The following is a 115343-nucleotide window of genomic DNA, read 5'->3' on the forward strand; positions in this document are numbered from 1 at the left end:
AAGGTGGTTATTGCGGCGGGGCTCACCTCTTCCCATCCCGAACAGAGTAGTTAAGCCCGCCTGCGCAGATGGTACTGCAGTTATGTGGGAGAGTATGTCGTCGCCTTTCTTTGAAAACCCTGTTCTTACGAACGGGGTTTTTTATTCATACTTTCATTATAGGAAAGTATATGGTACCTTAGCTCAGATGGTAGAGCAATGGACTGAAAATCCATGTGTCCCTGGTTCGATCCCTGGAGGTACCACAAAATGCTCGGATGGTGAAATTGGTAGACACGCTGGACTTAAAATCCAGTGAACAGCAATGTTCGTGCGGGTTCAAGTCCCGCTCTGAGTACAAGAAACTTCAGTTAGCTAACGCTGGCTGAAGTTTTTTTATTTTACAAAAAATCCTCATTATTTTTTTGATGAGGATTTTTTCGTTTATATACTACTTTAGTTTAAGATAATTTTTGTAACCTTTTGAAAATGTTTTATTTATGTTTTTATTGAAAATATTTAAGATTTCTGATTTCTGATGACCCATAAATATTTATATTGCTAATCAAATAAAAAATATATATTTTTTGCTTATAATATCTTGGTCGAAAATCCGCAATCAGAAATCGTTAATCTATATTCAGTAAAAATTTAACTTAATAGCATTAAGCTATTGCTCAGATAAGTTTTTACTTATACTATTAGTATAGAAATTAACACCTATATTTGCTATCCAATAAAAAACGAAACCATAGAAAAATAATAAAGACATATAAAAATTAGCGTTTAGCGAATAAGCCTGTATCTGAAATCGACCAAATTTTTTATACCTACAGGGAAGTTTAAGATAACGTTCACGCGTAGGTGTGGGCGTTGCTTTACTTTGTAGGTAGGGTTCTTGGTCGGACCTCAGATACGAGTAAGGTAATTAGCCTACGCCTATTTTTTTTGACTTTTTTCAAATTTACTTCTCTGAAAAAATAAAAATAACGCAATGAAACTCTACGCTTCTCTTGAAACAGTCTTAAAAAATGAACCCAATTATGTTACCGATGACGGAAAATTAAAAAAATGGGTGGTTATAACCAAAGCTCAAAATTATGATGCTGAATTAATAGGATTGTTGCTTGATGATGCAGTATTAAAAGCGAAGTTTTTTCTGAATGTGAAAGGTATTTTGGTTTTTAATCAATCCCTGTTTATTCAATTTCTGGAACAAAAAAATTACTTGAACGACAGCTATACAGCTTATAAAAACAAAATTGGTTTAACCATTGGCGACAAATATTTAAAACAGCGAAACGAAGTGGCTTTAGTATGGCCTTTTAAAGACTGCGTATTAGAAGGCGGGCAAAGTCGGGAAGAAGATAAACGTGAAGAAATATTTTTTAATGAAACTCTTGCGCAAGATGAGATTAGTCAACTTTTAGAACCAAAAGTTTTAACCAACGCTAAAAGATATACGGCAAATGGCGAGAGTTTGCTTGATAAATTCAACAGAAACGATAAAGGAATAATTACAGATAACCTTATTATTAAAGGAAATAACCTTTTGGCGTTGCATACTTTAAAAGAAGAATTTGCTGGAAAAGTGAAATTGATTTATATAGATCCTCCGTACAATACAGGAAATGATGGATTTAAGTATAATGATAATTTCAATCATTCTTCGTGGCTATCATTCATGAAAAATCGCTTTGATATTGCCAAAGATTTATTATCAGATGATGGAGTTATCTTTGTTAGCTTAGACGATAAAGAAGCGCATTATTGCAAAGTATTGATGGATGAAATTTTTAAGCGAGAAAACTTTATTGCAGATATTTGTCATAAATCTAGAGGTTCAATTTCAAATGACAAAATTATTTCGCCCAATCATAACCATATTTTGCTTTTTGCAAAAAATGAAAGACTTGTATTTTCCAAAAAAGAAAAATTTGGAGTTAAAAAATCGCTTGAAGGTTTTAAATTAAAGGATGAAAGAGGTGATTATAAATTAGTCCCTGTTGATGGTCCTGGTGGAGCTGCTAAAGGTAATCCTTTTTATGATTTTGATGGTATTGAAGGATATTGGAGATTTTCGAAAGAAAAAATGCAAAAAATGTATGAGGAAGGATTAGTTGTAAAAACCGCAACGGGACTTCAACAAAAATATTATAAAGAGAAAGCAGTATTGTCTAAACAAACTGTTACAACTTGGTGGGATGAAAATTTTTTGACATCTTCAGCAACAAGTGAATTAAAAAAATTAATGGGTGATGAAGTCTTTAAAAATCCAAAAAATACTAATCTATTAAAACGTATAGTAGAATTATGGACAGAAAAGGAAGATATAGTTCTAGATTATCATGCAGGTTCAGGAACAACGGCACATGCAGTTTTAGAATTAAACAAAGAAGATGGTGGAAACAGAAAATTTATCATTTGTGAACAAATGAATTATATAGAGACTGTTACAGCAGAAAGAATAAAAAAAGTAATTGCAAATAACAAAGTTGGCGAATTCGTTTACTTCGAACTTAAAAAACACAATCAGACTTTTGTTGAGCAAATACAAGATGCACAAACTATAGGTGATTTGCTGAAAATTTGGGAAGAGATGAAAGCTAAATCTTTCCTTAGCTATAATGTGGATTTGCAAAAGCAAGATGCACATATTGATGATTTTAAAGCTCTAACGTTTACAGAACAACAACAGCATTTGATGGAACTGCTAGACAAAAATCAATTGTATGTTAACTTTTCTTCATTGGCTGACAATGAGTTTGATATTTCAGTTGAAGAAAAGAAAATAACGGCGGATTTTTATCAAATAAAAAATAAGTAGCGATGAGTTTATTACACGATACTTTTAACAATCCATTTGGAAAAAAAGAAATAGCCAGAGTTTCTTTACCAAACTATGTTTCTGATAACTTAAAGCCGGGTTATGGTCAAAGACCTTATCAAATAGAGGCATTTAAACGATTTGTTTATTTATATAACGAGGATTTTGAAGGGAAACCTCCAAAACCTTTTCACTTGCTTTACAATATGGCAACCGGAAGCGGTAAAACCCTTGTGATGGCTGGTTTAATGCTTTATTTATATGAAAAAGGGTATCGTAATTTTTTGTTTTTTGTGAATTCAAATAATATCATCAAGAAGACGAAGGATAACTTTTTGAATTCGCAAACTTCTAAATATTTATTCAGTGATAAAATTGTGGTTGACGGTCGGGAAGTCTATATCAAAGAAATCGATACTTTTGAAAGTGCAGATGATAAGAACATCAATATTAAATTCACCACTATTCAGCAACTGCATATTGACTTGAATAACACCAAGGAAAATAGCGTTACTTACGAAGACTTTGAGGACAAAAAAATAGTCTTAATTGCAGATGAAGCACACCATTTGAATTCGGCAACCAAAAGTAATGGCGTTTTATTCGGAAGTTGGGAAGGTACCGTTTTGGAAATATTGAATCAGAATTTTGAAAATATTTTATTAGAGTTTACTGCTACATTGGATTACGGTAGTAAAGAAATAACAAACAAATATCAAGATAAAGTTATTTACAAATATGATCTGGCGCAATTTAGAACAGATAAATACTCTAAAGAAATAAACCTTGTGAGGTCTTTGTATGACGAAAAAGGACGCATAATGCAAGCTTTGATTTTGAACTTGTACCGACAGGAATTGGCAACTGCTAATAATATTAATTTAAAACCCGTAATCCTTTTTAAAGCAAAGAAAACCATTAAAGAGTCGGAACAAAATAAAATAAATTTTCACGAACTCATTGATGAAATGTCGGCCTCATTGGTTGACAAAATAAGAGATACTGCGACTGTTACAGTACTTCAAAAGGCTTTCCTATTCTTTGACGTAAAAAATATTTCATCAACGGAGATGGCAAATCGCATAAAGTCAAATTTTAAATTTGAAAATTGTATCAGTGCTAATAATGATGTTGAAGCCGAGAAAAATCAATTACTGTTAAATTCATTAGAGGAAGAAAATAATCCAATCAGAGCTGTTTTTGCGGTTCAAAAATTAAATGAAGGATGGGATGTTTTGAACTTGTTTGACATTGTTCGGCTATACGAAACAAGAGACGGTAAAGATGGAAAAATCGGTTCTACAACACTTTCGGAAGCACAACTTATTGGCAGGGGCGCGAGATATTTTCCGTTTGCTTTGGAAACGGGACAAGACAAATTCACGAGAAAATATGATGATGACGTAACCAACGATTTAAAAATATTGGAGGAATTGTATTATCACACTAAAGAAGACAGCCGATATATCTCGGAACTGAAGAAAGCCCTTGTGGAGTCCGGTGTTTATGAAGACGAGGATAGATTGGAAACAAAACAACTTACCCTAAAAGAAGATTTCAAACAAACCCATTTTTATAAAAACGGGATGGTTGTTTTTAATAAGAAAAAAGAGAAAAGTTATGACAATGTAAAATCGTTTGCGGATTTGGGTGTTTCGAGAAAGAACTATAAATATCAACTTTCATCGGGGTTTGGTAAAATGACAAGTGCTTTTTTTGAAATGGAGGTACAGTATGAAGCAGAAGTGCAACATTCAAAAGACATTAAACTTTCAGCTATACCAAAACACGTTATCAGATATGCACTTTCTCAAAATCCATTTTTCTATTTTGATAGTTTAGAACGGTATTTTCCAAACGTTGGTTCGTTATCGAATTTCATTGATAGTACAGACTATTTGGGAAGTCTTGAAATTATTTTCAGTGGTTCTGGAACAAGACTTTCGGATATTACTAACAGTGATTATTTACTTTCTATTCAAGGACTTTTACAGACCATTGAAATGGAAATGAAATTGAACTTGACAGAGTTTGAAGGTTCAAATTATATCAAAGAATATGTTCACAAAATTTTTAAAGACAAAGAAATTAGAGTTTCAAAAGATAACGAAAGAGCAAATGGACAAGAAGAATTAGTAGCTAACAAACCTTGGTATGTTTATAATGCCAACTATGGAACCAGTGAAGAAAAAGCTTTTGTCTCCATGTTTTCAAGAAGATTTGAAAGTTTAAATAAAAAATTTGATAATATTTTCCTTATCAGAAATGAACGAGAAATAAAAATTATCGATAAGTTAGGACGTGCTTTTGAACCTGACTTTATTTTGTTTTGCAAACAAAAAGAAGGAGAGGAATTGACTTATCAAGTTTTTATAGAACCCAAAGGTGCTCATTTAGTTGCCCACGATAAGTGGAAAGAAGATTTTCTAAAAGAAATTAGAGAAGAAGAATATACAATCAAAATACATACAGACAAATATAAAATCACAGGTGTGCCTTTCTATAATAATGCTGATGAAACTAAATTTAAAGGTAATTTAGAAAGTGCGTTGGAAATGTAACTTGAATTCTTTATCACCCCAAACACTACTGATGCTCTCTATAATACTCACAGATCCCATTAACAGGACATTCAGGACACTTAGGTTGTGGTCGACAAATTTCTCTTCCCAGAAATGAAATAGCCATCCCAATTTCGCCCCAAATTTCTCTTGGCAGCACTTGCATGAGTTGTTTTTCAACTTTGATACCGTCTTTGGCTTCGGTAATAAATCCAATTCTGGGAGCAACACGGATAACGTGTAAATCGGCGATGATTCCTTCCGCAGGAACTTTTGCTTCGCGCATAATAACATTGGCTGATTTTCGTCCGATACCTTTTAATGCAACTAAACCCTCCATAGTGAGCGGAATACTTTCATCTTTTTGGATGGTTTGCGCGATTTCCAGCAACCAGTTTGCTTTGGTACCAAAGTTTCTAACACTAGAGATATGTGGTATTAATGCCTCTGGATTCGACACCGCCAAACTTTTTATATTTGGATATGCTTCAAATAAAGCGGGAGCAATTTTATTGACATGAGCATCAGAATCTTGCGCCGAAAGTACCACCATTACCAATAATTGGTATAAATTATGGTAGTCCAATGGATGTTTCTTTCCTTTGTATTTTGTTAGAATAGGTTCTAATTTTTTAGCCCAATCATTTGAGTTTTCAAATAAATCCATAGCATTATTCTTTAAAGTCCACTGATAAGGAATTCACGCAATACCGTTGTCCCGTTTTAGTAGGTCCGTCATCAAATACATGTCCGAGGTGGCTACCGCAATTGGCACAAAGAATTTCAGTACGTTTCATATCATGTGTAACATCCGAGATGTATTGTACTTTTCCAGGAATTGATTCATCAAAAGAGGGCCAACCGCAATGTGCGTCAAATTTGGAATTACTTTCAAACAAAGGTTCTCCGCAGGCACCACAGCAATAGGTTCCTTTTTCGTAATGCAGGTTATACGTTCCAGTGTGAGGGTATTCAGTTCCTTTTTGACGAAGAATTCGGTAGCGTTCAGCTCCTAATTGTTCTTTCCATTCTTGTTCTGTTTTTTCTAAAGGATATTTCATGATTTATAGTTTTATATATAACTGTGTAATACGGTTATTTATTTTGAATGAATTGAACTGTTTTTTCAATTACTTTAGGGTTCCCAAGAATTTTCCTGTGTCCTAAGCCATTGGTTAATAATAATTCTCCATTTTTTAAGTATTTATGAATGTGTATTCCAGCTTTTACCGGAACTTCGGGATCATCATTATCATGAATCACTAAAATAGGAATAGTAGTTTCTTGCGCCGCTAAAAAAGCCGAATAACTAATCATTTCTTCCTTATATATCTTTTCGAAATGCAAACGCAAACGAGTGCTTATACTTGGTTTCAATCCTAATTTTGCCACAAAGTCATCCATTATGTCTTGTACTATATCGCCACTACCAATAACAACGGCATGATTTACTTTTAATCCTTTTTTTATGGCATTCAAAACTGACATACCACCCAGTGAATGACCAATTGCAGCTTCAAATGGTCCAAATTGATTGTCAATCTCTAAAATGGTAGCAATAAAGTCAACCATAATAGTGTTTTTTCCAGGTGATTTTCCATGTGCAGGCGCATCAAAACTAATAGTGGAATATCCTGCTTTTAATAACTCGTCAGCTATTTTGAATAATTGAGTGCCTCTCCCAGACCAACCATGAACCAATAAAATTTTCTTCTCACTTTTTCCATATTGGTATAAATTGACCTCTTTGTCAATGGCTGGAATCTTGATTAATTTTTGGGTACTATTTCGATCCATTTCCAATTCTCTTTTTGGAATTTTATGTTTTATGGGGGTCGTAAATAGTTTGGCAGCAAATAATGTAATTAATTTTGGCGAAATAAAAGAGATTAATTTACTGGTTAATAAGATAATCTTAGGAATTTTCAATGATTGTATATGAATAGAAGTTTTTTTTGTCATTTCAATAAATTTTCATGCGTGTTATTATGTTATGGTTTTTTTACTAAATTTAGAAAAACATAAAAGTAATATTTTTTACAAAGGTTTTATAGGTATTAACATAAAAGACGGAAATAATAAATATTTAGAATTGTTAAAAAAAGACCTGAATAAAATTAGAATTAACTGAAAAACAACAAAATTTCATAAATGGAAATATTTCATATCAGTGCAGAGTGTTACCCAGTAGCAAAAGTTGGCGGTTTAGCCGATGTTGTGGGTGCATTACCAAAATATCAAAATAATGCAGGACATCTTGTAAGAGTAGTAATACCTTGTTATGATTCAAAATTTAGAAACGAAAATGAGTTTGAATGTGTACATTGGGGACATGTAAAATTAGGGAGTTTTAATTTTCCTTTTAACGTTCTCAAGGAAAAAACAGACAAGTTGGGATTTGAATTGTATCTGGTAGAAATCCCCGAATTATTTGACAGAAAAGAAGTTTATGGTTATCAGGATGATATTGAACGTTTTTTATCATTCCAAATTGCCACTTTAGACTGGATTATAGGAAGAAATGAAGTTCCGGATGTTATTAATTGCCATGATCATCACACGGGTTTAGTTCCTTTTATGATGTTGTATTGTCATAAATACGAAAAATTGCGTAATACACCTTCTATGATTACCATTCATAATGGTTTGTATCAAGGGCAATTCGGATTTGATAAATTATATTATATTCCTGAATTTGATTTGAGTCATGTTAAAGTTTTAGAATGGGATAATTGTATCAATTCGCTAGCAGTAGGAATTAAATGTGCTTGGGCGGTAACCACAGTTTCCCCAAATTATCTAAATGAAATAAATTATTCGGCTAATGGTTTAGAATCCTTGTTTAATTTGGTACGTTATAAATCCAGAGGAATTTTGAACGGAATAGATATTGAAGTTTGGGATCCTGCCAAAGATGCGATGCTTGAAAAAAACTATTCGATTAAAAATTTTGAAAACGGCAAGCAGGAAAATAAAGAAAAATTATGTAGCCTTTTTAATTTAGATCCAACAAAACCGCTTTTTAGTTTTATTGGAAGATTATTAGAAGAAAAAGGAGGGGATTTATTACCGCACGCTTCAGCACTTGCATTATCTGAAAATTATGCAGCAATTAATATTTTAATTTTAGGTTCTGGAAATCCAACAATTGAAAAGCAACTGAACAGCTTATTGGATGATTATAAAGGTAACTACAATACTTTTATTGGATACAATGAAGAATTAGCCCATTTAATTTATGCTGGTTCTGATTTTCTGTTAATGCCTTCCAGAGTGGAACCATGTGGCTTAAATCAAATGTATTCATTGCGATACGGAACAATTCCTATTGTTAGAAGGACAGGAGGATTAAAAGATACTGTTATTGATTTTGGAGATGATGGAAATGGGATTTGCCATGACCAAGCAACAGTAGGGGATGTTTGTTATTCGATTCAAAGAGCAGTCGATTTATATGACGATAAAAAACATTTAAATAAAATCAGAAAAATAGGAATGAGCACAGATCATTCTTGGGAAAGAGTCTGTCAAGAATATATAGAAATGTACAATTTAATAATTAAGAAGAAATGAAAGCTAAAAAGAAAAATGTTATTGCAATTATTTTAGGAGGAGGACAAGGATCCAGATTATACCCATTGACAGAAACAAGATCTAAACCAGCTGTTCCGATAGGAGGTAAATATAGATTGGTAGATATTCCTATTTCAAATTGTATGAATTCGGATATTTATAGAATGTTTGTATTGACACAATTCAACTCGGCTTCTTTAAATGCGCATATTAAAAATACGTACAACTTTAGTATTTTTAGTCATGCCTTTGTTGATATTCTTGCTGCGGAACAAACGCCAGATAATCCAACTTGGTTTCAAGGAACTGCAGATGCTGTAAGACAATGTATGCCCCATTTTTTGAATCATGATTTTGATTATGCTTTGATTCTTTCCGGAGATCAGCTGTATCAGATGGATTTCAACGAAATGCTAGAAGAGCACATCAAAAATGAAGCTGATATTTCCATTGCTACTTTACCGGTAAATGCAAAGGATGCTCCTGAATTTGGAATTTTAAAAACAAATTCAGAAAGTTGTATCGAGTCGTTTATTGAAAAACCAGCCAAAGAATTATTGCCGGATTGGGAATCGGATGTGAGTGAGCAAATGAAAAGCGAAGGAAAACATTACTTGGCTTCTATGGGAATCTACATATTCAACAAAAAATTGTTGGTAGAAATCATGTCAAATAAAGAAACTAAAGACTTTGGTAAAGAAATTATTCCACAAGCTGTAGGGCATAAAAAGATATTAAGTTACCAATATGAAGGATATTGGACTGATATTGGTAATATTGATTCCTTTTTTGAAGCTAATATTGGATTAACGGAAGACTTGCCTAAGTTTAATTTATTTGATAACGACAATAAAATTTACACTAGACCAAGATTGTTACCGCCATCGAAATTTCAAAAAACAACTGTTGACAGATCATTAATTTCTGAAGGTTGTATATTGAATGCCCAAGAAATAAACCATTCTGTAATTGGTATTCGATCTAGAATTGGTGAAGGAACCATAATTCAAAATTGTTATGTAATGGGGAATGATTTCTACCAGAATATTGACGATATGAATGAAGATGTTAAAAACAATAAACAATTAATAGGTATTGGAGAAAGATGTTTTATAAATAATGCTCTTGTTGATAAAAACTGTAGAATAGGTAATGATGTTTATATTAACGGAGGCAGTCATTTAGAAGATTTTTCAAATGAATTGTACGCTATTAAAGACGGAATTGTTGTTATTAAAAAAGGTGCAGTTATACCTGACAATTATATCATAAAGTAAATTTACAAACTGTTTTTTCTTTAATTTAATGTTCTAATTATTTTTTTGTAATTAGAAATACACAATAAAATATGAATAAAGTTATCTCGCATTCCCTTTTTACCGATTTTGATATCGATTTGTTTAAAGCTGGGAAACATTTTAGACTTTACGAAAAACTAGGAGCACATCTTGTAACAGTTGATGGTGTTGATGGTGTTTATTTTGCAGTTTGGGCTCCAACTGCGCATTCTGTATCTGTGGTTGGGGATTTTAATTTTTGGACGCAAGGAGAGCATTTGTTGCAAGTGCGTTGGGATTCATCAGGTATTTGGGAAGGGTTTATCCCCAACATTACAAAAGGTGCGACCTATAAATATAAAATAGAATCCAATAATGGAGGAATTGTTACTGAAAAAGCAGATCCTTTTGCTTTTTACTGTGAAAAACCACCACATACTGCCTCTGTAGTTTGGGATTTAGATTATAAATGGAAAGATAAAAACTGGATGAAAACGCGTCAAAACCATAATGGTTTGGACAAACCTTATTCAGTTTATGAAGTGCATTTAGGTTCTTGGAAACGTCATGCTGAAGAAAATCGTTTTTTGACTTACTTAGAATTTGCGGAGGATTTGGTAAATTATGTAAAAGAAACGGGCTTTACTCATGTAGAGTTCATGCCTATAATGGAGTATCCGTATGATCCTTCTTGGGGGTATCAATTAGTAGGTTATTTTGCGCCAACTTCCCGTTTTGGAAATCCACAGGATTTTATGCATTTGGTAGACAAATTACATGAAGCAGGAATTGGAGTAATTTTGGATTGGGTGCCTTCTCATTTTCCAGATGATGCGCATGGTTTAGGATTTTTCGATGGATCAAATCTTTTTGAACATCCTGATCGTAGAAAAGGGTATCATCCGGATTGGAAAAGTTTAGTTTTTAATTATGGACGAAATGAAGTTCGTTCGTTTTTAATTAGTAATGCGTTATTCTGGTTACAATATTATCATGCCGATGCGTTACGAGTTGATGCAGTGGCTTCCATGTTATATTTGGATTATTCCAGAAATGATGGGGAATGGGAACCTAATATTTACGGAGGAAGAGAAAATCTGGATACTATAAGTTTCTTAAAAGAGTTTAATGAAGCTGTTTATCTGAATTATGAAGGAGTTCAAACCATTGCTGAGGAAAGTACTTCTTTCCCTATGGTTTCAAGACCAACATCCGTTGGTGGATTAGGCTTTGGAATGAAATGGATGATGGGGTGGATGCACGATACTTTGGAATATTTTCAAAAAGATACCGTGTATAGAAAATACCATCAAAATGATTTGACTTTTTCAATGACCTATACTTTTTCTGAAAATTTCATGTTGCCGCTTTCCCATGACGAGGTTGTCTATGGAAAAAAATCAATTGCGGGAAGAATGCCTGGTGATGAATGGCAGAAATTTGCCAATTTAAGATTGTTGTATGGTTATATGTTCACACATCCCGGAACCAAATTATTGTTTATGGGAAGTGAATTTGGACAAAGTAGCGAATGGAATTTTGAAGGAAGTTTAGACTGGCATTTATTGCAATATCCGTTCCATGAAGGGGTGAAAAAATTGATTACTGATTTGAATAAATTGTATAAAACGGAATCCGCTTTGCATGAAAAACAATTTAGTCCGGAAGGTTTTGAATGGATTAATTATTCAGATCACCAAAATGCGGTGATGTCTTTCATTCGAAAAGGAAATAATCCAAAAGAAGATGTGATTGTAGTTTGCAATTTTACTCAGGTAGTTCGTCCTAATTATCGTATTGGTTTACCAAGAAAAGGGAAATTAATCGAAATTTTTAATAGTGACGCTGCTGATTATGGAGGAAGCGGGCTTTCTAATCCTAAAAAATTGACCGTTGAAGCCATGCCTTATGACGGAAGGGATTATTCTACAGAATTACTTTTACCACCTTTAAGTGTAACTGTTTTCAAAATTTCATAAATAAATTTTTTACTTATAGTATCAAATTGCATTACTAATAAATTTCATCCAATATGGAAATAATTAGTAATGTGATTTGGTATTACTATGTCTTGAATATTACAACGTTTTCGTGAATAAACACAAGATATGCAGCTGTTTACAAAGTATTTTTTGTAAGTTTGAGTAGCAAATTGACAGCAAAATCAATACCACAGAAAATGATTACAAATACAGAATTAGAATATAAAGGAGATTTATATCCCACAAAAATAGTTTCCTTTGAACATGAAGTAGATTCCGTTTTTTTTCATACAGACAATAGTGTGATATTAAAAGTAACTGTCTTAAGAGATAGTTTAATACGTTTTCGATTTACCACAAAAGGATATTTTAGTAATGATTTTTCGTATGCTATTGACAAAAGTCATTCTCACGGATATAATTTTCTTGAGGTTTCTGAGGTAGAAGATTATTATCAGATAAAAACCAGTAAAGTGCAATGCAGAATTCAAAAAATAGATGTGCGATTGTCTATTTTTGATTTGGAAGACCATCTGATTTTAGAAGATGAATTGGGTTTTCATTGGGAAGAAAGCTATGAATATGGGGGTAATATTGTAAAAATGAGTAAGTCTTCCAAAGATGGAGAATGTTTTTACGGACTTGGCGACAAAGCAACCCAATTGAATTTGAAAGGAAAAAGGCTGGAAAATTTTGCTACAGATCAATATGCTTTTCAAAAAGACCAAGAGCCATTATATAAAGTGGTTCCGTTTTACATTGGATTACACAATAAAAAGACTTATGGAATTTTCTTTGACAATACTTTCAGAACTTATTTTGATTTTTGTCACGAAAGAAGAAATGTAGCCAGTTATTGGGCTGAAGGTGGAGAAATGAATTATTATTTTATTTATGGACCACAAATGCAGGATGTAGTAACCACATTTACTGATTTGACCGGTAAACCGGAATTACCTCCACTTTGGGCACTTGGATATCACCAATGCAAATGGAGTTATTATCCGGAAAGTAATTTAAAAGAAGTAGCAGCTAAATTTAGAGAATTAAAAATTCCATGCGATGCCCTGTATTTGGATATTGATTATATGGAAGGTTTTCGATGTTTCACTTGGAATAAAGAATATTTTCCTGATCCCAAAAGAATGGTCGCTGAATTAGCTGAGGATGGTTTCAAAACTGTGGTAATCATTGATCCGGGAATCAAAATTGACAAAGAATATTCGATATACAAAGAAGCATTAGAAAAAGATTATTTCTGCAAAAGAGCCGATGGTCCTTACATGAAAGGAAAGGTTTGGCCTGGAGAATGTAATTTCCCAGATTATACAAATCCCGTAGTTAGAGAATGGTGGGCAGGTTTATTTAAAGAATTAGTTTCGGATATAGGAGTAAAAGGAGTGTGGAATGATATGAATGAGCCTGCCGTTATGGAGGTTCCTAATAAAACATTTCCAATGGATGTAAGGCATGATTACGATGGAAATCCATGTAGTCATAGAAAAGCGCATAATATTTATGGAACTCAAATGGCGAGAGCTACCTATCATGGTGTAAAAAGATTTGCTTATCCAAAAAGACCTTTCGTTATTACGCGATCAGCTTATGCCGGAGCACAACGATATTCGTCATCTTGGACAGGTGATAATGTTGCCACTTGGGAACATTTATGGATTGCGAATATTCAAGTGCAACGTATGTCTATTTCCGGGATGGGTTTCACAGGATCAGATATCGGAGGATTTGCAGAACAACCTTCGGGAGAATTGTACGCACGTTGGATTCAATTAGGAGTTTTTCATCCTTTTTGTAGAACCCATTCTTCTGGAGATCATGGAAATCAAGAGCCATGGGCCTTTGATGAAGAAGTTATTGATATTACCAGAAAGTTTGTCAGTTTGCGTTATCAGTTATTGCCGTATTTATATACTATGTTTTGGCAATATATTGAAGAAGGGATTCCAATGTTGAAACCATTGGTTTATTATGATCAAGAGGATATTCAAACACATTATAGAAATGACGAATTTATTTTTGGAAATCAAATTTTAGTTTGCCCTATTCTTGAGCCGAATTCTTTGGGGAGAAGAATGTATGTTCCTCGTGGACAGTGGTATAATTATTGGACAAATGTAGAAGTTAAAGGAGGAAAAGAAATTTGGGTAGATACTAAATTTGACCAAATCCCACTTTTTGTAAAATCAGGTGCCATAATTCCAAAATACCCTATCCAACAATACGTTGGAGAACTTGAATTTGATGAGTTAACATTAGATGTTTACTACAAATTAGGTAAAGAAAAGTCGGTAGTTTATGAGGATGCTCAAGATGGATATGATTATAAAAAAGGAAGATATAGTTTTCTGTCATTTCAAACAATAGGAAAGGAAAAAGAATTAATAATTCAGGTTCATAAAGAAGGAAAATACGATACTAATTATTCAAAATATAAAATAAATCTTATCGGTTTACCATTTAAAGTCAAAAAGATAGAAATTGATAATGAAAAAGTTTTATTTGATAAAATAACTTTTGAAAATGATAATTATTTAATTGTAGATAAAGAATTTACAGAGCTGCATATTATTGGAGAATAAACAAAAAAGTTGATACTTTTGAATTTAATTATATAAAAAGAAAATTAATAACTATTTGTATTTTTGTATACTAATTAAACTTAAAATTATGAAAAAACACTTATTAATAGGAGTTTGTGCGCTAGGTCTCGTTTATTCTTGTGCTACAAATCCTCTTACAGGAAAGAAAAGTTTAAATTTTGTTTCAAACAGTGAGTTGTTTCCATCATCGTTTCAACAATATGGTACTTTTTTAAAAGAAAATAAAGTAATTACTGGAACTGCTGATGCGAGAAGAGTTGAAACGGTTGGGATGCGAATTAAAGCAGCAGCAGAAAAATATTTGACCTATTTAGGACAATCACAATATTTGAGTGATTATCGTTGGGAATATAAATTAATTGATAGTAAAGAAGTGAATGCTTGGTGTATGCCAGGAGGGAAAATTGTTGTTTATTCAGGAATATTACCAATAACTAAAGATGATGCTGGGTTAGCTACCGTAATGGGACATGAAGTTTCACATGCATTGGCAAATCATGGGGCACAAAGAATGAGTGCTGCTCAATTGCAACAATTGGGAGCTGTAGGAGTTGCCGTTGCAACGGGAAGTCAAAGTGCAGAGAAACAACAAATGTGGCAACAATATTATGGATTAGGATCTCAGGTAGGAGTGATGCTTCCATTTAGTCGAAGTCATGAAAGTGAAGCTGATAAAATTGGACTTACATTGATGGCAATTGCGGGTTATAATCCAGATGATGCAGTAATTTTTTGGCAAAGAATGGCAGCACAGTCTGCAGGACAAGCACCACCAGAATTTATGAGTACACACCCATCTGATGCTACCAGAATTGCAAATTTAAAAGCATTGATTCCTGAAGCGAAAGCAACAGCTGCTAAAGTTGGAGTTATTTACAGATAAAAATACATTATTGATGTATATCATTATTATATTAACGAAGATTTAAATAGGCTATTCTCATCAAAAGAGAATAGCCTATTTTTTTATTTCAATTGTATTAACATAGGGCTGATTATGAGTTGATAACGATTTATTAATGTCAAATTAGTTACTTTTTGAATCATACTAAATAAAAAATAAATAAATTCGCAACATAAAAAAAGAAACATGGCAGATTTACCAAAAGGGAGTAAAAAATTATTAAATGCTTGGGCTTTTTATGATTGGGCAAACTCAGTTTATCCATTAGTCATTTCGTCTGCAGTATTTCCTATTTTTTATGAAGCATTATTTTCAGATAGAAATCATTATATAACCGTTTTTGGTTTTAGTGTTAAAAATTCTGCGTTGATTAGTTTTGTTACTGCTTTTGCCTTTTTAGTTGTGGCACTAATTTCTCCTTTGTTATCAGGAATCTCAGATTACGTTGGTAATAAAAAATCTTTTATGAAGTTTTTTTGTTATTTGGGAGCCTTATCCTGCGTGGGATTGTATTGGTTTAGTTTAGAAAATATTTATATCAGTTTATTATTTTATTTCTTAGGTTTGATTGGCTTTTGGGGTAGTTTAGTGTTTTACAATTCGTATTTACCTGATATTGCTTTTGTTGAACAACAAGATGAAACTAGTGCCAAAGGGTATTCTTATGGTTACATAGGAAGTGTTATATTGTTGATTGTCAATTTAGGTATGATTATGATGCCGGATATTTTTGGTATAACAGGAACTAAGGGTGAAGCCGCTATGAAAGCCATGCGATACTCTTTTATCATGGTAGGAATATGGTGGATTGTTTTTAGTCAATATACGTATTATTATTTACCAAAAGGAAGTAGAAATGCGGAGCGCAAAGTGACTAAAGCTTTAGTTTTTAATGGATTTAGAGAATTAAAAAAAGTTTGGCATTTATTGGAAGAAAATAGTGCTTTAAAAAAATATCTTGTTAGTTTTTTTGTTTATAGTATGGCTGTTCAGACGGTTATGCTTATTGCTACTTATTTTGGAGCACAAGAAATTACTTGGTCATCAAAAAGTGAAAGTACAACAGGTTTAATTATTTGTATTCTATTAATTCAGTTAGTAGCAATTGTTGGTGCAGTTTTAACCTCAAAAGCTTCAGAGAAGTTTGGAAACATTCCTACACTTATTGTGATTAATTGTTTCTGGGTTTTATTATGTGCGGCAGCTTACTTTATAACATTGCCAATACATTTTTATATTATGGCTGGTTTAGTAGGACTCGTAATGGGCGGAATTCAAGCTTTGTCACGTTCAACCTATTCTAAATTATTGCCAGAGACAGAAGATACGGCTTCCTTTTTTAGTTTTTTTGATGTTTCCGAAAAAATTGGGATTGTTATCGGAATGTTGGTTTATGGAATTATTGACCAAATTACCGGAAGTCCGCGATTTGCGATAGTTTTCTTAGGAGTATTTTTTATAATGGGTGTTATTTTATTGAAAAGAGTACCCAAAAACAATGCTTTGAATTAATAAAAAATAAAATAGCATTTCTGATTTTTGTTTTTTACACTTTAAAAAACAGCTGTTTTCCTAATTTTTGTTTTTTTAATTTTTTCTTTATTTGTAAGAAGATGTAATCTATTTTACTTTCACTTTGGCATAATGATTGACTCTTTTATTGTCAAGCTTAGTAATCACGTCATACATGGATTTTATTTAAAATTACTGCTATGATGCCTTATATTTGCTTGATAAATTAAAATTTTTAATGACAAAAAGACTTAAATAATTATATGTCAAATCATAAAATACTTACTATTGACAATCTGTCACTTCAAGAATTTGATTCTGAAGCTGATTTAATCCCATTATTGACTCCTGAAGATGAGGAGGAAATGAATAATGAAGCACTGCCAGATTCTTTGCCTATTTTACCATTGCGTAATATGGTTTTATTTCCAGGAGTTGTTATACCAATTACTGCCGGACGTGATAAATCAATAAAATTAATCAATGATGCCAATGCAGCCGGTAAAATCATTGGTGTAGTAGCTCAAAAAAATGAGCAGGACGAAGATCCAACTCCCGAAGATATTCATAGTATAGGTACAGTAGCTCGAATTTTAAGGGTTTTAAAAATGCCTGATGGAAATATCACCGTTATACTTCAAGGGAAAAAGCGATTTGAAATTGATTCTGTAATTGCAGAAAGTCCTTATATAACAGCAAAAATTAAAGAAGTCCCAGAAAAAAGACCGAAAAAACAGGATACAGAGTTTATCGCGATTCTTGATTCTATCAAAGAATTAGCAATTCAAATTATAAAAGAAAGTCCAAATATTCCTAGTGAAGCTACTTTTGCGATTAAAAATATTGAAAGCCAATCATTTTTAATCAATTTTGTCACTTCTAATATGAATTTGACAGTTAAAGAAAAGCAAGATTTATTAGCTATTAATGAATTAAAAGTTAGGGCTTTAGAAACTTTGCGTTATATGAATATTGAGTTGCAAAAACTCGAATTGAAAAATGATATTCAATCTAAAGTTCGCTTTGATTTAGACCAACAACAAAGAGAATATTTCCTTCATCAACAAATGAAAACCATTCAAGAAGAATTGGGTGGTGTTTCGCAGGAAGAGGAAATGGATGAAATGTTGCAAAAGTCTTTGACTAAGAAATGGGACGAGAAAACTAAAAAACATTTCGAAAAAGAATTATCAAAAATGCGTCGCATGAATCCTCAGGCGCCTGATTTTGGTATTCAAAGAAACTATTTAGAGTTGTTTCTGGATTTACCTTGGGATGAATATTCTAAAGATGATTTTGATTTAAAGAAAGCACAAAAAATATTGGATAGAGATCATTTTGGTCTTGAAGATGTTAAGAAAAGAATGATAGAACATTTGGCCGTTTTAAAATTGCGAAATGATATGAAATCACCGATAATTTGTTTGACAGGACCTCCGGGAGTTGGGAAAACTTCTATTGGGCGATCTATTGCAGAAGCATTAGGTAGAAAATATGTTAGAATTTCATTGGGTGGTTTGCGTGATGAAGCGGAGATTCGTGGACATAGAAAAACCTACATTGGCGCTATGCCAGGAAGAATTATCCAAAGTTTGAAAAAAGCCGGAACTTCAAATCCTGTATTTGTTTTGGATGAAATCGATAAATTATCGAATAGTAATCAAGGTGATCCATCATCAGCGTTACTGGAAGTTTTAGATCCGGAACAAAACAATTCGTTTTATGATAATTTTCTGGAAATGGGTTATGATTTGTCGAAAGTGATGTTTATTGCTACGTCTAATAATATGGCTGCGATTCAACCTGCATTGAAAGACAGAATGGAAATTATCAAAATGTCTGGTTACACGATTGAAGAAAAGGTAGAAATTGCTCGTCAGCATTTGTTTCCAAGACAATTGAAAGAACATGGTTTAACAACCAAAGATTTAACCATTGGAAAAAAACAGTTAGAAAAAATTGTAGAAGGATATACGCGTGAATCTGGCGTTCGTGGTTTAGAAGCTAAGATTGCTCAAGTAATTCGGAATGCAGCAAAATCTGTTGCAATGGAAGAAGCGTATAACAAGAAAGTAACTGACGAAGATATTATAAAAACACTTGGCGTTCCAAGATTAGAAAGAGACAAGTACGAGAATAATGATGTTGCCGGAGTGGTGACTGGTTTGGCTTGGACCTCTGTAGGGGGTGATATTCTGTTTATAGAATCTTTGCTTTCTCCAGGAAAAGGAACCATGACAATTACTGGGAACTTAGGAACAGTAATGAAAGAATCTGCAACGATTGCTTTAGAATATATTAAGGCAAATGCTAAATTTTTAGGATTGGATTCGGAGATACTTTCTAAATATAATATTCACTTGCACGTTCCTGAAGGAGCTACACCCAAAGATGGTCCTAGTGCCGGAATTGCGATGTTGACTTCATTAGTTTCGTTGTTTACACAAAAACGAGTGAAGAAAAACTTGGCCATGACAGGCGAAATTACCTTGCGTGGAAAAGTTTTACCAGTTGGAGGAATAAAAGAAAAGATTTTGGCAGCCAAAAGAGCCAATATCAAAGAAATTATTTTGTGTCATGAAAACAAAAGTGATATTGATGAAATAAAACCAGAATATCTTGAAGGTTTGACTTTTCATTATGTTAAAGAAATGAGCGAAGTGCTTAAGTATGCTTTGACAGATCAAAAAGTAAAAAATGCAAAAGATCTGAAATAACAGATAACAAGCAATAAGAAACGAATTCCAAATTCCAAAACCTGTTTTTCAGTGCTTGGGATTTGGAATTTTTATTTATAATTACGAGTTTGAAAGTTGCTGTTTATTGTATTTATAATTTTATCTTCGCATTTGCGTTTTACCTTACATAAATCGCGATTTAAAGCATGTTAAAAAAACTTTTATCATACTCCTTAGTTTTTATTTGCGCTGTATCTTACAGTCAAATAGGAGGGAAGTACACCTATCAGTTTTTGAACTTGGTCACTTCACCAAGACAAGCAGCTTTAGGCGGGAAAACTGTAACAATTTATGACGATGATGTGAATCAGGTCAATTTTAATCCAGCAACATTAAATGCGGATATGGATAACCATCTGGCATTAAATTATGGAAGTTATTTCAAAGAAGTGACGTATGGAACAGCTTCTTATGCTTACACCTATGACCGTCATTTACAAACTTTTCAGGCTGGTATCAATTATGTGAATTATGGTAATTTTGACGGTTACGATGAAAATGGTCAGGCCACAGCTTCATTTACGGGAAGTGAAATTGCTCTTTCTTTAGGTTATGCATACAATATTCCCAATACTACTATTCATTTAGGTGCGAATGCAAAATTGATTTCTTCGACCTTAGAAAGTTATAGTTCTTTAGGCGGAGCGATTGATATTGGTGCTCTTTTTATAGACGAAAGGAACGATGTGAATTGGGGCTTGGCAATACGAAATATAGGAACTCAATTTACTACTTACAATGGTACAAACGAAAAACTGCCACTTGAAATTATTGTGGGTGTTTCACAAGAATTAGAAAATGTACCGATTCGTTGGCATCTCACATTGGAAAATTTGCAACAATGGAATATTGCTTTTTCTAATCCTGAAAGAGCTCAATCCTCAATTGATGGAAGTTCTACCGCCGAAAAAGTATCAGTAATAAATAATGCTTTGCGCCATGTGATTATGGGAGTTGAGCTTTTTCCTAAAAAATCGTTTAATATTCGATTGGGATATAATTTTCGAAGAGCAGAAGAATTACGACTTTTGGAGCAACGTAATTTTTCGGGAGTCTCATTAGGTTTTGGATTAAAAATGAATAAATTAAAATTCAATTATTCGTATTCACGATATACGTTAGCGGGAAATACGAGCTTATTTGGTTTAACTATTAACTTACAATAATATTATTTTGGATAAAAAAATTACCATAGCAATTGACGGATTTTCATCCACAGGAAAAAGTACTTTGGCTAAACAACTTGCAAAGCACTTGGGATATGTATATGTCGATACAGGAGCAATGTATCGCGCCGTTACCTTTTTTGCGATGCAAAATGGTTACATAAATATTGATTCTTTTGATAAAGAAACATTAATTAACAGTTTGCCAATTATAAAATTACAGTTCAAATTCAATCCTGATTTAGGTTTTGCAGAAATGTATTTGAATGATATCAATGTTGAAACCGAAATAAGAACAATCGAAGTTTCTAATTTTGTGAGTAAAGTGGCTGAAATATCTGAAGTACGTGCCAAATTAGTAGAACAGCAGAAAGAAATGGGTAAGGACAAAGGAATTGTTATGGACGGTAGAGATATTGGAACCGTCGTTTTTCCGGATGCTGAACTTAAAATATTTATGACGGCAGGGGCAGATACCCGAGCGCAAAGACGTTTTGATGAATTACAGGAAAAAGGAGATTCAGTTACGTATGAAGAAGTATTAAAAAATGTAGAAGAACGCGATTATATTGATACACACCGAAAGGATTCGCCTTTGGTAATGGCGGACGATGCTATTGAAATCGATAATTCTTACCTAACTCGTGAAGAACAATTTAAAGTTGTTTTGGATTTAGTGGATGAAGTTGTTAAAACACTTTAATCTTTTGTAGATCTCTTTTTTAATATTAGATTTACGCTTTGTTACTTTTTTAAAAATAAAAAAACAATTCAATTGTATGGGAATTAAAAACAGGTTGGTATTAATGAATTTCCTTCAATTTTTTATTTGGGGTTCTTGGTTACTTACTATTGGGGCATATTGGTTTAATAACAAACATTGGTCTGGAACTGAGTTTGGAATCATATTTTCAACAATGGGAATTTCTTCGGTTTTTATGCCCGCTTTAACAGGAATTATTTCAGATCGATTTATAAATGCTGAAAAATTATATGGGTTGCTTCATTTTTTTGGTGCAGTAGCTCTGTTTTACTTGCCTCAAGTGAACAATCCTACTACTTTTTTCTGGGTCATGTTAGTGAATATGTTTTTCTACATGCCAACAATTTCCTTGTCAATAACGGTAGCTTATAATGCATTAATTGCAAAGGATATGGATGTCGTAAAAGATTATCCACCTATTAGAATCTGGGGAACCATAGGCTTTATTGTTGCACTTTGGGTGGTTAGTTTAACGCATAATGAGACTTCTGCAAATCAATTTTATATTGCAGGAATTGTTTCTGTACTATTAGGAATTTATGCATTTACACTTCCTAAATGTCCTCCGATGTGTAAAGGAGAAAAAGGGACTTCTTTTACGCAAGCTTTGGGACTGAATGCTTTTGAATTGTTTAAACAACAAAAATTTGCCATTTTCTTTATATTCTCTATGTTGTTGGGAGCCGCTTTGCAATTGACCAATGCGTATGGAGATACTTACATTCACGATTTTGCTACTGTTGATGCCTACAAGAATACTATTGCAGTGAAATACCCTGCTATAATCATGTCGATTTCACAAGTTTCAGAAACGCTGTTCATATTGGCAATTCCATTTTTCCTGAGAAAATTTGGTATCAAATACGTGATGCTGTTTAGTATGCTGGCTTGGGTATTGCGTTTTGGATTGTTTGCTTTTGGAAATCCGTCAGATGGTCTTTGGATGATTATTATGTCTTGCATTGTTTACGGAATGGCATTTGACTTTTTTAATATATCAGGTTCTTTATTTGTGGAAACACAAACGGATTCAAAAATCAGAGGAAGTGCACAAGGGATGTTTATGATGATGGTGAATGGTTTTGGAGCATTAATAGGAAGTTTTACGAGTGGTTATATTATCCAAAAATATTTTACTATGGCTGATGGAAGTAAAGACTGGTTTCATATCTGGATCACTTTTGCATCGTATGCTTTAGTTCTTGCCATAATTTTTCCTTTTGTTTTTAAAGATAAATTTGGACCTAAAGTTTCAGGAGAAATTAAGCATTAAAATCCCTTTTCTTATAAAATTTACCCGATATCCTTAATAGTTATCGGGATTTTTATTGCTGAAAAATCACTATAAAACCTAATTAGCCCCGATGGAGCTGATATCCTCGCAGCGTAGCGGAGAGATAAAGGCGAGAGCGGGAACCTTGCCTGCAAAAAAGCCAATTAATTCGCTACTGATTCTCAATTGATTATCTTGTCTGTAAAATTTTGCAGTTTAAGATAAATGTGTTACTTTTGCAGTCCTTTTGGTGAATAAGAGTTTCCTTTAGGGTTCAACTAATTATACAAACAACTTCTGTTGTTTTCTAGCACATTAAGAAACTCGAGAGAATACAGAATACAAATTTTTAATCAGCATGTCTGAACAAGTAAAATCACAAGAAGAGTTTTTAGCAAATTTTAACTGGCACAATTTCGAAGAAGGTATTGATGCTGTTGATGAGAAAAACTTATTAGAATTCGAAGAACTAGTTTCAAAAACATTTATCGCTACTGATCAAGAAGAAGTTGTAGATGGTGTAGTTGTTAGAATTACAGATAGAGACGTTATCGTTGATATCAACGCAAAATCGGAAGGTGTTATTTCATTGAACGAATTCCGTTACAACCCAGCCTTAAAAGTAGGTGATACTGTTGAAGTATTAATTGACATCCGTGAGGATAAAACTGGTCAATTAGTATTATCTCACAGAAAAGCGCGTACTATCAAATCATGGGATAGAGTTATTTCGGCTAACGAAACAGGAGAAATCGTTAATGGTTTTGTAAAATGCAGAACTAAAGGTGGTATGATCGTTGACGTTTTCGGAATTGAAGCTTTCTTACCAGGATCTCAAATTGATGTTAAACCAATTAGAGACTACGATGTATATGTAAACAAAATGATGGAATTCAAAGTGGTAAAAATCAACCACGAATTCAAAAATGTTGTTGTTTCTCATAAAGCGCTTATTGAAGCGGATATTGAAATCCAGAAAAAAGAAATCATCGGTCAATTACAAAAAGGACAAGTATTAGAAGGTGTTGTTAAAAACATTACTTCTTATGGTGTGTTTATTGACTTAGGTGGTGTTGATGGATTAATTCACATTACTGACCTTTCTTGGAGTCGTATTAACCATCCAAGTGAAGTTCTTGAATTAGACCAAAAATTAAATGTTGTAATCCTTGATTTCGATGATGAGAAAACAAGAATTCAATTAGGATTGAAACAATTAAATGCTCACCCTTGGGATGCTCTTGATGCTAAATTAGCAATTGGAGATAAAGTAAAAGGTAAAGTAGTAGTAATCGCTGATTACGGTGCTTTTATCGAAGTTGCTGAAGGTGTTGAAGGTTTAATCCACGTTTCTGAAATGTCATGGTCTACTCATTTACGTTCTGCTCAAGATTTCGTAAAAGTAGGTGATGTTGTTGAAGCTGTTATCTTAACATTAGATAGAGATGACCGTAAAATGTCATTAGGTATCAAACAATTGTCTCAAGATCCTTGGACTGATATCACTGCTAAATACCCAGTAGGTTCTAAACATACAGGTATCGTTAGAAACTTTACAAACTTTGGAATTTTCGTAGAATTAGAAGAAGGAATTGATGGATTAATTTACATCTCTGACTTATCTTGGACTAAGAAAATCAAACATCCATCTGAATTTGTAAATGTTGGTGAAAAACTTGACGTAGTAGTATTAGAATTAGATGTTGAAGGACGTAAATTATCTTTAGGTCACAAACAAACTACTGCTAATCCTTGGGATCAATATGAAGATTCTTTCGCAGTTGGAACTATCCACACAGGTGAAATTTCTGAAATCGTTGACAAAGGAGCTACTGTAGAATTCGGAGATGATATCGTTGCTTTCATTCCTACACGTCACCTTGAAAAAGAAGACGGTAAGAAATTGAAAAAAGGAGAATCAGCTGATTTCAAAGTAATTGAATTCAACAAAGAATTTAAAAGAGTAGTTGCATCTCACACTGCTATCTTCCGTGAAGAAGAAGAGAAAAATGTGAAAACAGCTACTGAAAACACTTCTACTTCATCTAACTCTTCTACAAATGCACCAGCTGCAACTTTAGGAGATAACAATGATGTATTAGCAGCATTGAAAGCTAAAATGGAAAAGTCAGAGAAAAAATAATTTCTTGAAACTTTTGAATATAGAAAGCCCCGCAATTTGCGGGGCTTTTTTTGTTAGAATTTAAAAGTTTACTCTTGCGAAGAATAAAGAATCTTCTCGATTTTTATAAACTATTCTTCCATTCCTGAAAATCAGGTTCTACGTAAAGCCATTTTACTTCAGGATGAACTGTTCTTATTTCTTGCTCAAAATTATTAATCAATTGGCTTATGGATTGTGTAGTAAGATCTGGACTGCATTTAATTTTCACACAAACTAAAACTTCTCCTGGACCTTGTTGAATAGTTCTACAATTTAAAACTTCAATAATTAGAGGGTCCTTTAGTGTTATGGATTCAATAGTTTCTAAAATAATTGAATCTGCACTTTCACCAATTAATAGTGATTTTACTTCAACAGCAAGAAAAACGGCTACTAAAATCAGCACTACACCAATCGCAAGTGAGCCTATGGCATCATAACGACTATCTCCTGTATAATAAGAAACTAGCAATGCAATTATTGCTAAAACTAAACCTAAGACAGCTGCTGAATTTTCTCCAAATATTACAATCAAATCGCTGTCCTTTGTGGTGCGTAAATAACCAAAAAAACTACAGCTTCCTTTTCTTTTATTGAGCTCTACAATATTTGAATAGGTAGCATATCCTTCTAAAGCTATAGCAAATAACAAAACTCCAATTCCCCATGCAATTTCGTGTACAGGTTCTGGATTATTGTATTTGTGAATTCCTTCGTAAATCGAAAACATTCCTCCAATAGAAAATAGGAGCATTGCCACCATAAATGACCAGAAATAAACTGATTTACCATAACCAAAAGGGTGTTGGGCATCTGCTGGTCGTTTTGCCTGTTTGACACCTAATAATAATAGTAATTGATTGGCACAATCAGCAGATGAATGGATAGTTTCAGCCAACATTGCCCCGGAACCAGTCATAAAAGCTGCAAATCCTTTGGAAATTACAATCACGACATTCACTATTAGACTTTGAATAATATGATGTGAGCCATTATCAACCTTAGAAACCTCTTTAGAATTTTGATTCATTTTATTTTTAATTTAAAAATATAAAAATAAGGATATATTGATTAATCAAATGGGGTTTTCCAGAAAATAGATGCAATAAAATGGTTTATCAAATGAATTTATTTTATAGTAATATATCTAAAAGTCAATTGTTTATAAAATAGTTTCATTTTTTTAAAACCAAAAGCAAACTAACAGCGTAAATGCATTTATATAACTTAATAAAATAAATTTTATGAAAACTAGAAAATTTTTATCGATTACATTTTTTGCATTAGTATTTGGAGCAACTTCTTTCGCTCAAAAAACCGTTATGGTTGGTGGAGCTGCGATGTATCCAACTAAAAATATTGTTGAAAATGCAGTAAATTCTAAAGATCATACTACATTAGTTGCAGCGGTTAAAGCTGCAGGTTTAGTAGAAACTTTACAAAGTAAAGGTCCATTCACCGTTTTTGCCCCAACAAATGCTGCGTTTGATAAATTACCAAAAGGTACAGTTGAAACATTATTGAAACCTGAAAATTTAAAAATGTTACAAACAATTCTGACTTACCATGTAGTAGCAGGAAAAATGAATGCTTCAGATATTGCTAAAGCAATTAAAATGGGTAAAGGTAAAGCAACTTTAAAAACTGTTAGCGGTGGAACTTTGACAGCTTGGATGAAAGGGAAAGATTTATACATTACTGACGAAAATGGTAATTCTGCGAAAGTTACAATTGCTGATGTGAACCAATCAAATGGTGTGATTCATGTAATTGATGCAGTTGTATTACCAAAACAATAATTTTTTTGATAGAGGTTGAAAGTTGTTTATTGAAAAAGTCCTGTAATTATGCAGGACTTTTTTGTGAAAAAAAATCCCAATTCTGATTCAGAATTGGGATTTTCTAATAGAATAAAATAGATTTTATCTTAGGCTCGCTCCAAGCTCAGTCTCAAAATTATTTTGCAATTTACCCATGATTTTATCAATTTGAGCATCCGTCAATGTTTTTGAATTATCTTGAATGGTAAAACTTAATGCATACGATTTTTTACCTTCGGGAAGGTTATTGCCTTCGTAAACATCAAATAAATTAATATCTTTCAATAGTGATTTCTCCGTTTGACGTGCAATATTGTAAATACTATCGTAAGTTACGTTTTGGTCAATTAGCAAAGCTAAATCCCTACGAACTTCAGGATATTTAGGAATCTCAGTATATTTTATTTTAGTTGAAATCAATTTTAAGATTAAAGCCCAGTTGAAATCAGCAAAAAACACTTCTTGTTTTATTCCAAAATGTTTTAATATTGATTTTTTAACTACTCCTAATTCAACTAGAATGTCTTGACCAAATCCAATTGCAATTCCTTCAGAAAATACATCAGAAGTTACTGGTAAATTTTGCGTTTTTTGAATGCCTAATCTAGAAAGTATAGCGTTTACATATCCTTTGAATAAAAAGAAATCGGATGGTTTTTGAGCACTAGTCCAATTTTCCTGGTTTCTGTTTCCAGAAAGGAATAAAGTTAAATGTTTATGTTCCTCATAACCTAAAGGAAAATTATGGTATGATTTTCCAAATTCAAATAATTTTAAATCGGCATTTTTACGATTAATATTATAGGAAATCGCTTCTAGTCCAGAGAATAATAAAGATTGACGCATTGTTGCTAAATCATTGCTCAAAGGATTTAGCATTGTTACGTTATGCTCTGAATTTAAAACATCAGAAAGTGCTACATAAGATGCCGTAGTCAATGAATTAGCCATCATTTCATTAAATCCTTGAGAGTTTAATTGTGTGGCAATCGTATTTTGTATTTTGTAATCTTCGTTTCTTGGAGAATTAGAAACCGTTGCATTTAGTTTTTTCGAAAAATTAATGTTGTTGTATCCATAAACTCTCAAAATTTCCTCTATAACATCAATTTCTCTTTGTACATCAACTCTATATGCAGGAATTGTTAATCCCAATCCAGCATCAGAAACACTGTTAACTTTTATGTCTAATGAAACTAATATTTTTTTAATGGTATCTTTTGGTAATTCCTGACCAATAATTTTGGCTACTTTACTAAAGTTTAAAAACACGGTAAAGTCTTCTATTTTCTTTGGATACACATTAATTACATCCGAAGTTATTTCTCCACCGGCCACTTCTTGAATCAATAAAGCTGCTCGTTTCAATGCATATTCAGTAATAGTTGGGTCAATTCCTCTTTCAAATCTAAAAGATGCATCGGTGTTTAATTGATGTCTTTTGGCAGTTTTACGAATACTTACAGGATTAAAGTAAGCACTTTCTAAGAAAATTGAATTTGTATTTTCTGAAACTCCAGATTTTTTCCCACCAAAAACCCCTGCAATACACAATGGTCCTTTTTCATCACAAATCATTAGATCTTCCTCGTGTAACGTTCTTTCAACGTCATCAAGAGTTATGAATTTAGTTCCGGCAGCAAGTGTTTTTACAATTATTTTGCCATTGATTTTTGAAGCATCAAAAGCATGAAGAGGCTGACCTAATTCATGTAAAACATAATTGGTCACATCGACAATATTATTTTTTGGATTTATTCCAATTGCTTTCAATCTGTTTTGTAACCAAGCAGGCGACGCTTTTACAGTAATTCCAGAAATAGTAACGCCACAATATCTAGGAGCAAGTTTAGCTTCTTTTACATCGACATCAATCTTCAATATTCTTTTATCTACTCTAAAATTACTTACTGAAGGAGTTATCAATTCTACATTAACACCACTTTGTAGCATTCCCGCTCTTAAATCACGGGCAGTTCCAAGATGACTCATAGCATCAGCACGATTAGGTGTTAATCCAATTTCGAATACTTCGTCATTTTCAATCTTGAAAACTTTAGCTGCAGAAGTTCCTGGCACTAAAGCATCGTCTAATATCATGATTCCATCATGGCTTTCGCCAAGACCTAATTCGTCTTCTGCGCAAATCATACCGTGACTTTCCTGTCCGCGTATTTTGCCTTTTTTTATCGAAAATGCGACTCCTGCTGCATCGTACAATACAGTACCAATTGTAGCAACCGGAACTTTTTGTCCAGCAGCAACATTACTGGCGCCACATACAATTTGTACGGGAACACCGTTTCCTAAATCGACTGTAGTTATTTTCAATCTATCAGCATCAGGATGTTGAATACACGTAAGTACATGTCCTACAACAATGCCTTCTAATCCGCCTTTTACCGATTGGTATTTTTCAACAATTTCTACCTCCAGACCTAAATCTGTTAGTAATGCTGCTGTTTCTTCGGATTTCCAATCTATTTTAATGAATTGTTTTAACCAGTTGTAAGATATTTTCATCTGTCAATTTTAATAAGATTGCAAATATAAGGATTGCAGGTTGGAGTAAGAAACAATTTTTTTTGTTTTTTATAACTGATTTGTCACATTTCAGGAGTATTCAAAATAATGATTTAATAGTATTAGATATAAATATATAAGAATAAAATAATAAAATAACGTTAAAAAAACACATATGAAAATTTAATGCTACTAGTTGAATGAATTGTGCTATTCTAATGATGAATAGCAGACTATTTTTGATAAAATAAAATATATAACGACATGGATAATATAGTAAAAAGACCTGAATTCAAGGCAACGTATGATAATTATATTGGAGGAAAATTTGTAGCGCCAATCGGTGGCCAATATTTTGATGTTGTTTCTCCAATTGATGGAAAAGTATTTACAAGAGCTGCACATTCGACTAAAGTTGATATTGATTTGGCAGTTGATAAAGCACATGAAGCTTTTCAAACATGGGGAAAAACATCTGTTACAGAACGCAGTAATTTATTGAATAAAATAGCACAAGTTATTGAAGATAATCTAGAATATATTGCCACTGTTGAAACCATAGATAACGGAAAAGCAATCCGAGAAACTTTAGCTGCAGATATTCCTTTGGCAATAGACCATTTCAGATATTTTGCTGGTGTAATTCGTGCAGAGGAAAGTTCTATTGCTGAGCTGGATTCACAAACTGTTTCTATTGCTTTGAGTGAACCTTTGGGTGTAATTGCACAAATTATTCCTTGGAATTTTCCAATTTTAATGGCAGTTTGGAAATTAGCTCCAGCATTGGCCGCAGGAAATACCGTAGTTTTAAAACCAGCGGAAAGCACGCCAATTTCTATTTTAGTTTTAATGGAATTGATAGGTGATATTCTTCCTCCGGGAGTTGTAAATATTGTGAATGGTTTTGGTGCTGAGCTTGGAAGAGCTTTGGTGACTAACAAAAAAGTATCAAAAGCCGCATTTACGGGTTCTACACCTACAGGTCGTTTAGTTATGCAATATGCTACCGAAAATATTATTCCAGTAACATTAGAATTAGGTGGAAAATCCCCAAATATTTTTATGAAATCCGTTGGAGATGCTGATGATGATTTCTTTGATAAAGCGATTGAAGGCGCAGTAATGTTTGCTTTAAATCAAGGGGAAATTTGTACGTGTCCTTCACGATTATTAGTCCATGAAGATATATACGAAAAATTTATTGCCAGAGTTATTGAAAGAACAGCGGCAATTAAATTAGGAAATCCATTGGACAGAACCACTATGATGGGGGCACAGACTTCATTAGTCCAAAAAGAAAAAATTCTGAGCTATATTAAATTAGGAAAAGAAGAAGGTGCCGAAGTGTTAATTGGCGGTGAAGAAAACCAATTGAATGGGGATTTAGCAGGCGGTTACTATATCAAACCAACTCTTTTCAAAGGGCATAATAAAATGCGTATTTTTCAAGAAGAAATCTTCGGGCCTGTTTTGGCTGTGACTACTTTCAAAACAACGGAAGAGGCTATTGCTATTGCAAATGATTCGATGTATGGTTTAGGAGCTGGAGTTTGGACGCGTGATGCACATGAAATTTATCAGGTTCCAAGAGCCATTCAATCAGGTCGTGTTTGGATTAATCAATACCATTCTTATCCTGCAGGAGCTCCGTTTGGAGGTTATAAACAGTCAGGAATTGGTCGTGAAAATCATAAAATGATGCTTGGACATTATCGTCAAACAAAAAACATGTTGATTTCTTATGATAAAAAGAAATTAGGTTTCTTTTAGTAGTTGCAGATTATTGGTTAATCGTAAACCTGACAGATTGTATAATCTGTCAGGTTTTATTTTAAAAGAAAAAAGATGATAAAAAGAATTGATGCCACAGAAAAAGCAATAGAATTAATTCAAATATTACAGGAAAAACATGGAGACTTGATGTTTTATCAAGCAGGAGGATGTTGTGAGGGAACACAACCACAATGTTTTGAAAAAGGTGGATTCTACCAGAGAATGGGCGATGTATGTATTGGAATGATAGAAAATACTGAATTTTGGGTGGATAAGGATTTATTCGAATATTGGAAACATGCTCATTTTACTTTGGATGTAATTGATGCATTTGGGGTAGGAGGGTTTTCCTTGGAAACTCCGTTAAAAAAAACATTCCGAATTGAATACCGAATTTTTACACCAGAAGAAGAAAAATTGCTTGAGCCCCTAAAATATATTAAATAAATCTAGTTTATTACATATAACAATTGATATTGTTTAGGAGTAATTCCTTCGTATTTCTTAAACAATCGAATAAAGTAATTGGAATCTTCAAATCCGGATAAATAACAAACTTCATTGATTTGTATCGTAGGGTTTTTGAGCAATTGTTTGGCGCATCTTATCTTTTCGCTGATTACAAATTCTATTGGACTCATTCCTAATTCTCTTTTAAAAAGTCTGTAAAAAGAAGTGGTGCTCATACACGCTTTTTCACTCAAATGTTTCATGCTGATATTTTCTTTCAAATTCAATCGGATGAATTCTACTACTTGGGTAATAGGATTTTTTGGATCTGTAAACAAGCCGTCATCAATTGCTTTTGCAGTTTGCGTTTGAATAATTCGGATTAATAATTCCTGTAAAGTTAAATCAGCCAAAGCATCTTTGGTAATCGAAGTGCTCATGCATTCTTTTATCAATTTGTTGATGGTTGTAGCCAGTTCTACATTGTTGTAAAAAAAATAATTTTGATAATTCAATTGCCAGAATTGGGAATTACCTTCTTTGGGATATCTTTCGTTTAAAAAATGTAATGTATCAGTAATTTTAGTTTGGTCTATCGCCAAAGCTAAACATTGCGTAGGGTTACTTTTTGTAGCCTCGGGAAAATCAATTTTCATTTCCACATTCGAAGGAATAACAACTGTTTCTCCTGGTAAATAATCAAAGCTTGGATCATCAAAAAGATGCATTACTTTTTTGCCTCTTAGCATGCTTGTCACGACCAAATCATTAAACTTCAAAGGAACCAAAGCAGAAGATTCATAGGTTTCGAAAAGATTTAATTCACAATGATTTAGGGAGTAAACAGTTCTGTTTTCTACTAATGTTTTCAACGATTTCTCGTTTGATAAATGCGGTGGATTTATAAAAGCACGATTGTTATTCATAGTTTCAAACTTAATAAAGGCAAAGTTTAAATTTAATGAAAATAATTAGAATTGGAACATAGTTTAACAAATTTTAAATTAATTCTTCCACATGTTTTTTTATATTCAGGGCAATTTTATGAGTAGGTAAATCATTTTCATCAGTTCCAAAAGGATCTTCAATTTCCTCAGCAATTAATTCTAAACTGGCCAAAACATAGAAGATAAAAACCACAACTGGTGCCACATAATAACCAAGGCTGAAAGAATAGCCAAAAGGTAAAGTCATCACATAAAAGAAGATGAATTTTTTGATAAAAGCACTGTAAGAGTAGGGAATAGGGGTGTTTTTAATTCTTTCGCAAGCACCGCAAATTTCAGTAAAGGATAATACTTCAGCATTTAAAATAATCAATTGGTCACCGGTTATTTTCTTTGAAGTATATAGATCATTGATTTTTTGAAACAACATTTTAGCTACCTGATTGGGTTTGTGTTTGTGATGGTCAATTTCTAAATCTACATCATCAAATAATTGCTTACTGGTATCGGTATCATTCAAATGTTTGTGCAAAATGGATGCATAACTCGGAATCATCTTTCTAAAATAATTGCGGTCTTTTTCATCCTCTAAAATCACCGATAATTTAATAGCAAAATTTCGGCTGTTATTGACTAAACTTCCCCACATTTTGCGTCCTTCCCACCAACGGTCATAAGCAGTATTGGTTCTAAAAACTAATAATAATGAAATCACAAAACCCAACATTCCGTGCATGATGGTAATATTCTTAATATAGCTATTGTCTGCTAATTGCCAATATTCAACTTCTAAATACCCAATAATTCCGGAATAAGCGCCTATAGCTAGCATTATTGGAAATAAGGTCCTAAATGTATCTGCTTTATGGAAACGAAAGATAAAAGTAAACCAGTCTTTTGTATTGTATGAAATCATTTAGGCTAAAATTTTATTCAAATTTAAATTAAAAACTTAGATTCCCAGCTAATTCTTTCAGTGCAATTTCAGATAATTTAGCTTGAAATTGAGCATTGCTGTAGCGCACTTTTGCATTTACATAATTTAATTGTGCTGTTCTGAATTCTAAAGTGGTTATCGTTCCAATTCGGAATTTATCCAATGTGATATTCAGATTTTGTTTTGCAATAGCTTCATTTTTTTCTTCTAAAGTTATTAGTTCTAAATTTGTCAAATAGGTTTGATAGGAAGTTGCTAACTGTGAATTTAGCGCCAAATTTTGTTGATCAATTGCTATTTTTGAATTATCAATTTGAATCTTACTAATTTTTTCGTTTCGGTTTTGTGCAAATCCATCAAATAAATTCAATGAGGCACTAAAACCATAATTCAATCCTCTGGCAGAAGATTGTGTGGTAAAACCAAGACTGGATTGACTATCAGAAAAATTATAACCGGTATTTAGTTTTACGGTTGGATAACGCGCTGCTTTTATTTGTTTCAACTGCAACTCAGAAACTCTTTTATTAATGATTTGGGTTTCTAATTGCGGGTTTTGTTTTTCTGCCAAAGCGCTTAATTCAGGAAGCAATAGTTTATTGTCAACAACAATTCTATCAACCACTTTAAAATCAATTTTAGCATCTCTGGCAAGTATTTGATTCAATAGAATTTTAGTATTAGCTAATAATTCTTTTTGTCTCAACAGTGTAACTTTGTCCGTATTTAAATCAACTTGCGCGTTTAAAACTTCCAGTTTTGATGCTTTTCCAATTGTAAATCGGTTTTGTGCCAAAGTCAATCGTTGATTAGAAATAACGATTGTTGAGTCTAATGCTGACAATTGCTGTTGTTGTTGTACCAAATCAAAATAGGTAGCATTGACATCACTTATTTTTGTAATTATAGTAAGTTTTAGTTGTGCTTCTCCTAATTTTTGCAACTCTTTTAATTGGTCCATTTTTGCAAACATTTTTAATCCGTCAAAAACAGTCCAATCTAAACCCACACCATAAGTCAAACTATTATTTTTAGCATTATCAAGTTTGTTAACAGTGCCGTCTGATCGGGTTTGTGAAATGTTTTGAATACCATTATTGTCTACAATAGTAGCCGTAGCTTTTGGCAACATTCCCGCATTTCCTGAGCTTACGTTGGTTTTGTCAATTAATAGATTGTTCGACGCAATTTTGATTTCATAATTGTTTTCCAATGCAATTTTTACGGCATCTTCAACAGTTAAAACTTCTTGAGCATTCATTTTTAAAATGCAAAAGAAAAATAAAATCAGGCTTTTAAATATATTTTTTGAATTCGTCATATTACTTACTTTCTTTTTCATATTCTTCGATGTGATCAAATTCAGGATAATGTTTTCTGGCTTTCGACCACATTAAATACATCGCCGGGATTACAAATAAGGTTAAAACCAAAGAGAAAATAGTTCCGCCAACAATCACAACTCCCATTCCAATTCTACTTGTTGAAGCGGCTCCAAGCGACATCGCAATAGGTAAAGCTCCTAATGAAATGGCTAAACTGGTCATTAAAATTGGACGAAGTCTGGCTTCTGAAGCTTCTAAAATAGCATCAATTTTAGATTTCCCTTGTTCTCGTAGCTGATTCGCAAATTCGACAATCAGAATTCCGTTCTTGGTTACCAAACCAATTAACATTACGGTCCCAATTTGGCTAAAAATATTCCAGGTTTGGTTGAATAGCCATAAAGAGAATAAAGCACCGGCAACGGCCATTGGTACGGTTAAAATGATAATAAACGGATCAATGAAGCTTTCAAATTGGGCCGCTAAAATTAGAAATATCAATAGTAAAGCCAATCCAAATGCGAAAGAAGTATTCGAGCTACTTTCTACATAATCTCGTGATTCACCACCTAAATCGGTGGTAAAAGTATCGTCTAAAACTTTGGCTTTTATTTCATTCATGGCATCAATTCCATCGCTAATACTTTTGCCTGGAGCAAGACCAGCAGAAATAGTTGCCGACATATAGCGGTTATTATGATACAATTGTGGAGGATTACTTTTCTCTTCAATGGTTACCACATTGTCCATTTGAATCAATTCCCCTTTATTGTTCTTGACATACATTGAGGTTAAATCCAATGGTTTTGAACGGTCTTCTTGATTAAACTGTCCAATGACTTGATATTGCTTTCCATTTCTCATGAAGTAACCAAAACGTTGACCACTTAAGGAAAGCTGTAGGGTTTGTGCAATATCGATCACAGATATTCCTAAACTCTCCGCTTTTTCTCTGTCAATGCTTACATTGACTTCTGGTTTGTTGAATTTTAAATTTACATCACTTATAGCAAATGTTGGATTTTTACCCACTTCGTCCATAAATACTGGAATTTTTTCTCTTAATTTCTCAAAGTTTGGAGCTTGAATGATGTATTGAATCGGTAAGCCTCCACGTCTGTTTACAGCGATTGTAGGTTGCTCAATTACCGAGGTTTTTGCATCAGGATATTGTTTGGACCATTTGGTCAATTTTTCTGCTATCTCTTTCTGAGAATCCTTTCTTTCGTTAGGTTCTACCAAAGAAACCCGAATAAATCCACTATTCACAGATGAAGATCCAAATCCAGGTGAAGTAATCACTAAACTCACTTTTTTTCCAGGAATGGAATCATCTACTAATTTTGACATTTCCTGCATGAAACGATCGGTATATTCATAGGTAGATCCTTCAGGAGTTGACATTCGCATTACAAATCCACTACGGTCATCATATGGGGCAGTTTCTTTTTGCAAAATATTAAAAAACAAATAAATCAGTCCAAAACAAGCAATCAAAATAGGAAAACTCAACCATTTTCTTTTCATGAAACGCTGTAAAGCACTAGCGTAACTACTGTTTAATTTTTCAAAATACGGTTCTGTACGAATATAGAATTTTGATTTTTTTTGTTCGCCACCTTTCATCAAATAGGCATTCAACATTGGGGTTAAGGTCAATGATACAAATGCTGAAATTAGTACTGCAGCACCAATAACCACACCGAATTCCCTAAACAACCGTCCAACAAATCCTTCGAGGAAAATTACAGGTAAAAATACAGCGGCTAAGGTTATCGAAATCGAAATTACCGCAAAAAATATTTCATTGGATCCTTTTATTGCTGCTTCTATAGGCGTCATGCCTTCTTCTACTTTCTTGAAAATATTTTCGGTTACCACAATTCCATCATCGACCACAAGACCAGTAGCAAGAACAATCGCCAGTAAAGTCAATACATTTATCGAAAATCCAAAAAGCCACATAATAAAGAATGTTGCAATCAACGAAACGGGAATATCAATTAAAGGTCTGAAAGCAATAGCCCAATCTCTAAAGAATAAATAGATAATTAAAATTACCAAAATGATAGAAATCCCTAAAGTTTCGGCAACTTCAATAACTGATTTTTTTACAAATATGGTATTGTCGATGGCGATATTTAACTTGATATCTTTAGGCAAGTCTTTTTTTAATTTTTCGAATTCTTTATAAAAAGCGGCTGAAATATCTAAATAATTAGCTCCGGGAAGTGGTACAATAGCCACACCAACTAAAGGCGTGCCTGATTGTGTCATTTGAGTTTCGGTATTTTCAGGGCCTAAACTTGCCGTTCCAATATCGCTTAAGCGAATTACTTTTTCACCAACTGAACGTATAATAATGTTGTTGAATTCTTCAGGCTTGGATAGATTTCCAACGGTTTTAACGGTAAGTTCCGTGTTTTTTCCTGTCAATTTTCCTGATGGGAGTTCCACATTTTGTTTATTCAACGCATCTCGAACATCCGAAATCGTACAGCCATAAGACGCTAATTTTACAGGATCAATCCACAAGCGCATTGCGTATCGTTTTTGTCCCCAAATTTGGACACCACTTACTCCTGGAATTGTTTCTAATCGTTGGGAAATTACATTTTCGGCATAATCACTAAGTTCCAATGCATTTCGGGTATCACTTTGTACCGTCATCGAAATAATGGCATCTCCATTGGCATCAGCTTTAGAAACAACTGGAGGAGCATCAATATCTTGCGGTAAGCTTCTCACGGCTTGAGACACTTTATCACGCACATCATTGGCAGCTTCTTCCAGATTTTTATCTAAATTAAATTCGATTGTGATATTACTGCTTCCTTGAGCACTCGAAGAAGTAACGTTTCTGATTCCGTCAATCGAGTTAATGGCTTTTTCGAGTGGTTCAGTAATTTGGGATTCAATAATATCTGAATTGGCTCCGGCATAGTTTGTCCGAATCGAAATTTGGGCCGGGTCAATCGAAGGAAATTCACGAACTCCCAGAAAACTATATCCAATAAGACCAAATAATACAATTGCTAAATTAATGACAATGGTAAATACGGGCCTTCTTATACTTGTAGTAGATAAACTCATTTTTCGAATTATATATTAGTAATTATGAATTAGGAATTGTTGCTTCTTAATTATGATTTATATTTTAGTGACAAAAATTATAAATCATAATTTATTAACTCATAACTTAACTTTCACCTTAACAGGAATTTCATCTTTTAATGACATTACAGCACTTGTCAAAACAGTATCTCCAGCTTTCAAGCCTGAAAGAACTAGAATAGAAGCATCGGTTCTTGTTGCGGTTTCTATCATTACTTCTTTAGCTTTTCCATTACTTGAGATGAAAACTTTTTTCCCGTTTTGTACCGGAATAATGGCTTCTGAAGGAACTACAATGGCGTCTTTAATGATATCCAAAGGCAATTCAACATTCGCAAATGTTCCCGGTAATAATTTCCCGTTTTTGTTTTCTGCAATTGCTCGAACTTGTAATGTTCTTGTTGCTACTTCAACTCCTGGCTCGATGGCATAAACTTTAGCACTATATTTTTCAGTTGAACCTGAAACAGTAAAAGTTAATTGCGTATTTGTTTTTACTTGAGTTGCATATTTTTCAGGAATCGAAAACGTAATTTTTAGTTTACCAATATTTACCAATTTTGCTACTAGAATAGTTGGTGTGATATACGTTCCAGGCGAAATAGAACGCAGTCCTATTTTTCCAGAAAATGGTGCTCTTACGGATGTTTTTGATATTTGAGCTTTTATCAGTTGGCTTTGCGATTGTGCCGATTTTAAATCTGCTCTGGCAACATCATATTCTTCTTGACTGATGGCCTCTTTTTGCAATAATAATTTGGCTCTTCTTTCGTTTTCGGATGCTAAACCTTCTTTTGTGGTCATTTGTCTCAATTGCGCTCTAAGCTCAATATCATTTACTTTAAAAAGTACTTGCCCTTTACTGACATTACTGCCTTCCTGAAAATAAATACCTTCAACAATACCAGAAACTTCACTTCTAATTTCTACTTGTTCATTTGCTTCAATAGATCCAGAAAGCGATAGGTTGTTATCAAAAGTTTGAGTCTTAACAACAATCCCACTCACGTTCATGGGTTTGTCTTTCCCGTTTTTATCTTTTGAGTTATCATTTTTGGAAATGTTTGTTGAAATTCGGTAGGCAATAAAACCACCAATTCCAACAAGCAGTAAAGTGTAAACAAGGTATTTTAGTTTCATTTTTTATGGTATAAAGTAGGATTAAGTATCAGTTTTTTAGTTGAAAAACAAATTTAGGTTATAGAATTGAGATTAGTGGATTTGTTAATTTTTATTTAACGTTTGTACATACAAATATTAATATTAACAAAAAATAGTATTCACATATTAAAAGAAATACCCACAATGTTATTGAAAGTAGGACTTTTAAAAGATCAAATGGTTTAATCAGTAATTGAAAAAAGAAACATTTTTCTGAGAATTAATTCATTGGGGAGGAATTAATGATGGTTTTAAACATTTAAAAAATGTATGCCCTAATATTGATTTAACTAATATAATTCCAAATGGTTTTCTTTTTGGTCATTTCTATGAAAACAGCTCTTAAAGCGGCATGTTCCGGTTTTTGCATTCCCGCATCTTCCTTGAGTAGTTTTAAAGCATAATTTCTGGCTAATGCCAAGGTATCTCTGTCTCTTACTAAATCGGCAATTTGAAGGTTGAGGACGCCACTTTGTTGGGTTCCCATTAAATCGCCGGGACCGCGAAGCTTCAGATCTACTTCAGCAATTTCGAAACCATCATTGGTTTGCACCATCGTTTCCATTCGGGTTTTACTGTCGGAACTCAATTTATGGCTTGTCATCAGGATGCAATAACTTTGCTCGGCGCCACGACCTACGCGACCCCGAAGCTGGTGTAGTTGTGATAATCCAAAACGTTCCGCACTTTCGATAATCATCACACTGGCGTTAGGAACATTCACGCCGACTTCAATAACGGTTGTAGCGACCATAATATTGGTTTTTCCTTCCGAAAAGCGCTTCATTTCCGCATCTTTATCCGCCGGTTTCATTTTTCCGTGCAAGATTGAAATAGAATATTGCGGTAATGGAAAATCTCTGGAAATACTTTCGTAACCGTCCATTAAATCTTTGAAATCCATTTTCTCGGATTCCTGAATTAACGGATAAACAATATAGATTTGGCGACCCAAAGCGATTTCGTCCCGTAGGAATTTCCAAACCTTCAATCGGTTGCTGTCAAAACGGTGAACGGTTTGAATGGGTTTTCGTCCCGGAGGTAATTCATCAATTACTGAAATATCTAAATCGCCATACAAACTCATCGCTAAAGTTCTGGGAATAGGTGTGGCGGTCATTACCAAAACGTGTGGCGGAATCACATTTTTCTTCCACAATTTAGAGCGTTGTTCTACACCAAAACGGTGTTGCTCATCAATCACGGCAAGTCCTAAATTATTAAATTTCACTTTATCTTCCAGTAAAGCATGTGTTCCGATGAGAATATGTAACGTGCCGTTTTCCAGTTCTTCATGGATAATTCTTCGCTGTGCTATTTTGGTTGAACCCGTTAATATTCGGATATTGATATTTAAAGTTTCAGCTAATTCGGATAAACCAATAAAATGCTGGTTGGCGAGGATTTCCGTGGGTGCCATCAAACAAGCTTGGAAACCATTATCAAGTGCCAAAAGCATGCTCATAAAAGCCACAATTGTTTTTCCGGAACCTACGTCACCTTGCAGCAAACGGTTCATTTGAGCGTTGCTGCCCATATCCGTTCGTATTTCTTTGATAACTCTTTTTTGGGCATTTGTCAATTGAAAAGGCAAATGATGCTGATAAAAATCATTGAAATATTCACCTACAGTCGCAAACGGATGTCCTTTTATTTTATGCTTCCGAATCAGGTTTTTTGTTATTAATTGCAACTGAATAAAGAACAATTCCTCGAAGATTAATCGGAATTTGGCTTTGGCCAAAACGTCAGCGCTTTTTGGAAAATGAATATTGAATAAAGCAGCTTTTTTAGGAATTAATTTCAATTCGTTGATTAAATAATCTGGTAAAGTTTCTGTGAACAACGCTTGTGTTTCCATAAACAATTGCTGCATTAGTTTATTAATCACCCGGTTTGAAATCCCGCGATTGGTCAAGGTTTCTGTCGAAGGATAAACGGGTTGCATCGCTGAACGCAAACTTTGCTCGTGTTCGCTCATCAACTCAATTTCAGGATGCGCCATATTGAAGGCATTCCCAAAAGAGGTGCATTTCCCAAAAATCACACAGATTTCATTGAGCTTTAAACTCTCCCGAATCCATTTGTGACCTTGAAACCAAACCAGTTCCATTTGCCCTGTATCATCAACAAAAGTAGCGACTAGTCGTTTTTGGTTTCTACCAAATTCAACGGTTTTGATGTTGATAATTTTACCAATAATCTGAACCTCGGCAATATTATTTTGCAGTTCGTTAATCTTGTAATACCGCGTTCTGTCAATATATCTGTTTGGAAAAAAATTAACCAAATCCACGTACTTATATATTCCCAATTCCTTACGCAGCAATTCGCCCCGATTGGGACCAACGCCTTTGAGGTATTCGATGGGAGTGAGTAGGAGGTTTTGCTGCATCCTGCGAAGATAGTTTTTTGTTTGGAAATTTGGAAATGGGATTGTTTAGAAACGGAGTAGGAAAAATTGTATATTTGAAATTCTAATTATAAATATAATAATTAAATGAAACGATTTTCAATTACACTATTTTTATGTGGGTTTCTCACAACCGGATTTTCACAATCTTTATCAAAAACAGATAATATTAAAAACCTTCTTGAATTAACTGGTTCTGGAAAATTAGGAGTCCAAGTTGGACAGAATATGATTAATAGCTTTAAAAAAAGTTATCCTAATGTACCTGTTGAATTTTGGGATGATTTTTTAAAAGAAATGAATTCTGATACTCTAATAAATTTGATTATTCCAATTTATGACAAATATTACACTGAATCGGAAATAAAACAATTAACTGAATTTTATCAGTCCTCTTTAGGAAAGAAAGTAATATCTACAATGCCGTTAGTTGTAAAAGAATCAATGCAAGTTGGACAAACTTGGGGAAAAGAAATTGGAGAAAAAGTTTATAGTGATCTAAAGGAAAAAGGGTTTGTGAAAAAAGAATAATAATCACAGTCGTCTAATCCTCAAATCTAATTTGTTTATCAATGTTCTAATGTTTATTTATTTATTTAAAATTAATAGTTTGTAAGAAAATAATGAGATACTAAACTAAAGTTTTAAATTCCCTCTAAACACAATATCTTTGCAAAAATAAAAAGCTTAAAAAATGACAACTCATCTCGCATTGCTTCGCGGAATCAATGTTTCCGGTCATAACATGATAAAAATGGAGGCGTTGAAAACGACTTTGGAAGCCATTGGTTTTCAAAATGTGCAAACTTACATACAGTCTGGAAATGTTTTTGTGGACACGGAAGAAGAAAGTCCTGCGAAAGTTGGTTTTCAAATCAAGCAGGAAATTTTCAAAGTTTTTGGTCATGAAGTGCCTGTTGTGGTTATTGATTCCTCGGATTTAGAAGCGTGTTTCAAGAACAATCCTTTTTTGAAAGAAAAAGACATTGATATTAAAAAATTATATGTGGCGTTTATTTCTACAGCGTTGCAAAGCACTAGTATCAATGATTTGAAAATTAGTCAATTCAAGCCGGATGAAGCTAGTATTGATGGCAGCAGAATATTTATTAAATACGCTGTTGGAGCCGGAAAAACTCGATTTGATCAAAAATACATTGAGAAAAAACTGAATGTTACTGCAACTATCAGGAACTGGAACACCGTGACGCAGTTGTTGAAAATGTTTTCGGAAAGATAAACAAAGCGCTTTACGACAAAAAAATAAGCCGCAGATTCGCAGATTTTTAAAATCAGTGAATCTGCGGCTATTCATTTATACGTAACAATGAGCCAATAAATGATACCAATTTAAAACCTTTTTGACTTTAGAAGAAAAAATTATAATTTGACGCAACCTTTTATAGTTATTGTTATCTAACTAATAGTTGTAAAAACGGATGTATGAAACAAGCTATAATTCTTATTGCTTTCCTTTCTATTTTTAATTCCTGTTCAAAGGATACCTTAGTAACGGATAGTATGGGTTATTATGGAAAATGGACTTTGGTAAAAATGTCCGGTTCTATTCCTAATTCTGAAACGACGGGTGCAGCAATGGATTGGCAAGAATTTTATTTGTTCAACACTAATGGAACATTCACAAAATCCAGAGAAAGAAATGGGATTAAAACAACCATTTCTGGGACTTACGTCGCTACAATTAATCAAGACGGAATGTATTTAGAATTGACTTATCCCAATGATAGCGAGATTATAGGAAACTGTTACGGAAATCAAAAAGAGATACTTTATTTTACGGATAATAACAACTTGTCAAATACTTGGAAAAGCTGTGATGGACCCGGATTAGAATACAAAAAGTAAATTATAAGTGCAGGTTACAACATTTTTCATAAGATTTGGTTAGGGTTAATTCTAGGATTATGTGGCACTTCTGAAAAGAGTACTCGAAGTTTTTTAACTTTTGTGTGCTCTTTTTCTATTTTCAGACTAAAATAACAAACAATTCTGAATGAAAAAGTTATATAATAAACACAAAATTATTTATATTTACTCCTAATTAACAATACAGAAACGTAGCTGTAGCATTTAAAACCTAACTTATAAACAGATGACTTTTAGACTTTCTTTTATTCTTACAGTACTTTTTGTCTGTACTTCAATTGCTCAAAATGGAACTCCAAACGATTATTTATCGGCTCAATTTCACAAAGAACGAAGAGAAGCTTTGCGTAAAAAAATGCCAAATAATAGTGTGGCTGTATTTTTTGGAAATCCTGTTCGAAACCGAGCTAATGACGTTGATTATGTGTACCATCAAGATCCTGATTTTTATTACTTAACCGGATACAAAGAACCGAATTGTGTTTTAGTAGTTTTTTCAAATAATCAAACGGATAAAGACGGAAAAACCTATAATGAAATGCTTTACGTTCAGGAAAAAAATCCAAAAGCGGAGCAGTGGACCGGAATACGTTTAGGAACTGAAGGGGCTAAAAAAGATTTAGGTTTTGAGGTAGCGCTAAACGGGAAAGAGTTTCTCAGCTCTGGGATTGATTATATGGGTTTTAACAATGTGCTATTTAAGGAATTTGAAAATGATAGTCGAAATTCAAAACGGGATAAAGCCGATTTATACAAATTGATTGAAGCTTTTAAAACTCAAATTGGATATGATGTAAAAACAGAAAAACAAGCCGATTCTAATTTGCAAAATGAAATTAATACTAAAAAAAGTATTACTGCAAAAAAAGCGAATACCGATACCAAATCGATTACAACTTTCATGGCGAGTTTGCGTGAGAAAAAATCCAAAGAAGAAATGGTTTTGCTCACCAAAGCAGTACGAATTTCGGCAATGGGACAACGTGAAATTATGAAAGCGATGCATCCGGGAATGTCTGAAAGTGAAATACAAGGTGTACATGAATTTGTGTATAAAAAGTATGGTAGTGAGTTTGAAGGCTATCCATCAATCGTGGGAGCCGGAAATAATGGTTGTGTATTGCATTATATTGAAAACAGCAAAATGAAAGTGGAAAATGATTTAGTTCTAATGGATTTGGGAGCTGAATATCACGGATACAGTGCGGATGTTACCCGAACTATTCCTGCGAACGGAAAATTCTCTACCGAGCAAAAACTAATTTATGATTTAGTCTATGATGCTCAAGAAGCAGGAATTGCCACTGCAAAAATTGGAAACAGCATCAGTGCTCCAGATGTGGCGGCACGTAAAATAATCAGTGATGGTTTAGTTAAATTAGGAATTATTAAAACAGCAGATGAATCTAGAAAGTATTTCCCGCATGGAACTTCCCATCATATTGGATTAGATGTGCATGATCCAGGTTTGTATAATAATTTTGAAGAAAATATGGTACTCACAGTAGAACCCGGAATTTATATCCCTAACGGAAGCGATTGCGATAAAAAATGGTGGGGAATCGCCGTGCGAATCGAAGACGATATTTTAATTACAGCTAATGGTCCTGTTAATTTATCTGGAGAAGCACCAAGGAAATCAAATGAAATTGAAGCGCTTATGAAAGAAAAAAGTGTTTTTGATAGTTTTTCTTTACCAAAATTGGATTAAAAACTTCTTTATAATTCTCAATAAAAAACTCCGTTATCTCATGACTTCGGAGTTTTTTATTTAGAATTATTTAGTGACTAAATCACAGTACCAAAACCCGAAATCAAACGCATCGGAAGCACTCGTGTCGCAAGCGGTATTAATGGAATCTTGTTCTTTTGGCTTTTCGTATTTTCTGTACACAACTTCGCCAATTTCAAAATTTATGGGTTTTGAAAAAATTGGTCCGTCAAAAGTGAACGTATGAAACTCGCCATTTTCACCACAAACATCTACGTTTTCTGGTAAATCGTTGATAAAATCCTGATCGATAACACGACCCACAAAGCTTTTGTCTAAAAAGCGTTCGTTTACACAAACGACAATCGTTTTGAATCCTAAACTTATAAATTCCTGAATTAAATCCAGTGTTGGGATTTTCCAAAGCGGGAAAACGCCTTCGAAACCTATTTCAGCTAATTTATCTTCTCGGTATTTGCGTAAATCTTCCAGAAATATATCTCCAAAAATAGAATGTGTAACGCCTTGGTCTTTTAGTTTTGCCAATGTTTCCTGCATGACTTTTTCATAGACTTCCATTGTGGGCATTTCAGGAATTTGCATGATTTCAAGTGGTAATCCAATACTTTTGGCTTGTTGTTCCAATAATTCCACCCGAACACCATGCATGGAAATACGTTGGAACTGCTGGTTTACGCTGGTAAGCAAACATGTAATTTCGAATTCTGAATTTTGGAATGTTTTGTATAAGGCAAGCGCAGAATCTTTTCCGCTGCTCCAATTAAATAGGGCTTTCTTTTTCAATGGGATTTTCTTGAGGTTTTCTGGGGGTAAACTTACAAAATTTGTACTATTAGTTTGGCAAACCTTTGTAACTTTGGAAATCTCAGTTTTAACCTTTGTAATCAATGAAATACCTTTTCTTCCTACTATCTGCCATAACATTCGCCCAGCAAACCCAGTCGGTAGATTTTAAAATTGTTCAAGGACAAATAACAATTAATGCTAAAGATAAATCGGTAAGCGGAACAATTAGTTATTGGTTTGATGTTTTAAAACCAGTAGATACCATAAAAATTGACGCGCAAAATATGGATTTTTCAGATGTAGAATTGAATCAAAAAGAAATTCAATTTACTACTAATGGAAAGCAAATTTTACTGATGTCAGCTTTCAAAAAAGGAACAAATAATATTAGTTTTAATTATGTTGCCAAACCAAAGCAAACCTTGTATTTTGTAGGTTCTGAAGAGAATGATAATGTGCAAATTTGGACACAGGGACAAGGAAAAAATACCAGTAATTGGTTACCAAGTTTTGATGATGTGAATGAGAAAGTAATTTTTAGTTTAGAAGTCGTTGTTGATTCCAAATACCAAGTGATTTCTAACGGAATCTTAAAAAGCAAAGTGAATAACAATTCGATGACATATTGGAGATTCAACATGCAAAAACCGATGAGTTCTTATTTACTGATGCTTGCAATAGGGAAATTTGAAAAACAAATGCAAAAATCAAAATCTGGAATTCCTTTAGAAATGTACTATGAGTCCAAAGACAAATTTAAATTTGAGCCAACGTATCGTTATTCAAAGCAATTATTTGATTTTTTAGAAAAGGAAATAGGAGTGAAGTATCCTTGGGGAATTTATAAACAAGCTCCTGTTCGTGATTTTTTGTATGCCGGAATGGAAAATACTTCGGCAACTTTATTCTCCACGCGATATGTGGTTGATTCAACAGGTTTTGAAGACCGAAGCTATACGAATGTCAATGCACATGAATTAGCACATCAATGGTTTGGTAATTTAGTCACTGCCGAAAGTAGCAAGCACCATTGGCTTCAGGAAGGTTTTGCAACCTATTATGCTTTATTGGCTGAAAAGGAAATTTACGGCGAAGATTATTTTTATTCCAAATTATATGAATCAGCGCAACAATTAAAGTTTGCTTCCAGAACCGATACAATTCCAGTTTTGAACGCAAAAGCCAGTTCGTTGACTTTCTATCAAAAAGGCGCTTGGGCATTGCATGTTTTACACGAAGCAATAGGCGATAAAGCTTTTAAAAAAGCAGTAAAATGCTATTTGAAAAACCATTCGTTTCAGACCGTAAATACGCAAGACTTCTTTACTGAAATCAAGAAAGTGTCACATTATGATTTGAATAAATTTAGTAAAGTATGGCTTGAAACAACTAGTTTTAATACACAACAGGCTAATATTTTATTGAATAAAAATAAATCAATTCAGGTATTGTTTGAAGTAGAAAAATTAAAAAATAAATCCTTGTCGGAGAAAGAAGTTTTTTTCGCTAAAATACTACAATCTGATGTTTTTTTTACGGTTAAAGAAGCAATAGTCAATCAATTGAAACTAGAAAAATTTGAAGATAAAGTGACTCTTTTAAGTTTAGCTTTGGAAACTAAAAACATAAAAGTACGTCAAGCGGTTGCAGCATCACTAAATGAAATTCCGGAAAGGTTTAGATTGCAATATGAAACTTTACTGGATGATAAATCCTATCAAACACAAGAAATAGCATTATATAATTTATGGAATAATTTTCCGGAACAACGCACTCGATATTTAGATAAATCAAAAGAATGGATTGGTTTTAGTGATTATAACCTGCGAACATTATGGTTGTCGTTAGCATTGTCAACACCCAATTATTCAATAAATAAAAAACAATTGATAGATGAATTAATTAATTATTCATCGTCTAATTATGAAGCAACCATTCGTCAAGATGCTTTAGAGAAACTACTTGCTTTTAACATAATCAATGATGAAGTATTGAAAAATTTGATAAAAGCGACAACATATCACATGTGGCAATTTTCGAAATTTGGAAGAGATAACATTAGAAGATTATTGAAGAATGCGACAATGAGAGTTTCTTTTGAAAGAATTCTACCTAGTTTAAATGAAACCGAGCAATTTCAATTGAATCGATTATTAAAAGAATAACGGTTTATATCAATTAAACATAGATTTTTTTAACTTACATGGACTTATATTCTTTATTTGATTAGTATTTATAACCATATAAGAAATATAAGTCCATGTAAGAAATGGTATTCCTACCACAATTGTCCTACTTCGTTTTTAATGTAAGCCAAAGCCGCATTACTTGGAGATTGTTTTTCCATTAAATCATTCAAAAGCACTTCACGCAATTTATCAGCGCTATCCACACGGTCGCTCATATTTGCCTTACGAATCATTTGAATGGTAGCATTTTTAGCTGTCACAATAATGGTCCAACATTCATCAGACATATAAATTTGTTGTGTCAAATTATGCTCAAATTCCTGTTCGATTTGTGTAATTATAAGATTTTCATAATCATTTTTATCTTGTGAAAGAGGAGCAATTCGAATCAATAATTTTGTAGGATTGATGCGTTCCATGTACAGCGTCATGCGCTCAAAAGCTTGTAAACGTAAGGGTAAAGCGTTTTTTTGTGCTTCTTTGTTTAATAAATAACGGCGTCTTCCTTCCTCGTTTTTGGTATGAAGATCAAAAAAATAATAGGCCACAACCCCTGTAACAACTGCCGGTAAAGTATAACTTAGTAATTCTATGATTGGTATTGATTCCATTTTGATTTTAAGATTTATTAAAGCAAAAATATACTTTTTTGATTATAAATCAACTTGATTTTATTAGCAATAAATCAATTCGAATAGTATTTTTACCATTTATACCCGAATATTTAATCTCGATTATTAGAATGGAAACGTACGTGTTAGTTTTACTTTGTTTAGTCGCTTTTGCCGCAGGATTTATAGATGCTATTGTAGGTGGCGGCGGACTGATACAAACACCTATGGGGTTGATATTATTGCCTAATTTGCCAGTTTCAACAGTTATTGGAACCTTAAAAGTTCCTGCATTTAGCGGTACCTCTTTTGCGGCTTATCAATATCTTAAAAAGGTAGATATGAACTGGAAATTGCTTGGGATTATGATGCTGTTAGCTTTTCCTTCGGCATTTTTAGGCTCAACATTATTGACGTACGTGAGTAATGATTTCATGAAGCCATTATTGCTGGTTGTTCTTTCGTTTTTAGTGGTTTATACTTACGCAAAGAAGAATTTTGGGCAACATATTGAAAAGACTCATTCTCCCAGGACACAAATCTTAAATGCTATTACAATCAGTTTTATAGTGGGTTTGTATGATGGATTTATTGGTCCTGGAACAGGTAGTTTTTTAGTAGTGGCGTTTATTGCTATTATGGGGTTTGATTTTTTGCACGCTTCCGCAAATGCTAAAATGGTAAATTTGTCGACTAACTTTGGTTCCATTTGTCTCTTTATTTTGAAAGGCAAAATTATTTGGGCAATAGCAATACCAATGGCTGCCAGTAATGCTTTTGGCGGATGGATTGGGGCAAAACTAGCTATAAACAAAGGGAATAGTTTTATTCGGATTTTCTTTTTGGTTGTTGTAATCGGAACATTAATCCGATTTGCCTACGATGTGTTTTTCAAATAATAAATACAAGAATATCTTATTAAAATGAATAGCAAAATGAATTAGCCAATTGTTGTTTTTTGGTACTTAAAACCTCATTCAAAATCGCTATTTTTGCATAATATAATTTAAAAATTTCCATGCATAAATATATCGATCAACTTAACGAAGCGCAACGCGAACCCGTTTTACAAAAAGACGGTCCTATGATAATTATTGCAGGAGCAGGTTCTGGTAAAACGCGGGTGTTGACCATAAGAATTGCTTATTTGATGAATCAGGGAGTAGATGCGTTCAGTATTTTGTCTTTGACTTTTACCAACAAAGCAGCTCGAGAAATGAAAAAACGTATCTCTGATATTGTGGGTGCCGGCGAAGCTAAAAATCTTTGGATGGGTACCTTTCACTCGGTTTTTGCGCGAATTCTTCGTTCAGAAGCGGAACATTTAGGCTATCCTTCGAATTTTACTATATATGATTCTCAAGATTCACTTCGTGCCATTTCTGGAATTATTAAGGAAATGCAATTGGACAGAGATGTATACAAACCAAAACAGGTTTTAAGCAGGATTTCCAATTTCAAAAATAGTTTGATTACGGTTAAAGCCTATTTCAATGATCTTGATTTGCAAGAAGCCGATGCTATGTCAAAAAAACCTCGAATGGGGGAAATTTATCAAAATTATGTAGATCGATGTTTCAAAGCAGGAGCAATGGATTTTGATGATTTACTATTGAAAACTAATGAGTTGTTAACTCGTTTCCCGGAAGTTTTGGCTAAATATCAAAACCGTTTCCGCTATATATTGGTGGATGAGTACCAAGATACTAATCATTCCCAATATTTGATTGTTAGAGCGTTGTCTGATAAATTTCAGAATATCTGTGTAGTTGGTGATGATGCGCAAAGTATCTATGCGTTTCGTGGTGCCAATATCAATAACATCCTGAATTTCCAGAAAGATTATGAAGGGGTGAAAACCTTTCGATTGGAACAGAATTATCGTTCGACAAAAAATATTGTAGAAGCGGCGAATACCATCATCGATAAAAATAAAGTCAAGCTTGATAAAATAGTTTGGACAGCCAATGATTTTGGTCCAAAAATTAAAGTACACCGCAGTTTAACCGATAACGAAGAAGGCCGATTTGTTGCCAGTACCATTTGGGAGCAAAAAATGCAAAACCAGCTAAATAATGGTGCTTTTGCTATTTTGTATCGTACCAATGCACAATCTCGTGCGATGGAAGATGCATTGAGAAAAAGAGATATTCCATACCGAATTTATGGCGGACTTTCATTTTATCAAAGGAAAGAAGTTAAGGACGTATTGTGCTATTTACGATTGGTTATCAATCCAAAAGATGAAGAAGCCTTAGTGCGAGTAATCAATTATCCTGCTCGTGGAATTGGGAATACTACTATCGAGAAGTTAACCATTGCCGCCAATCATTACAAGCGTTCGATATTTGAGGTGATGCAGAATATTGAAAAAATCGACTTGAAACTGAATTCGGGAACTAAACAAAAACTACTTGATTTTGTAACTATGATTCAAAGTTTTCAAGCCATAAATGAAAACCAGGATGCTTTCTATCTTGCTGATCACGTTTCAAAAAAAACGGGATTGGTTCAAGAATTAAAGAAAGATGCGACTCCAGAGGGAATGGCTAAAATCCAGAATATTGAGGAATTATTAAACGGTATCAAGGATTTTACTGAGGGTCAAAAAGAAGTTGATGGCGCCAGAGGTGCATTATCTGAGTTTATGGAGGATGTGGCCTTAGCGACGGATTTAGATAAAGATACCAGTGATGAAGATCGTGTAGCATTGATGACGATTCACTTAGCCAAAGGATTGGAATTTCCTCATGTTTTCGTGGTAGGAATGGAAGAGGATTTATTTCCGAGTGCTATGAGTATGAGTACCAGGAGTGAACTGGAAGAAGAACGTCGGTTGTTTTATGTAGCTTTAACAAGAGCAGAACATCAAGCCTATTTGACGTACGCACAATCCCGTTACCGTTGGGGAAAATTAACGGATAGTGAACCTTCGCGTTTTATTGAAGAAATAGACAGTCAGTATTTAGAATATATGACACCTCCTGAAAATAATTACCGTTATAAACCAATGATTGATAGTGATATTTTTGGTGATGTAGATAAATCCAAATTGCGTTTAGCAAAACCAATAGGAAGTACGCCTCCAAAACAGGTTACAGATAACGAACCCAAATCGGATATAAATATTCGTAAATTGAAACCAGTTACTAGTAATGCAGCTGCTTCCGGGAGTGCTAATTTATTTGATAATAAACTGGTTGCAGGAAATGTGGTTATGCACGAGCGCTTTGGAAAAGGACAAGTAGTCAACTTGGAAGGTGTTGGTGCTGATAAAAAAGCTGAAATCAAGTTTGAAGTGGGGGGAATAAAGAAATTGTTATTGCGGTTTGCAAAACTGGATATTATAGGATAAAATTTGTTTTAAGTTTAAGGTTTAAAGTTGTCTGTCAGAAGAACTTTAAACCTTAAATATTTTAACTTTAAATTAAAAAAATGGCTCAATTTATAAAAATATACGCAGACAAACCTAACGAAGCGGCAATTGCTAAAGTAGTTAAAGTTCTTAAAGATGGCGGTTTAGTAATTTATCCAACAGATACCGTTTACGGATTGGGCTGCGATATTACGAATACCAAAGCACTGGAACGTATCGCTAAGATAAAAGGAATTAAACTAGATAAAGCTAATTTCTCTTTCATTTGCCATGATTTGAGTAATATATCTGATTATGTGAAGCAAATTGATACCGCTACTTTTAAATTATTAAAAAGAGCTTTGCCTGGACCTTATACCTTTATTTTACCAGGAAATAATAACTTACCAAAAGAATTCAAAAAGAAAACTACAGTTGGTATTAGGGTTCCTGATAATTCGATTGCACTTGAAATTGTACGCCAATTAGGTAATCCAATTGTTTCCACTTCGATTCATGATGATGATGATGTAATAGAATATACCACAGATCCAGAGCTCATTTTCGAGAAATGGCAAAACCTTGTTGATGTTGTTATCGATGGTGGTTATGGAGACAATATAGGTTCTACTATTATTGATTTATCAGGTGATGAGCCTATTGTAGTGAGAGAAGGAAAAGGAAGTTTAGATATTTTGTAAACGAGTGTTTAGATTTCAGATTAGGAATGTTAAACATCTTCTTGAAAATTTGTATAAAAAAAACGTCTTGATTTCTCAAGACGTTTTTTTTATTTCTGTAATCTGACTGCTTTCTTATTGTTTTTGTTTTTTCATTTCTTTTTCAATCATATCGTAGAACTGATCGATTTTTGGTAGTACAACAATACGAGTTCTTCTGTTACGGGCTCTGTTTTCAGCAGAATCATTAGCAACTAAAGGAACATAAGAACTTCTTCCTGCTGCAATTAATTGTTCTGGTTTAACACCTAATTGATTCGTCAATACACGGATTATAGAAGTAGAACGTTTCACACTTAAATCCCAGTTGTCCAATAAAATTCCTGAACCATTGTAAGGTACATTATCAGTATGTCCTTCAACCATGCATTCAAAATCAGGTTTGTCATTAACAACTTTAGCTACTTTAGCTAAAACTCCTTTTGCTCTGTCTGTTACATCATAACTTCCAGTTTTAAATAACAATTTGTCTGCAATAGAGATAAATACAACTCCTTTTTCAACATTTATTTCGATATCCGGGTCAGAAATTCCAACAGCACTTTTTAAACTAGTTACAACAGCAAGAGTAACACTGTCTTTTTTAGTTAAAGCATCTTGCATTCTGCTGATTTTCAAATCTTTTTCTTTGATAGATTCTAAAGCTTTCTCAATATTTTCAGCCCCTTTAGTGGTTAATACAGTCATGTCTTTAGACGTATTAATCAGTGTTTGATTGTGTTCTTTTAAACCGGCTACAGTAGCTGAAAGTCCCGCTTTTTCTTCCAAGCAAGAATTTAATTTTACGGTAGCAGAATTCAATAAATCTTGGGTTTCTTTGTTTCTGGCTTCTAAGTCAGTGTATTTCTTTTTAGAAACACAAGAAGTTAAAAGAGCCAATACTGATAAGGCAATTACTATTTTTCTCATAATTTTTTTTTAAAGATTTGATTTGTAAATTTAGTTTTTAAATGTTAGAAGTTATACATAAATTAATGTTAAAATTATTTTGCAAAAACCTTGCTATTGTTGATGTAATAGGAACAAACGATGCTTTTTGTATTGTAGTATTTTTTCGATTGAAATTTATCTCTTTTTTTTAAATTACTTAAAAACAATAGATAAAATGAACCATGTGCCTTTAATATCGCTAAAAAATGATTGAGTTTTCCTTTAGAAAGAAATTGTAATCCGGCAATTCCATCCAGAATCATCCTGCAAAATAGAATCCAGTACAATTTATTTTTAGGTAAATTTTTAGTCAACATTAATAAGGAATTTCTAAAATTCAAATACGTTTTTTTTGGATTTCCTTGTTGCAAAGTGGCTCCGCCAACATGATAAACAATAGATTCCGAATTGTATTTTATTTTGTATCCTTTATTGGTTGCACGCCAGCATAAATCAATTTCTTCCTGATGGGCAAAAAAATCGGCATCAAAACCTTTTAATTCCTTATAAATGGAGCTTCGAATAAAAAAACAAGCTCCAGAAGCCCAAAATATCTCACAATTATCATTGTATTGTCCGTTATCTTTTTCTAAAGTATCAAAAATGCGCCCACGACAATACGGATAACCATATTCATCTATATACCCTCCCGCAGCACCAGCATATTCAAAATATTCTTTACGCTTAAAATCTAATATTTTTGGTTGGATAATAGCTGTTTCCGGTTCGTTTTCGAAAGTTTTAAGAATAGGCTGCAGCCAATTCTTAGTAACTTCAATATCGGAATTGACCAAAGCATAAATCTCGGCATCAATATGTTTCAATGCTTCATTATAACCACCGGCAAAACCTAAATTAGTGTCGTTTTTTACAATTTTGATAGAAGGAAAATTAGCCAATACAAATGAAATGGAATCATCAGTTGATGCATTATCTGCTATATATATAGTGGCTTCGGGTGAATATTGCAGTACCGAAGGCAAAAATCGTTCTAATAATTGTACTCCGTTCCAATTGAGTATGACAACAGCTATTTTCATTTAGATTATTTGATTATTGGATTTCATACATTGGTAATTCAGGTAAAAACTGATATTTTTCATTTTCAAAATCCATTTGACAAAAGTAATGATTCAATCCATTGGTCACCATCAAAAATTGGGCTTTCATCGTCATATTATAACGGGCAATTTGGTCGAAAGTCGTCTGTGCAATTTTTATTTCGGGGGCTTTGCATTCAATTAAAATGAAAATAGAACCATCAGGATTGAAAACAACAACGTCGTATCTTTTGCGCAAGCCATTGACTTTAAGAACTTTTTCTACATTTATTAATGATTTTGGATATTTTTTTTCTTCCAATAAAAACTGGACTACATGTTGACGAACCCATTCTTCGGGAGTAAGAATGATAAATTTTTTCCTTATTTCATCAAAAATGGAGACTTTATTTTCGCTATTTTTGAACCGAAAGTTATAAAGTTGAAAATTTAGTTTTTGCATAAAGCAAAAGTATTAAATAAGTTTAAAGTTTGAAGTTTAAAGTTTCATTCGAAGCAACAAACTTTAAACTTCAAACTTTAAACAAAAAGAAATGGACGAGGTTGTAAAAATTGTAAATGATATAAAAAGCGGCAACATCAAACCCATCTATTTTTTGATGGGAGAAGAACCATATTATATTGACAAATTATCTGATTATATTGAAGAAAAGGTATTAACCGAAGAAGAAAAGGGCTTTAATCAAACCGTTTTATATGGAAGAGATGTATCGATAGAAGATATTGTTTCAACAGCAAAACGGTATCCAATGATGGCAGAGCGCCAAGTTGTGATTGTAAAAGAAGCACAAGATTTGATTCGGACGATTGATAAATTGGAAAGTTATGCAGAAAACCCAATGCCTTCAACCGTTTTGGTTTTTTGTTACAAATATAAAACGTTGGATAAACGTAAAAAATTGACAAAGCTATTAGCGAAGCATGGCGTCGTTTATGAAAGTAAAAAATTATACGAAAACCAAGTAGGCGAGTGGATTAAACGCGTTTTAGCAGGAAAAAAATATTCGATTGAACCTAAAGCAAATGCCATGTTAGTGGAATTTCTTGGAACGGATTTGAGCAAAATAAACAATGAACTCGAAAAACTACAAATTATCTTGCCTGTTGGAAGTACAATAACTCCAAAGCATATTGAGGAAAATATAGGTTTCAGTAAAGATTTTAATGTATTTGAATTGCGAAAAGCGCTTGGAGAACGAAACCAACTAAAAGCTTATACGATTGCCGAAAATTTTGCCCAAAATCCAAAAGACAATCCTATGGTAGTGACAACGAGCTTGGTGTTTGGTTTTTTTATCCAATTACTAAAATACCATGGGTTAAAAGACAAGAATCCTAAAAATGTTGCAGCGGTATTAGGCGTAAATCCTTTTTTTTTGAAAGAATATGATGTGGCTTTGAAGAATTATCCCATGAAAAAAGTGAGTCAAATAGTTGGAGCTTTAAGAGATATTGATGTAAAAAGTAAAGGTGTTGGCGCAAATGCGTTGTCACAATCCGATTTGTTAAGAGAAATGCTTTATAAAATATTTAATTAAAGGGTAAAAATTTCCGATATTTGCACTCCAATTCCAAGACTTCGGGATTGGGATTAAAATAAATACCACAATTATGGGAATGAATAAAAACACTGTCTTAGGATGGGCTACACTAATAATGATTCTTATGGGATTACTCTTAATAGGATTAGGAGCTTTCAGATATAGCGATGTTTCCGGATGGGGATTTGCAGCAGTAGGTGTTGGCTTTTTGGCTAATGCATGGGTGTTCAGTTCACTTAAAGGAAGATTATAAAAATAATTTTAATGTTGAATTTAAATTTTTAAATTAAAAATAATGGCAGACGATAAAAAAGTAATATTCTCAATGTCAAAATTGAGTAAAACGTATCAAGGAGCAGATAAACCAGTACTTAAAAACATCTATTTGAGTTTCTTTTACGGAGCTAAAATTGGTATTTTGGGTTTAAATGGTTCTGGAAAATCTTCTTTATTAAAAATTATTGCAGGTGTTGATAAAAACTACCAAGGCGATGTAGTTTTTGCACCAGGTTATACGGTTGGTTATTTAGAACAAGAGCCTATTTTAGATGATAGTAAAACGGTTATTGAGATTGTAAGAGAAGGAGTTGCTGAAACAATGGCCGTATTAGACGAATTCAATAAAATCAACGACAGCTTTGGTCTCCCAGAGGTTTACGAAGATGCCGATAAAATGGAAAAATTGATGGACCGACAAGCGTTATTACAAGATAAAATTGATGCACTTGGAGCTTGGGAAATCGATACTAAATTAGAAATAGCTATGGATGCATTACGTACTCCGGATGCTGACACTCCAATTAAAAATCTTTCTGGTGGTGAACGTCGTCGTGTGGCTTTATGTCGTTTGTTGTTACAACAACCTGACGTTTTGCTTTTGGATGAGCCTACGAATCACTTGGATGCTGAAAGTGTACTTTGGTTAGAACAACATTTAGCTCAATATGCTGGAACAGTTATCGCTGTAACTCACGATAGATACTTCTTGGATAATGTTGCAGGTTGGATTTTAGAGTTAGATAGAGGAGAAGGTATTCCTTGGAAAGGAAACTACTCTTCTTGGTTAGATCAAAAATCAAGTAGAATGGCATTAGAAGAAAAAGTAGCTTCTAAGCGTAGAAAAAACTTAGAACGGGAGTTGGATTGGGTTCGTCAAGGAGCCAAAGGTCGTCAAACAAAACAAAAAGCACGTTTGCAGAATTACGATAAATTGCTAAATGAAGATCAAAAAGCATTAGATGAAAATCTTGAAATCTATATTCCAAACGGACCTCGTTTAGGAACCAATGTAATTGAAGCCAAAGGTGTTGCGAAAGCCTATGGAGATAAATTACTGTATGATAATTTGAACTTTACATTGCCTCAAGCTGGAATTGTTGGTATTATCGGGCCAAACGGGGCTGGTAAATCAACAATTTTCAGAATGATTATGGGTGAAGAAAAACCTGATGCAGGGGAGTTTGCCATAGGAGAAACAGTGAAAATTGCATATGTCGATCAAGCGCATTCTAATATTAATCCTGATAAATCAATTTGGGAAAACTTTTGTGATGGTCAGGAATTGATTATGATGGGTGGAAGACAGGTAAATTCCAGAGCTTATTTAAGCCGATTTAATTTTGGAGGAAGCGATCAAAACAAAAAAGTATCCACACTTTCAGGAGGTGAACGCAACCGTTTGCATCTTGCTATGACTTTGAAAGAAGAAGGAAATGTTCTTTTATTGGATGAGCCTACGAATGATTTGGACATTAATACGCTTCGTGCATTAGAAGAAGGTTTGGAAAATTTTGCAGGTTGTGCGGTAGTAATTTCTCACGACAGATGGTTCTTAGACAGAATTTGTACGCACATTTTAGCTTTTGAAGGAAATTCTGAAGTGTATTATTTTGAAGGTGGTTTCTCTGAATATGAAGAAAATAAGAAGAAACGTTTGGGTGGTGATTTAACTCCGAAACGTTTGAAATACAGAAAATTAATCAGAAGTTAATACTTTTCGAATATCGTTAATATCATCAAGAGGATGTCCTATAAAGGTATCCTCTTTTTTTGTGCTATTATTTCTTTTTATCAGAATTCATCATAATTAAAACAGCGGCAACTAATCCTATTATCACCAAACCGAATACGACAATCATTATAAATGAACCGTTATCCCAAGAAAAAAGTGATGTGTCTTTCATAATTCAAATTTTAAGGTTGGTCAAATATAGAATTACTGTTAAAAGTAATGCATGATAATTATCATAATTAATAATTTTATTCTAAAAACTTAGCTTGAAGTTCCTTTGTAGGAATCATGCAGCTTTCCTTTTTTCCATACCATTTATACCGATTTTTAGCAATATAATCGTAAATGTAATTATTAAATGAAGTAGGCAAAATAGAAAATAAAGTTCCAAAATAATAAAGTCCACCTAAACTTTTAGCAATTTCTAATGTAGCTTCCGATTTGTAATAATAAGCAATTCCGGGCTGGTACAGGATTATACTATCTATTTTTTTAGCATCAATCCCAATGTATTTAATGATTTCCTGACCTAAATCAGATTGTAGCGCCACAAACCTAAAAACATCTTTTGTATCATGTCTAATGATAAACTGTACCGCTGAATCGCAGAGATTACAAACACCGTCAAAGAGGATTATTTTTTTGTCTTTAGGAAGGTTTAGCATTTTCTTGTTTTGTCATTGTGAGGAACGGGCGCCATCCCATTTAGTTTGTCCGTTCCAATATTCTACAATGTTATTAGTTTATATTTTTATAAATTACTTCAAAAGTTACTCGGGCTATTGGGTTTGCTTCGTTCCTCGCAAAGACGTATTACGACGGCTAACGAATTACTTCTTACCCGCTTCTACAAATTCCAATTCCTCTAGACTTACTTTCGAAGTAAACACACCGTAATTCACGACTGCTTTGTTCTTCTCAATCTTATCAATGCTTCCTACTGATTTTCCGTCCAGCATACGGACACGATCACCTACTTTAAGAATGGCTTTTGGTTTTACAACTACGGGTTTTAGTTTCTTTTCTTTCTTTTCCTGGCGAATTTCTTCTACATGAACTGTGATTTCTTGTATAACTTCTTTTTTCTTTTCAATAATAGCTTTGGCCTCTTTAGGCGTTGCTTTTTTACGTTTGGAGTTTTCGATTTCAATAATTTTCAAAAATTCCCCAATTAGGTCTTTTTTGTTTTTGTTATTAAAATATTTCTCGGCTATATCTTCAATTTTTTGACCAATGTAAATCGTTTTCTGATTGCTGTCATATAATTCCTGATAGCTTTCCAGTTTTTGTTTGATTTTTACATTGATAGTTTCCATTTTCTTGCCTTCTTCACGCGCTTTTGTTTCCTCTTCTTTGAGCGTTTGTGATGTTTTTTCCATTTTCGAACGCTCTTTTTGGAGTGTGGCAATCGTTTTATCAAAACGTACTTTTCCGACTTCAATTTTCTTTTTCGCGCGATTTATTAAACTAAATGGAATTCCGTTTTTTAAAGCGACTTCAAATGTAAAAGAACTTCCTGCTTGTCCTAAAACCAATTTGTATAAAGGTTCTAATGTTTTTTCGTCAAAAAGCATGTTCGCATTGGTTGCACAGGGCAATTCATTAGCAAGAATTTTTAAATTCGAATAATGCGTTGTAATAATTCCGAAAGCTTCTCGATGATAGAACTCTTCCAGAAAAATTTCGGCTAATGCACCACCTAATTCTGGGTCAGAACCGGTACCAAATTCATCAATCAGGAACATAGTTTTTTTATTGCACTTCTTTAGAAAGTAGTTCATGTTCTTTAATCGGTAACTATATGTACTTAGATGATTTTCAATAGATTGATTATCTCCAATATCCGTTAATATGCGATCAAATAAAAACGTTTCACTGCGCTCGTGTACTGGAATTAACATTCCGGATTGCAGCATCAATTGGAGTAATCCAACTGTTTTCAATGAGATTGTTTTTCCTCCGGCATTAGGACCTGAAATCACAATGATTCTACTTTCCTGATTTAATTCAATAGTTTGCGGATGCGTAATTTCGTTTTTTTGTTTGTTATTCAAATACAAAATAGGATGGTAGGCATCTCTAAAATAAAGTCGACGTTCTTCGGTAATTATCGGTAAAATTCCATTGATTTTATTAGCATATTTTGCCTTGGCAGCAATTACGTCAATATCACTTAAGAAATGCTGATATTGAATTAGCAACTGTAAAAAAGGACGAACCTTATTAGATAATTGCTTTAGTATTCGGGTGATTTCTTCTTTTTCCTCGTATTCTAAATTGCTTAGCTCACGGGAATATTTGAGTGTGGTTTCAGGTTCGATATATGCAATGCTTCCCGTTTTGGAACTGCCCAGAATTGAACCTTTTACTTTACGACGATACATGGCAAGTACAGCTAAAACGCGTCTGTTTTGTACGAAACTCTCCTTAATGTCATCTAAATAGCCTAAGGCATTGTATTGTGTTAACGCTGTCCCAAAACTTTGATTGACTTTGCCGCGAACTACATTCATATTCCTGCGAATATCCAATAAATCAGGTGAGGCATTGTCTTTTATTTCGCCATATTTGTCGACTACTTCATCGACCATAGTGATGATTTCTTTGGTCAATTCGACTTCTGAAGCCCTTATGTTTAGATTAGGATAATAATCTTCAAATTTTTTCAGAAAATTCAACAGGAAATTAGCAGTTGATGAAATGGTGGCGATTTTTCTAAAACTGCCCACTTCAAGAAAGCTGTCTTCTATAGCCAAGAATTTAATCTCATGAGTTATGGCATCAAAACCATGATTGGGAATCGCATTGTTATTCTGGAAAGAGGAAACATATTCGGATGTTTGCATTAATGCTTGCATCAAGGTTTCCTTATCTTTAAAAGGAGTGATTTCTAATGCTTTTTGTTTTCCAATATCAGTGTTACAAATCGTCGAAATAGTATCGAGAACGGTTGGGAATTGTAAATCTTGTAAAGTTTTTTCGGTGATGGATATCATTTTATAAGCTAAGTTGTAAAGTTTCAAAGTTACAAAGATTCAAAGTGAAATGCATTAATTTTTTAGCGGACTTTGCGAAAAACTTTGCGAACTTTACGGCAAAATAAATTACATGCAAATCAATCTCAATCCGGAATGGCAATCCATTTTATCAAACGAAATTCAGAAACCTTATTTTCAGGATTTAATGGAAACCGTTGAAGAAGAATATAAAATTCATACTTGCTATCCTCCAAAAGATTTGATTTTTGCTGCTTTTAACTATTGCAGTTTCAAAGATGTAAAAGTGGTTATAATTGGTCAAGATCCGTATCATGGAAAAGGCGAAGCCAATGGTTTATGTTTTTCTGTAAATGACGGTGTTAGAATTCCGCCTTCTTTGCGTAATATTTTTCGGGAAATGAGTGATGATTTGGGGACTATTTTTATGCCCACTTCCGGAAATCTGGAAGCTTGGGCGAAGCAGGGTGTTTTGCTTTTGAACGCTTCATTGACTGTAAGAGAAGACAATCCAAATAGCCATAAACATTTAAAATGGAATGTTTTTACCGATGCAGTAATCCAGAAAATTTCAGAAGAAAAAGAGCATGTGGTGTTTTTACTTTGGGGTAATTTTGCTCATAAAAAAGGACTTAAAATAGACCGAAACAAACATTTGGTGTTAGAATCAGGGCATCCATCGCCAATGAGTGCGAATCAAGGAAAATGGTTTGGAAATAAGCATTTTAGCAAAACAAACGACTATTTGAAACAAAATGGAATAGAAACAATTAGCTGGATTTCAGTAGATTAATTGCTTTATTTAAAGATATAAATACTCGTTACATTGCTTTGCGTGAGTGATGGCAGCGGAGCTCTTTTTTTGAGAGGCGTTTCAGCCTCCCGAAAAAAAGCGGGAACGTACAGCACGACCCGAAGTTTTTACGTAGGGTCACGCCCAAATTGAAATATTGTTATTTGTAGAATTAAGTCTTAAATAACAATAATTAAAGTGTCTATTTTTTTACAATATCTTCTAAAGTAGCTTTGTCTTCTTCGTTTTTTATTTTTAGAATAATTTCTTGCCCTTTCAAGGTTTTGCCTTCAATCACGTATACTTTAGCTTTACGAAATTCGGTATTGCTTTTGTCAAAGTCAACATCACCGTATTGCAACGTGTTTTTTATATCAATGGTATCAATCCATTTTTCGGCTAATATTTGGGAAGCTTTTTCAGAATAATTAAAGGGTTTGTTTCTTAAGTCATTCAATACTCTTGCATTTGGAAAATAATTGCAACGGGTATCTTTTCCACTAAAAATAGCGGCTACAAAAAACAATCCTAATATTAAACCAATAAGATAATAAGCAAAACGATGTACGAATTTCATGTTTTAAATTTTTGGCAAAGGTAAAAGAAAGTTTGCTTAAAAAACAATTAAATTGATGTCGTTAATAGGTAAATCAAACCAATCGCCAATTGCTTTATTGGTAAGGATTCCATGATAGAGATAAACTCCATTTTTCAATCCTTTATTGCATCGCAAAGCGCTTTCAATTCCGCCATCTTCAGCAATTTGCAATAAATAAGGAGTGATGATATTGCTAATGGATAATGAAGCTGTTTTTGAATAACGGGAAGGGATATTGGGTACACAGTAGTGCAAAACATTATTTTTGATAAAGGTTGGTTTTTCATGTGAAGTCACTTCCGAAGTTTCAAAACAACCTCCGGTATCAATGCTTACATCTACGATAACGGCTCCTTTTTTCATGTATTCTACCATAGTTTCTGTCACTACTACCGGGCAACGTTCCATGCCTCTCATGGCGCCAATAGCGACATCGCATCGTCTCAATGCTTTCAGTAAAGATTTAGGTTGAATGGTAGAAGTAAAAACGCGCTGATTCAGATTATTTTGCAGTCGGCGGAGTTTGGTGATCGAATTATCAAATACTTTAACCGTTGCGCCCAGGCCAATAGCGGTTCTAGCGGCAAATTCTCCAACGGTTCCTGCACCTAAAATAACAACTTCAGTAGGAGCAACGCCAGTAATATTCCCGAATAATAATCCTTTTCCAAATTCATTGGTAATCATTAATTCGGCTGCAATTAAAATAGAGGCTGTTCCTGCAATTTCGCTCAATGATTTGACTGCTGGATAGGTTCCGTCTTCATCTTTTATATATTCAAAGGCAAGTGCGGTTATTTTCTTTTTGGTTAAAGCCTCAAAATAGTTTTTTTTCCTAGTTTTCAATTGAATTGCTGATATCAGAATGGCTTCATGATTCATCATTTCAATTTCGGCTAGGGTAGCGGGCTCTACTTTAAGTATCATGGGACAACTAAATACCTTTTTGGTATCATTAGTAATTTCGGCTCCCGCTTCAAAATATTCTTTGTCGGTATAACTTGAACTTTCACCTGCACCGGCTTCAATCATTACTCGATGACCATGATAAGTAAGTGTATTTACAGCATCAGGAGTCAGACAAATACGGCGTTCTTGATAACTGGTTTCTTTTGGAATACCAATAAAAAGTTCGCTTTTTCGTCTCCGTATCTCGAGTTTTTCTTCTTGAGGTAATAACTGCTGTTTAGTAAATGGTGTTATTGTTATTGGCATTAGTGCTGTAAAATTTAGGGTACAATTTACGGAAAAAGTTTTAAAAAAAGACAATTGAAGTACTGGAAAATGTGTTGATGCTAAAATTTAAAATTAGCGGATGATTCTTTCCATTTTTATGTCGGCTCTTTCGTAAATGCCGTCTTCTAGAGCTATTTCTACAAAACCAAATTTTTCATACAAATGGATTGCTGGCAGTAATTTTCTGTTCGAATATAAAATAAGCTTTTTAATACTTTCCTTTTCAGCGACATCAATACAATGGACCATCAGTTTTTTTCCTATTCCAAGTCCTTGAACCCCATCTGTAACAGCCATTTTACTCAATTCAAATGTGGTTTCATCTATTTTTATTAAAGAAACCGTGCCTATGATTTCGTCATTGTATTTTGCATAAAAAATCATTCCGCCTTTATCGATAATTTCGCCTTGGGGATTAGATAATACAATTTCATCTTTGGGCTCTACCTTGAAATATTTCTTTAGCCATTCTATATTCAAGGTTTTTATAGGCTCTGTTAAAGCTGTGGTAAAAGGAATAATTTCAACTGTATTTTCTAAACTCATACGTAATTATTTTATCTTAATTCTAAAGTACGTTTTCCGTCAGGAAGTAGTTCAATCGTAATCACGGAATGGGCTTCAGGAATCAAATTTGGAATCTTTTCCGCCCATTCTATAAAACACCAATTTCCGGAATACAAATAATCATCCACACCCATGTCTAACGCTTCAACTTCATGATTCAATCTGTAAAAATCAAAATGATAAACGATTTGATTGTTAGTGGTTTGATATTCATTAACTAAAGAAAAAGTTGGACTGCTTGTAGCTCCTATAACTCCAAGAGTTTTACACAATTGTTTGATTAAAGTGGTTTTGCCAACGCCCATTTCTCCATGAAAAAGAATTACTTTTTTTGGGTTTTTGGCTATGATTTTTTGTGCAACTTGCTCGAGTTGATCTAAAGAAAAAATAACATTCATTCTTATAAATTTGTTTAAAGTTTAAAGTTTAAGGTTGATCCAAAAACTGAAAACTGTGACTGAAAACTTCCTATTTCGGATTAAAAACTAAAAACGGAATAATCATTTCTTCCAATGAAATTCCACCGTGCTGATATGTATTTTTATAATAACTCACATAATGATTGTAATTGTTGACATACGCTAAAAACAAATCATTTTTTGCAAAAATATAAGAACTACTCATATTTATCGTTGGCAAACCAATATTTTTTGGTTCTTTCACTGCATAAACATCTTTGTGTTCGTAAGTCAAACTGCGTCCAGTTTTGTAACGCAAATTTAAACTGGTATTTTTATCACCCACCACTTTCGATGGGTTTTTCACGTTTATAGTTCCGTGGTCCGTAGTCAAAATCAACTTGAAACCCATTTTCTGCGCCTGTTGGATAATTTCCAAAAGCGGAGAATTTTTAAACCAACTCAGTGTCAGTGAGCGATATGCTTTATCGTCGGAAGCAAGTTCTTTTACTACATCCATTTCAGTTTTGGCGTGCGAAAGCATGTCTACAAAATTGTAAACCACGGTAACCAAATCATTATTTTTCAACGCTTTAAAACCTTCAACTAGTTTTTTACCTCCGGCAAGATTCGTGATTTTGAAATAATCTTCCTTGATATGCAATCCCAAACGTTTCAACTGTGCTGATAAAAACTCTGCTTCATACAAGTTTTTTCCGCCTTCTTCCGGATCATTTTTCCAATATTGCGGAAACTGTTTTTCCATTTCAAGTGGCGTCAAACCAGAGAATATGGCATTTCTTGCATATTGTGTAGCCGTTGGCAAAATCGCATAATACGGAACTTCTTTTTCCAGTTTATAATAATTACTCACAACACTTTCGAAAGCTTTCCATTGATCGTAACGCAAATTATCAATCACCACAAACAAAATTGGTTTGTCTTTTTTAACAATTTCAGGAACCACTAATTCTCTAAATAAAGTGTGCGATTGCACTGGCTTATCCGCTTTTGGTTTAAACCAATCTTCATAATTGCGCTCAATGAATTTTCCAAATTGCGAATTGGCTTCCGTTTTTTGGGATTCCAAAATTTCAACCATGCTTTGATCGTTGATATTCTCCAATTCCAGTTCCCAAAAAATCAATTTTTTATACAATTCAATCCAGTCTTCATAAGAATTCACCATTGCCATTTCCATGGTAATTTTTCGAAATTCCTTCTGATAATCCAACGTTGTTTTTTGCGAAATCAACCGGGAATGATCCAGATTTTTCTTCAAACTCAGCAAAATCTGATTTGGATTTACGGGTTTGATCAAATAATCGGCAATTTTAGAGCCAATCGCTTCCTCCATAATGTATTCCTCCTCACTTTTGGTAATCATAATCATGGGAACCGAAGATTTTTTCTCTTTCATCTCCGACAGCGTTTCCAGACCGCTCATTCCAGGCATATTTTCATCCAGAAAAACAATATCAAAATTGTTTTCCTCAAAAATATCAACCGCATCACGACCGTTATTGCAAGTAGTGACTTCGTAATTTTTCTTTTCCAGAAATAATATGTGTGGCTTTAAAAGGTCGATTTCATCATCCACCCAAAGTATTTTTATTTTATCCATAATTCGTATTAACAAGTGTTCAAAAGTAGTAATTGAAAGTGCCAATTTACTGTTTTTTGCAACGGTTAGTTGCTAATATTATGATAATTTTTCGCGCAATAGTTGCTCGTATTCCTAAACAAAGATAAGAATTTTTTGCATTGAAATTGTTTCCGGGCGTGACCCATCCTCCGTAAACTCCCTCCGGGTCGGGCTGTACGCTGTATCTTTCCTTTTTAAAGAAAAAAGGAAAGGATGCCACTTCCATCCCTCACGCAGCTTCGATAAAGGTTGGCTTTTATAACTACTATTTAGGTAAGAAAAGTTTCAGGAAATAAATGGAACTTTTGATTATTTGAAGTTGTTTTTTTATAAATTCGTGAAAGTATTAAAACGGGCATTTAGCGCAACAAGTTAATCAAAAATGGATATGTAGTGATGATTTTGTCAACTATATACAAGTTGTAGGTTAAATAGAATGACTAAAATTTAATTTATGAAAAACATTACTTTCGCCATTATTTCACTTTTATCTTTTTCAATGTATTCGCAAAACAGATATTAATTACAGGATGTAGGAAAAGAAAAACTATATCTTTCAGATTCAATTACAAAACTTGCTGAAAATAAAATTATTACAAATCAACCAAATTATTGTACTTGATGGAATACCATATCGCTTTCAAGATTTAGAAAAGGAAAAACTTCCATTATTGAAAAATGAAATTGAAAAGATAATAGCAATTGACAAAAAAAAAGGTATTAATATTTATGGAAATTTTGGAGAAGCGGGAGTTTTAATTATTACTACTAAAAAAAATAGAATAATGCCAAGTAGCTAACAGGTTTAATTTAATCCTAAACCGCTTAAAGTCGTAGCCATACGTTAATGAGATTATTCTAAAAATAAAAAACTATAAAAAACTATGAAAAAATTACCTCTTTTATTATTGGCTTTATTAACTACTTGCTTTAATTACGCACAATGTTGGCAATCTGTGGCTGCATCTTACAGAAACACTTCTGCTATAAAAACCGACGGCACTTTATGGGCTTGGGGCAAGAATTTGCGTGGTCAATTGGGTGATGGAACTAATACAGATAGGTTAATTCCAACAAAAATTAATTCAGATAATAATTGGAGAAGGATTTCTTTAGGGGAACAATTTGTAATTGCGATAAAAACAGATGGTACTTTATAGGCTTGGGGATGGAATAGCTCAGGGCAATTAGGTGATGGGACTTTTATTGACAAAAACACACCTGTGCAAATAGGAAATGATACCAACTGGAACTATGTGTCTTCAGGTTTAGATTATTCCATCGCATTAAAAACGGATGGAACTTTGTGGGCTTGGGGTAAAAACAATGATGGTCAATTGGGTGACGGTTCTGTTATAAATAGAAATGTTCCAACTCAAATAGGATCTCAAACGGATTGGCAATTTATTTCAACAAAATTAACTCATTCCCTCGCATTAAAAACGAACGGTACTTTATGGGCATGGGGTAGTAATGATTTTGGAGAATTAGGAAATGGACAAACTTCTACGCCAAGATATATTCCAACACAAATTGGCACTAATACTGATTGGTTAAGCATTTCAGCTGGAGGAAATTTTTCGGCTGCACTAAGAACTGACGGTACTTTATGGACTTGGGGTGACAATTCTTATGGGGCATTAGGTGATGGTACAAAAATCAATAAAATTGTTCCTACTAAGATAGGAATAGATACAAACTGGCAATTTATTTCTTCGAGTTTAGATACCAACATTGGTAGAAAATCTGATGGTACTGATTGGATTTGGGGATATAACTATAGTGGTCAATTGGGAGACGGAACAAATATTGATAAAAATGTTCCGACAAAAATTGTAAATATTATTGATTTACAAACGATTAGTCAAGGATGGGAACACAATACTGTAATAAAAACGGATGGAACATTATGGGTATGGGGTTGGAATGCCTATGGTCAATTGGGTAATGGTACAACAGCAAATACTAATTCGCCAATTAATATTAATTGCGCTAATTTAGGAATAGAAAAATTAGAAGATGATAATATTTTTTCAATTTACCCAAATCCAGCAAAAGATATAATTCATTTTAAAAACAATAACAATAAATTCATAAACAAAGTGATAATTACTAACTTAAATGGGAAAATAGTATTAAAACAAAATAATAATTCGACAGAATTAAATGTTCAACTATTAAAACAAGGAATATACTTAATTCAAATAATGTCAGAGGGCAAAACATTTAAAAACAAATTTATTAAAAATTAAAAACTTATTAACTGAAAAATTACTCGACTGCCACGATATGTCTACGGTTTGATAGTGCGAAATTTTTTGGTCCTCAAAGATTAGTTAGCAATTCAATATTTAGCAATTAGAAATGTACTTGTGTTAGTAGGCACAGATTTCAAATCGGCATCAGAAACTATTATTTGTAAACAAAAATAGCGAAACGATTAACATTAAAAATAGGTTGAAATGAAAAAGGCAACATTGTTAATTAATAGGATTCTTGGTATCATTTGGGTTTAGACCAATTCTCAAATAAATAATAAAATTTGATTCAAATGTTAGATAAAAAACACTACGTAAACGGACAAATAACCCATGAGTTAGTTGGGGATAAATTGACTTATTTTTTCAAAAATGGAAAAGTGAAAGCAAAAGGTACTTTTATTAATGGACTGATGGAAGAAGAGTGGCTGTTTTATCGGGAGACCGGGCAACTTTGGCAAGTTGGAAATTTCAAAAATAGTAAGAAAAATGGTTCTTTTATTAGGTATAACAGAAACGATCAAGTAGAATATCAAGAGACTTTTGAAAACGATAAAATCATTAAAAAATGATTGTTGAAAACGATAGTAGAGCCATGATCGGAAGCTCGGACGAGAATTGGAATTACCAAACTTAAAAAAAAAATAAAATTACAAATGAATGAAAAAAAAGAACCAAAATGCAGTTCATGCTTTACTTGCCGAATATAAAAAAGCAATTAATGAATTGCAGCATGTAATTCAAGATATTTCAGAAAAGGCCTTAGTATTTGTAATAGATAATGAAACTCAGAATACGGACTGCAAATCAATTCAAACTATACTTTCACATGTTGTAAGTTCAGGATATTCGTATTGTATTTACATTCAAAATTCGAAAAACATAAATAGTAAACGACCGAAAAAAGTGAATCGTACGTCAATAGTTGAATACACAAAAGATCTGGATAACGTTCTTGAATTTACCTATAATACATTAGCCAATTTAAGTGATAGTGATCTGGAAGAACTGGATAATACCGAAAAAATAATGACTTCTTGGCAACAATTGTATGACATTGAACAATTGATAGAACATGCAATCGTACATGTTTTACGTCATAGAAGACAAATTGAAAAGTTTAAAATTGTATTAAACAATAAAGAATAGATATTGTCAATAACAAAGAAGAGCTTGTTATTTATAAGAAATGAGAACTACTGCTTTTACGGTTTAATCATTTTATAATATTCAAAAATTCAATTGGTTTTATATTTATGTAATTTTACAAAAAACATAAAACAATGGAACTAAATTGGATTATTATAGCTGTAGTTTTGGTTGGTGCAATTGCTTTAATTCTATATTTAATTAAAAAGAATAATAAGGATAAAAAAGACGTAACCAAATTTTTTAATACGGATACTACAATTAGAAAGGAATCAGAATTAGATGAAGATGAGGAGTATTGATTGCGGTTGTTTTAACCACAATTCTAATGTAGAGTAACAATTTTAATCTTACTATAAAGGTTGGTAATTTCTTTGTGAAATAATTATAAAAATCTTTTTTAATGTACAAGAATAAAAATCCTGTCTTTGTATTTTAATCTTCAAAAATTCTTAAGTATGAAAAATAGTTTATTTCTTGTTTTATCAGTTCTCTTTTTTTCATGCAATAAACCAATTGAGAAAAACCAATTGTTGCAAAATCGTATCGACAGTTTAGAAATCAAGCTTTCAGAAACCTATAAACCGGGTTTTGGGGAATTTATGAGTAATATACAAATTCATCATGCCAAGCTTTGGTTTGCAGGACAAAATAAAAATTGGAAATTGGCTGATTTTGAAATTAACGAAATCAAAGAGAATTTAGTAGGAATACAACAATATTGTAAGGACAGGCCAGAGACAAAATCACTGGGAATAATTGACTCCGCAATGGCCAGCATCAGTAATTCGATTCAGCAAAAAAATCAAAAGGCATTTCAAAAAGATTATATAAATTTGACTAATTCGTGCAATACGTGTCATCAAGAAACCAAACACGAATACAATGTGATCAAAATTCCAGAAACTCCTCCTTTTAGTAATCAAGATTTTAGATTAAATGAACGAAAATAGAGTAAAAGAACTTGCCAAACTATTTTTGAAACTTGGAATAATTGGTTTTGGTGGTCCTGCGGTTCATATTGCAATGATGCAGGAAGAAGTGGTTGTTAAAAAAAAGTGGATTAGCGAACAGCATTTTCTTGACTTAATTGGAGCCACTAATTTAATTCCCGGACCCAACAGCACCGAAATGGCGATTCACATCGGACACGAAAGAGCGGGATGGAAAGGCTTGATTGTGGCAGGTTTTTGCTTTATTTTTCCTGCTGTTTTAATAACGGGATGTTTCGCTTGGCTTTATAAAAAATACGGACAACTTCCAGAAATGCACCCTTTCATTTATGGAATAAAACCGGCCATTATTGCAATAATACTAATGGCTATTTTTCCGCTTGCCAAGAAATCTTTAAAAACACTTGAACTAGGAATAATTGGATTGATAACTGTTGTGTTGGCAATTCTAAATTACAATCAAATCTATATCATGTTTGGAGCAGGAATTGTTGCGTTATTAATTTCATCTATCAGGAATTATACTATAAATACGAATAATTTTATTCCAATTTCACTGTTTCAACTTTCAAAAACAACTGTAGTTTCAACAACAAACTTGAATTTATTTCTGGTATTTCTAAAAATTGGAGCAATACTATACGGAAGCGGTTATGTGTTATTTGCTTTCCTCGATGCCGAATTAGTTTCAAAAGGGTTACTTTCCAGAACAACATTAATCGATGCTATTGCAGTAGGGCAGTTCACACCCGGCCCTGTATTTTCATCGGTAACTTTTATCGGGTATCAAATGAATGGATTATCAGGTGCAATTGTTGCTACAATTGGAATCTTTTTGCCTTCCTTTCTATTTGTCGCCTTGCTAAATCCATTGGTTAAAAAAATGAGGAATTCAAAACCATTTTCGGTATTTCTTGATGCAGTAAATGTGGCTTCCATAGCCATTATTGTTGCTATTTGTTTTCAGATGGGTTCGGATGTAATTACAGATTGGCGAACCATTTTAATTGCTATTCTAAGTGTTTTAATCAATTTTAAATACAAGAAAATAAATAGTGCCTTTATAGTTTTGGGCGGTTCCATGCTGGGCTATATTTTGACATTTGTATAAAAAAAATATTTTTTTACAACTGTATGTAAAACAGAACGATTTTATTCTAAATTTATACTTTTATGAAACTAAACCAAATTATTTATGAAATCGAATAAAATTAGTAACTATTTTTTAAGTATCGCTTTGTTTTCTGTGACTGTTGCTATGGCACAACATGATTATGTGAACACGCCACCAGTCGTGTCGCCAATGACTATGAAACCCGAAATGACTGAGATTTGGGAACCGCAGGTAAAAGTAATAACACCAGCTAAAAAAATGGGTGACGCTCCTTCAGATGCAATTGTGTTATTCGACGGTAAAAACTTAGATCAATGGGTGAGTCAAAAAGACGTAACACAACCAGCCGCTTGGAAAATAGTTGATAAGGATTATATGGAAGTCGTGCCAGGTTCAGGAGCCATTCAAACTAAAATGCAATTTGGAGATTGTCAATTGCATGTGGAGTGGAGTGCGCCAGATGCAGTTGTTGATGGTGGACAATGGAGAGGGAACAGTGGTATATTTTTACAAAACAGGTACGAACTTCAAGTATTGGATTCTTATAACAACAGAACTTATAGCAATGGTCAAGCCGGAAGTATTTATAAAGATGTACCGCCTTTGGTGAATGCCATGAAAGCGCCTTTAGAATGGAATACGTATGATGTTATTTATACCGCACCGCGTTTTAAAGCTGATGGAAGACTAGATGCTCCGGCAAGAATAACAGTTTTGCATAATGGCGTTTTAGTTCAAAATAATGCTACCATAAGTGGACTGACACTTTATATTGGTTTACATAATTATCCGCTATCACATGGTGAAGATGTAATTGCGTTGCAAGAACATGGTTGCAAAACACAATTCAGAAATATCTGGATTAGAAAACTTTAAAAACAATGAAAGGAGAGCTAAAAACTCTCCTTTTTTAGTATTTGTTCGAACTGGAACGTCTATTTTATTTGATTCAAAATCGTTCTAACAAACGTTTTCTGTTTTAAAATCTAATTTCCTTATATTTGTTCACCAAAAAAATAAAGTTATAGTGAGTCAAATCAATAAGCTAAAAATATTCAATGATCCCATTTATGGGTTTATTACCATCCCCAACGCCTTAATTTACGATTTAGTTCAGCATCCTTATTTTCAACGTCTGCGCCGTATTTCCCAAATGGGCTTATCATATTTGGTTTATCCAGGAGCGAATCACACTCGTTTTCATCATGCTTTAGGTTGTATGCACCTGATGCAAAAAGCAGTTGACGTATTGCGTTTTAAAGGTGTTTTGATTTCTCAAGAAGAGGAAAATGCGTTGTATATTGCTATTTTATTACACGATATAGGTCACGGACCATTTTCGCATGCGATGGAAAAAAGCATTGTTGAAGATGTTCATCATGAAGAAATATCATTGTTATTTATGAACCAATTGAATGTTGAATTCGACGGTCAGTTGAGTTTAGCCATTCAGGTTTTTAGGGGAGAATATGACAGGAAATTTATGTTGCAATTGATTTCGAGCCAATTAGACATGGACCGAATGGATTACCTGAAACGAGACAGTTTTTATTCGGGTGTGGCAGAAGGAAATGTCAATTCAGAACGACTGATTCAAATGATGAATGTGGTGGATGATTTTTTAGTTATTGAAGAAAAAGGGATTTATTCTGTAGAGAAGTTTCTGATGTCCAGACGCTTAATGTATTGGCAGGCGTATTTGCACAAGACTAGTTTAGTAGCAGAGTTGATTTTGACGAAAGTCTTAAAACGTGCCAAAGAACTAACATTAAAAGGAATCCAATTGCCTTGTAGTGAGCCGTTGCTGTTTTTTATGCAAAATAGAGTTACCTTAGACACTTTTGATACTGAAAATTTGGATTTATTTTCTCAATTAGATGATTTTGATATCATTAGTGCTTTAAAATCTTGGCAAAAACAGGACGATTTTATATTGTCATCATTGAGTAAAATGATAGTTAATAGAGATTTATTAAAAATAAAATTAACCAGCGAAAAAGTTGATATTGAAGAGTTGCAACCTTTAAAAGAACGCTTCGCATTGGAAAATAATATTTCTTTATTGGAGACTAATTATTTTATCTTTAAAGGTAAAATAAAGAACCAAGCCTACAGTAAAGAAGCGGAACCCATACGGATTTTGAAAAAAGACAGAACAATTGAAGACGTTATAGAATCTTCTGATCAGCTGAATTTAAAATCGTTATCTAAATTGGTGACTAAATATTATATATGTTTCCCAAAACAACTTGTATAAAATGAACATTTAAAATCTATTTTTTTATATTTTTGTCGCAATGAAATTTACAGCAGAACAAATAGCAGGGATTTTAGAAGGAGAAGTTGTTGGGAATCCCATGGCAGAAGTTTTTAGATTGTCTAAAATCGAAGAAGGTGCCGAGGGTTCACTTACTTTTTTATCAAACCCTAAATATCTTAATTACATATATACTACAAAAGCTACAGTAACAATTGTTAATGACACTTTTGTACCTGAATCGCAGATTACAACTACCTTAATAAAGGTGCAAGATGCTTATGCTTCATTTTCAAAATTATTAGAATTTTACAATCAAGTAAAATTAAATAAAACGGGGATTGAGCAACCGTCATTCCTTTCACAAAGTGTAAAATATGGGGATAATTTATATCTTGGCAGCTTTAGTTATGTTGGTCAAAATGTAGTTTTAGGAGAAAATGTAAAAATTTACCCTAATTGTTTCCTTGGAGATAATGTTGTTGTGGGCGATAATGTAATATTATTCGCTGGTGCAAAAATTTATTCGGAGACCGTTATTGGTAAAAATTGTACAATACATTCAGGAGCAATTATTGGTGCGGATGGTTTTGGTTTTGCACCAAATCCAGATGGTACCTATACTAAAATTCCACAAATAGGGAATGTTATTATTGAAGATAATGTCGACATTGGTTCTTGTACTACTGTTGATAGGGCTACGATGGGATCTACAATTATAAGAAAAGGAGTGAAGCTTGACAATCAAATTCAGATTGCGCATAATGTCGAGATTGGTGAGAATACTGTAATTGCTGCTCAAACTGGTGTTGCGGGTTCCACAAAAATTGGCAAAAATTGTATGATTGGTGGTCAGGTAGGAATTTCAGGACATTTGACCATTGGGAATAATGTTAGAATTCAAGCTCAATCAGGTGTAGGAAGGAATATAAAAGATGATGAAGTCTTGCAAGGAAGCCCTGCATTTGGTTACAACGATTTTAGTAAATCCTATGTTCATTTCAAGAATTTACCTAAAATTGTTGCGGAAATAGAAGAATTAAAAAAACAAATATTAAACCAAAAAAATGGAAAAAATGGTTAAACAGAAGACCATCAAAACAGAAATCTCACTAACTGGAGTTGGATTACACACAGGAAAAGAAGTTACAATGACTTTTAAACCTGCTCCAGTCAATAATGGTTTCACTTTTGTTCGAGTAGATCTAGAAGGGCAACCTATTATTGAGGCTGATGCAAATTATGTTGTAAACACACAAAGAGGAACCAATTTAGAAAAACTAGGGGTGAAAATCCAAACACCTGAACATGTTTTAGCTGCATTAATTGGTTGCGATTTGGACAATGTCATTATTGAATTAAATGCATCTGAGCTACCTATAATGGATGGTTCGTCTAAGTATTTTGTAGCTGCTATCGAGGAAGCCGGAATAGAAGAACAAAGTGCTAAAAGAAATGTATATGTGGTAAAAGAAGTTATTTCTTTTACTGATGAAGCTACTGGAAGTGAAATTTTAGTGATGCCTAACGATCATTATTCTGTTACTGCTATGGTGGATTTTGGTACTAAAATTTTAGGAACCCAAAATGCTACGATGAAAAGTATTTCTGATTTTAAAACTGAAATATCGGAGTCTAGAACCTTTAGTTTTTTGCATGAATTAGAATCATTGTTAGAAAATGGTTTAATTAAGGGAGGTGATTTGAATAATGCCATTGTATATGTAGATAAAGAAATATCGGTAGCTACCATGGAAAATTTAAAAATCGCCTTTGGAAAAGATGAAATAACCGTTAAACCAAATGGCATTTTAGATAATCTTACTTTACATTATCCAAATGAAGCAGCTAGACATAAACTGCTTGATGTGGTAGGTGATTTAGCTTTAATAGGAACTAGAATTCAAGGTAAAGTAATTGCCAATAAACCAGGACATTTTGTAAATACTCAATTTGCAAAAAAAATGGCTAAAATTATAAAAATCGAACAAAGAAATTTTGTTCCTGTTTATGATTTACATCAAGAACCATTAATGGATATCCATAAAATTATGGCTGTTCTTCCACACAGACCTCCATTTTTATTGATTGACAGAATTATAGAAATGTCTGAAAGTCATGTTGTTGGCATGAAAAACGTAACAATGAATGAAAATTTCTTTGTTGGACATTTCCCGGAAGCTCCAGTTATGCCAGGTGTTTTAATTGTTGAAGCTATGGCTCAAACTGGTGGAATTCTTGTCTTGAGTACGGTTCCAGATCCAGAAAATTATTTGACTTATTTTATGAAAATTGATAATGTCAAATTTAAACATAAAGTGTTACCTGGTGATACTTTAATTTTTAAATGTGATTTAATAACACCAATCAGAAGAGGAATTTGTCATATGCAAGCGAATGCTTACGCAAATGGTAAACTAGTTGCTGAGGCAGAGTTAATGGCGCAAATTGCCAAAAAACAATAGATTTAGATTAAAAAATTATTACTTAGTTTGAAAAAGAGCAAGTAATTTATTTTTTCTCTAATAAATATAAAAACAAAAAAGCAGATGAATCAACCATTAGCATATGTTCATCCTGGCGCTAAAATCGCCAAAAATGTAGTCATTGAACCTTTTACAACCATTCATAATAATGTAGTTATTGGAGATGGAACTTGGATAGGTTCGAATGTTACCATTATGGAAGGCGCAAGAATTGGAAAGAATTGTAATATATTCCCTGGTGCGGTAATCTCGGCGGTTCCACAGGATTTGAAGTTTGGAGGAGAAGATTCTTTAGCGATAATTGGAGATAATTGTACCATTAGAGAGTGTGTAACCATCAATAGAGGCACAATAGCATCCGGACAAACTACCTTAGGTAATAATTGTCTGGTAATGGCAACTGCGCACATAGCTCACGATTGTCACATAGGTGATAATGCTATTATTGTTAATGGAGTAGCTTTGGCTGGTCACGTTACAGTAGGTAAATTTGCAGTTATTGGTGGTTTGGCAGCAATTCATCAATTTATTAGTATAGGAGATCATGCGATGATTTCAGGTGGTTCTTTGGTAAGAAAAGACGTTCCGCCTTATACAAAAGCGGCTAAAGAACCTTTATCATATGTTGGAATTAATTCTGTTGGATTAAGAAGACGTGGTTTTGCAACTGAAAAAATCAGAGAAATCCAAGATATCTATAGAATTCTATATCAGAAAAATTATAATACCTCTCAGGCATTAGATATTATCGAAGCTGAAATGGAAGCTACTACGGAAAGAGATGAAATTATTGATTTTATCAGAAATTCGTCAAGGGGAATAATGAAAGGATATTCAGGGAATTATTAGTCCCCAAACCGGCCATCCCCGAAGGGAAGGGAGTGTAACCGTAACTATATTGTAAAAAAATATAGTATGATACAAAATAAAATAATAATTTAAAATAATAAGTAACACATTTCCATCTATTCTCCCTCCCCTTCGGGGAGGGTCGAGGTGGGGAAAAAAATAAACAATAAAATGGCATCTACATCAGATATTAAAAACGGATTGTGTATTAAATACAACAACGATATTTACAAAATCATTGAATTTCTTCACGTAAAACCAGGAAAAGGTCCTGCTTTTGTTAGAACAAAACTTAGAAGTTTGACTAACGGAAAAGTATTGGACAACACTTTTTCTGCGGGCCATAAAATTGAAGAAGTCAGAGTAGAAAACCATAAATTTCAGTTTTTATATCCAGAAGGTGATGAATTTCATTTTATGAATACAGAGACTTTCGAACAAATAACTTTAAATAAAAACATTTTAGATTCACCAGATTTATTAAAAGAAGGAGAAAATGTAATGGTAAGTATCAATACAGAAACTGATTTACCTCTTTCTGTAGATATGCCAGCATCTGTTATTCTTGAAGTGACTTATGCGGAACCAGGAATTAAAGGAAATACTGCTACAAATGCAACAAAATCAGCAACTGTTGAAACGGGTGCAACTGTAAATGTTCCTTTGTTTATCAATGAAGGAGACAAAATTAAAATCGATACTACATCAGGTTCTTACATGGAACGTGTTAAGGAATAGTTTGCAGGACTAAGTATTCAGTTTTTAGTCGCAGTAGGCATTTCGTGTCAATAACGATTGAAAACTGAAGACTGAAAACTGGGACTAAAAACTAAATTTATGAAATTCCAAAAAGGGTACTCTTTAGAAGAAATTGCAAATATTATCAACTGTGAATATGTTGGTGATGCTAATTTTCCTGTTTCGGGAATGAATGAAATTCATGTTGTCGAATCTGGAGATATAGTTTTTGTAGATCACCCCAAGTATTACGATAAAGCATTAAATTCAGCGGCTACTATAGTTTTAATAAATAAAAATGTAGCATGTCCAGAGGGAAAAGCATTGCTGATTTCGGATGATCCATTTAGAGATTTCAATAAATTAACGAATTATTTCAAACCTTTTCAATTTTCCAATATTTCAATAGCTTCTTCAGCTTCAATAGGTTCAGGGACTGTAATTCAGCCTAATAGCTTTATTGGAAATCATGTTGTTATTGGAGAAAATTGTTTAATCCATTCCAATGTATCAATTTATGATTATACCGTAATTGGAAATAATGTAATCATTCATGCAGGAACGGTTTTGGGTGCGGATGCTTTTTATTATAAAAAACGTCCCGAAGGATACGATCAATTGCTTTCAGGTGGAAGAGTGGTCATTAAAGACAATGTGGGAATAGGTGCCCTTTGTACCATTGATAAAGGAGTTACAGGTGATACTACTATTGGCGAAGGTACAAAAATTGACAATCAGGTACATGTAGGTCATGATACTGTGATTGGAAAAAAATGTTTGATTGCATCACAAACTGGAATTGCAGGTTGCGTAATTATTGAAGATGAAGTTACGATTTGGGGGCAAGTAGGAACTACTAGCGGAATCACGATAGGAGCAAAAGCTGTTATTCTTGGTCAAACAGGAGTTACAAAATCAGTAGAAGGTGGTAAGTCTTATTTTGGAACACCAATTGAAGAATCAAGAGAAAAATTGAAACAACTGGCCAATATTAAAAAAATACCAGAAATTTTAAATAAACTAAAATAATATGTCTGCTAAAGAAATTGTTCAGAAATTTTATAAATCTGATGCTCTAATTGATAGTGAAGTGATGAAAGATTTTTTGCATCCAGACGTAATCGTTGAATGGAATAGCAGTAAAGGATTTATTAAACTCAATTATGAATCTTTACTCAATTTAGCTAATGATTTAAACAAAGCTTATGTTCGTTCTAAAGTTAGAGTAAGCCATATTATTGCAGATAAAGATTTAATTTCGGTACGTTATTCTCATTTTGTAAAAACAATAGAAAATCCAAGAGAAGAAATGTTATTAGCACATTTTATAACAATTTGGCAAATAAAAGATAATAAATTGTTTAGAGGGTATCAAATGAGTCAATTATCATAATATATTTTGACAAAAAAAGGCTTCAAAATAATTTACAAAACCTTACTTTTGCATCACAATTTTAAAAACTACATAAAATATATATCATGAGTGTTTTAGTTAATAAAGATTCCAAAATAATTGTTCAAGGATTTACAGGAAGCGAAGGAACTTTCCATGCTTCTCAAATGATTGAGTACGGTACTAACGTTGTTGGTGGTGTAACTCCGGGAAAAGGTGGGACCACTCACTTAGACAGACCTGTTTTTAATACTGTAAAAGATGCTGTAGAACAAGCAGGAGCTGATACTACTATCATTTTTGTACCGCCAGCTTTTGCTGCTGATGCAATTATGGAAGCTGCTGATGCAGGAATAAAAGTAATTATTGCAATTACGGAAGGAATTCCCGTGGCTGACATGATAAAAGCAAATAGTTATGTTAAAGAAAGAAATGCTAGATTAATAGGACCTAACTGCCCTGGGATAATTACTCCAGGAGAAGCTAAAGTTGGTATTATGCCAGGTTTTGTTTTCAAAAAAGGAACTGTTGGAATTGTTTCTAAATCAGGAACATTAACATACGAAGCAGCTGACCAAGTAGTAAAACAAGGATTAGGAATCACTACTGCAATTGGTATTGGTGGAGACCCAATCATTGGAACTACTACAAAAGAAGCAGTTGAATTATTGATGAATGACCCAGAAACAGAATGTATCGTAATGATAGGTGAAATAGGTGGGCAATTAGAAGCTGACGCTGCTCATTGGATTAAAGCAGATGGAAACCGTAAACCAGTTGTAGGATTCATTGCAGGAGTTACGGCTCCTCCAGGACGTACAATGGGACATGCAGGTGCTATCGTTGGTGGATCTGATGATACTGCTGAAGCTAAAAAACAAATTATGAGAGAATGTGGAATACACGTTGTGGATTCTCCAGCTGAAATTGGTAAAAAAGTAAAAGAAGTTTTAGGTTAATCTAACCGAAAATTAAATATTTTAAAAGCCCCACAATTTGTGGGGCTTTTTTATTATAAATTGAATTAAAGAAATATCTTTGCACTTTATTAAATTAATCTGTTTTTTCAGATGTAATCCTAATAAGAGCAAACATAAACGAATGGTTTCTAATGGGCCTCACGATATTGTGGGGTATTTTTTTGCCGAAGCCAGTTCAAATAAAAATAAAATAATTATGTACAAAGAATTAAAAAAATTCAAAGTTAGCAATCAGTTTTCATTCACTATAGACGATAGTTTAGAAGAAGTATGTAATGCTTCAGAAGGATCTGGAGTGTTTTTAGTGTATTCAGTAGGGGATGAAAAAGAGTTAATTATGGTTGGTTCTACTGGAACTGTTCAGAATAACGGAACTTTGAAAATTAAAAATGGTGGTTTAAAAGATAAAATTGTAGAAGGACACCAGTTTGCAAAAACAGGAAGAAAATATTCTTGGCCAGCACAAATGAAAATCGAAGATATCAGTACACTTGAAGTGGTTTGGTATGAAACATTCAACGATAAAACGAAAGCAATACCAACATTCGTAGAAGGGCAGGTTTTACAAAATTTCCTTGACGAAAATGGAAGATTGCCAAAATGGAATGTTGCTTTTTAGTACATTTCAAAAAAAAAATACTATTTAAAAGCTTTACTTCGGTAAGGCTTTTTTTTGTAAGAAAAAATCGGGTTTGTGAATATGTTTTTAATATATTTACTTTCAAAATAAAATTAAATGAAAAAATATTACTTTGTATTATTGGTTTTTTTTCTATTTACCATAGCTAATGCTCAGACCATTACTATTGTTGATCTTAAATTCAAAGCGAAATTATTAGAAGCTAATTCTAATAATCAAATTGCAAAAGATTTATTGAATAACTATTTTAAAATTGATGCTAATGACGATGGAGAAATTCAGGAGTCTGAAGCCTTACAAGTTAGTTATTTAGATCTTAAAAATGCGATGCTTTCTTCTATAGAAGGAATTAAAAGCTTTGTTAATATTAAAATGATTTCTTGTTCAAATAACAAGCTTTCTTCATTAGATTTAAGCAGTTTAGATAAAGTCACAAGCTTGGATTGCAGTAATAATCAACTTACAGCATTAGATCTTAGTGGCTTAACCAATCTTCAAGATTTGAATTTTAGCACTAATCAGATTTCTTCATTTGATGTGAGTTCTTTTGCAAATATGATAACCTTTGCTTGTGATTTTAATCAGTTAACAGCACTAAATATAAATCATCTACCAAATCTATTATTTTTGAGTTGTACTGATAATCAACTTGTGACTTTAGACCTTTCTGATTTGTCAAATCTTAAAAGCATCTATTGTTCTAATAATTTATTAGCATCAATAAATGCCAATAGTTTTTCAAAACTAGAGATTCTGTCTTGTTCGTATAATAAACTGAGTTCATTAAATTTATCCGGTTTAACTAATCTTCAAAGCTTATATTGTTTTAATAATCTATTAACTGGTTTAGATGCAACAGGATTAAATAGCGTTAAAGAAATAATATGTTATCACAATCAGCTGACAAGTATTACCGTTACTGGATTAAGCAATCTCAATCGATTAGAATGTTACAATAATCAATTGACTACTTTAGATTTGACAGGATCAACTACTAATCTTGGTATTTTAGCCTTCACTAATAATGCTATAAATTTAGATGTTTCAAGAATGACCAACCTAAATTATTTAGATTGTGGCAATACAGCTATAACTAATTTAGATGTTAGTCAATTAATAAAATTAAAATATCTAATGTGCAGAGGAAATCAATTAGCCAATTTAAATCTAACCGGATTGACAAAAATTGAGTTTCTCGAATGTTCGGATAATAAATTGACAAATATTGATTTAAGCAGTTTAAAAGATCTTAGAATTTTGCGTTGTGATGGAAATATGATTAATTCATTAAATTTAACTGGATTGACAAATATCCAAGGTATTGATTGTAATGATAACAATTTTTCTTCATTGGACACAAGTGATTTAAAAAAACTTACAACATTAAATTGTAATAATAATCCTTTAATGGCATCTGTTTATTTGAAAAACGGAAGTAATGAAACAAGCTTATATTTATCTAATACACCCAATTTGAAATACATTTGTGTTGATGAAAATCAAATAACACAGGTTCAGAATTTAATAACCCAAAATGGGTATACAAATTGCGTAGTAAACTCCTATTGCTCTTTTATACCCGGAGGTGCTTTTTATACTATCCAAGGTAATAATCGATTGGATAGTGATAATAATGGTTGTGACGCATCAGATATTGCAGCTGTAAATATTAAATTTACTATTACTGATGGAATTACAACAGGAACTGTAATATCCGATTCATCGGGAAATTATGCGCTAAAAGTTCAAGAAGGTACGTATACGATTACTCCAAAATTAGAGAATTTTGACTATTTTACAATTTCACCAACATCAGTAAATGTTAGTTTTCCAACAGAAACGAGTCCATTTATTCAGGACTTTTGTATCACTCCAATTGCTACTCATAAAGATTTAGAAATTACTTTAATTCCATTAGAAGCTGCGAGACCCGGATTTGATGCTGCCTATAAAATCATTTATAAAAACAAGGGAAATAGTACACAATCTGGCTCTGTAAATCAAACTTTTAACGATGTCATTTTAGATTTAGTTTCAGCAAGTCCAGTTCCTTTTAGCCAAACAATGAATAACTTATCTTGGAATTTCACAAATTTGGCACCGTTTGAAACCAGAGAAATTTCTATTACGTTAAACGTGAATACTCCTGCAGAAATACCGGCGGTAAATAATGGAGATATTTTAGGATATACCACAACAATCAATTCATTAGAAACTGATGAAACGCCAATTGATAACACTTTTGATTTTAAACAAACAGTTGTGGGTTCTTTTGATCCAAATGATAAAACCTGCTTGGAAGGCGATGTCATTACTCCAAATCTGATAGGTGAATATGTGCATTATATGATCCGTTTTGAAAATACAGGAACTTATCCAGCCCAAAATATTGTGGTGAAAGACCTGATTGATTTATCAAAATTTGATATTTCAACTTTAGTTCCAACAAAAGCCAGTCATGGATTCAATACCAGAATATCCGATGGTAACAAAGTGGAATTTATCTTTGAAAACATCAATCTTCCTTTTGATAATGCAACAAATGACGGTTACATTGCTTTTAAAATCAAAACCTTGCCAACACTTATTGTGGGAGATTCTTTTGCAAATGAAGCGAATATTTATTTCGATTATAATTTCCCGATTCTGACTAATAAAGCAACATCCACTTTCAAAACTTTAGGGATTTCAGATTTTGAGTTTGCTGATTATTTTAATGTGTTTCCAAATCCTGTAAATACTATTTTGAATGTTGATGTGAAAAATACAATTGAAGTAGAGTCGATAGCTGTTTATGATGTTTTAGGGCAATTGGTTATTGCAGTTCCGAATGCACGAAACATTTCAAAAATTGATGTTTCTAAACTAACAACTGGAAATTATTTCTTGAAAATGAATACCGATAAAGGGACTTCAAGTACGAAGATTATTAAAAATTAAGTTTCAAATGTTACTTTATCTAATTGAATAATTAATTAATAAGCCTTATTTTATTTTTTAAATAATTAATACAGAAAACTATAGCTGTTTAAATGTTATTGGGTTTGTAATTTTTTTTCAAACCACAATTATTGCTATATTTGACGGGTGTAAAATAGCCCTGATAACAGTGGAAATCCTTTTATGTTTTTCTTTAAAACATAAAAGATTGAAACGAATAGCAGGAATAGCTACAAATAAAAATTAAACTAATTTTAGAACATGAAATTACTAGAAGGAAAAGTTGCCATAATTACAGGTGCAAGCCGCGGAATTGGAAAAGGAATTGCAGAAGTTTTTGCAAAACACGGTGCAAATGTTGCATTTACTTATAGTTCATCAGTAGAATCAGCTTTGGCTCTTGAAAATGAATTAAACGCTTTAGGAATTAAAGCTAAAGGATATCAATCAAATGCTGCCGATTTTAATGAAGCACAAACATTTGTAGATGCGGTTTTAGCTGAATTTGGAACTGTTGATATTCTAATAAACAATGCTGGAATTACTAAAGACAACCTTTTGATGCGTATGTCTGAAGGAGATTTCGATCAAGTAATTGATGTTAATTTGAAATCTGTTTTTAATATGACCAAAGCGATTCAAAGAACTTTCTTAAAACAACGTTCAGGATCAATAATCAATATGAGTTCTGTAGTAGGAGTGAAGGGAAATGCAGGTCAAACCAATTATGCGGCTTCTAAAGCAGGAGTTATTGGCTTTTCAAAATCCGTAGCTTTAGAATTAGGTTCTCGTAATATTCGTTGTAATGTAATTGCTCCAGGATTTATAGAAACTGAAATGACAGCCAAATTAAATGAAGATGTCGTGAAAGGATGGAGAGACGGAATTCCGTTGAAACGTGGTGGAACTACTGAAGATGTTGCTAATGCTTGTCTTTTCTTTGCATCAGATATGAGCGCTTATGTAACTGGACAGGTTATGAATGTTTGTGGAGGAATGCTTACTTAATATAATTTAAAGATTCAAAGATTAAATAATTTAAAAATTGGGCTGAAGAGCTATTGTTGAATTTCATAATCTTTAAATCATTTAATCTTTGAATTTTTAAATAAAAAGGAATGACAACAACTACTATTTTATTAATAATACTTTCTTTAGTATTAGCAGGTAGTTTGTCATTTTACCACTATTTATACAAAGCTAAAAACAAATCTACAGTTAGTTTGTTTTTGTTTTTTTTGCGTTTCATGTCCATTTTTGGAATATTATTGCTGTTGATTAATCCAATAATAACTAAAAATACGCTGGAAATTGTAAAAACACCGTTAGCAATTGTTGTTGATAATTCCAGTTCCATTTCGTTCTTGAATGCTAATGAAAAATCAGTGGAATTGCACCAAAAATTGATTTTAAATGCAGCATTACAAGATAAATTTGATATTCAATCGTATCAATTTGACGGTGAATTTCAACAATCTGAAAAATTTGATTTTAAAGGAACGCAAACCAATCTGGATGCCGTCGCCAAAAACCTAAAAAGCATTAATAAAAACATTTTTTTTCCAACCGTAATTATTACCGATGGAAATCAAACTTCAGGTAACGATTATGTTTATGGTTTTGATGCAGCTAATAAAGTATTTCCATTAATTGTAGGGGATACAACCACTTTTTTAGATTTTAAAATAGACCAACTGAATGTCAATAAATACGCTTTTTACAAAAACAAGTTTCCGGCAGAAGCCTTTTTGCACTATTCAGGAACTAAAAATGTAACTGCTGATTTTATTATTTCGCAAGGGAATTCGGTGTTTAGTAAACAATCTATTTCATTTTCACCATCGAAAAAAACGGCTGTTGTCAATATACTTTTACCTGCTAATAAAGTAGGATTACAAGTTTTTAAAGCTACGATTTCATCTAAAGAAAAAGAAAAAAACACCTATAATAATACCAAGAATTTTGCCGTAGAAGTGATTGACCAGAAAACAAATATCGCCATTATTTCGGCTATAAATCATCCGGATATTGGTGCTTTGAAACATGCAATTGAAACTAATGCACAACGTAAAGTAACTTTGATTAAGCCTAATGGTATCAAATCATTACAAGATTATAATGTTTTAATTTTATACCAACCTACAGCTGAATTTAAATCTATTTTTGACACTGCTAAATTGGCCGGAATCAACACATTCATTATTACGGGGAACAATACAGATTTCAATTTTTTGAATCAACAACAGGACAATTTGTCTTTCAAAATGAGTGGTCAAAAAGAAGATTATTTGGCTGAATTTAATTCTGAATTTAATCTCTTTGCAATTGATAATATTGGTTTCGAAAATTTCCCTCCTTTGCAAAATCCCTTTGGAAATATAACTACAAATGGAAACGTTTCGGTATTGCTTTCTTCCAAAATAAGAAATATTGCCACTAATTCACCTTTATTGGCTTTTACTGAAAATCAAGGCAAAAGAGCAGCTTATTTTTTTGGAGAAAATAGTTGGAAATGGCGTTTACAAAGTCATATTGATAATCAGTCTTTTGAAAAGTTTGATGTATTTATTGACAAGATTATTCAGTTTTTAGCTTCTAATAATTCAAAAAAATCATTGGTTGTTGAACATGAAAGTTTCTATAATTCAGGAGAAGCAATTGAAATTTCCGCGCAATATTTCAATAAAAACTATGAGTTTGATGAGAAAGCTCGTTTGACAATTGCTGTAACTAATACTAAAACCAAACAAACTAAAAATTACGATTTATTAAAAAGTAATAATTCCTATCAAGTAAGTCTTGATGGACTTACGGCTGGGAATTATGATTTTTCGGTTAAAGAATTGAATTCAAAAACTACTTATTCCAATCATTTTGAAATATTGGATTTTGATATCGAAAAACAATTCGTTAATCCAGATGTAGAAAAATTGACACAATTAGCCACGCAAACACAAGGAAAAGCCTATTTTCCAGATCAAATTGATGTATTAATAAAATCACTTTTGGATAATGAAGAATACAAAGCTGTTCAAAAGAATAATGTAACCAAAACACCTTTGATTGATTGGGTTTGGTTACTCGTTTTAATTTCGATTTTTATTTCAACCGAATGGTTTGTTAGAAAATATAACGGATTGTTGTAAATTTAAATTCCATTTAAAAATATAAGTCATGGATTTTAGATTAAAAGTGTTTTTTACTGTCGCCAATAGATTGAGTTTTACAAAAGCAGCAACGGAATTATTCATTACGCAACCTGCCATTTCGAAGCATATTCAAGAGCTGGAAGAACAATATAAAATCAAACTTTTTGAAAGAAACGGTTCGAAAATTTCCCTTACCAATGCTGGTGAAGTATTGCTTAAGCATACTAAAAATATATTTGAAGTCTATAGAGAAATTGATTTTGACATGAGCGCACTAATCAATCAGCAAAAAGGATTACTTCGATTAGGAGCCAGCACAACAATTTCTCAATATATAATTCCACCTGTTTTGGCCCGCTTTCATCAAAAATTGCAGGACATAAAAGTAAATTTACTGAACGGAAATACGGAACAAATTGAAAAAGCATTACTGAATAAAGAGATTGAAATAGGAATTGTAGAAGGACAATCTAAAAATCAGTCTATCAAATACACCGAGTTTTTGAAAGACGAATTAGTTCTGGTTTGCAACAATACCAATCCTTTGAAAAACAAAGACCAAGTTACTTTAGAGGATTTGAAAGACCTGCGATTTGTAACTCGGGAACAGGGTTCTGGAACACTTGAAGTTATTGAACACGCGTTAAAACCATTTGGGATTAATCTCTCGCAATTGAAAATTGAAATGCAGTTGGGAAGCCCTGAAAGTATAAAATCCTACTTAATGAATTCTGATTGTGTCGCTTTTATTTCGATTCATGCTATAGAAAAAGAGCTTAAAAATCACGAATTGGTTATTCTTGATATTGATAATTTTGTGATTGAACGCTTTTTTTATATCATTACTTTACAAGGAAAAGTTGATGCGCTATCAGAATTATTTATAAAAAACATATCCAATCATTATAATTTAAAGTTATAGCAGATTGTTTTTTGCAATTGGTTAATACAGATTAATCTATCCACCTTTGTATAGTAATAATTCAATTACTTTACAATGGAATCAAATCAAAAAGCAATTTTAAAGCAAGCGCCTTTATTTTTTAAAATAAATGCCATACAACAACAAATTATTTTTGTTGCATTGCTATTGTTTTGTTCGACCTCTGTTGTTTCACCACCAATCGCTTTATTGTTAGGACTGATTGTAGCAAATCTTTCCGGTCATCCATTTTTACATCTCAACCATAAAGCAACAAACATTCTATTGCAGGTTTCTGTGGTAGGTTTAGGTTTTGGAATGAATGTTAACAATGCTTTATCGGCAGGGAAGGAAGGTTTTATATTTACTATTGGATCTATTTTTAGTACTCTAATTTTTGGAACTTTTCTAGGGAAATGGTTGAAAATTGAAAAGAAAACTTCTCATCTTATTTCTTGCGGAACTGCTATTTGTGGTGGAAGTGCGATTGCTGCAATTGCTCCAGTAATTAAATCAGATGAAAAACAAACTTCCATTGCTCTAGGAGTGATATTTATCTTAAATTCAGTGGCTTTATTTTTATTTCCGGCTGTAGGACATTGGTTGGATTTATCACAAAAAGAGTTTGGGTTATGGTGTGCGATTGCCATTCATGACACAAGTTCCGTGGTTGGTGCGGCGAGTAAATTTGGACCTGAAGCATTGCAAATAGCCACAACTATAAAATTAGCACGAGCCTTATGGATTATTCCGGTAGCTTTACTCATGGCTTTTATTTTCAAAAACAAATCCAGCAGAATCAAAATTCCCTATTTTATTGGATTATTTATTTTAGCAATGGCCATGAATACGTATGTTTCACAAACAGCGATTGTTGCGCCGTATTTGGTTTCAATTGCCAAAATTGGACTCACACTAACTTTATTTTTAATTGGAGCAGGATTGAACAGGAATATTTTGAAATCAGTTGGAGTAAAACCGTTGTTTCAAGGACTTTTGCTTTGGATATTTATAGCAATCGGAACACTGTTAACCATTATGTATTTTAATTAGAAAGCACTATTTAAAACAATATTAATGATTAAATTTCTTTCTTTTGATGGCAAAATATGTGAGTCTCAAATAATCATAAAAAAGAGCAATAAACAGAAAAAAGGAAGCGATTAGAAGTGTTTTTAATTCCATTTTTTGATACATGAATCCTCCGGAAACACAACCAATAAAAAAGAAGGAAATGATTGAAAAACGCAAATAAATACTCGTTTTCAATTTTGTTACTTCATCTGCTTTTTTATAAAAAAATAATTGAGACAATTCAATTCCTAAATCGGTAAAAAGACCTGTTAAATGTGTTGTTCGGACTGTTGCCTGTGATATTTTTGTTACTAGGGAATTTTGAATTCCCATAGCAAAAAGCATAAAAAAAGCGATTGTTTTACCTTCGAAAATAGAAATATCAGATGGAGCTCCAAAAATGGCGATACCAGTTAAAACTAAAATCTCCAAAGAAATAGGTACAACGTGAGACAAATCAGGATGTTTTCCTGAGACTAATTCCGATAAAAAGTTAGAAGTAAAAGCCCCAATCAAGAAAAATAGGGTAAAAATAAAATAGGTTATTGCGGCTGAATAATTGTTAAGCATCAATTCTTCAGCAAAATAGGCAAAGTGTCCTGTGACATTAGTTGTCAATGTTTTTACCGCCAAAACTCCAGTAATATTAACAATCCCAGCCACGAAGGACAGCAAGGTTGCTAAACGCAAATTGTGAATAAAAGTTCTATTTTTTCCTTTGTGACGAAACATTTCAATTAATTTCTTTAAATTAACATAATCTTAAACCAGATTTCATTGAATTATATTTAAAAAAAATACATTTGCAGTACTAATAAATAAATATAATGAAAAATTTTAAAATTAGACCTACACTTATTGGGTTATCTACAATTGGAATTGTTTTTTTGCTGTTATCATGGGGTGTTGTTGGCCATGAACGAATCAATAGAGCCGCAGTAATGGCACTTCCAAAACCATTGCAAACTTTTTTCTACAATCATATCGATTTCATCACTCAAGAATCCACAGTTCCAGATTTAAGAAAATCTATTTTAAATGATAAAGCCGAAGGACCTCGTCATTATTTTGACATGGAGAATTTTGGAAGCGTTGACAGTTTTCCTAAAACAATGGAAGCTGCAAAGAAAAAATACGATGAGAAATTCTTGTCAAAAAATGGAACATTGCCTTGGTACATTCAAGAAATGATGGGCAAACTAACGAAAGCGTTCAAAGAGAAAAGAAAAAACGAAATTCTATTTATTGCTGCAGAACTGGGGCATTACATAGGAGATGCACACATGCCTTTGCACACTTCTGATAACCATGATGGTCAAAATACCAATCAAAAAGGAATTCATTCGTTATGGGAAAGCCGTTTGCCTGAATTGTTTGTTAAGAACTACAAACTAAATGCTGATGAAGGAAAATATATTGAAAATGTAGACCAAGCAACTTGGGATATTATTTTTGACACCCATAGCTTAGTAGCTCCTTTATTAGCGGCTGATAAAAAATTAAGAACTACGACTCCCGAAAACAAAATGTATGTCGTTGATGATGCAGGAAATATTGTGAAAAACAAATACAATGGCGTTTTATATTCGGATGATTATGCAACTAAATTTCATCAAGAGTTGAATGGTATGGTTGAAAATCAAATGAAAAAAGCAATTACTGCTACAGCTAGTTTTTGGTATACCGCTTGGGTAAATGCAGGAAAACCGGATTTAAGTAATTTAGATACTGAAGCTCTTACCAAACGCAATAAAAAAGGGTTAAAACAAGATTCCAAATTATTTAAAAAAGGAGTACTTTTTGGTTTAGTAAACGATAAAGAATAATTTTTAAATCTTAACTAAACCACTCCTCTGGACTGAAAGTCTGCATGGTTGCAAACTAATATTAGCCACGAATTTCACCAATTAGCACAAATTAATTCGAGTAAATTAGTGAAATTCGTGGCGAAAAATCTTTAGAAGCTAAAGTGAAATGCACTAAAGAGCATAGTTTTAAACTATAATTTGATACTATAAAAAACGGGTAAGATACCAATCTCACCCGTTTTTTTATGCTAATTAATTTTCTGATATTTCTTTTTCTTCAACATATCAGAAGCCGTTTGGTAATAAGAAATGGTTTGGTTTACTAAATCGGTTCTTTCTTTTATCAACGAATTTTGGTCGTAATATATTTGAAAATCAGGTGCTGTTTTTTGATCTTTTTTTAATGTCAATTGAAATTGCTTCACTTGTTGTTTTGGTGAAATAATAGTCAAAACATTATCCTTTATCAATCCTAAATCCTGATATGTTGCAATTAAAGCTCTTGGTTTATAGTCTGATTTTAAAACGTCCTCACCATAGAATTTACTTTGATAATTGAAATTCAACAATCCAAATAATGTAGGCATAATATCAATTTGAGACATCAAATTGGTGTAATGTTTTGGCTGAACATATTCTGGACTGTAAATCATTGCCGGAATCCTGTATTTATCAACTGGAAGTTCGGTTTTTCCGGCACTGGAAGCACAATGATCTGCCAGAATCACAAAAACTGTATTCGCAAACCAAGGTTGTTTACTCGCCATTTCGAAGAATTTCTTCATAGCAAAATCAGTGTATTTTACGCCACCGTCACGAGATTTAGCATCTCCGGGAATGTCAATTTTATTGTTAGGATACGTAAATGGTCTGTGATTACTAACTGTCATAATATGATTAAAGAACGGCTTGTTTTCCTTTGCTTCATCATTCATTATCTTGATAGCTTTGTTATACATATCCTCGTCACAAACGCCCCAAACATTTGCAAAAGTAATTTCTTCAGGAGTAAATGTTTTTTTATCTACAATACCATAACCGTTTCCAGTATAGAAATCTTCCATATTATCAAAGAAAGCATCACCGCCATAAAGGAATTTTACATTGTATCCTTTTTGTTTAAAGATGTTTCCGGTCGAAAATTTGTTTTTATTATCTTCTCTTTTTACTACACTTTCGCCAGCAGTGGGAGGGAAGCACAAAGTAACAGCTTCAAGACCGCGAACAGTTCTATTCCCAACAGCGTAAAGATTCGTAAACAATAAACTTTTTGTAGCTAGACTATCCAAGAACGGTGTAAGATTTTGATCGTTTCCGTACATTTTCATAAAATCAGCACTATAACTTTCGATAGTTATTAATACTACATTCTTATGATTTTCAGTTGCATCGCTTTGAATTTTTCTTAAAGAAGTTTCTCCTGAAATTCCAGGAATTTGTTCTTGTAATAAAGCGTACGCATCTTTTTCTGGAAGTGTTTTGTAGAATTTAAAATAGTCTAATTCACTGTTTTTAAAAGCTAAAAAGAACTTATAAATTCCATTCGCTTCTAATTCGTTAGTGAAAATATTTTGAGAATTTTCCTGAGCGGATAAAAAAGGGATTGCTACTAAAGAAAGTCCAAATAAAGCCAGATAAATTCCTGAAAGCTGTATTTTTTGTACAAATGTTGGAATGCTTTCAATATACGTTTTTGAGCGTCTTACAATCACGTAAGTTATTAAACCTGAAACAATAAAAAGTGCGCTAAATATAGGGATAACAGGATAAGATTGCATAATATTTCCGATAACTTCATTGGTGTAAACCAAATAATTTACGGCGATGAAATTGTATTTTACACCAAATTCATTCCAGAAAAAGTACTCACTAATTCCATTTTGCAAAATCAAAACAACGTACAAGAAAATGACAAACGAGAACAACCAGAATCTAATTTGGTTTCGATATTTTGGAAGAAAAAGTAACAAACCAAATAAAATAGTTTTTATGGCGATAAAAGCAATGCCAATTGTTGGTAAAGCGCCTCCATATTCATTAAGAATAGTGTTACCAAATGAAACATACAACAATAAGGCAACTAATGCTCCAAAAAAGAGATAACCATATGGTTTTAAGTATTTTGAATTGGATATAAAAATAAGATACAACCATAAAAAACCGCTAACCAATACAAAAATGAAAAAATCAGAGATTAGTCCAAATCCAAATATTTTAATAATATCCAGAAAACCAAATGAGCTTTGGGTAATGGGATGAAATAGCAATACTATTCTTAAAACGATGCTTACAATAATATAAAAAAGCATAAGATTGTAAAATGGAGAAAACTTTTTTGAAAGCGTCATTAGGAGTTATTTTTTACAAAAATAGTAATTTGAAACAATAAAAGCATTAAGTACTAGGTGTATTCCATTCTTAATTTTGGCTTAAGAAGTTTATCTGATTACAAAATTGACCTTTATTTTAAACTAAATTTGTAATTATAATCGCATCTTTAGATAGTTTGCTGTTTAGATTATATTCAAATAGAATTAAATAAAAAGAAATGCACATTTTAATAGTAGAAGATGAAATCGGGATTATTCAATTTCTTCAACAAGGGTTGGAGGAGGAAGGATATCGAATTACAAGTGTTTCAGATGGTTTGAAAGGGTTTGAATTAATTCAAAAAGAGAATTTCGACTTGATTTTATTAGATTGGATGCTTCCAAAAATGACTGGATTAGAATTATGTAAAGCGATTCGACTGAAAAATACGGAAACGCCTATTCTTTTTTTGACTGCCAAAGATACCATTCAGGAAACTATTGAAGGTTTAAAAGCTGGAGCAAATGATTATATCAAAAAACCATTTAGTTTCGATGAACTTTTGGAACGAATTAAAATTCATTTCAGAAATCAAAAAGAAGTAGAAATACTCAATCTTGGTGCAATTAAAATAGATGTTGCGAAACATCTTGTTTCAGTCAATGCTAACGAAGTTAATTTGACACAACGCGAATTTCAATTGCTGCATTATTTAGTAAAAAATAAAGGAAAAGTTTGTACCAGAACCCAGATTATTGAAGATGTATGGGATATTCATTTTGAATATGATACGGGAGTAATTGATGTTTTTATGAATTCCATTCGCAAAAAGCTAAATTTAAAAATTGAAGAAGATTTTATAAAAACCATACGCGGAGTTGGATATATTGCTAATGATTAATACAAATGGGAACACTTTCTTTCAAAAACAGAATCGCTTTTAACTATATTATAACTACAGCATTATTAATTTTTGTAGTGTTTTTTGGGATATTTTCTATTGTAAAATATAGTGTTTACAGTCATATTAATAATGATATTAAAAGCGAAGTAAGAAAACATTTAACTGAAATTGAAATCATAAATGATCACATAGGTCTTACTCATGATCATGAATGGCTTGAAAGAGAACACAATACAATTGCTATAAATCCTGTTTTTGTTCAGTTTTATGACAAGCACGGATTAATTGGAGAAAAATCACCGAATTTAAAAATTAAATCTTTAAAATTTAGTAAAAAAGCACCTGATAATCAGTTTTTTGACACGAAATTAGTAAACAAGTCAATTCGTCAAATACAAGTTCCAATTTATCAGAATTCAAAGAAAAAAGGGTATTTAGTCATTGCAATGTCACTTGAAGATGCTCAAATGGTACTCAAAAACCTATCAAACACACTTTTAATTTCGTATCCAATAATTCTAATTTTACTTTTCATTATTGCCCGATTTATAGCTGGAAGAAGTATAAAGCCGATAAATTCTATTATTGAAACTTCAAATGTTATTACAAAAGACAATTTGAAATCCAGGATTCCTTTACCACAAAATAAAGATGAACTTTATATTCTTTCGGAAACCATCAATAATTTGTTAGATAGAATTGAAAATACAATTGAAAGAGAAAAACAATTTACATCAGATGCTTCCCATGAATTAAGAACTCCATTGACAATAATTAAAGGAACTCTAGAAGTTTTGATTAGAAAACCTCGAAATCATGAGGAATATGAGGATAAAATTAATTTTTGCGTTAACGAAGTCGATCGTTTGAATAGTATAGTAGATCAACTGTTATTATTGGCTCGATTTGAAAACCAAAGACAAAGTTTAAAAATTGAAAACGTCTATTTAAATGGAATAATCTTAGATACAATTTCGCGATATTCGAGTAAAATACAATCTAAAAACATTCATGTTTCATCTAATTTTGAAAAAGATTATTATATAAAAAGTGATGATTATCTAGTATCAATTATCATTAATAATTTGATTTCAAATGCTTTAAAGTATTCAAAGGAGAATACAAATTTAAAAATCAATATTTCAGATAATTACGGTAAAGTTGAATGCCAAATTACCGATTTTGGTATAGGAATTCCTTCTGAGGATTTACTCAAGGTTTTTGATCAATTTTATCGTTCAAAATCAAATGAACATATTGAAATTAAAGGAACTGGATTAGGTTTATCAATTGTAAAAAGACTATGTGACTTGCTAAACATTGAAATCAAAATTTCAAGTCAGGAAAATATTGGAACTACCATATTCTTAAGTTTCCAATAAGCATATCTTAAGTAGTTCTTAAGCTACAAATTCTTTTTTCATTTTACTTTTGTATAATAAAAATAAGATTAAAATGCTCGAAAAAATTATTGCTTTCAGCTTAAAAAACAAACTCATAGTTTTACTCTTTACTATAGGAGTTTTTTTATTCGGATTATTTTCTGTTTTCCAAATTTCTATAGGTGCAGTTCCTGATGTTACTAACAATCAGGTTCAGGTAATTACAACTTCACATAATCTTTCAACACAAGATATTGAACAATTTATAACGTATCCCGTTGAAATTGAAATGGCTAATTTACCTGGAGTGAAAGAAATTCGTTCCATTTCAAAATTTGGATTATCTGTAGTTACGATAGTTTTTGAAGACGATTTAGGAACCTATCTTCCCAGACAATTAATCGCAGAGAAAATTAAAGCTGCAACTGAAAAGATTCCAGAAGGTTTTGGAACTCCCGAAATGGGACCAATTACGACAGGATTAGGCGAAATCTATCAATATACACTAGAAGTAAAACCTGAATTCAAAAATCAATATTCAGTTACTGATTTGAGAACACTTCAGGATTGGGTGGTAAAACGACAATTATCAGGAATTAAAGGTGTTGTAGAAATAAATACCTGGGGTGGTTATCTAAAACAATACGAAATTGCCATATTGCCTTCCAGCTTAAAAGCAATGAATATTACTACTGGTGATATTTTTACGGCATTAGAAAAAAATAACAGTATCGCTGGTGGTGCTTACATCGAAAAAGTAAATCAAAGTTATTTTATTCGCGCTGAAGGAAAAGTAAAATCCATTCAGGATATTGAAAATATCGTCGTTAAGAATGTAAATGGTTTGCCTGTTTATGTCAAAAATCTAGCACAAGTTCGTTATGGAAATGCCAATCGTTTTGGAGCAATTACAGGAAACGGCGAAGGCGAAAAAGTTTTGGGACAAGTCATGATGCTAAAAGGAGGAAACTCAAAACAAGTAATTTCAGATGTAAAAGACCGAGTTGCTGAAATTCAAAAGCATTTGCCGCAAGGCGTTTATATTAACGGCTTTTTGGAAAGAAGTGAGTTAGTGGGGAAGACTACTTTTACAGTTGCCGAAAACCTTATTTTAGGATGTCTTATTGTGATTTTTGTAGTGGTTTTATTGTTAGGAAACTGGCGCTCAGGATTAGTTGTGACTTCTGTAATTCCATTGTGTTTATTATTTGCAATTTCATTGATGAATATTTTTGGGATAGATGCTAATTTGATGAGTTTGGGCGCAATTGATTTTGGAATTATAATAGACGGAGCCGTTATTATTGTTGAATTTATTGCCTTTCAAATCGCTAGTAAATCGGCAAATCTTGGGAATTTATCCAAAGAAGAGCGCCAGTTAGAAATTGACCAAATCACGTATAAAAGTGCTTCAAAAATGATGAATTCGGCTATTTTTGGCCAATTGATTATTTTGATTGTTTTTATTCCAATTCTTTCTTTATCAGGTATCGAAGGTAAAATGTTCAAACCTATGGCAATGACATTCAGTTTTGCTTTGGTTGGAGCCATGATATTTTGTTTTACTTATGTTCCTGTCGTTTCTTCGTTGTTTTTAAAACCAACAATAGAAAATCTAAATTCCTTTTCCAACCGATTAATCCAAAAATTAAACTCCTTTTATGTACCAATAATTATTTGGGCTTTGGCCAATACCAAAAAAGTGATGTATGGTGCAATTGGGTTATTATTTATGGCAATCGCTTTATTTGCAACAATGGGAGGTGAATTTATCCCAACGTTAGACGAAGGCGATTTTGTGATTCAACCAGTTCTTAAAACAGGAACTTCATTGACAAAAACGATTGCAACAACGACAAAAATTGAAAAAATAATTCTTAAAAACTTTCCCGAAGTACAGCAAGTAGTCAGCAGAATTGGTGCTGCCGAAGTTCCAACAGATCCTATGTCTATGGAAGAAAGTGATGTTATTGTCAAGCTAAAACCAAAATCACAATGGGTTTCGGCTTCCAGTAAAGATGAATTAGCTGATAAAATTAAAAGCGCTATTGAAAAACAAATTCCAAATATGGATATTGAATTTACACAACCCATAGAAATGCGTTTCAATGAATTAATTTCAGGAACACGCTCAGATGTTGCTGTTAAAATATTCGGCGAAGATTTAAATATTTTGGCTCAAAAAGCACATGAAATTAAAGTGGCTATTAAAAATGTCGAAGGAGCATCAGACATAATTGTCGAAAAGACAGAAGGACTACCTCAAATGGCGGTAGTTTATGATCGTTCCAAAATTGCTCGTTATGGTTTAAATATTGCGGATTTGAACGAAACAATTGCGCTTGGTTTTGCTGGGAAAATAGTTGGAAATGTCTTTGAAGGAGAAAAACGCTTTGATATGGTTATCCGTTTGGACAAAACAAAACGTACTGATATTGATGACTTACGAAATTTATATGTTTCAACTCCAAACGGAGAACAAATTCCATTAAGTGAATTAGCATCAATTGAATACACTGAAGGTCCTGCCAAAATTTCCAGAGATAATACAAATCGTAGAATTGTTGTGGGCATCAATGTTCGAAATCGGGATTTGCAAAGTGTAGTGGCTGATATTCAAAAAATTGTTGATACTAAAATCAAACTTCCTGCAGGTTATTATGTGAAATATGGTGGACAATTTGAAAATCTTCAAAGTGCAAAAGCCCGATTAATGATTGCAGTTCCCATTGCCTTATTGTTGATTTTTATTCTTTTGTATTTTGCTTTTGGAACTATTAAAGAAGCATTAATGGTTTATACTGCAATACCGCTTTCGGCAGTAGGTGGCATACTTTTCTTATGGATAAGGGATTTACCTTTTAGTATCTCGGCAGGAGTTGGTTTTATTGCACTTTTTGGAATTGCGGTCCTTAATGGAATTGTACTTATAGAGCATTTTAAAGAATTAAAACACAACGGTGAGATGAAAGATATGGATGAATTGATTCTAAAAGGCACAACCGATAGATTGCGTCCCGTACTATTGACAGCTTCTGCAGCAGCATTAGGTTTTTTACCAATGGCAATTTCTTCATCAGCAGGAGCAGAGGTACAACGTCCATTAGCAACGGTAGTTATTGGTGGATTATTTACGGCAACTATTTTAACCATGGTTGTTTTACCCATTTTATATAAAGTTTTTGATGGAAAAGAATTTAAGAAACCTAAATTCAAACACAAAAAATCAACTTTTATGATGCTGTTTTTGTTAGCTTCATCAATGGCTTTTGCCCAAAATTCAAATAATAATGAATTAGAAGGATTAATTTCAAAAGCAATCGAAAACAATAAAGGGCTGAATTCAGCCCAATTGCAGGTTACTAAAATGAAAGAGAATATAAAAACGGCTTACACATTTGACAAAACCAATATTTATTATAGTTATGACCAAAATAATTTAGCTTTAAATAATGAACCTTTAAAAGTCTTTGGAGTGCAACAACGATTTGCTTTTCCAACGGTTTATGGAGCGCAAAAAAAGGTTTATTCTGCAGAATATGATAAAGAAAAAGCCAATTTTGATATTCAAAAAAACAAACTCGCTTTTGGAGTTTCGAATCTGTATTATCATATTGTTTATTTGCAAAACCAAGAAGTCTTATATCACTATTTAGATAGTTTGTACCAAAATTTCTCTAAAGCCAGCGACAGGCGTTTTGAATTAGGAGAAACGAATTACCTGGAAAAAATTACAGCTCAATCTAAATTTAGAAAAATTAGAACGACGCTCATTCAAATTGAGAATGATAAAAAAGCACAGTATGAAATGTTGCAATCCTTGGTGCAAACAGAAGAGAAAATTGAAATAAAAAATAAAATAATAACACCAATTAATAGTTTAACTAACGAAATAAGTAAATTATACTATACTACTTATTTAGAAAGTGTTACTGAAAATTATAAAAATCAAATTAATTTACAAAAACAACATTGGTTGCCTGATATAAATGTGGATTATTTTCAAGGTAAAAATAACGGTTTATCACAATCACTGTATGGTTTTCAAGTTGGTTTGGCTGTACCAATATTATTTTCCGGTAATGTTTCTAAAACTAAAGTTGCTCAGTTAGAATTACAAAGTTGGGAACAACAAAAGCTAAACGAAGAGCTGAAAATCAATCAATATATTGCTCAAAAAAATAATGAATTAGCTAAATACCAGGAAGCCATTAATTATTACAATCAATATGGTAAAAAATTATCTGATGAAATTATAAAAGTCGCCAATAGCAGCTACAAAAATGGTGAAATTGATTTTTTTCAATATATCCAGAGTTTAGAAAATGCTACTACGATTCAAGTAGACTATTTGGACACTGTTTTACAATTTAACAAAACGCAATTAGATTTAGAATTCCTTAATTTTTAATATTTACAAATGAAAAAATCAATTTATATAGTCGCTTTATCCTTTATTTTTTTTTCTTGCAAAGAAACCAAAACGGATGATCCAACTCCCAAAGACGACGGTTTTATAACAGCCACAAAAGAACAATTCCAATCTTCAGGAATGGAAATTGCCAGTCCCACTGTACAAGACTTTGACGTAACAGTTAAAGCTTCGGGAAGGATCGATGTTCCACCACAAAACAGGGTAAAAGTCACAACTTTTATTGGTGGTTATGTAAAATCAACCAAACTTTTAGTTGGTGATAAAGTGACTAAAGGGCAAGCTTTATTGACATTGGAAAACACGGAATTTTTAGATATTCAAAAAGATTATTTGGAAGTAGCGGAGCAAATCAAATATTTAAAATCAGAATACGAACGTCAAAAAACACTGTATGATGAGAAAATAACTTCGCAAAAGAACTACTTAAAAGCAGAAAGTGAGTACCGACGTGCTAAAGCGATGCATCAGAGTTTAAAAGCTAAATTAGTATTGTTAAACATTAATCCATCTCAAGTGGAGAAAGGGAAGTTGACCTCAATCATAACTATTTTTTCTCCTATTTCAGGAGATATTGTGATTATGAATGCCAATGTGGGAATGCTTATGAGCCCATCGGATGTTATTTTGGAAATTGTTGATACGGACCATTTGCATTTAGAATTAGCCGTTTTTGAGAAAGATATTTTGAAGGTTAAAATAGGACAGAAAATTAAATTTCAAGTACCTGAAGCTTCGAAAGAAGAATTTAATGCCGAAGTACATTTGGTTGGAAAATCAATAGAAGGGAATGATAGAACGATTAATATTCATGGACATTTGGATGATACCATTAAACAAAAATTACTAACCGGAATGTTTGTTGAAGCTGGAATTATAGTAGATTCTAAAAAAAATTTAGCGCTACCAATAGAAGCAATTATTACTGAAAACAACAAAAATTTCGTACTTTTATTAGATAAAGAGAAAAATGGATTTTCATTTAAAAAAATAAGTGTTTCTATAGGTGAAAAATCTGGAGAATTTGTAGAAATTTTGCCTAATAACACCATTAGTTCATCTTCAAAAATATTGACAAAAGGAGTTTTTGATTTAGTCAATTAAAAATAAATAAATATGGATTTAAACAAACTAAAAGATCAATTACAAACGGAAGTAGATACTGCTTTTTTGTATGATAGTATTGCAGCAATTCAATCAGATGACAATCTTACTAGAGTTTTACGGGGATTATCAGATATAGAAAAAGGTCATGCTAAACACATGTTAGATAAAGTATTGACTTTGGAACCGAATTATAAAATGCCTTTGCCTTCAGGAAGAGCAAAATTTCAACTGAAACTGGGTAAATTTTTTGGTTACACTTCTATAATTAGCAGCCTTTCAAGTATTGAAAAGCAATTTGCGGTTAATGCAATAAAAAACAAAATTGAAAGTGGGGAGAAGCCAACAGGTTTTGAACACAATCATCTTAATATAATTGAAGCGGTAAACAATAATGCTGCACTAAATGTTTCAGGCGGTTTTTTATCTAAATTTGAAAGCAGACATAAGTCAGTTGGTGGTAATGCGTTGCGAGCAGCAGTTTTAGGATCTAATGACGGATTGGTTTCTAATATGAGTTTAGTTATGGGAGTTGCCGGTGCTGCAGTTTCTAATAATACAATATTATTGACTGGGATTGCAGGACTTTTGGCGGGAGCAATTTCAATGGCTTTGGGTGAATGGCTTTCGGTACAAAGTTCCAGAGAATTAAACCAACGCCAAATTGACTTAGAAACTGAAGAATTGGAAGCTTCACCTGAAGAAGAAAAAAAAGAGCTTATATTGTTATACCAAGCTAAAGGAATGAATATTGAAGAAGCTAAAAAATTAGCTGAAAAGGCATTCGAAAATCCGCAAACAGCTATAGATGCAATTATTACTGAAGAATTAGGTATTGATAAAGAAGAATTAGGAGGCTCTGCTTGGGAAGCAGCTATAGCTTCTTTTGTCTTATTTTCAATCGGAGCGATTATACCATTATATCCATTTATGTTTTTAGACGGAAAAAATGCCATTTTATTGAGTGTTGGAAGCAGTGTTGTCGGGCTTTTTGGAATAGGTGCTGCAATAACATTATTAACAGGCAAAAGTATTATGTTCTCTGGGCTTAGGCAAGTATCTTTCGGCTTGGCTGCAGCTGCGGTAACTTATGGAATTGGGTCGTTAATAGGTGTTTCATTAGCTGGATAAAATGGATAATCATGTTTCAAATAAAATCGATATTATTGTACTACATTTAAACCTTAAACAAATTATATTATGAACGATGCTCACTTACACATGATCGTAAACCATTTTCCAATTATCGGGACCATTTTAGGACTTGGAATTTTAATTACTGGAATTATTTTAAAGAACAATTCAGTAAAAAATACAGCTTATGCTTTATTCATTGTTGCTGCACTTTTTGCACTTGCAAGTATGGCTACAGGTGATGGAGCAGAAAAGTTGGTTGAAGATATGCCTAATATTGGGAAAAGAATAATTCACGAACATGAAGAAATAGCCGAAAAACTGGCAATTGTATTGTATTTACTTGGAGCTATTTCAATTATGGGTATAGTTTTAAATTTAAAAAATCATTCTAAAGCTAAATTTATCTCTTTTGTAGCGGTTATTGTGGCAATTGTAGGTGTCTATTTAACAACTTTAGTTGGAACTTCAGGTGGTGAAATTCGTCACACTGAAATTAGAAAAGAGAGTGTCGATTCAGCTGTTAAAAATAATGTTGATTCAGCAAAAGAAGCTCCTGTTTCTAATAAATCAGAGCCAAAAGAATACGATAGATAGTATTAATTTAACAATAAAACGACTTTAAGTTAAATTAAAAATTGGATTATAAATCATTTATCTCTTATATTTGCAGAAGAATTTAAGATCAATACAATTACACAAAACATGTTAACAAATAAATTACATCATCATCATTTTCATTATTGCTCTCAAGCGATGTGTTAATGTTATGTTTGTAAATCATCATAATCTAAAAACCCGTTTGAGTACATCAAGCGGGTTTTTTATTGCCTAATATTTGTACTCAATCATAATATTCTAAACAAAAAAACAAAAACTAAACAAAAAATGAGTACACTAAAAATTGCAATTCAAAAATCAGGACGTTTAAACGAAGACAGTATTCAAATTCTAAAAGATTGTGGAATTTCTATAAACAATGGAAATGACCAACTTAAAGCATCAGCTTCTAATTTTCCACTAGAAGTGTTGTATTTAAGAAACTCCGATATTCCTCAATACTTAATTGATGGAGTCGTAGATGCTGCAATTGTTGGAGATAATCTTTTGGTTGAAAAAGGAAAAAATATTGAAGTTGCAGAAAAACTAGGTTTTTCTAAATGTAAAGTTTCGGTAGCGGTTCCTAAAAATTTTCAATACAATTCGGTAAAAGATTTAGATGGATTGCGAATTGCTACTTCATATCCAAATACTGTTTTAGACTTTTTTAATTCTAAAAATGTAACTGTTGATTTGCACCAAATTTCAGGTTCGGTAGAAATAGCACCAAATATTGGTCTTGCTGATGCTATTGTGGATATTGTATCCAGCGGAAGTACTTTGTTTAAAAATAATTTAAAGGAAGTAGAAGTTATTTTTAAAAGTGAAGCAGTTTTGGCTATTTCTCCAAAAATAACAACTGAAAATAAAGCTATTTTAAACAAATTGCAATTCAGAATCCAATCAGTTTTAAGAGCGCGTAAGTCAAAATATATTTTGATGAATGTGCCAAATGATAAAATCGAGCTTATCAATAAAATTTTGCCTGTATTGAAAAGCCCAACCGTAATGCCTTTGGCGCAAGAAGGTTGGTCAAGTGTACACACCGTTATTGAAGAAGATCGTTTTTGGGATGTTATTGATCAATTAAAAGAAGCTGGAGCCGAAGGAATTTTAGTTTGCCCAATTGAGAAAATGGTCCTTTAAAAGTTTTAAATTATAAAGTATTCTATTTAAGAATTCATTGCGAACTTTGCAAAAAACCTTTGTGAACTTTGCGGTTAAAAACAATACAATGAATAAAATATACAATCCAAAACCAGAAACTTGGTCTTCCATTTTAGAGAGACCTACTAAAACTGTTGATGATATTGAAGCAACAGTAAAGGAAATTTTCAAGGAAGTACAAAAGAAAGGTGATGTTGCTGTTGCAAAATACACGTCGCTTTTTGATGGCGCATCAATCGAAAAGTTAGAGGTTTCTAAAGCTGAAATTGAAGCGGCTATTGCATCCATTTCTTCTGAATTAAAAGAAGCTATTCAACTGGCAAAGTCAAACATAAAAAAATTCCATTCTGCTCAAAAAACAGAAAGAGTAGCAGTAGAAACTATTGAAGGAGTAAATTGTTGGCAAGAAAAAAGACCAATCCAAAAAATAGGATTGTATATTCCCGGCGGAACCGCTCCATTATTTTCTACAGTATTAATGCTTGCTGTACCAGCAGAAATCGCAGGTTGCAACGAAATTGTTTTGTGTTCTCCGCCGGATAAAAACGGAAATATAAATCCAGCTATTTTGTATGCTGCAAATTTATGTGGCGTAACTAAAATTTTGAAAGTAGGAGGAATACAAGCTATTGCCGGAATGACTTTTGGAACAGAAACGATTCCTAAAGTATATAAAATATTTGGCCCTGGAAATCAATTTGTGACGGTTGCTAAACAATTGGCAACGCAATTTGGCGTGGCAATCGATATGCCTGCCGGTCCATCGGAATTATTGATTGTGGCGGATGATACCGCTGTTCCAGCTTTTGTAGCATCTGATTTATTATCTCAAGCAGAACACGGAGCTGATAGTCAGGTAATTTTAGTTTCCACATCAAAAAAAATAATTGATGCCGTTGAAAACGAAATTCAAATACAAATGGACTTACTTCCAAGAAAAGCGATTGCTGAAAAAGCCATTGCCAATTCTAAATTGATTTTTGTAGATAACGATACAATTGCCTTGGAATTGATCAATGAATATGGCCCGGAACACTTTATTATTTGTTCTGAATTTGATGATTTTTATAGCAATGGCGTTCATAATGCAGGTTCTGTTTTTATAGGTAATTATACACCTGAAAGTGCTGGTGATTATGCGTCAGGAACTAATCATACGTTGCCAACAAATGGTTATGCAAAAAATTATAGTGGTGTAAATCTGGATAGTTTTACGAAAGCGATGACTTTTCAAAAAATAACTAAAAAGGGAATACAAAACATAGGTAAAGCTATTGAAATCATGGCAGAAGCCGAAGGATTGCAAGCGCACAAAAATGCTGTTACATTACGATTAAAAGCAATTGAAAATGGAAAATAATTTCAATATAAATAATATAGTTAGAGAAAACGTTAAGCAACTAAAACCCTATTCTTCGGCTCGTGATGAATTTGAGGATTTTGATACTGCAGATATGATTTTTTTGGATGCCAATGAAAATCCGTTTGAAAATGGGGTCAACAGGTATCCGGATCCACAACAAATGAGTGTAAAAGGAATTTTGGCAAAACAAAGAAATGTCAAAACGAATCAAATTTTATTGGGTAACGGAAGTGATGAAGTGTTGGATTTATTATTCAGAGCTTTTTGTGAACCAAAAAAGGACAATGTAATTACTTTACCACCAACATACGGAATGTATGGTGTTTTGGCTAATATTAATGCAGTTGATAATAAAGAAATTTTACTTTCGGAGGATTTTCAACCGCAAATTGAGAAAATTATGGAAGCTGTTGATTCAACTACAAAAATCATCTTTTTGTGTTCTCCCAATAATCCAACCGGGAATTCATTTTCGGATGAAAGCGTAGCCTATTTGTTGAAAAACTTCAATGGTTTGGTTGTAATTGACGAAGCGTATATTGACTTTTCAGAAAAGGAAAGTTGGATCAATGAATTAGACGAATATCCTAATTTGGTTATTACTCAAACACTATCAAAAGCGTATGGTTTAGCAGGAATACGTTTGGGAATTTGTTATGCATCCGCAGAAGTAATTTCGGTTTTAAATAAAATAAAACCACCATATAATGTGAATGAGCTAACTCAAAAAAGAGCTTTGGATAGGTTAGCTAATTCAGAAAAAATAAAATCTGAAATTGAATCTATAATAGAACAAAGAGATAAGTTACTTAAAGTATTACTTAATATAGATTTTGTTAATATTATCTATCCAACAGAAGCCAATTTTATTCTGATAAAAGTGGATAATGCCAATAAAAGATATGATGAATTGATTGCTAAAGGAATCGTCATTAGAAACAGAACAACCCAACCATTATGCGATAATTGTTTACGCTTAACCGTTGGAACCGAAATAGAAAATAAAAAATTAATAGCAGCATTACAAAGCCTAAACGCTTAGTTTAAATATAATATAATGAAAAAAATACTTTTTATAGATCGTGACGGAACAATGGTTTTGGAACCAAATGATTATCAATTAGACAGTTTTGAAAAATTAGAATTTTATCCAAAAGCGTTTCAATTCCTTGGGAAAATTGCTTTAGAACTAGATTTTGAACTCGTAATGGTTACAAATCAAGATGGTTTGGGAACTGATTCTCATCCGGAAATTAACTTTTGGCCAGTTCATAATTTAATTATGAAGGCTTTTGAAAATGAAGGAGTTATTTTCAAAGAAGTATTAATTGACAAAACATTTCCGCACGAGAATGCGCCAACTCGCAAGCCTGCAACGGGTTTATTGACAAAATATATTGATAATCCGGAGTATGATTTAGAGAATTCATTCGTAATAGGAGACAGAATAACTGACGTAGAATTAGCAAAAAACCTGGGTTCAAAAGCTATTTTTATCAACACGGACGAAGCTTTGGGAAGTACTGAAATTGCTTCGAAAAGAGAAGAACTGGACTCGGTTATCGCTTTACAAACTACAGATTGGAAAGTAATTTATGAGTTTTTGAAATTAGAAGAACGTTCTGCTTCAATTGAAAGAAAAACGAATGAAACGGATATTTACATCAACTTAAACCTTGACGGAACCGGAAAAAGTAAAATCGAAACTGGAATTGCCTTTTTTGACCACATGCTGGACCAAATTGCGCGTCACGGACAAATGGATTTAGAAATCCTTGTAAAAGGAGATTTAGAAGTCGATGAACACCACACTATTGAAGACACTGCGATTGCACTTGGAGAAGTTTTTGCAAAAGCATTAGGAAATAAATTAGGAATAGAACGTTACGGTTTTTGTTTGCCAATGGATGATTGTCTGGCACAAGTGGCTATTGATTTTGGAGGCAGAAACTGGTTGGTTTGGGAAACCGAATTCAAACGCGAAATGGTAGGAAAAATGCCGACTGAGATGTTCTATCATTTCTTCAAATCTTTCTCGGATGGTGCTAAAGCAAACATTAATATCAAGGCAGAAGGAACGAACGAACATCACAAGATTGAAGCCATTTTTAAAGCTTTTGCAAAAGCAATAAAAGTAGCAGTAAAAAGAGATACGGAGAAGATGATTTTACCAAGTACGAAGGGGATGCTTTAAAAAATTTATGAATTATAAATTATGAATTATTAAGTGTTAAATCCTTAATGAAACTTAATTTCTTAATGGTTAAAAAGAATGAAAATAGTAATCATAAATTACGGCGCAGGAAATATTCAAAGCATTATGTTTGCCATCGAAAGACTGGGATTCAAAGCAGTTTTGAGTAATAATCCGGACGAAATAAAGGCAGCCGATAAAGTTATTTTTCCAGGCGTTGGTGAAGCAAGTTCAGCAATGAAAATGCTTTTAGAAAGTGGTTTGGAAACTTTGATTCCAACCTTGAAACAACCCGTTTTAGGAATTTGTCTGGGAATGCAATTGATGTGCAACAAATCAGAAGAAGGGAATACAAAAGGTTTGGGAATTTTTGATGTTGATGTAATCAAATTTACGCCAAAAGTGAAAGTGCCACAAATGGGTTGGAACCAAATTTATAATTTGAAATCACCATTGTTTAGCGGTATTAATGAAAATGAATACATGTATTTGGTACATAGTTTTTATGTGCCGAACTGTCCCGAAGCCATTGCCACAACAGATTACGAAGTAGAATACGCCTCAGCTTTGCAGAAGGATAATTTCTACGGAACACAATTTCACCCAGAAAAAAGTGGCGATATTGGAGAACAAATTTTGGCTAATTTCTTAAAATTAAATAATTGAAAAATTTGAAGATTGAAAAATTAGAGAATCAAATATTTCTTTAATCAACAATGCCAATCTTTAAATAATTCAATTTTTAAATCTTTAAATTAAAAATAAATGAGAATAATACCCGCAATAGATATCATAGAAGGAAAATGTGTTCGCTTATCAAAAGGCGATTACAATACCAAAATTATATACAATGAAAACCCGCTTGAAGTGGCGAAATCATTTGAAGCACACGGAATCGAATATTTGCATCTGGTTGATTTAGACGGTGCAAAGTCAAGCCAAATTGTGAATTATAAAATACTGGAGCAAATAGCTACGCAAACCAAATTGAAAATTGATTTTGGAGGTGGATTAAAATCGGATTCCGATTTGAAAATTGCTTTTGAAAGTGGTGCGAATCAAATTACCGGTGGAAGTATTGCTGTTAAGAACAGAGAACTATTCGAAAAATGGATTGTAGAATATGGTTCTGATAAAATTATTTTGGGAGCAGATGCTAATAATGAAAAAGTAGCAGTTTCAGGTTGGTTAGAAGATTCTAATGAAGACTTGATTCCATTTATCCAAGACTACCAAAATAAAGGAATTCAGTATGTAATTTGTACGGATATTGCCAAAGACGGTATGCTTGAAGGGCCATCTTTTGATTTATATGCTAAAATTTTGGCGGAAGCCAGCGGCATAAAATTGATTGCTTCAGGAGGAATTTCTACTTTTGATGAATTACCAAAACTAGCAGAAATGGGTTGTGAAGGAACGATAATTGGAAAAGCAATTTATGAAGGAAGAATTTCGTTGAAACAATTGGAAAACTATGTTTTAAGTATGAATTATTAAGTATTAAACATGAGTGAAGACGTAATAAAAATAAAAAGTTTTTCTTTTGCCATTAGAATTGTTAATTTATATAAAACTTTAAATACTAGAAGTGAATATGTAATGAGTAAACAAATTTTACGTTCTGGAACTTCTGTTGGTGCAAATATTAGAGAAGCTAAAAATGCAGAAAGCAAAGCTGATTTTATTCATAAAATGGGTATTTCTCAAAAAGAAGCAGATGAAACGTTATATTGGCTTGAACTCTTACAAGCAACAAGTTATATTTCGAATGAAGAATTTTTAAGTTTAAATAATGATGGTGTCGAAGTTTTAAAATTAATAAAAAGCATAATTATTACTTCTAAAAACAATATCAAAAAAACTTAATAATTCATCCTTACAATTTAATACTTAATTTAGATGTTAACAAAAAGAATTATTCCCTGCCTCGATATAAAAAACGGAAGAACTGTAAAAGGCGTTAATTTTGTGGACTTGCGTGATGCAGGAGATCCGGTGGAATTAGCCAAAATATATTCGGATGAAGGTGCTGATGAATTGGTTTTTTTAGATATTTCGGCAACGGAAGAAAGAAGAAAAACCTTAGTTGATTTGGTTCGTAAAGTCGCTTCAACTATTAATATTCCGTTTACTGTTGGTGGTGGAATTTCATCAGTTAGTGATGTTGAAGTGTTGTTGCAAAACGGAGCAGACAAAGTTTCCATTAATTCATCGGCTGTAAAAAATCCGCAGTTGATTAATGATTTAGCACAAAAATTTGGAAGCCAATGTGTTGTTGTTGCTATTGATGCCAAGCAAATTAATGGACAATGGATTGTTCACTTAGTTGGAGGAAAAGTACCTACAGAATTGAATTTATTTGATTGGGCAAAGGAAGTGGAACAAAGAGGTGCAGGCGAAATCCTGTTTACCTCAATGGATAATGACGGAACTAAAAATGGATTTGCAAATGAAGCTTTGGCAACACTTTCGGACTTAGTTAATATTCCGATTATTGCTTCTGGTGGTGCGGGAAACATACAACATTTTGTAGATACTTTTCTGGAAGGAAAAGCTGACGCAGCATTGGCCGCAAGTGTATTTCATTTTAAAGAAATTGAAATCAAAACATTAAAAAAAGAACTTAAAAACAACAATATCGAAGTTAGGATATAACAATCCTAAATCGAAAATCCTAAATTACAAATGAATATAGATTTTTCAAAAAATACAGACGGATTAATTCCTGCCATAATTCAAGATAGCGAAACCAAAACGGTTTTGATGTTGGGTTTCATGAACGCCGAAGCATATCAAAAAACGGTTGACACTAAAAAAGTTACTTTTTATAGTCGTACGAAACAAAGGCTTTGGACAAAAGGCGAAGAAAGCGGCAATTTCCTGAATCTGATTGACATCAAAAACGACTGTGATAATGATACTTTATTGATACAGGTAAAACCAGAAGGACCAACATGTCATAAAGGTACAGATACGTGTTGGGCTGACGAAAACAAAGCTGATTATGGCTTTATTTCTAATTTAGAAGATACAATCCAACTTCGAAGAGAAAATGCGGATTCTGAAAAAAGTTACGTTGCTTCATTGTTTAAATTAGGGATGAACAAAATTGCTCAAAAAGTAGGTGAGGAAGCGATTGAAGTTGTTATCGAAGCCAAAGATGATAATGATGATTTATTTTTGAGCGAAAGTGCTGATTTGCTTTTCCATTACCTTATATTGTTACAAGCTAAAGGATTTAAACTAAATGATGTTGTGGAAGTCTTAAAAAGTCGCCAAAAGTAAAATCCATCAAATAATTTTTACAAATACAAACCCAATAGGAAATTCATTTGCTATTGGGTTTTCTTTTTTCTTTTATTTCAAATCGCAATCGACTATATTTACTATTTATTTTTAAAATACAAGTAGTCAATGCAAGTGATGAATTCAGACAATACCACATTTACCGAAGAAATAAATAATCCGATTCTAAATACAGGGCTACATATAATCCTTACAACTGATGAAGATGATGCGAGACCCGTTTATATTTCAGGGAATTTTAATCAATGGCGCACTCAGGACAAAGAATTCATAATGGAGAAAATTGGTATTGGTTTGTATCATTATAAATTTCCACATGATTTTGATTATCCTTCCGAGCTTTTGTATAAATTTACTAAAGGGGATTGGAGTGAAGTAGAAATTGACAGTCGCGGAAATCGTACCGAAAACCGCTCAACAAGCAATCATACTGGTATTCAAAAAGAACACGTAGCCAGATGGAGAAAGAACTGGTTGCCGTTTAAGCAATCTTTTTTGCCACAAGTTCAGCTGATTTCAGATGAATTTATAATTCCGCAACTCAACAAAACCAGGAAAATTTGGGCTTTATTACCTCATGATTATGACAATTCAAGTGAAAGTTATCCAGTTATGTATTTGCAGGATGCCCAAAATTTATTCAATGAAGCAGCCGAATTTGGCAATTGGGAAATTGATAAAAAACTGGCAGTTATGTCAGAATATAAAATTGGGAAAATTATAATAATTGCTATAGAACACGCCGAAGAAGATCGGATAAAAGAATATAATGTTGGGAAAACTGTATTGGGGAAAGGTCAAGGTAAAAAATACATTCGATTTGTAACTGATACTTTAAAACCTTATGTTGACAGTAATTTTCGAACCAAAAAAGAAAGGGAATTTACTGGTATAGGAGGAAGTTCTATGGGCGGATTGATTAGTATTTTTAGTGGTCTGAGAAGCCCCGAAGTTTATGGGAAGTTAATGATTTTTTCACCATCACTTTGGGTCGTTCCTGAATTAAAAATCAATGCTGAAAAAGCTAATTCAGCTGATACAAAAATCTATTTGTATGCTGGGGGAAATGAAAGTGCAACAATGATTGAACACGTAAAAAAGTTTCAAAAGGATTTGATTTCAAGCGAATTTGTAAAAGATAAATCAAAGATTAACTTAAGTATCAATAGACAAGGAAAACATAGCGAAACCTATTGGAGTGATGAATTTCCTAAAGCAATTGAATGGTTGTTTTTTAATACAAAAAAAACGTAGATACACTATTTAAAGTGTCTTCAATCAATAAGCGAAAAAAATTAAAAGAACAAATGAAAACAAATACAGTAGTAAACTTAGATAATTTTTCAGGAACGATTTTAATTCCAGCTTTTGAAACGTACTCAAAAAGTATTGTTCCCATCGCATTTAATGGATTAGAAATTGCTTCCAAAGTTTTTTTTGGTAAAAAAGACACCCACTATTTAGCTGAAAAGGATAACAATACATATATTTTTATTGGTTTAGGAAAAGCGATAGACTATAAATCTTTGAAAACTATTTTTCGTCGGATTTCATCGAAACAAAAAGATAATTTTAGTTCGAATGTCGCTTTAGTTATACCGGAACAATTTACTCAGGATCAGGTTGAAGCCATCGTTTCTGGTTTGCTTTTAGGAACCTATGATTTAGGTCATTTTAAAACAGAGAAAAAGGAGCATCCTTTTTTAGATCCTGATTTTACTTTGAATCTGGTTTCTGAAAAAGATTATTTGGCTACAGCCAAAAAAGGAATTAAAATAGCCAAAGCACAATTAGCAACTTATAATTTGGTCGATTTACCTCCTAATACTGTCAATCCAAAATATTTGGCGAATTGGGCTAAAGAGACTGGGGAAAAATATGGATTTGATGTAGAGGTCCTCGGTTATGAAGCTTCAAAAATTGCAGGCCTTGGCGCATTTTTGGCGGTAGGAAAAGGAAGTGAAAATGAGCCTCAATTTATCATTATGAATTACACTCCTGCAGCCCAAGTGGAACACATAAAACATGTTGGATTAGTGGGAAAAGGAATAACCTTTGATACCGGTGGATTAAATATAAAAACAGCAGGAATGGTCCATATGAAATGTGATATGGCTGGTGGTGGCGCAGTACTAGGAGCCATGCAACTTATAGCCGATTTACAATTGCCAGTAAAAGTTACCGCTATTGTTCCTTGTGCCGAAAATTCAGTTGACAGTAAATCCTTTTTGCCTAGTGATGTGATTCACAGTTACAGTGGACATTCAATAGAAATAATTGATACAGATGCCGAAGGCCGACTTGTTTTAGCCGATGGATTATCGTATTTGATTAAAAATTTCAAACCAGAATATATTGTTGATATCGCCACACTTACAGGAAGCAGTGTTGGTACTTTTGGTTATGAATGTGGTGCTTTGTTTACCAATAATGAAGAAATGGCTAAGAAATTACAAGAAAACGGGGATGCAATTGGTGAGCGTTTGTGGCCTTTACCACTTTGGGATGTTTATAAATCAGACATTGAAAGCGATATTGCCGATGTGAAAAATTATAGTGGAAAACCAGTTGCCGGAGCAATAAGCGCAGCAAAATTTTTAGAATATTTTACCCAAGAGCATAAAGCTTGGGCACACCTTGACGTTGCAGGAGTGGCATTTGGCGATGATGAATTTGCTAAAAGTAAACATGCAACTGGGTATGGAGTTCATTTATTAACTAAGTTCATAGAAAATTTATAACGTATGGAAAACTCTAAAACCTTCCTTTGTATTTCAAATTATTTTAAGGGTGCCGATTTTTTAATTAATTTAAAAAAATCAGGCAACAAAGTCTATTTAGTGACGAGTGAAAAACTGAGAGACAAACCTTGGCCGCATCAATACATTGATGAGATTTTTTATATGGAAGGTCAGGATGTCGATTGGAATTTAGAGCATTTATTATTAGGTGTTGGCAATTTCATGAAGTCTACAAAAATTGATGCCATAGTAGCTCTCGATGATTATGATGTAGAGAAAGCAACTTATCTCCGTGAAAATCTTCGTATTGACGGAATGGGACAAACCACTGGACGTTATTTTAGAGATAAACTCGCTATGCGCATGAGAGCGAAAAGTTGCGGCATTCCAATTCCTGCTTTTTGTTCGTTATTTAATGATCATGACATCAATACTTTTGCTGATACGATTGAAGCTCCGTGGGTTTTAAAACCACGCTCAGAAGCTTCGGCGTCAGGGATTATAAAAGTATATGACAAAGAGAGTTTATGGATTCACATTAACGAAATGGGGAATAATAGATTCAAATATTTATTGGAGCAATTCAAACCAGGCGATGTGTATCATTGTGATAGTTTGATTTCGGATAGTAAAGTAATCTTTAGTTTAACTTCAAAATATTTGGCTACACCAATGGAAATTTCACAAAGCGGAGGTGTTTTTCGTTCTGCCAATATTCCTTATGATTCTGATGATGACAAAGCCATCAAAAAGATAAATGAACAAGTATTGAAAGGCTTTGGATTGAAACATGGTGCCGCTCATACTGAATTTATAAAATGCAAGGATGATGGACAAATCTATTTTCTGGAAACATCATCCCGAGTAGGAGGTGCGCATCTGGCGGAAATGGTTGCCGAAGCTTCCGGCATTAATTTATGGAAAGAGTGGGCAGCAATTGAAAATGCTTTGGTAAAAGAAACCAAATACGCTTTACCAAAAGTAAAAAAAGAATATGCTGGTATTGTTCTGACTTTGTCTAAATTTCAGCATCCTGATTTATCATCGTTTTCAGATTCAGAAGTTTGCTTCAGGGTTCCGTTGGAATATCATGCAGGATTGATTGTAAAATCGGATAATC

Annotated in this window: 96 protein-coding genes, 2 tRNA genes, 1 rRNA gene and 1 pseudogene (1 of these 100 running past the window's edge); 74 read left to right on the forward strand and 26 right to left on the reverse strand. The window is 32.9% G+C overall.

Annotated elements, in window-relative coordinates; translation table 11 throughout:
* The 5 genes from rrf (at nucleotide 1) to ACM55H_RS10965 (ending at nucleotide 5367) form a co-directional block, all read left to right on the forward strand.
* A 5S ribosomal RNA gene (rrf, locus tag ACM55H_RS10945) occupies nucleotides 1-109 on the forward strand.
* A gap of 63 nt (nucleotides 110-172) precedes the next feature.
* Nucleotides 173-245, forward strand: a tRNA-Phe gene (locus tag ACM55H_RS10950).
* Nucleotides 246-251: 6 nt separating this feature from the next.
* A tRNA-Leu gene (locus ACM55H_RS10955) sits at nucleotides 252-337 on the forward strand.
* Nucleotides 338-973: 636 nt separating this feature from the next.
* A complete protein-coding gene (locus tag ACM55H_RS10960; protein ID WP_416836524.1) occupies nucleotides 974-2806 on the forward strand; it encodes a DNA methyltransferase in 1833 nt (610 codons plus the stop codon).
* Nucleotides 2807-2808: 2 nt separating this feature from the next.
* A complete protein-coding gene (locus tag ACM55H_RS10965; RefSeq protein WP_416836525.1) occupies nucleotides 2809-5367 on the forward strand; it encodes a DEAD/DEAH box helicase family protein in 2559 nt (852 codons plus the stop codon).
* Between the two features lie 25 nt (nucleotides 5368-5392).
* On the opposite strand, the gene ACM55H_RS10970 is transcribed toward ACM55H_RS10965, so the two are convergent.
* From ACM55H_RS10970 to ACM55H_RS10980, 3 genes are read right to left on the reverse strand one after another with little or no spacing between them, the layout of a single operon-like run.
* The gene (locus ACM55H_RS10970; protein ID WP_416836526.1) at nucleotides 5393-6034 is read right to left on the reverse strand and encodes an endonuclease III domain-containing protein; all 642 of its coding nucleotides are present in this window, start codon (nucleotides 6032-6034) and stop codon (nucleotides 5393-5395) included.
* A gap of 4 nt (nucleotides 6035-6038) precedes the next feature.
* Complete coding sequence (msrB, locus tag ACM55H_RS10975; RefSeq protein ID WP_416836527.1) at nucleotides 6039-6428, reverse strand: peptide-methionine (R)-S-oxide reductase MsrB; 390 nt, start codon at nucleotides 6426-6428, stop codon at nucleotides 6039-6041.
* Between the two features lie 34 nt (nucleotides 6429-6462).
* Entirely contained in the window at nucleotides 6463-7329 is an 867-nt protein-coding gene (locus ACM55H_RS10980; protein WP_416836528.1) for an alpha/beta fold hydrolase, read from the reverse strand.
* A gap of 189 nt (nucleotides 7330-7518) precedes the next feature.
* Between ACM55H_RS10980 and ACM55H_RS10985 the strand changes: the two genes are divergently transcribed.
* From ACM55H_RS10985 to rpsA, 11 genes are all read left to right on the forward strand, one after another.
* Nucleotides 7519-8940 carry a glycogen synthase gene (locus ACM55H_RS10985; protein WP_416836529.1) on the forward strand — a complete coding sequence of 474 codons (1422 nt, stop codon included), beginning with the start codon at nucleotides 7519-7521 and terminating at the stop codon, nucleotides 8938-8940.
* Entirely contained in the window at nucleotides 8937-10217 is a 1281-nt protein-coding gene (locus tag ACM55H_RS10990; protein ID WP_416836530.1) for a glucose-1-phosphate adenylyltransferase, read from the forward strand. The genes ACM55H_RS10985 and ACM55H_RS10990 overlap by 4 nt, the downstream gene beginning before the upstream one ends.
* Before the next feature lie 71 nt (nucleotides 10218-10288).
* Nucleotides 10289-12196: a 1,4-alpha-glucan branching protein GlgB gene (gene glgB / locus ACM55H_RS10995; RefSeq protein WP_416836531.1), complete on the forward strand. Its 1908-nt coding sequence runs from the start codon at nucleotides 10289-10291 to the stop codon at nucleotides 12194-12196.
* A gap of 200 nt (nucleotides 12197-12396) precedes the next feature.
* A complete protein-coding gene (locus tag ACM55H_RS11000) occupies nucleotides 12397-14796 on the forward strand; it encodes a glycoside hydrolase family 31 protein (RefSeq protein WP_416836532.1) in 2400 nt (799 codons plus the stop codon).
* Nucleotides 14797-14884: 88 nt separating this feature from the next.
* Nucleotides 14885-15700: a M48 family metallopeptidase gene (locus ACM55H_RS11005; protein WP_416836533.1), complete on the forward strand. Its 816-nt coding sequence runs from the start codon at nucleotides 14885-14887 to the stop codon at nucleotides 15698-15700.
* 207 nt (nucleotides 15701-15907) lie between these two features.
* Nucleotides 15908-17233 (forward strand): MFS transporter, encoded by a 1326-nt coding sequence (locus ACM55H_RS11010; protein ID WP_416836534.1) that lies wholly within the window; start codon nucleotides 15908-15910, stop codon nucleotides 17231-17233.
* 263 nt (nucleotides 17234-17496) lie between these two features.
* Nucleotides 17497-19950 carry an endopeptidase La gene (lon, locus tag ACM55H_RS11015; protein ID WP_416836535.1) on the forward strand — a complete coding sequence of 818 codons (2454 nt, stop codon included), beginning with the start codon at nucleotides 17497-17499 and terminating at the stop codon, nucleotides 19948-19950.
* 167 nt (nucleotides 19951-20117) lie between these two features.
* On the forward strand, nucleotides 20118-21137 hold the full coding sequence (porQ, locus tag ACM55H_RS11020) for a type IX secretion system protein PorQ (protein ID WP_416836536.1): 1020 nt from the start codon (nucleotides 20118-20120) through the stop codon (nucleotides 21135-21137).
* 7 nt (nucleotides 21138-21144) lie between these two features.
* Nucleotides 21145-21840, forward strand: a complete 696-nt coding sequence (cmk, locus tag ACM55H_RS11025) for a (d)CMP kinase (RefSeq protein WP_416836537.1) — start codon at nucleotides 21145-21147, stop codon at nucleotides 21838-21840.
* 76 nt (nucleotides 21841-21916) lie between these two features.
* A complete protein-coding gene (locus ACM55H_RS11030) occupies nucleotides 21917-23173 on the forward strand; it encodes a nucleoside permease (protein WP_416836538.1) in 1257 nt (418 codons plus the stop codon).
* A 358-nt stretch (nucleotides 23174-23531) separates the two neighbouring features.
* The gene (gene rpsA / locus ACM55H_RS11035) at nucleotides 23532-25316 is read left to right on the forward strand and encodes a 30S ribosomal protein S1 (RefSeq protein ID WP_416836539.1); all 1785 of its coding nucleotides are present in this window, start codon (nucleotides 23532-23534) and stop codon (nucleotides 25314-25316) included.
* Nucleotides 25317-25419: 103 nt separating this feature from the next.
* Here the strand turns inward: rpsA and ACM55H_RS11040 are convergent, their stop codons facing one another.
* On the reverse strand, nucleotides 25420-26367 hold the full coding sequence (locus ACM55H_RS11040) for a cation diffusion facilitator family transporter (protein WP_416836540.1): 948 nt from the start codon (nucleotides 26365-26367) through the stop codon (nucleotides 25420-25422).
* 214 nt (nucleotides 26368-26581) lie between these two features.
* Between ACM55H_RS11040 and ACM55H_RS11045 the strand changes: the two genes are divergently transcribed.
* Nucleotides 26582-27136 (forward strand): fasciclin domain-containing protein, encoded by a 555-nt coding sequence (locus ACM55H_RS11045; protein ID WP_416836541.1) that lies wholly within the window; start codon nucleotides 26582-26584, stop codon nucleotides 27134-27136.
* A gap of 123 nt (nucleotides 27137-27259) precedes the next feature.
* On the opposite strand, the gene pheT is transcribed toward ACM55H_RS11045, so the two are convergent.
* Nucleotides 27260-29680 carry a phenylalanine--tRNA ligase subunit beta gene (gene pheT, locus ACM55H_RS11050; protein WP_416836542.1) on the reverse strand — a complete coding sequence of 807 codons (2421 nt, stop codon included), beginning with the start codon at nucleotides 29678-29680 and terminating at the stop codon, nucleotides 27260-27262.
* A 264-nt stretch (nucleotides 29681-29944) separates the two neighbouring features.
* Between pheT and ACM55H_RS11055 the strand changes: the two genes are divergently transcribed.
* Nucleotides 29945-31450 (forward strand): aldehyde dehydrogenase family protein, encoded by a 1506-nt coding sequence (locus ACM55H_RS11055; RefSeq protein ID WP_416836543.1) that lies wholly within the window; start codon nucleotides 29945-29947, stop codon nucleotides 31448-31450.
* Nucleotides 31451-31525: 75 nt separating this feature from the next.
* A complete protein-coding gene (locus tag ACM55H_RS11060) occupies nucleotides 31526-31900 on the forward strand; it encodes a DUF779 domain-containing protein (RefSeq protein ID WP_416836544.1) in 375 nt (124 codons plus the stop codon).
* 2 nt (nucleotides 31901-31902) lie between these two features.
* Here the strand turns inward: ACM55H_RS11060 and ACM55H_RS11065 are convergent, their stop codons facing one another.
* From ACM55H_RS11065 to recG, 6 genes are all read right to left on the reverse strand, one after another.
* Entirely contained in the window at nucleotides 31903-32829 is a 927-nt protein-coding gene (locus ACM55H_RS11065; RefSeq protein ID WP_416836545.1) for an AraC family transcriptional regulator, read from the reverse strand.
* A 73-nt stretch (nucleotides 32830-32902) separates the two neighbouring features.
* Nucleotides 32903-33766 carry a bestrophin family protein gene (locus tag ACM55H_RS11070; RefSeq protein WP_416836546.1) on the reverse strand — a complete coding sequence of 288 codons (864 nt, stop codon included), beginning with the start codon at nucleotides 33764-33766 and terminating at the stop codon, nucleotides 32903-32905.
* Nucleotides 33767-33794: 28 nt separating this feature from the next.
* Nucleotides 33795-35048: a TolC family protein gene (locus tag ACM55H_RS11075; RefSeq protein WP_416836547.1), complete on the reverse strand. Its 1254-nt coding sequence runs from the start codon at nucleotides 35046-35048 to the stop codon at nucleotides 33795-33797.
* A 61-nt stretch (nucleotides 35049-35109) separates the two neighbouring features.
* Nucleotides 35110-38205 (reverse strand): efflux RND transporter permease subunit, encoded by a 3096-nt coding sequence (locus ACM55H_RS11080; protein WP_416836548.1) that lies wholly within the window; start codon nucleotides 38203-38205, stop codon nucleotides 35110-35112.
* Between the two features lie 99 nt (nucleotides 38206-38304).
* The gene (locus ACM55H_RS11085) at nucleotides 38305-39366 is read right to left on the reverse strand and encodes an efflux RND transporter periplasmic adaptor subunit (RefSeq protein WP_416836549.1); all 1062 of its coding nucleotides are present in this window, start codon (nucleotides 39364-39366) and stop codon (nucleotides 38305-38307) included.
* Between the two features lie 307 nt (nucleotides 39367-39673).
* Nucleotides 39674-41782 carry an ATP-dependent DNA helicase RecG gene (gene recG, locus ACM55H_RS11090; RefSeq protein ID WP_416836550.1) on the reverse strand — a complete coding sequence of 703 codons (2109 nt, stop codon included), beginning with the start codon at nucleotides 41780-41782 and terminating at the stop codon, nucleotides 39674-39676.
* A gap of 105 nt (nucleotides 41783-41887) precedes the next feature.
* Here recG and ACM55H_RS11095 point away from each other — a divergent pair, with 105 nt between their 5' ends.
* From ACM55H_RS11095 to ACM55H_RS11110, 4 genes are all read left to right on the forward strand, one after another.
* Nucleotides 41888-42331, forward strand: a complete 444-nt coding sequence (locus ACM55H_RS11095; protein ID WP_416836551.1) for a DUF2059 domain-containing protein — start codon at nucleotides 41888-41890, stop codon at nucleotides 42329-42331.
* A gap of 163 nt (nucleotides 42332-42494) precedes the next feature.
* Complete coding sequence (locus ACM55H_RS11100; RefSeq protein WP_416836552.1) at nucleotides 42495-43040, forward strand: DUF1697 domain-containing protein; 546 nt, start codon at nucleotides 42495-42497, stop codon at nucleotides 43038-43040.
* Between the two features lie 203 nt (nucleotides 43041-43243).
* Complete coding sequence (locus ACM55H_RS11105; RefSeq protein ID WP_416836553.1) at nucleotides 43244-43666, forward strand: hypothetical protein; 423 nt, start codon at nucleotides 43244-43246, stop codon at nucleotides 43664-43666.
* Between the two features lie 247 nt (nucleotides 43667-43913).
* A complete protein-coding gene (locus ACM55H_RS11110; RefSeq protein ID WP_416836554.1) occupies nucleotides 43914-45398 on the forward strand; it encodes an aminopeptidase P N-terminal domain-containing protein in 1485 nt (494 codons plus the stop codon).
* Nucleotides 45399-45464: 66 nt separating this feature from the next.
* On the opposite strand, the gene ACM55H_RS11115 is transcribed toward ACM55H_RS11110, so the two are convergent.
* Nucleotides 45465-46202, reverse strand: coding sequence for a Dph6-related ATP pyrophosphatase (locus ACM55H_RS11115; protein ID WP_416836555.1), 738 nt, complete (start codon nucleotides 46200-46202; stop codon nucleotides 45465-45467).
* A gap of 104 nt (nucleotides 46203-46306) precedes the next feature.
* On the opposite strand from ACM55H_RS11115, the gene ACM55H_RS11120 reads away from it, so the two are divergent.
* Complete coding sequence (locus ACM55H_RS11120; protein WP_416836557.1) at nucleotides 46307-48370, forward strand: M1 family metallopeptidase; 2064 nt, start codon at nucleotides 46307-46309, stop codon at nucleotides 48368-48370.
* A gap of 113 nt (nucleotides 48371-48483) precedes the next feature.
* On the opposite strand, the gene ACM55H_RS11125 is transcribed toward ACM55H_RS11120, so the two are convergent.
* The gene (locus ACM55H_RS11125; RefSeq protein WP_416836558.1) at nucleotides 48484-49005 is read right to left on the reverse strand and encodes a DUF7935 family protein; all 522 of its coding nucleotides are present in this window, start codon (nucleotides 49003-49005) and stop codon (nucleotides 48484-48486) included.
* A gap of 131 nt (nucleotides 49006-49136) precedes the next feature.
* Here ACM55H_RS11125 and ACM55H_RS11130 point away from each other — a divergent pair, with 131 nt between their 5' ends.
* The 3 genes from ACM55H_RS11130 to ACM55H_RS11140 all read left to right on the forward strand — a co-directional run bounded on the left by ACM55H_RS11130 (nucleotide 49137) and on the right by ACM55H_RS11140 (nucleotide 53061).
* Nucleotides 49137-49904, forward strand: coding sequence for a sulfite exporter TauE/SafE family protein (locus tag ACM55H_RS11130; RefSeq protein ID WP_416836559.1), 768 nt, complete (start codon nucleotides 49137-49139; stop codon nucleotides 49902-49904).
* Between the two features lie 119 nt (nucleotides 49905-50023).
* Nucleotides 50024-52360, forward strand: coding sequence for an ATP-dependent helicase (locus ACM55H_RS11135; RefSeq protein WP_416836560.1), 2337 nt, complete (start codon nucleotides 50024-50026; stop codon nucleotides 52358-52360).
* 80 nt (nucleotides 52361-52440) lie between these two features.
* Nucleotides 52441-53061: an L-threonylcarbamoyladenylate synthase gene (locus ACM55H_RS11140; RefSeq protein WP_416836561.1), complete on the forward strand. Its 621-nt coding sequence runs from the start codon at nucleotides 52441-52443 to the stop codon at nucleotides 53059-53061.
* 114 nt (nucleotides 53062-53175) lie between these two features.
* Here the strand turns inward: ACM55H_RS11140 and ACM55H_RS11145 are convergent, their stop codons facing one another.
* From ACM55H_RS11145 to ACM55H_RS11155, 3 genes are all read right to left on the reverse strand, one after another.
* Entirely contained in the window at nucleotides 53176-54009 is an 834-nt protein-coding gene (locus tag ACM55H_RS11145; protein ID WP_416836562.1) for an OmpA/MotB family protein, read from the reverse strand.
* Nucleotides 54010-54083: 74 nt separating this feature from the next.
* Nucleotides 54084-55070: a glycosyltransferase family 2 protein gene (locus ACM55H_RS11150; RefSeq protein ID WP_416836563.1), complete on the reverse strand. Its 987-nt coding sequence runs from the start codon at nucleotides 55068-55070 to the stop codon at nucleotides 54084-54086.
* A 13-nt stretch (nucleotides 55071-55083) separates the two neighbouring features.
* Nucleotides 55084-55533 carry a type I restriction enzyme HsdR N-terminal domain-containing protein gene (locus ACM55H_RS11155; RefSeq protein WP_416836564.1) on the reverse strand — a complete coding sequence of 150 codons (450 nt, stop codon included), beginning with the start codon at nucleotides 55531-55533 and terminating at the stop codon, nucleotides 55084-55086.
* A gap of 91 nt (nucleotides 55534-55624) precedes the next feature.
* Here ACM55H_RS11155 and holA point away from each other — a divergent pair, with 91 nt between their 5' ends.
* From holA to ettA, 3 genes are all read left to right on the forward strand, one after another.
* Entirely contained in the window at nucleotides 55625-56629 is a 1005-nt protein-coding gene (gene holA, locus ACM55H_RS11160) for a DNA polymerase III subunit delta (RefSeq protein WP_416836565.1), read from the forward strand.
* 73 nt (nucleotides 56630-56702) lie between these two features.
* Nucleotides 56703-56885, forward strand: coding sequence for a CAL67264 family membrane protein (locus ACM55H_RS11165; protein WP_039108177.1), 183 nt, complete (start codon nucleotides 56703-56705; stop codon nucleotides 56883-56885).
* 42 nt (nucleotides 56886-56927) lie between these two features.
* A complete protein-coding gene (gene ettA / locus ACM55H_RS11170; protein WP_039108176.1) occupies nucleotides 56928-58622 on the forward strand; it encodes an energy-dependent translational throttle protein EttA in 1695 nt (564 codons plus the stop codon).
* Nucleotides 58623-58689: 67 nt separating this feature from the next.
* Here the strand turns inward: ettA and ACM55H_RS11175 are convergent, their stop codons facing one another.
* The 3 genes from ACM55H_RS11175 to ACM55H_RS11185 all read right to left on the reverse strand — a co-directional run bounded on the left by ACM55H_RS11175 (nucleotide 58690) and on the right by ACM55H_RS11185 (nucleotide 61639).
* Nucleotides 58690-58815: a hypothetical protein gene (locus tag ACM55H_RS11175; protein WP_291247331.1), complete on the reverse strand. Its 126-nt coding sequence runs from the start codon at nucleotides 58813-58815 to the stop codon at nucleotides 58690-58692.
* Between the two features lie 76 nt (nucleotides 58816-58891).
* A complete protein-coding gene (locus ACM55H_RS11180; RefSeq protein WP_416836566.1) occupies nucleotides 58892-59308 on the reverse strand; it encodes a thiol-disulfide oxidoreductase DCC family protein in 417 nt (138 codons plus the stop codon).
* A 165-nt stretch (nucleotides 59309-59473) separates the two neighbouring features.
* Nucleotides 59474-61639: an endonuclease MutS2 gene (locus ACM55H_RS11185; RefSeq protein WP_416836567.1), complete on the reverse strand. Its 2166-nt coding sequence runs from the start codon at nucleotides 61637-61639 to the stop codon at nucleotides 59474-59476.
* A 112-nt stretch (nucleotides 61640-61751) separates the two neighbouring features.
* Between ACM55H_RS11185 and ung the strand changes: the two genes are divergently transcribed.
* Nucleotides 61752-62432: a uracil-DNA glycosylase gene (gene ung, locus ACM55H_RS11190; RefSeq protein ID WP_416836568.1), complete on the forward strand. Its 681-nt coding sequence runs from the start codon at nucleotides 61752-61754 to the stop codon at nucleotides 62430-62432.
* Between the two features lie 202 nt (nucleotides 62433-62634).
* Here the strand turns inward: ung and ACM55H_RS11195 are convergent, their stop codons facing one another.
* The 5 genes from ACM55H_RS11195 to porX all read right to left on the reverse strand — a co-directional run bounded on the left by ACM55H_RS11195 (nucleotide 62635) and on the right by porX (nucleotide 66855).
* On the reverse strand, nucleotides 62635-63009 hold the full coding sequence (locus ACM55H_RS11195; RefSeq protein WP_416836569.1) for a DUF4258 domain-containing protein: 375 nt from the start codon (nucleotides 63007-63009) through the stop codon (nucleotides 62635-62637).
* Between the two features lie 36 nt (nucleotides 63010-63045).
* Nucleotides 63046-64245 (reverse strand): alanine dehydrogenase, encoded by a 1200-nt coding sequence (locus tag ACM55H_RS11200; RefSeq protein WP_416836570.1) that lies wholly within the window; start codon nucleotides 64243-64245, stop codon nucleotides 63046-63048.
* A gap of 93 nt (nucleotides 64246-64338) precedes the next feature.
* On the reverse strand, nucleotides 64339-64812 hold the full coding sequence (locus ACM55H_RS11205) for a GNAT family N-acetyltransferase (RefSeq protein ID WP_416836572.1): 474 nt from the start codon (nucleotides 64810-64812) through the stop codon (nucleotides 64339-64341).
* A gap of 11 nt (nucleotides 64813-64823) precedes the next feature.
* On the reverse strand, nucleotides 64824-65231 hold the full coding sequence (gene tsaE / locus ACM55H_RS11210; RefSeq protein ID WP_416836573.1) for a tRNA (adenosine(37)-N6)-threonylcarbamoyltransferase complex ATPase subunit type 1 TsaE: 408 nt from the start codon (nucleotides 65229-65231) through the stop codon (nucleotides 64824-64826).
* 70 nt (nucleotides 65232-65301) lie between these two features.
* Nucleotides 65302-66855 carry a T9SS response regulator signal transducer PorX gene (gene porX, locus ACM55H_RS11215; RefSeq protein ID WP_039108168.1) on the reverse strand — a complete coding sequence of 518 codons (1554 nt, stop codon included), beginning with the start codon at nucleotides 66853-66855 and terminating at the stop codon, nucleotides 65302-65304.
* A 596-nt stretch (nucleotides 66856-67451) separates the two neighbouring features.
* Between porX and ACM55H_RS11220 the strand changes: the two genes are divergently transcribed.
* From ACM55H_RS11220 to ACM55H_RS11335, 24 genes and pseudogenes are all read left to right on the forward strand, one after another.
* Nucleotides 67452-67676: a hypothetical protein gene (locus ACM55H_RS11220; protein ID WP_416836574.1), complete on the forward strand. Its 225-nt coding sequence runs from the start codon at nucleotides 67452-67454 to the stop codon at nucleotides 67674-67676.
* Between the two features lie 84 nt (nucleotides 67677-67760).
* On the forward strand, nucleotides 67761-68036 hold the full coding sequence (locus tag ACM55H_RS11225; protein WP_416836575.1) for an RCC1 domain-containing protein: 276 nt from the start codon (nucleotides 67761-67763) through the stop codon (nucleotides 68034-68036).
* Nucleotides 68037-68048: 12 nt separating this feature from the next.
* A pseudogene (locus ACM55H_RS17910) lies at nucleotides 68049-68852 on the forward strand (RCC1 domain-containing protein); the annotation flags it as partial.
* A 60-nt stretch (nucleotides 68853-68912) separates the two neighbouring features.
* Entirely contained in the window at nucleotides 68913-69128 is a 216-nt protein-coding gene (locus ACM55H_RS17915) for a T9SS type A sorting domain-containing protein (protein WP_465245466.1), read from the forward strand.
* Between the two features lie 299 nt (nucleotides 69129-69427).
* Nucleotides 69428-69706 carry a toxin-antitoxin system YwqK family antitoxin gene (locus ACM55H_RS11240; protein ID WP_416836576.1) on the forward strand — a complete coding sequence of 93 codons (279 nt, stop codon included), beginning with the start codon at nucleotides 69428-69430 and terminating at the stop codon, nucleotides 69704-69706.
* An 88-nt stretch (nucleotides 69707-69794) separates the two neighbouring features.
* On the forward strand, nucleotides 69795-70283 hold the full coding sequence (locus ACM55H_RS11245; protein ID WP_416836577.1) for a DinB family protein: 489 nt from the start codon (nucleotides 69795-69797) through the stop codon (nucleotides 70281-70283).
* 134 nt (nucleotides 70284-70417) lie between these two features.
* Nucleotides 70418-70585 (forward strand): hypothetical protein, encoded by a 168-nt coding sequence (locus ACM55H_RS11250; protein ID WP_416836578.1) that lies wholly within the window; start codon nucleotides 70418-70420, stop codon nucleotides 70583-70585.
* Nucleotides 70586-70741: 156 nt separating this feature from the next.
* A complete protein-coding gene (locus tag ACM55H_RS11255) occupies nucleotides 70742-71236 on the forward strand; it encodes a hypothetical protein (protein ID WP_416836579.1) in 495 nt (164 codons plus the stop codon).
* The gene (gene chrA / locus ACM55H_RS11260) at nucleotides 71223-72347 is read left to right on the forward strand and encodes a chromate efflux transporter (RefSeq protein WP_416836580.1); all 1125 of its coding nucleotides are present in this window, start codon (nucleotides 71223-71225) and stop codon (nucleotides 72345-72347) included. The genes ACM55H_RS11255 and chrA overlap by 14 nt, the downstream gene beginning before the upstream one ends.
* An 84-nt stretch (nucleotides 72348-72431) precedes the next feature.
* Nucleotides 72432-73226: a 3-keto-disaccharide hydrolase gene (locus ACM55H_RS11265; protein WP_416836581.1), complete on the forward strand. Its 795-nt coding sequence runs from the start codon at nucleotides 72432-72434 to the stop codon at nucleotides 73224-73226.
* Between the two features lie 151 nt (nucleotides 73227-73377).
* On the forward strand, nucleotides 73378-74607 hold the full coding sequence (locus ACM55H_RS11270) for an HD domain-containing protein (RefSeq protein ID WP_416836583.1): 1230 nt from the start codon (nucleotides 73378-73380) through the stop codon (nucleotides 74605-74607).
* Nucleotides 74608-74647: 40 nt separating this feature from the next.
* Nucleotides 74648-75691 (forward strand): UDP-3-O-(3-hydroxymyristoyl)glucosamine N-acyltransferase, encoded by a 1044-nt coding sequence (gene lpxD, locus ACM55H_RS11275; protein WP_416836584.1) that lies wholly within the window; start codon nucleotides 74648-74650, stop codon nucleotides 75689-75691.
* A complete protein-coding gene (locus ACM55H_RS11280) occupies nucleotides 75684-77072 on the forward strand; it encodes a bifunctional UDP-3-O-[3-hydroxymyristoyl] N-acetylglucosamine deacetylase/3-hydroxyacyl-ACP dehydratase (protein WP_416836585.1) in 1389 nt (462 codons plus the stop codon). Before lpxD ends, ACM55H_RS11280 begins: the two co-directional genes overlap by 8 nt.
* Nucleotides 77073-77156: 84 nt before the next feature.
* Nucleotides 77157-77942 carry an acyl-ACP--UDP-N-acetylglucosamine O-acyltransferase gene (gene lpxA / locus ACM55H_RS11285; protein WP_035672295.1) on the forward strand — a complete coding sequence of 262 codons (786 nt, stop codon included), beginning with the start codon at nucleotides 77157-77159 and terminating at the stop codon, nucleotides 77940-77942.
* A gap of 171 nt (nucleotides 77943-78113) precedes the next feature.
* Nucleotides 78114-78680: an elongation factor P gene (efp, locus tag ACM55H_RS11290; RefSeq protein WP_416836586.1), complete on the forward strand. Its 567-nt coding sequence runs from the start codon at nucleotides 78114-78116 to the stop codon at nucleotides 78678-78680.
* A 99-nt stretch (nucleotides 78681-78779) separates the two neighbouring features.
* Nucleotides 78780-79709, forward strand: coding sequence for a UDP-3-O-(3-hydroxymyristoyl)glucosamine N-acyltransferase (locus ACM55H_RS11295; protein ID WP_416836587.1), 930 nt, complete (start codon nucleotides 78780-78782; stop codon nucleotides 79707-79709).
* Nucleotide 79710: 1 nt separating this feature from the next.
* Entirely contained in the window at nucleotides 79711-80073 is a 363-nt protein-coding gene (locus ACM55H_RS11300; RefSeq protein ID WP_416836588.1) for a nuclear transport factor 2-like protein, read from the forward strand.
* An 86-nt stretch (nucleotides 80074-80159) separates the two neighbouring features.
* Nucleotides 80160-81032 carry a succinate--CoA ligase subunit alpha gene (gene sucD / locus ACM55H_RS11305; RefSeq protein ID WP_035672307.1) on the forward strand — a complete coding sequence of 291 codons (873 nt, stop codon included), beginning with the start codon at nucleotides 80160-80162 and terminating at the stop codon, nucleotides 81030-81032.
* A 217-nt stretch (nucleotides 81033-81249) separates the two neighbouring features.
* Nucleotides 81250-81672 carry a hypothetical protein gene (locus ACM55H_RS11310; protein ID WP_314896715.1) on the forward strand — a complete coding sequence of 141 codons (423 nt, stop codon included), beginning with the start codon at nucleotides 81250-81252 and terminating at the stop codon, nucleotides 81670-81672.
* A gap of 117 nt (nucleotides 81673-81789) precedes the next feature.
* Nucleotides 81790-84633, forward strand: coding sequence for a DUF7619 domain-containing protein (locus tag ACM55H_RS11315; RefSeq protein ID WP_416836589.1), 2844 nt, complete (start codon nucleotides 81790-81792; stop codon nucleotides 84631-84633).
* Nucleotides 84634-84894: 261 nt separating this feature from the next.
* Nucleotides 84895-85641 (forward strand): 3-oxoacyl-[acyl-carrier-protein] reductase, encoded by a 747-nt coding sequence (fabG, locus tag ACM55H_RS11320; protein ID WP_035672321.1) that lies wholly within the window; start codon nucleotides 84895-84897, stop codon nucleotides 85639-85641.
* Between the two features lie 110 nt (nucleotides 85642-85751).
* Complete coding sequence (locus ACM55H_RS11325; protein WP_416836590.1) at nucleotides 85752-87779, forward strand: hypothetical protein; 2028 nt, start codon at nucleotides 85752-85754, stop codon at nucleotides 87777-87779.
* Nucleotides 87780-87807: 28 nt separating this feature from the next.
* Nucleotides 87808-88704: a LysR family transcriptional regulator gene (locus ACM55H_RS11330; protein WP_416836591.1), complete on the forward strand. Its 897-nt coding sequence runs from the start codon at nucleotides 87808-87810 to the stop codon at nucleotides 88702-88704.
* A gap of 75 nt (nucleotides 88705-88779) precedes the next feature.
* Nucleotides 88780-89757 carry a YeiH family protein gene (locus ACM55H_RS11335; RefSeq protein ID WP_416836592.1) on the forward strand — a complete coding sequence of 326 codons (978 nt, stop codon included), beginning with the start codon at nucleotides 88780-88782 and terminating at the stop codon, nucleotides 89755-89757.
* Nucleotides 89758-89778: 21 nt separating this feature from the next.
* Here ACM55H_RS11335 and ACM55H_RS11340 read toward each other — a convergent pair whose 3' ends face one another.
* A complete protein-coding gene (locus ACM55H_RS11340) occupies nucleotides 89779-90510 on the reverse strand; it encodes a YoaK family protein (RefSeq protein ID WP_416836593.1) in 732 nt (243 codons plus the stop codon).
* A 95-nt stretch (nucleotides 90511-90605) separates the two neighbouring features.
* Here ACM55H_RS11340 and ACM55H_RS11345 point away from each other — a divergent pair, with 95 nt between their 5' ends.
* Nucleotides 90606-91604, forward strand: coding sequence for a zinc dependent phospholipase C family protein (locus tag ACM55H_RS11345; protein ID WP_416836594.1), 999 nt, complete (start codon nucleotides 90606-90608; stop codon nucleotides 91602-91604).
* Between the two features lie 230 nt (nucleotides 91605-91834).
* Here the strand turns inward: ACM55H_RS11345 and ACM55H_RS11350 are convergent, their stop codons facing one another.
* Nucleotides 91835-93934, reverse strand: coding sequence for an LTA synthase family protein (locus ACM55H_RS11350; protein WP_416836595.1), 2100 nt, complete (start codon nucleotides 93932-93934; stop codon nucleotides 91835-91837).
* A 200-nt stretch (nucleotides 93935-94134) separates the two neighbouring features.
* Between ACM55H_RS11350 and ACM55H_RS11355 the strand changes: the two genes are divergently transcribed.
* The 18 genes from ACM55H_RS11355 to ACM55H_RS11440 all read left to right on the forward strand — a co-directional run.
* A complete protein-coding gene (locus ACM55H_RS11355) occupies nucleotides 94135-94797 on the forward strand; it encodes a response regulator transcription factor (protein ID WP_416836596.1) in 663 nt (220 codons plus the stop codon).
* 5 nt (nucleotides 94798-94802) lie between these two features.
* Entirely contained in the window at nucleotides 94803-96182 is a 1380-nt protein-coding gene (locus tag ACM55H_RS11360) for a sensor histidine kinase (RefSeq protein ID WP_416836597.1), read from the forward strand.
* A gap of 73 nt (nucleotides 96183-96255) precedes the next feature.
* The gene (locus ACM55H_RS11365; protein ID WP_416836598.1) at nucleotides 96256-100593 is read left to right on the forward strand and encodes a CusA/CzcA family heavy metal efflux RND transporter; all 4338 of its coding nucleotides are present in this window, start codon (nucleotides 96256-96258) and stop codon (nucleotides 100591-100593) included.
* Nucleotides 100594-100602: 9 nt separating this feature from the next.
* On the forward strand, nucleotides 100603-101718 hold the full coding sequence (locus ACM55H_RS11370; RefSeq protein ID WP_416836599.1) for an efflux RND transporter periplasmic adaptor subunit: 1116 nt from the start codon (nucleotides 100603-100605) through the stop codon (nucleotides 101716-101718).
* 12 nt (nucleotides 101719-101730) lie between these two features.
* A complete protein-coding gene (locus ACM55H_RS11375; protein ID WP_416836600.1) occupies nucleotides 101731-102849 on the forward strand; it encodes a VIT1/CCC1 transporter family protein in 1119 nt (372 codons plus the stop codon).
* A 69-nt stretch (nucleotides 102850-102918) separates the two neighbouring features.
* The gene (locus tag ACM55H_RS11380; protein ID WP_416836601.1) at nucleotides 102919-103449 is read left to right on the forward strand and encodes a DUF2231 domain-containing protein; all 531 of its coding nucleotides are present in this window, start codon (nucleotides 102919-102921) and stop codon (nucleotides 103447-103449) included.
* 291 nt (nucleotides 103450-103740) lie between these two features.
* Nucleotides 103741-104598, forward strand: coding sequence for an ATP phosphoribosyltransferase (hisG, locus tag ACM55H_RS11385; protein ID WP_039108143.1), 858 nt, complete (start codon nucleotides 103741-103743; stop codon nucleotides 104596-104598).
* A gap of 88 nt (nucleotides 104599-104686) precedes the next feature.
* On the forward strand, nucleotides 104687-105979 hold the full coding sequence (gene hisD, locus ACM55H_RS11390; RefSeq protein ID WP_416836602.1) for a histidinol dehydrogenase: 1293 nt from the start codon (nucleotides 104687-104689) through the stop codon (nucleotides 105977-105979).
* Nucleotides 105969-107024 (forward strand): histidinol-phosphate transaminase, encoded by a 1056-nt coding sequence (gene hisC / locus ACM55H_RS11395; RefSeq protein ID WP_416836603.1) that lies wholly within the window; start codon nucleotides 105969-105971, stop codon nucleotides 107022-107024. Before hisD ends, hisC begins: the two co-directional genes overlap by 11 nt.
* A gap of 15 nt (nucleotides 107025-107039) precedes the next feature.
* Nucleotides 107040-108176: a bifunctional histidinol-phosphatase/imidazoleglycerol-phosphate dehydratase HisB gene (gene hisB, locus ACM55H_RS11400; protein ID WP_416836604.1), complete on the forward strand. Its 1137-nt coding sequence runs from the start codon at nucleotides 107040-107042 to the stop codon at nucleotides 108174-108176.
* Nucleotides 108177-108254: 78 nt separating this feature from the next.
* Nucleotides 108255-108842, forward strand: coding sequence for an imidazole glycerol phosphate synthase subunit HisH (gene hisH, locus ACM55H_RS11405; protein ID WP_416836605.1), 588 nt, complete (start codon nucleotides 108255-108257; stop codon nucleotides 108840-108842).
* 99 nt (nucleotides 108843-108941) lie between these two features.
* Nucleotides 108942-109673, forward strand: a complete 732-nt coding sequence (gene hisA, locus ACM55H_RS11410) for a 1-(5-phosphoribosyl)-5-[(5-phosphoribosylamino)methylideneamino]imidazole-4-carboxamide isomerase (protein WP_416836607.1) — start codon at nucleotides 108942-108944, stop codon at nucleotides 109671-109673.
* A 9-nt stretch (nucleotides 109674-109682) separates the two neighbouring features.
* On the forward strand, nucleotides 109683-110042 hold the full coding sequence (locus tag ACM55H_RS11415; RefSeq protein WP_039108137.1) for a four helix bundle protein: 360 nt from the start codon (nucleotides 109683-109685) through the stop codon (nucleotides 110040-110042).
* Between the two features lie 33 nt (nucleotides 110043-110075).
* Nucleotides 110076-110831, forward strand: a complete 756-nt coding sequence (gene hisF, locus ACM55H_RS11420) for an imidazole glycerol phosphate synthase subunit HisF (protein ID WP_416836609.1) — start codon at nucleotides 110076-110078, stop codon at nucleotides 110829-110831.
* Nucleotides 110832-110861: 30 nt separating this feature from the next.
* Nucleotides 110862-111461: a bifunctional phosphoribosyl-AMP cyclohydrolase/phosphoribosyl-ATP diphosphatase HisIE gene (gene hisIE / locus ACM55H_RS11425; RefSeq protein ID WP_039108135.1), complete on the forward strand. Its 600-nt coding sequence runs from the start codon at nucleotides 110862-110864 to the stop codon at nucleotides 111459-111461.
* A gap of 129 nt (nucleotides 111462-111590) precedes the next feature.
* On the forward strand, nucleotides 111591-112736 hold the full coding sequence (locus tag ACM55H_RS11430) for an alpha/beta hydrolase (RefSeq protein WP_416836610.1): 1146 nt from the start codon (nucleotides 111591-111593) through the stop codon (nucleotides 112734-112736).
* 53 nt (nucleotides 112737-112789) lie between these two features.
* The gene (locus tag ACM55H_RS11435; protein WP_416836611.1) at nucleotides 112790-114223 is read left to right on the forward strand and encodes a leucyl aminopeptidase family protein; all 1434 of its coding nucleotides are present in this window, start codon (nucleotides 112790-112792) and stop codon (nucleotides 114221-114223) included.
* A 3-nt stretch (nucleotides 114224-114226) separates the two neighbouring features.
* On the forward strand, nucleotides 114227-115343 hold the 5' portion of the coding sequence (locus ACM55H_RS11440; RefSeq protein ID WP_416836612.1) for an ATP-grasp domain-containing protein. The gene runs 98 nt beyond the window's last position; 1117 of the gene's 1215 nt are visible here — the first part of the coding sequence; its start codon is at nucleotides 114227-114229; its stop codon lies beyond the right edge, outside the window.

Origin of the sequence: Flavobacterium cryoconiti (genome assembly GCF_048158645.1) — a bacterium.
GTDB classification, from domain to species: domain Bacteria; phylum Bacteroidota; class Bacteroidia; order Flavobacteriales; family Flavobacteriaceae; genus Flavobacterium; species Flavobacterium cryoconiti.

Bases quoted from the DNA above. Each gene is read 5' to 3' on its own strand.
- ACM55H_RS11240 (WP_416836576.1), top strand. From the start codon at position 69,428: ATGTTAGATAAAAAACACTACGTAAACGGACAAATAACCCATGAGTTA.
- ACM55H_RS11250 (WP_416836578.1), top strand. From the start codon at position 70,418: ATGGAACTAAATTGGATTATTATAGCTGTAGTTTTGGTTGGTGCAATT.
- ACM55H_RS11255 (WP_416836579.1), top strand. From the start codon at position 70,742: ATGAAAAATAGTTTATTTCTTGTTTTATCAGTTCTCTTTTTTTCATGC.
- ACM55H_RS11355 (WP_416836596.1), top strand. From the start codon at position 94,135: ATGCACATTTTAATAGTAGAAGATGAAATCGGGATTATTCAATTTCTT.
- ACM55H_RS11055 (WP_416836543.1), top strand. From the start codon at position 29,945: ATGGATAATATAGTAAAAAGACCTGAATTCAAGGCAACGTATGATAAT.
- ACM55H_RS11370 (WP_416836599.1), top strand. From the start codon at position 100,603: ATGAAAAAATCAATTTATATAGTCGCTTTATCCTTTATTTTTTTTTCT.
- ACM55H_RS11085 (WP_416836549.1), bottom strand. From the start codon at position 39,366: ATGAAACTAAAATACCTTGTTTACACTTTACTGCTTGTTGGAATTGGT.
- ACM55H_RS11325 (WP_416836590.1), top strand. From the start codon at position 85,752: ATGACAACAACTACTATTTTATTAATAATACTTTCTTTAGTATTAGCA.
- lon (WP_416836535.1), top strand. From the start codon at position 17,497: ATGTCAAATCATAAAATACTTACTATTGACAATCTGTCACTTCAAGAA.
- ACM55H_RS11280 (WP_416836585.1), top strand. From the start codon at position 75,684: ATGGTTAAACAGAAGACCATCAAAACAGAAATCTCACTAACTGGAGTT.
- ACM55H_RS11380 (WP_416836601.1), top strand. From the start codon at position 102,919: ATGAACGATGCTCACTTACACATGATCGTAAACCATTTTCCAATTATC.
- hisF (WP_416836609.1), top strand. From the start codon at position 110,076: ATGTTAACAAAAAGAATTATTCCCTGCCTCGATATAAAAAACGGAAGA.
- hisC (WP_416836603.1), top strand. From the start codon at position 105,969: ATGGAAAATAATTTCAATATAAATAATATAGTTAGAGAAAACGTTAAG.
- msrB (WP_416836527.1), bottom strand. From the start codon at position 6,428: ATGAAATATCCTTTAGAAAAAACAGAACAAGAATGGAAAGAACAATTA.
- ACM55H_RS11155 (WP_416836564.1), bottom strand. From the start codon at position 55,533: ATGCAAAAACTAAATTTTCAACTTTATAACTTTCGGTTCAAAAATAGC.
- ACM55H_RS11335 (WP_416836592.1), top strand. From the start codon at position 88,780: ATGGAATCAAATCAAAAAGCAATTTTAAAGCAAGCGCCTTTATTTTTT.
- ACM55H_RS11180 (WP_416836566.1), bottom strand. From the start codon at position 59,308: ATGCTAAACCTTCCTAAAGACAAAAAAATAATCCTCTTTGACGGTGTT.
- ACM55H_RS11010 (WP_416836534.1), top strand. From the start codon at position 15,908: ATGGCAGATTTACCAAAAGGGAGTAAAAAATTATTAAATGCTTGGGCT.
- ACM55H_RS11105 (WP_416836553.1), top strand. From the start codon at position 43,244: ATGAAACAAGCTATAATTCTTATTGCTTTCCTTTCTATTTTTAATTCC.
- fabG (WP_035672321.1), top strand. From the start codon at position 84,895: ATGAAATTACTAGAAGGAAAAGTTGCCATAATTACAGGTGCAAGCCGC.
- ACM55H_RS11245 (WP_416836577.1), top strand. From the start codon at position 69,795: ATGAAAAAAAAGAACCAAAATGCAGTTCATGCTTTACTTGCCGAATAT.
- ACM55H_RS11120 (WP_416836557.1), top strand. From the start codon at position 46,307: ATGAAATACCTTTTCTTCCTACTATCTGCCATAACATTCGCCCAGCAA.
- chrA (WP_416836580.1), top strand. From the start codon at position 71,223: ATGAACGAAAATAGAGTAAAAGAACTTGCCAAACTATTTTTGAAACTT.
- ACM55H_RS11415 (WP_039108137.1), top strand. From the start codon at position 109,683: ATGAGTGAAGACGTAATAAAAATAAAAAGTTTTTCTTTTGCCATTAGA.
- ACM55H_RS11095 (WP_416836551.1), top strand. From the start codon at position 41,888: ATGAAACGATTTTCAATTACACTATTTTTATGTGGGTTTCTCACAACC.
- ACM55H_RS11000 (WP_416836532.1), top strand. From the start codon at position 12,397: ATGATTACAAATACAGAATTAGAATATAAAGGAGATTTATATCCCACA.
- ACM55H_RS11350 (WP_416836595.1), bottom strand. From the start codon at position 93,934: ATGACGCTTTCAAAAAAGTTTTCTCCATTTTACAATCTTATGCTTTTT.
- ACM55H_RS10985 (WP_416836529.1), top strand. From the start codon at position 7,519: ATGGAAATATTTCATATCAGTGCAGAGTGTTACCCAGTAGCAAAAGTT.
- hisIE (WP_039108135.1), top strand. From the start codon at position 110,862: ATGAATATAGATTTTTCAAAAAATACAGACGGATTAATTCCTGCCATA.
- ACM55H_RS10965 (WP_416836525.1), top strand. From the start codon at position 2,809: ATGAGTTTATTACACGATACTTTTAACAATCCATTTGGAAAAAAAGAA.
- ACM55H_RS11430 (WP_416836610.1), top strand. From the start codon at position 111,591: ATGCAAGTGATGAATTCAGACAATACCACATTTACCGAAGAAATAAAT.
- ACM55H_RS11345 (WP_416836594.1), top strand. From the start codon at position 90,606: ATGAAAAATTTTAAAATTAGACCTACACTTATTGGGTTATCTACAATT.
- ACM55H_RS11195 (WP_416836569.1), bottom strand. From the start codon at position 63,009: ATGAAATTCGTACATCGTTTTGCTTATTATCTTATTGGTTTAATATTA.
- ACM55H_RS10960 (WP_416836524.1), top strand. From the start codon at position 974: ATGAAACTCTACGCTTCTCTTGAAACAGTCTTAAAAAATGAACCCAAT.
- tsaE (WP_416836573.1), bottom strand. From the start codon at position 65,231: ATGAATGTTATTTTTTCTTTAGATCAACTCGAGCAAGTTGCACAAAAA.
- ACM55H_RS10980 (WP_416836528.1), bottom strand. From the start codon at position 7,329: ATGACAAAAAAAACTTCTATTCATATACAATCATTGAAAATTCCTAAG.
- ACM55H_RS11005 (WP_416836533.1), top strand. From the start codon at position 14,885: ATGAAAAAACACTTATTAATAGGAGTTTGTGCGCTAGGTCTCGTTTAT.
- ACM55H_RS11365 (WP_416836598.1), top strand. From the start codon at position 96,256: ATGCTCGAAAAAATTATTGCTTTCAGCTTAAAAAACAAACTCATAGTT.
- porQ (WP_416836536.1), top strand. From the start codon at position 20,118: ATGTTAAAAAAACTTTTATCATACTCCTTAGTTTTTATTTGCGCTGTA.
- ACM55H_RS11205 (WP_416836572.1), bottom strand. From the start codon at position 64,812: ATGAGTTTAGAAAATACAGTTGAAATTATTCCTTTTACCACAGCTTTA.
- ACM55H_RS11070 (WP_416836546.1), bottom strand. From the start codon at position 33,766: ATGATTTCATACAATACAAAAGACTGGTTTACTTTTATCTTTCGTTTC.
- ACM55H_RS11225 (WP_416836575.1), top strand. From the start codon at position 67,761: ATGAAAAAATTACCTCTTTTATTATTGGCTTTATTAACTACTTGCTTT.
- ACM55H_RS11125 (WP_416836558.1), bottom strand. From the start codon at position 49,005: ATGGAATCAATACCAATCATAGAATTACTAAGTTATACTTTACCGGCA.
- ACM55H_RS11065 (WP_416836545.1), bottom strand. From the start codon at position 32,829: ATGAATAACAATCGTGCTTTTATAAATCCACCGCATTTATCAAACGAG.
- ACM55H_RS11310 (WP_314896715.1), top strand. From the start codon at position 81,250: ATGTACAAAGAATTAAAAAAATTCAAAGTTAGCAATCAGTTTTCATTC.
- ACM55H_RS11435 (WP_416836611.1), top strand. From the start codon at position 112,790: ATGAAAACAAATACAGTAGTAAACTTAGATAATTTTTCAGGAACGATT.
- ACM55H_RS11200 (WP_416836570.1), bottom strand. From the start codon at position 64,245: ATGCCAATAACAATAACACCATTTACTAAACAGCAGTTATTACCTCAA.
- ACM55H_RS11375 (WP_416836600.1), top strand. From the start codon at position 101,731: ATGGATTTAAACAAACTAAAAGATCAATTACAAACGGAAGTAGATACT.
- glgB (WP_416836531.1), top strand. From the start codon at position 10,289: ATGAATAAAGTTATCTCGCATTCCCTTTTTACCGATTTTGATATCGAT.
- ACM55H_RS10970 (WP_416836526.1), bottom strand. From the start codon at position 6,034: ATGGATTTATTTGAAAACTCAAATGATTGGGCTAAAAAATTAGAACCT.
- recG (WP_416836550.1), bottom strand. From the start codon at position 41,782: ATGCAGCAAAACCTCCTACTCACTCCCATCGAATACCTCAAAGGCGTT.
- ACM55H_RS11040 (WP_416836540.1), bottom strand. From the start codon at position 26,367: ATGAATCAAAATTCTAAAGAGGTTTCTAAGGTTGATAATGGCTCACAT.
- ACM55H_RS11360 (WP_416836597.1), top strand. From the start codon at position 94,803: ATGGGAACACTTTCTTTCAAAAACAGAATCGCTTTTAACTATATTATA.
- lpxD (WP_416836584.1), top strand. From the start codon at position 74,648: ATGAAATTTACAGCAGAACAAATAGCAGGGATTTTAGAAGGAGAAGTT.
- ACM55H_RS11340 (WP_416836593.1), bottom strand. From the start codon at position 90,510: ATGTTTCGTCACAAAGGAAAAAATAGAACTTTTATTCACAATTTGCGT.
- ACM55H_RS11100 (WP_416836552.1), top strand. From the start codon at position 42,495: ATGACAACTCATCTCGCATTGCTTCGCGGAATCAATGTTTCCGGTCAT.
- ACM55H_RS11330 (WP_416836591.1), top strand. From the start codon at position 87,808: ATGGATTTTAGATTAAAAGTGTTTTTTACTGTCGCCAATAGATTGAGT.
- sucD (WP_035672307.1), top strand. From the start codon at position 80,160: ATGAGTGTTTTAGTTAATAAAGATTCCAAAATAATTGTTCAAGGATTT.
- ACM55H_RS11265 (WP_416836581.1), top strand. From the start codon at position 72,432: ATGAAATCGAATAAAATTAGTAACTATTTTTTAAGTATCGCTTTGTTT.
- efp (WP_416836586.1), top strand. From the start codon at position 78,114: ATGGCATCTACATCAGATATTAAAAACGGATTGTGTATTAAATACAAC.
- ACM55H_RS10990 (WP_416836530.1), top strand. From the start codon at position 8,937: ATGAAAGCTAAAAAGAAAAATGTTATTGCAATTATTTTAGGAGGAGGA.
- ACM55H_RS11110 (WP_416836554.1), top strand. From the start codon at position 43,914: ATGACTTTTAGACTTTCTTTTATTCTTACAGTACTTTTTGTCTGTACT.
- ACM55H_RS11165 (WP_039108177.1), top strand. From the start codon at position 56,703: ATGGGAATGAATAAAAACACTGTCTTAGGATGGGCTACACTAATAATG.
- ettA (WP_039108176.1), top strand. From the start codon at position 56,928: ATGGCAGACGATAAAAAAGTAATATTCTCAATGTCAAAATTGAGTAAA.
- ACM55H_RS11150 (WP_416836563.1), bottom strand. From the start codon at position 55,070: ATGAAAATAGCTGTTGTCATACTCAATTGGAACGGAGTACAATTATTA.
- hisG (WP_039108143.1), top strand. From the start codon at position 103,741: ATGAGTACACTAAAAATTGCAATTCAAAAATCAGGACGTTTAAACGAA.
- rpsA (WP_416836539.1), top strand. From the start codon at position 23,532: ATGTCTGAACAAGTAAAATCACAAGAAGAGTTTTTAGCAAATTTTAAC.
- hisB (WP_416836604.1), top strand. From the start codon at position 107,040: ATGAAAAAAATACTTTTTATAGATCGTGACGGAACAATGGTTTTGGAA.
- ACM55H_RS11295 (WP_416836587.1), top strand. From the start codon at position 78,780: ATGAAATTCCAAAAAGGGTACTCTTTAGAAGAAATTGCAAATATTATC.
- ACM55H_RS11080 (WP_416836548.1), bottom strand. From the start codon at position 38,205: ATGAGTTTATCTACTACAAGTATAAGAAGGCCCGTATTTACCATTGTC.
- ACM55H_RS11075 (WP_416836547.1), bottom strand. From the start codon at position 35,048: ATGAATGCTCAAGAAGTTTTAACTGTTGAAGATGCCGTAAAAATTGCA.
- ACM55H_RS11175 (WP_291247331.1), bottom strand. From the start codon at position 58,815: ATGAAAGACACATCACTTTTTTCTTGGGATAACGGTTCATTTATAATG.
- ACM55H_RS11185 (WP_416836567.1), bottom strand. From the start codon at position 61,639: ATGATATCCATCACCGAAAAAACTTTACAAGATTTACAATTCCCAACC.
- pheT (WP_416836542.1), bottom strand. From the start codon at position 29,680: ATGAAAATATCTTACAACTGGTTAAAACAATTCATTAAAATAGATTGG.
- porX (WP_039108168.1), bottom strand. From the start codon at position 66,855: ATGGATAAAATAAAAATACTTTGGGTGGATGATGAAATCGACCTTTTA.
- hisA (WP_416836607.1), top strand. From the start codon at position 108,942: ATGAGAATAATACCCGCAATAGATATCATAGAAGGAAAATGTGTTCGC.
- ACM55H_RS11030 (WP_416836538.1), top strand. From the start codon at position 21,917: ATGGGAATTAAAAACAGGTTGGTATTAATGAATTTCCTTCAATTTTTT.
- lpxA (WP_035672295.1), top strand. From the start codon at position 77,157: ATGAATCAACCATTAGCATATGTTCATCCTGGCGCTAAAATCGCCAAA.
- hisD (WP_416836602.1), top strand. From the start codon at position 104,687: ATGAATAAAATATACAATCCAAAACCAGAAACTTGGTCTTCCATTTTA.
- ACM55H_RS11145 (WP_416836562.1), bottom strand. From the start codon at position 54,009: ATGAGAAAAATAGTAATTGCCTTATCAGTATTGGCTCTTTTAACTTCT.
- ACM55H_RS11140 (WP_416836561.1), top strand. From the start codon at position 52,441: ATGGCTCAATTTATAAAAATATACGCAGACAAACCTAACGAAGCGGCA.
- ACM55H_RS11300 (WP_416836588.1), top strand. From the start codon at position 79,711: ATGTCTGCTAAAGAAATTGTTCAGAAATTTTATAAATCTGATGCTCTA.
- ACM55H_RS11315 (WP_416836589.1), top strand. From the start codon at position 81,790: ATGAAAAAATATTACTTTGTATTATTGGTTTTTTTTCTATTTACCATA.
- ACM55H_RS11130 (WP_416836559.1), top strand. From the start codon at position 49,137: ATGGAAACGTACGTGTTAGTTTTACTTTGTTTAGTCGCTTTTGCCGCA.
- ung (WP_416836568.1), top strand. From the start codon at position 61,752: ATGCAAATCAATCTCAATCCGGAATGGCAATCCATTTTATCAAACGAA.
- holA (WP_416836565.1), top strand. From the start codon at position 55,625: ATGGACGAGGTTGTAAAAATTGTAAATGATATAAAAAGCGGCAACATC.
- hisH (WP_416836605.1), top strand. From the start codon at position 108,255: ATGAAAATAGTAATCATAAATTACGGCGCAGGAAATATTCAAAGCATT.
- ACM55H_RS11135 (WP_416836560.1), top strand. From the start codon at position 50,024: ATGCATAAATATATCGATCAACTTAACGAAGCGCAACGCGAACCCGTT.
- ACM55H_RS11045 (WP_416836541.1), top strand. From the start codon at position 26,582: ATGAAAACTAGAAAATTTTTATCGATTACATTTTTTGCATTAGTATTT.
- ACM55H_RS11060 (WP_416836544.1), top strand. From the start codon at position 31,526: ATGATAAAAAGAATTGATGCCACAGAAAAAGCAATAGAATTAATTCAA.